Below are 115,343 nucleotides of genomic sequence, written 5' to 3'. Positions count from 1 at the left end.
TCTGCGGGGGCACCTCCTGTGTGATCACGGTCGTCTACGACCAGTCCGGGCGCGGCAACGACCTGTGGTACCAGGGATCGGCCCAGGTTCCGGGATCGAGTCAGAGCAGTCCCGCCAAGGCGACCTCCGAGTCGCTGACCGCCGGGGGCACCAAGGCGTACTCGCTGTACATCAATCCGGGCAACAGCTACTGGCGGGACGGCCATCTGACGGGTGTTCCGACCGGCAGCGCGCCCGAAGGGGCGTACATGGTGACCAGCGGCACCCACGTCAACAGCGGCTGCTGCTTCGACTACGGCAACAGCGAGACGACGCGGAAGGCCGACGCGGCCGGGGCGATGGACGCGATCAACTTCGGCACCGAGTGCTGGTTCGGCGGTTGCTCGGGAAGCGGTCCCTGGGTCCAGGCCGATCTCGAATGGGGCCTGTACTCCGGGGGCAGCCAGTCCTGGAACACCGGTCAGCGGGCCTTCCCCGTCAAGTTCGTCACCGCGATGCTGAAGAACAACGGGACGTCGAGGTTCGCCCTCAAGGGCGGCAATGCGCAGTCCGGCAGCCTGACGACTCTGTGGGACGGCGCGCTGCCCGGCGGATACAGCCCGATGAAGAAGCAGGGCGCCATCGTTCTGGGCAGCGGTGGTGACTGCTGCAAGCCCGGTGGCGGTGCCAACCTGAGCGCCGGCACCTTCTACGAGGGGGCCATCGTCGCCGGCTACCCCTCCGACGCGACCGACAACGCGGTGCAGGCCAACGTCACGGCTGCCGGATACCGCTGAAACCTTCTGTCCCGCGCGGGAGGCGACGGCCCTCCGGGACGCCCGGAGGGCCGCCGTGAGATCTGCCCCGCTGCCCCGCGCCGCCCCGACCCAGGAGTGAATGACATGCACATGATAACTAGGAGAGTCGGACGCCTCATGCCCCCGCTCCCGCGACCGTCCCTGCGCAGGACTTTGGCGTTCGCCTTCACGGTCGCGCTGCTCTGCCTGGGCGTCCCCCTCGTCTCCCTGGGTACGGCGCAGCCCGCCACCGCGCTGGGCAACGGGCTGGCACTGACCCCGCAGATGGGCTTCAACGACTGGAACGCCTACGGCTGCAACGTCTCCGAATCGCTGATCAAGTCCACCGCGCAGGCGATGCACACCAACGGCATGCAGGCGGCGGGCTACTCCTACGTCAACATCGACGACTGCTGGATGACCCACAACCGCGACTCCGGCGGCCGACTGGTGCCGGACCCGGCCAAGTTCCCCGACGGCATCAAGGGCACCGCCGACTACGTGCACTCGTTGGGGCTGAAGCTCGGGATCTACGAGGACGCGGGAACCGCCACCTGCGCCGGGTATCCGGGCAGCCTCGGGCACGAGACCACGGACGCCCAGTCGTTCGCGTCGTGGGGTGTGGACTACCTGAAGTACGACAACTGCAACAACAACGGAGTGCCGGCGCAGAGCCGGTACATCGCGATGCGGGACGCCCTGGCGGCCACCAACCGACCGATCCTGTACAGCCTCTGCAACTGGGGCCAGGACAACGTGTGGACCTGGGGCGCGGGCGTGGGCAACAGCTGGCGTACCACCGGGGACATCAGCGCCAACTTCGCCAGCATGCTGTCGATCTTCCACAGTAACGTCGGCCTCGCCTCCTACGCGGGTCCCGGCCACTGGAACGACCCGGACATGCTGGAGGTCGGCAACGGCTCGATGACGACCACCGAGAGCCGCAGCGAGTTCAGCCTGTGGGCGGAGATGGCAGCACCGCTGATCGCGGGCACCAACATCCCCTCGGCCAGTGCGGAAACCCTCTCCACGCTGACCAACTCCCGGGTGATCGCGGTCGACCAGGACCCTCTCGGCAAGCAGGGCACCATGGTCTCCTCCTCGGGAGGCCGGGACGTGCTGGCCAAGCCTTTGGCCAACGGGGACGTGTCGGTGGCGCTGTTCAACGAGACGGGCTCGACAGCGACCATCTCGACCACCGCGGCCGCGATCGGCAAGACCGGGGCGTCCGCCTACACCCTGACCGACCTGTGGTCGGGAGCGTCCTCCAACACCTCGGGCACCATCAGCGCCTCGGTGCCGGCCCACGGCACGGTGATGTACCGGGTCGCGGGCGGCACCAGCGGCGGCGGCACCGGCGTGACCGGGGCGGTGCACGCGGTGGGTGCGGGCAAGTGCCTGGACGTACCCGACTCGACCACGACCGCCGGCACCCAGGTGGAGATCTGGAGCTGCAACGGCGGCGCCAATCAGACATGGACGCACTCCGCGTCCAACCAGTTCACCGTCTACTCCGGCAGCAGCCAGATGTGCCTGGACGCCTACAACAACCAGACCACGCCGGGGACGAAGGTGGAGATCTGGTCGTGCAACGGCCAGAGCAATCAGCAGTGGGCGCTGAACACCAACGGCACCATCACCGGCGTCCAGTCGGGCCTGTGCCTGGGCGTCGCCGGAGGGGCCACCGCCAACGGCACCCTCGCCGAACTGCAGACCTGCAACGGCGGCAGCAGCCAGCGGTGGACGTTGGGATGACTCCGCATTCGAACCCCGGAGGAGGTCTCCATGCTCGAACCAGCCGATGATCGCCGACGCAGGCGAGGGAAAGCAGTGCTCCTGTCCGCCCTGGCGATGATCCTGATCGCGTTCGGCGCACCGGCGTTCGCCACATCCACAAGGGCCGATGCATCAACCGTCGTCCATCCGGCGGCCCACCGTGTGGCGGACGTGTCGCTCCCGTGCGGCCTGTACGCCGCGGGCGGTACGCCGTGCGTGACGGCGCACTCCACGACCAGGGCGCTCTTCGCGTCGTACAACGGGCCGCTCTACCAGATTCAGCGGGCCTCCGATCACGGCTACCGCGACATCGGGCTGCTCGGTGCGGGCGGGTACGCGGACGGCGCGTCCCAGGTGTCGTTCTGTTCGGGCACGTCGTGCACGATCACGAAGATCTACGACCAGACCGCCCAGCACAACGACATGCCGATCTCCTGGGGCGGTTACTGGAAGGGGCCGGGGCCGAACGGGTCCGATGTCGGCGCGGACGCCATGGCCCTGCCGGTGACCGCTGCCGGCCACCAGGTCTTCGGCGTCAAGGTCACCCCCGGTGTCGGCTACCGGCTCGACCACGCGAAGGGAGTGCCCACCGGAGCCCAGCCCGAAGGCATCTACATGGTGACCTCGTCGAACTACACGAGCCAGTGGTGCTGCTTCGACTACGGCAGCGGTGAGAACTCCCACACCGACACCGGCAACGCCACCATGAACGCCATCTACTGGGGCACGGCCTGCTGGTTCGGTGGCTGCACGGGCAGCGGCCCGTGGGTCGAGGCCGACCTGGAGAACGGCATGTTCCACACCAACACCGGCTCCAACAAGGACCCGAACAACCCCGGTGTGCACTACCCGTTCGTCAGCGCGTGGCTGAAGAACAACGGCACCAGCAACTTCACTCTCAAATACGGCAACGGCGCGAGCGGCGGCCTGACCACCACCTTCTCCGGCCCCCTGCCGAACGGTTACTCGCCGATGAAGGTCGACAGCTCGGTCCTGCTCGGCACCGGGGGCGACAACAGCCCCAACGGCGTGGGCGAGTTCTTCGAGGGCGCGATGACGGCGGGCTACCCTTCCGACGCCACCGAGAACGCCGTGCAGGCCAGCATCACCGCGGCCGGTTACGGCGCGGGGGGCGGCGGTACGTCGACCGCGCTGCATGCGGTGGGCGCGGGCAAGTGCCTGGAGGTGCCGGGCGCCTCCACGACGCCGGGTACGCAGACGCAGATCCGGGACTGCACCGGAGCGGCGAACCAGATCTGGTCCCGGACCGGCTCCCGCGAGCTCGCCGTGTACTCCGGCAGCAGCCGGCTGTGCCTGGACGCCTCCAACCAGGGCGCCAGCCCCGGCACCAAGGTCATCACCTGGACCTGCAACGGCCAGACCAACCAGCAGTGGAACGTCAACGCCAACGGCACCGTCACCAGCGCCCAGTCCGGCCTGTGCCTGGACGTGACCGGCGCCGCCACCGCCAACGGCACCCCCGCCGAACTGTGGACCTGCAACGGCGGATCCAACCAGCAGTGGTCACTGAGTTGACCCCGGGAAGGCAGGAGGACCGCATGAGGACGAGAGCGAGACCCGGGCGTCTGGTACTGGCCGTCGGCATCGTCCTGGCGTTCGTGCTGCAGCTGTCTGCGACCGCCGAGAGCAGGGCCGTCTCGGGCGAGATGCTGAGCGTCAACCTGGCCTCGACGCGGGGCCCGTCGACCGGTGTGGGCGAGGGATTCCTCTACGGCTTCACGCAGGACGGCAGCCAGCCGGCCGACCAGTTCATCAAGCCGCTGGGGATCAACGCGTTCCGCGGCGGGGGATGGTTCTCCGGCGGCTGGATCCGGGACAACTACCAGTACGGATCGGCCACTCGGGCAGACCTCGACTCGATCGTCGCGCAGGCGAAACGGCTCACCCAGCCGCCGTATCACGCGCAGTACCAGGTACTGGTCAGCGACATCTACGGCGCCAACGGCGGGCAGCCGTCCAACACGAGGTACCCGTGCGACAACGGCGACTGCTCCAATTGGACCGCCTTCATCGACTCCACGGTGGGAGCACTGCAGGCATCGGGGCTGAAGTTCGCCTACGACATCTGGAACGAGCCGGACATCTCCGCCTTCTGGACCCGGGGCGTGAACAGCGCCCAGTACTTCCAGATGTGGGACACCGCCTACCGGGAGATCCGGCGCATCGCCCCCTCGGCGCAGATCGTCGGGCCGTCGCTCGCCTTCACACCGCAGAGCAACCCGGGGGAATGGCGGACCTGGCTGGCGCACGTGAAGGCGGCCGGGACGGTCCCGGACATGATCACCAACCACGACGAGGGTGACGTCGACGACCCGGTCACCATCTCCCAGTCCCTCAACAGTGCCCTGACCACGGCGGGCATCGGCCCGCTGCCGCTGTCCGCGAACGAGTACCAGCCCGCCGACCGGCAGACCGCCGGGGTGACGGCCTGGTACCTGGCGCGGTTCGCGCAGTCCGGGTACACCAACGCGATGCGCGGCAACTGGGTCTGCTGCGTCACCCCCAACCTGACGGGAGTCCTCACCCAGAGCGGGGGCACCTGGCAACCGACGGGCAACTGGTGGGCGCTGCGCGACTACGCCGACATGACGGGAACCCTCGTCGACACCTCCGGCCAGGTCGGCTCGACCGCGATCTCGGCCTCCGAGGACCCCACCAACAAGCGCGCGGTGGCCATCATCGGCGACGCCAACGGCAACTCCGGCACCGCGTCCGTGACCTTCAACGGCCTGTCGTCCGTACCGTGGCTGACGAACGCCGGCAGCGTGCACGTCACCGTGCACCGCATCCCGGACCAGGCACCACTCGGCGCGCCACTGACCGTCTACGACCAGAACCTGAGCGCCTCGGGCGGCTCGATCACCGTGCCCTTGACGTTCCAGGCCGCGCACGACGCGTTCGCCGTCTATCTCACCCCGGCCTCGTCCGGCGGCGAGGGCTTCCCGACCGGCGCTCACCAACTCGTCGTCGCCAACAACAACTTGTGCCTGGACGTGTACGGCAACTCCAGCAGCGCGGGCGCCGCGATCGACCAGTGGACCTGCAACGGGCAGAGCAACCAGCAGTTCCAGTTCGTACCGGCCTCGGGCGGCTACGGCGAACTGCGCGCCCAGAGCTCCGGCCAGGACGTGGCGGTCGCCGGCAGTTCCACGACGGCAGGCACCCCGGACATCGTCCAACAGCCCCCCGGCACAACGGCCAACGGCCTCTGGCTGCCCGTCCGCCAGTCCGACGGCTCCTACGCCTTCCAGAACCGCAACAGCGGCCTGTGCCTGGACGTCTACGGCGCCGGCAGCAGCGCGGGCCAGCAACTCGACCAGTGGCAGTGCAAGAACGCACCCGGCACCAACCAGGACTTCTTCGTCCGCTGAACCGTCCGCCGACCACACCAGCGTGGACACCCCCCACCTGCGAAAGGAACCACCGTGTCAGCATTCGGACGGCTGTTACGGCGCCTGCGCGTCCCGACGGCCGTACTCGCGGGCCTCGTCCTGGCCGCCGGCGGCGTCGTGGGCACAGCCGCCACCCCGGCCCAGGCCGCCACCTCCATCACCCTCAACGGCGCGTCAGGCGGACGGACCTTCGACGGCGTCGGCGCGATCAGCGGAGGAGGCGGCAACAGCAGGCTCCTGATCGACTATCCCGAGCCCCAGCGCGGCCAGGTCCTCGACTACCTCTTCCGGCCCGGCTACGGCGCCTCCCTGCAGATACTCAAGGCCGAGATCGGCGGGGACACCAACTCCACCTCGGGAGCCGAGCCCAGCCACCAGCACACCCGCTCCGACCTGAACTGCGACCGGGGCTACGAATGGTGGCTGATGGAGCAGGCCAAGGCCCGCAACCCCAACATCAAGCTGTACGGGCTCGCCTGGGGCGCCCCGGGCTGGATCGGCAACGGCAACTTCTGGTCCACCGACATGGTCAACTACCTGGTCTCGTGGCTGGGCTGCGCCAAGCAGCACGGGCTGAGCATCGACTACCTCGGCGGATGGAACGAGCGAGGCTACAACGTCTCCTGGTACCAGCAACTGCGGAGCGCCCTCAACAGCAACGGCTACGGCAGCGTCAAGATCGTCGCGGCCGACTCGGACTGGTCCGTGGCGAACGACGTCAACTCCAACCCGTCGTTCGCCTCCGCGGTGAGCGCCATCGGCACGCACTATCCCTGCGGGTACCGGTCCTCCCAGGCCACCTGCACGGTGCCGGCGGCCGCCATGTCCTCCGGCAAGCCGTTGTGGGCGAGCGAGAACGGCTCGGACGACTACAACGGGGGAGCGCAGGCCATGGCCCGCGGCATCAACCGCGGATACATCGACGGACGCATGACCGCGTACCTCAACTGGCCCGTGGTCGCCGCGCTCACCCCCAACCTGCCGTACCCCACCATGGGCATGGCCCTGGCCGCGCAGCCGTGGTCCGGCTCCTACTCGATCGGCAAGAACACCTGGGTGATGGCTCACACCAGCCAGTTCACCAGCCCGGGATGGCACTACCTCGACGCGTCCAGCGGCTACATCGGCGGCAACCGCGCCAACGGAAGCTACGTCTCGCTCAAGTCCCCGAACAACTCCGACTACTCCACGGTCATCGAGACCGTGGACGCCGGCAGCGCGCAGACGCTGAACTTCAACCTCACCGGGGGACTGTCCGCCGGAACCGTCCACGTCTGGTCCACCGACGTCGGGTCCGCCAACCCGGCCGACCACTTCGTGCACACCACGGACATCACCCCGTCCGGCGGCGGATTCAGCCTGACCGTCCAGCCCGGCCACCTGTACACCCTGACCACCACGACCGGACAGGGCAAGGGCACCGCCACCGGTCCCGCCCGGAGCGCGCTGAAGCTGCCGTACAGCGACTCCTTCGACGGCTACGCCACCGGCACCGAGGCGAAGTACCTCATGGACTGGCAGGGCGCCTTCGAGGCGGTGGGCTGCGGCGACGGCCGCAGCGGAAAGTGCGTACGCCAGATGAGCCCGCAGAAGCCGATCACCTGGGACTCGCTGACCGATCCGCACGCCCTGCTCGGTGACGTGGGCTGGGGCAACTACACCCTCACGTCGGACGTGCTGCTGGAACAGCCCGGATACGCCGAGCTGATCGGCCGTGCGGGCGGCCACGACTACGACCGCACCGGCGGCCAGAACGCCTACCGGCTGCGGGTGAGCGACACCGGGGCCTGGTCGATCCTCAACTCGAACACCAACGGCAACGTCACCACCCTGGCCCGTGGCACCACCGCAGCGCTCGGCACCAACCGGTGGCACTCCGTGGCCCTCACCTTCTCCGGCACCACGATCACCGCCGCCATCGACGGCGCCACGGTCGGTTCCGTGAGCGACCGCACCTGGGCCGCCGGGCAGATCGGCTACGGGACCAGCCAGGGCGAGACGGCACAGTTCGACAACCTGTCCATCACGCCCGGCAGCGGCGGAAACGACGGCGGCACGACCGGCGCGATCGTCGGAGTCGGCTCCGGCCGGTGCGTGGACGTACCGAACCAGTCGCAGACGGCCGGTACCCAGGTGGCGCTGTGGGACTGCAACGGCGGCAGCAACCAGCAGTGGACGAACACCTCCGCCGGCGAGCTGCGGGTCTACGGCAGCGACTGCCTGGACGCCGCGGGCCAGGGCACCAGCCCCGGCACCAAGGTGGACATCTGGGACTGCACCGGCGGCGGCAACCAGAAGTGGACGCTCCACGCCGACGGCACGATCACCGGCGACCAGTCCGCTCTGTGCCTGGACGCCACCGGCGCCGGAACGGCCAACGGCACCCTGCTGCAGCTGTGGACCTGCAACGGCAGCAGCAACCAGAAGTGGACGCGCGACTGATCCGGGTGCCCGGCTGACGATCAGCGACCGAAGACAGCCCTTCCGTCAATTCCTCCGAGAGGCCCCCACATGTCCTCCTCCCTGCCGCTCAGCCGGCGCCGACTGCTGGCCGCGGCCGGCGCGGCGACGGCCTACGGCCTGCTGCGGTTCGCGCCCGAGGCCGCCGCCACCGACGGCCCCGGAAGTTACACCGCGAGCTGGACCTCCGTGGACCAGCACCCCCCGGCCCCGGCCTGGTTCCAGGACGCCAAGTTCGGCATCTACTACCACTGGGGCGTCTTCAGCGTCCCCGCCTTCGGCAACGAGTGGTATCCGCGCAACATGTACATCGGCGGCTCGGCCGAGAACAACCACCACAAGGCCACTTACGGCGACCCCTCGGCATGGCCGTACCACAACTTCATCGACGGCGCCCGTGACAAGGCGGGCAACTTCGTCCAGTTCGCCCCCAAACTGGTCTCCCAGGGCGGCAAGTTCGACCCGGACGCCTGGGCCCGGCTGTTCAAGGCCGCGGGCGCCCGGTTCGCCGGCCCGGTCGCCGAGCACCACGACGGCTTCTCCATGTGGAACAGCCGCGCCAACCCGTGGAACTCGGTCCAGCACGGCCCCAGACTCGACCTGGCGGGGCTGCACGCGCAGGCCATCCGCGGGCAGGGACTGAAGTTCATGGCCTCCCTGCACCACGCCTACCACTTCACCGGCTTCTACGACAACGTGCCGAACCAGTCGGACCCGATGCTCCGCATCCTCTACGGCCAGCAGGGCACGGCGGCGGAGAACAAGCTTTGGTACGACAAGCTGGTCGAGGTCATCGACGGCTACCAACCGGACCTGGTCTGGCAGGACTTCAACCTGCACCTGGTGCAGGAGTCCTACCGGCTCCAGTTCCTCGCGCACTACTACAACCAAGCCGTCGCGTGGAACACGGACGTGGTCGCGACCTACAAGGACGGCCTCAACAACAAGGGTGAGGTCTTCGACTTCGAGCGCGGCGGACCGGCGGGGCTGCTCACCCCCTACTGGCTGACCGACGACAGCATCTCCTCCTCCAGCTGGTGCTACACGGTGGGCATCGGCTACTACTCGACGCAGGCGCTGCTCCACTCGCTGATCGACCGGGTCAGCAAGGGCGGCAACATGCTGCTGAACATCGCCCCGATGGCCGACGGCACCATCCCTTCCGGACAGCAGTCCATCCTGCTCGCCATGGGCGACTGGCTCGGCCGCTTCGGAGAGGCGGTCTACTCCACCCGCTCCTGGGCCAGTTACGGCGAGGGCCCCACCAAGATGGGCGGAGGCTCCTTCAGCGGACCGGTGGCCGGCAAACCGCAGGACATCCGGTTCACCCGCAGCCGCGACAACAAGGTCCTGTACGCCACTGCCCTGGGCTGGCAGGGCGGCACCATGACCGTCACGACGCTGAACTCGAACCAGATCAACCTCAGCAGCCTGACCGGCGCCCAACTGCTCGGCAACACCGCGGGCACCTACATCGACCTGCCCGCACCGGCCCAGGACGCGTCCGGCCTGCACCTGGCGATGCCGTCGTCCAACCCGCCCTACAGCGCGCTGGCGTACACGGTCAAGCTCACCTTCTCGGGTGAGATCCCTGTCCTGGGCGCGCCGGGCGGCTCCACGACCTGGGTGAGGATCGCCAACGTGACCAGCGGACTGGTACTCGACAGCGGGGGCAGCGTCGCCGCCGGCTCCAACCTCAAGCAGTGGAACTACGACGGCAGCACCAACCTGCAGTGGCAGCTGATCGACCTGGGCAACGGCTACTACCGCATCATGAACCGCACCAACGGCATGGCCGCCGACAGCTGGGGCAACGCCGCCAACGGCGCTCCAGCCCGCCAGGAAGCGTGGAACGGTGGCAACAACCAGCAGTGGTCGCTCAACAGCCTCGGCGACAACCGCTACCAGATCGTCAACCGGGGCACCAGCACCGCCCTCGACGGCAGCGGCAGCACCACGGCCGGCTCCACCACGGTGCTGTGGACCCCGAACTCCAGCACCAACAACGCGTGGACCATCACCGGGGTGTGAACCGGCGCTCCCCGTAGGACAGCAGAACTCGACCACGGAAGAAGGAGAGCATGGAACGTAAACCGCTCTTAATGTCCATCGCGGCCGCACTGCTCCTTATCCTGACCACCGCGGGCACCTCGTTCAGCAGCGCCCTCGGCACCCCCGCGCCGGCCACGAGGTCCGCCGCCGCGGCGAGCGCCGGCTGCGGCAAGGCGCCGGCGCTGACCAGCGGCAATCACACGATTCAGAGCGGCGGCCAGAATCGCAGTTACATCCTGCGGGTCCCGGCCGGCTACGACAGCAACCACCCCTACCGGCTGGTCTTCGGTTTCCACTGGCGGGGCGGCACCGCGAACGACGTCGACTCGGGAGGCACGGACGGCTACAACTGGTCCTACTACGGCCTCAGGCGCTTGGCGGACAACGCGAACAACAGCACGATCTTCGTCGCCCCCCAGGGCAACGGCAACGGCTGGGCCAACCCCGGCGGCCAGGACGTGGCCTTCGTCGACGCCATGGTCAACCAGATCGAATCGGGCCTGTGCGTGGACACCACCCAGCTGTTCTCCGCCGGCTTCAGCTACGGCGGCGCGATGTCGTACGCCCTCGCCTGCTCCCGGGCGACGGTCTTCCGCGCGGTCGCGGTCTACTCCGGCGCGAACCTCAGCGGCTGCAACGGCGGCAACCAGCCCATCGCCTACATGGGACTGCACGGCCTCAGGGACAACGTGCTGCCCATCCAGTCGGGACGAGACCTGCGCGACACCTTCGTCCGGACGAACGGCTGCACCCCGCAGAACCCGCCCGAGCCGGCCAACGGAAGCTTGACGCACATCATCACCACCTACTCCGGTTGCAGGTCCGGATACCCCGTCGTCTGGGCCGCGTTCGACGGAGCGGGCCACGACCCGGGCCCCATCGACGGTTCCACCGGTGACGGCTGGCGCACCTGGACGTCGGCAGCGGTGTGGCAGTTCTTCACCCAGTTCGGCTCGAGCACGCCGCCGACACCGCAGCCCTCCGAAAACCAGGAGATCGTCGGTCAGCAGTCCGGACGCTGCCTCGACATCAACAACTCGACCACGGCCAACGGCACGCAGGCACAGCTGTGGGACTGCAACGGCGGCTCCAACCAGCGGTGGACCTACTCCGCCGGAAAGCAGCTGGTCGTCTACGGCAACAAGTGCCTGGGCGTCGGCCAGGGCGCGGGCAACGGCACCCCTGCGGCGATCTGGGACTGCAGCGGGCAGCCGGACCAGCAGTGGAACATCAACCCCGACGGCACGATCACGGCAGCGCAGTCGGGGCTCTGCCTGGACGCCAGTGGCCAGGCGACGGCCAACGGGACGAAAGTCCAGCTGTGGAGTTGCTCGGGTGGCGCCAATCAGCACTGGCGCCTGCAGAACTGACAGGCGGGGGCCGGGTCCGACACCGTACGGACCCGGCCCCGAGGGCCTCCCACCACCTGATTGAAGGCCTGAGTTAACGACGATAATGATCAATACATCCCGCCATTGATCACCGCGACGGCCTCGACGTCGCCGACGTGGATGGCGGAGACCAGCCCCCCACAGAGGCGTGTGCGGGCAGGTCCACGTCGCTACCCTTCGGACGGCCTGATACTGAAGAGAGGCATTCCGATTCACACACTCTCACTGACACATCGCCTGGAGTGCCGAGGGGCATCTCGTCCGGGTCACAGGGGTAAGGTGCCGTCGCGGCCGGCGATGTCCGGGAAGGCCGGCATGCCCAGGTCGACGGCCTGACCTCGGCGTGTCTGTTCAGCGTCGAGCTGGGCAAGTTTGTCCTGCGCGCCCGCCAGGCTGACTTCGAGTCGGTCCAGTTCGCCCACCCAACCCTCGCGTTCGGCCTCCGTGATTCGGGCGAGCAGGTTGTCGCGGATTTCCACCAGACGCGGGCGCTGGGTGGGCTCGGGGCGAAGCAAGGAGCAGCGGACGCAGGCGTGTTCGTGGATGCAGGGCGTTCCGAAGGAGCGTCCGCAGATGCCGATGGAGAGCTTGCGCTTCTCGAAGTGCCCGAGGGACCGGTCCTACTCTTCGGCGGTGGGCGTCCGGTATGCGGGCCTGCGGGCCGCAGGGCCCGACGGCGGGCGATGAAGGCTCGATGGGCTTCGATCGTGTCGTGTGGGTAGATCGCGTTGTAGCCCATCGTGGTGTTGATGTCCTTGTGGCCGCAGATGACCTGGGCATCAGCCCGGCCGGGACCGGGTGATGACGCTGGTTGGCCAGTCACGTGCCGAGGCCTCCCCTGCACCTGACGCAGGTCTGCGTCCCGGCTTCTTCCTCGCTTGGCGGGGTGAAAACCGGGTGGCCCGCGGATTCATCAGATGGTGTGGGTCAGCCGCCGTTCGGTCGTTTCGCCGTTCTTGTCCCGCTGATGCTCGTAGAGCGTCCGTTGCCGTCCGGGGAGCGTTGTCCGCGACCTGGCCATGCCCGGCCGCACGCACGATCCGCACAACAGAAACGAGTCATCGTGCATTTGACTCCGCATGAACAGGAACGCCTGCTGATCCACGTCGCGGCCGACGTGGCCCGCAAGCGCCGCGACCGGGGACTGCGTCTGAACTACCCCGAGACGATGGCCCTGCTGACCGTTCACGTCTTCGAAGCAGCACGCGACGGCAAGACGGTCAGCGACATCATGGACTCGGGCCGGCAGGTACTCACCCGTGACGACGTGATGGACGGCGTCCCGGAAATGATCAAAAACGTCCAGGTGGAAGCGACCTTCCCCGACGGCACCAAGCTCGTCACCATCCACGACCCCCTTCCGGAGGCCGCAGCAGAGGGGTCCGGCGTCTATCCGGGCAAAGTGGAGCACCCCCAGCCACCCCGCACGTCACAGGGGCCGGCCGATTGCGGCGACTCGTCCGTAGGCTGCCAGGAGGACGACGAAATGGCCCGCCGGTACGCCGCGATCTGCTTCAACGTCCACCTCGACGGGGACACGCGGGGCGTCAGCCTGCAGACGGACGCCACCACCTTGCCGGGGCCGGGCAGAACGAAGATCAGGGTGAAGAACGAGTCCGACCGTCCCATCCAGGTCGGCTCCCACTATCACTTCGCCGAGGTCAACCCGGGGCTGAAGCTCGTCAGCGTCGAGGTCCCCGCCGGTCAGACGGTTCCCCGGGACCGCAGTCTGTGGAACTGCGACGCGGCGAGGGGCCGGCGGCTCAACATCGCCGCGGGTACCTCCGTGCGTTTCGAACCGGGCGACGAGTGCTGTGTGGAACTGGTGCAGATCCAGGGCGAGGTCACAGCCGGAGGCAGCAACACCAGCGACCTCGCCAAGATCCAGGGACTGCGCGAAGGGATCGTCCGATGAGCAATCCGCAGGGACGAGGCCAGGCGCCGCAGCCTGAGAAGGCCCAGCTGAAGCCGAGCAATGAACTGACGCGGGCGGAATACACCGCGCTGTACGGGCCGACCACGCGGGACAGGGTCCGGCTCGCCGACACCGATCTCACGCTGGAGATCGAGGCCGACTGGAGCGGCGGCCCGTCATACAGCGGCAATGAGCTGATCTTCGGCGGCGGCAAGGTGATCCGCGAGTCGATGGGGATGTCCCACCTCGCCAGGGACGGCAGGAACAGCAAAGGCAACGCCACCAACCACAGGCCCGTGGACACCGTCATCACCGGCGCGTTGATCCTCGACTGGTGGGGTGTGGTCAAGGCCGACATCGGCATCCGCGACGGCAGGATCGCGGCCATCGGCAAGGCGTACAACCCCGAGACCATGGATCCGATCCTGAGCAACCGGTTCGAGGCGCCGGACCGTACGACTGCCGGCAACGCCATGCCGGTTCCGGTGACGCCGGAGAGTTTCGTGGTCGGCCCGAGCACCGAGGTCATCTCCGGCAACGGCCGGATCCTCACCGCCGGTGGCGTGGACACCCATGTCCACTTCATCTGTCCCGGGGAGATCCACGAGGCGCTGGCCTCGGGCGTGACCACCCTGATCGGCGGCGGCACGGGACCGGCCGAGGGCAGTACGGCCACCACGGTGACACCGGGCGCCTGGCACATCAGGCGGCTTTTCGAGGCGCTGGATGAGTTTCCCGTCAACATCGGCCTGCTCGGCAAGGGCAGCACGATGAACAAGCACGAGCTCAACGCGCAGGTGGACGCCGGTGTCTGCGGCTTCAAGGTCCACGAGGACTGGGGCGCCACGCCCGCGGTGATCGACCGGGCCCTGGACATCTGCGAAGAGCGCGGTGTCCAGCTCGCCCTGCATGCCGACTCACTGAACGAGTCGGGGTTCCTCGAGAGCACACGGGCCGCCTTCACCGGCGATGCCAGGGACGCGGACGGGAAGTTCACGGCGAAGAAGGCACGCTCCATCCACATCTTCCACGTCGAGGGCGCCGGCGGCGGTCACGCGCCCGACATGATCGAGCTGGTCAAGGACCCGAACGTCCTGCCGGCCTCGACCAACCCGACCCGCCCTTTGACGGTCAACACCGTCAAGGAGCACGTCGACATGATGATCGTCTGCCATCACCTCAACCCGGATATCCCGGCAGACCTGGCCTTCGCCGACTCCCGGATCCGGCCGTCCACCATGGCCGCGGAGGACCTCCTCCACGACATGGGCGCCATCTCGATGATGTCCTCCGACGCCCAGGCGATGGGCCGCATCGGGGAGATGATCATGCGGACCTGGCAGACCGCACACGTCATGAAATGCCGCTACGGGCCACTGAAGGAGGACCTCGAAGCCGCCAAGGTCCGCACGATCACCGACGACACGAACCACTCCTTCAACGACCAGCAGCTGCAGCCGAACGACAACTTCCGCGCCCGCCGGTACGTCGCCAAGTACACGATCAACCCCGCGATCACACACGGCATCGACGGCCACACCGGCTCCGTGGAGACCGGGAAGCTCGCCGACCTGGTGCTGTGGGAGCCGAAGTTCTTCGGTGTGAAAACGCACATGCTCCTCAAGGGCGGCCAGCTCGCCTACGCGCAGGTCGGCGACGCCAACGCGTCGATCACCACGCCGCAGCCCTACCTGCCGCGCCCCGTCTGGGGCTCCACCGGCCGCTCCCCGGGACGCAACTCGGTGAACTTCGTGGCTCCCGGAGTGGCCGGCAACCTGAACGGAGACGGCACCAGCAGCAATCCGGGTCTCGGCCTCGACAAGGACTTCGTGGACATCACCAGCACCCGGCACGTCACGAAGGCCGACATGAAGCTGAACGACACGGTGCCCCAGAGCCTCGAGGTCGACCACAACAGCTTCGAGGTCACCATCGGCGGTGCGACCACCAGTGACGCCCGCACCGAACTCAACGGGGCCACGGTGCCGCGCTCCTACGTCACCGAAGTCCCCCTGTCACAGAGGTACTTCCTCTTCTGAACCGCCACCCGACCGGCCGCTCCGGGCCTGCCGCTGCGGCTGGCCCGATGTGCCAGCCTGGGCCCCCGCATCACCATCCGACCCTGCGAAAGGTCACCCCGCTCACCCATGAGCCGCGCAGCCCTGCTCTTGTTGGCCGATGGCCGCTTCCCCGCCGGCGGGCACGCCCACTCCGGTGGTGTCGAAGCCGCCGTCGCCCACAAAGCCGTACACGACACCCCCAGCCTGGAGGCGTTCTGCCGCGGACGTCTGCACACCACCGGTCTGACGGCGGCCGCCCTGGCCGCCGCGGCCGCCGCCGGAGTCGACCCGCTGCTGCTCGACGATGCCGCCGACGCGCGCACTCCCGTCCCCGCCCTGCGTGCCGTCGCCCGCAGGCTCGGTCGGCAGATGATGCGCGCCGCCCGTGCCACCTTCCCGTCCGACGACCTGGAACTGCTGGCCGCCGCCCGTCCCCAGGGCGCCCACCAGCCCATCGTGCTGGGCCTTGCCGCCCGGGCCGCCGGGCTCAACCCGCTGGACGCCGCCTACGCCGTCGCTTATGAGAGCGTCGGCGGCCCGGCCACTGCGGCCGTGCGCCTGCTGAGCCTCGACCCGCTCGACGCCTCCGGCCTGCTGGCTCGCCTCGGTCCCGAAACCGATCACGTCGCACAAGCCGCGGCCGACGCCGCGACACGCGCCCTGACCGAGGGCCTCAACGCCCTGCCGTCGGCTTCCTCACCCCTGCTGGACATCACCGCACAGCAGCACGCCGCCTGGACCGCCCGCCTCTTCGCCTCCTGACGAGCATCAACCACACCTGAGCCTTTCGACGGAGTTGCCATGCACCTCGACCACTCCCAGCCTCACGAGCACACCCCCAGCATTTCGGCGACCCGGCCTGACGGCAGCCGCCGCGCCCTGCGCGTCGGCCTGGGCGGCCCGGTCGGCTCCGGCAAGACCGCGACCGTCGCCGCGCTGTGCCGCGCCCTGCGCGATACCTGGCCGATCGCGGTGGTCACCAACGACATCTACACGCGCGAGGACGCCGAGTTCCTGCGGCGCGAAGCTGTCCTGCCGCCCGAGCGGATCACCGCTGTGGAGACCGGCGCCTGCCCCCACACCGCGATCCGCGACGACATCTCCGCCAACCTGGAAGCCGTCGAACACCTCGAAGCCACCCTGCACCCCCTCGACCTCGTCCTCATCGAGTCCGGCGGCGACAACCTCACCGCCACTTTCTCCAAGGGCCTCGTCGACGTGCAGATCTTCGTCATCGACGTGGCCAGCGGCGACGACATCCCCCGCAAGGGCGGCCCCGGCATCACCACCGCCGACCTCCTCATCATCAACAAGACCGACCTCGCCCCGCACGTGGGCGCCGACCTGGGCACCATGGCCACCGACGCGAAACGACAGCGCGGCGACCTCCCCGTCATCTTCACCAGCCTCACCACGACCGACGGCATCCGCGACGTCGCCGACTGGGTCACCTGCCACCTCAACAAGTGGCGCACTGGGGCAACCGCATGAGCCCCTCCTCCCAACTGGCCGCCGCTCGAACCACGTCGGGCCCCGACATCCCCTCAGCGGGAACCCACCAGCCCGCTGGGCACCCCGATGGCGTACGCGCCACGGCCCGGATCCGCGCCGTGCACAACGGACGCGTCACCACCCTGCCGCAACTGCACAGCGACGGTCCCTTCCACCTGCGGCGCCTGCGCACCCACGGCAACGCCGCCACCGTGGGAATCATCAGCGCGATGAGCGCCCCATTGGGCGGTGACCGGCTCACCCTCGACATCACAGCCGAGGACCGGGCTGAACTGGAGGTCACCACGGCCGCCGCCACACTCGCTCTGCGCGGCCCCACCACCGACGCGGCCACCTACGACGTGCGCCTCACCATCGCAGAACACGCCCGTCTGCGCTGGCTGCCACAGCCCCTGATCTGCGCCGCAGGCAGCAACCTGCGCCAGACCTACACCGTGGAACTCGCCGCCACCGCACGCCTGGTGCTGCGAGAAGAACAGCTCCTGGGCCGGGCCGGCGAGGAACCCGGCCACCTCGTCACCCGGATCCTGGTCCACCGCGCCGGACGCCCCCTGCTCGACCAGCACAGCGCCTACGGGGCCCCAGAACCCGGCTGGGACGGCCCGGCCGTCCTGAACGGGCACCGCGCCGTCGGCCAACTCCTCATCGTCGACCCGCGCCTCGACGTCCGACGGGACCCCGTCCTGCTCGGCGGCGAAGGCACGAACGACGGCTGTGCCTGCCTCGCGCCGCTGGCAGGCGGCCCGGCACTGCTCGCCACCGCCGTCGCACCCACCACCTCAAGGCTGCGACACCTGCTCGACCAAGCACACGCACACGCTCTCGCCCGTAGAAACCTGGTGCCCGCCGCCACGGCGGCGCCCATGCTGCCTCAATCCCAAATCATCCGTTCGACGTAAATTGTCGGGAATTGCTGACCATGCTGGACCAGCATCGGAAGGATTCCCGAACGTGACCCGGTGAGGTCACGCCCCCTTCTCCTGTGCCGCCGTTCTGGAAGGTGTTCGTGATGAGCCGAGGCTTGATCATCGTGGATGTGCAGAAAGACTTCTGTGAGGGAGGCAGCGTCCCTGTCGCGGGAGGTGCGCGGATCGCCTCGGCCATCGCGGACCTGGTGGAGCACAGCGCGGGACGCGACTATGAATACGTCGTGGCTACCCGGGATCATCACATCGATCCGGGCAGCCACTTCTCCGAACACCCCGACTTCAAGGACAGCTTCCCCGTCCACTGCGTAGTCGGAGGCGAAGGCGGCGAGTTCCACCCCAACTTCGCCCCCGCCGTCACCGGCGGCAAGGTCGACGCCGTCTTCTTCAAGGGCGCGCACAGCGCCTCCAAGAGCGGCTTCGAAGGCGCCGACGAACAGGGCACCCCTCTGGCCGACTGGTTGCGTGCACGTGGAGTGGAGGACGTCGACGTGGTAGGTATCGCCACCGACCACTGCGTACGCGCGACCGCACTCGACGCGGTGAAGGCCGGCTTCCGGGCACACGTACGCCTGGACTACTCCGTTGGTGTCGCCCAGGACACCACCGCAGCCACCCTTGAAGATTTCCAGCAGGCCGGCGTCACCGCCTCCGGAACGGTCCCCGCATAAGCCGGCAACACTCACTGATCACTCTCCGGGACCTGGCGTCATGGACTCGCACAGTTCAACCAGCAACCTCACGGCAAGCCGGCCAAGAGCAGCAGGGTCTTGAGCGCGTTGTTTCAACGAGGCGGTACAGGCGCCGTTGAGACAGACGTGGGTCAGCTCGCGATGGTGGTCAGGCCGACGATGCCGATGGCGTCCTGAATCCGACACCCCCCGGAGGCGTCTTGCGTGCGACAGGACGCGGGGCGTGGCGCGCAGCCGACTACCGTGATCAAGGGGAGTTGATCAAGCCGTGCGTGCCGATGACGTGCCTGTTCCGGCCCGGGTCGCATCCGTTCCCCAGCTGGCCAGCAGTCGCAGGGCCTCCGCCGACGGGGAGTTCGGTTCGGCGTGGTAGGTCACCAGCATCTGCTCGTGGGCGTCGGCCTGGTGGAACGACTCGAGGCGGAGATCGAGTTCGCCGACGAGCGGGTGATGCAGGCGCTGGATACTGTGGCACCTCTCCTTGACGTCGTGGGTGGCCCACAGTCGCCTGAACTCTTCGCTCTTCACGGAGAGTTCGCCCACCAGCGCGGACAGCCGGGGGTCGTCCGGATGGGAGCCGGCGTCCATGCGCAGCTGAGAGACGATGTCGCTGGCTTTGTGCTCCCAGTCCACGAACAGGTCGCGGTACTCGGGCCGCAGGAAGACCAGCCGGGCCCAGTTCTGCTCCCTCGCCGGCAGCTCGGTCCAGTCGCCGAAGACCGCCGCGGCCATCCGGTTCCAGACGAGGATGTCCGAGCGCCGTCCCACGAGGATCGCCGGAACACCGTCCATGGTGTCCAGCAGCGTCCGCAGGGGGCCCCGCACCTGCTGGGCGCGGCCGGCCGGCTTCTTTTTCTGCTGCTTCGGCTTCGCCAGGTGCGTCAGGTGGGCGTGCTCGGCGTCGCTCAGTCTGAGCGCGCGGGCGATGGCGTCGAGGACCTCCGCCGACACGTGCCGCCCGTTGCCCTGTTCCAGCCGCGTGTAATAGGCCACTGACACCCCGGCCAGCTGCGCCAGCTCCTCGCGGCGCAGCCCCGGCACACGCCGGTACCGCCCGTAGTCCGGCAGCCCCACGTCCTCCGGCCTCAGCCGGGCGCGTCGGGTGCGCAGGAACTCGCTGAGCTCGGCACGCGGGTCCAGAGCGCTGGCGGTGGGCTCGTGCACCGGTTCGGGGTATCCGTCCATGCCTCGAGTATCCACGGTCGGACGCACACCTTCCTGACCCAACCAGTGGTAGGCATCGCGCACATACGCAAAGCCGTGACCTGGGTGGATGCCGGTCAGTCCAGCACGCTCGTCACTGTGCCCGGCTGGAAGACGGCCGGGCCGTGGCCTGGATCAGGAACGGAGTACATCCCATGAGCGCAACACAGGGGATCGAGTCGAGGACGCACCAGAGCGAGACGGCTGCGGAGGTGGTGGGCCGCCTTCGTGCGACGTTCAACACCGGTGTCACCCGCCCACTTCACTGGCGCGTCAGCCAGCTGCAGCGGCTGCGGGCCCTGCTGGTGGAGAACGAGCAGGAGCTGCTCGATGCGCTCTGGGCGGATCTGAGGAAGAACGCCGCCGAGGCGAAAATGCAGGAGATCGACTTCACCGTCGCCGACATCGACGAGGCACTGGCGAACCTCGAGAGCTGGCTTGAGCCCTGCCCGGTGGAGGTTCCTGCCCACTTCGGTCCCACGACCACGGCCTACACCACGTACGACCCGCTCGGGGTCGTCCTGGTGATCGCCCCGTGGAACTTCCCGCTGCACCTTCTCATCGACCCCATCATCGGCGCGCTGGCCGCCGGGAACACCGTGGTGGCCAAGCCGAGCGAGATGTCGGTGCACACCTCGGCGGTGGCTTCCCGCCTGCTGCGCCAGTACTTCGACGCTGACGTGCTCACCGTGGTCGAGGGGGGCGCTGAGGAGACCACGGCCCTGCTGGCGCAGCGTTTCGACCACATCTTCTACACCGGTAACGGCGCGGTCGGCCGGATCGTCATGGCCGCAGCCGCCAAGAACCTCACCCCGGTCACCCTCGAACTCGGAGGCAAGTCGCCGGTCTTCGTGGCGCCTGATGCCGACGTGGACGAGACCGCGAAGCGGCTGGTCGGCGCCAAGTTCGGCAACACGGGCCAGCAGTGCATAGCCCCCGGCTACGTTCTGGCCGATCCCGCCACCGCCGCCGCACTGGTTCCCGCCCTGCGCGCGGCGGTCGACGCCCAGTTCGGGACCACTCCGCAGACTTCGGCCGGCTTCGGCCGGATCATCAACGAGCGGCACTTCGACCGGCTCACCGCTCTGCTGGATTCCGGCCGGGCGGCGGTGGGAGGCCAGCACGACCGCGACGACCTTTACATCGCACCGACCGTGCTGACCGATCTCGACCCCGCGTCGCCGGTCATGCAGGAGGAGATCTTCGGTCCGATCCTCGCCGTCGTCGAAGTCGAAGACCTCGATGCCGCCATCGCCTTCATCAACGAACGTGACAAGCCACTCGCGCTGTACGCCTTCACCACGTCCGAGGACACCAAGTCGCGCCTGGTGAAGGAGACGTCCTCCGGTGGCGTCGCCTGGGGCCAGCCGGTGATGCAGCTGCTCATGCCGGGTCTGCCTTTCGGTGGCGTCGGCGAAAGTGGCATGGGCCGCTACCACGGCCGCTACTCCCTGGAGACGTTCAGCCATCTCAAGGCCGTCGCGGACGTGCCGCTCAGCTAGTCTCGCGCTTTGGAGCAGGCTGTCCGAGGGGCGATCGGCCGGCGGAAGTGCCTCAGTCCGGTGAGGATGAGGAGCGCTGAGATCGCTGTTCCCGCCACCGCCGTAAGCCGTGTATCGGTCCTCTTCGCGGGGGCGCGGCTGACTGCTGATCGTGCGCAAGGAACGAAAGCCCGTACCCCGGCGGGTAGTTGCGCCTGACCGGTGTCGACGTCGACGCCGACGGCATGCGGCTCTCGCCGCGGTCGCCGCCAACACGCTGCACACCCCGATCGCGGTCATGGAGCCGCGTCACCGTCAGCGGGCCCGCGCCTGCCCGAGGACCGCATCCGCGCCTCCGTTCCGGGACAGCGACTGGACCCCTGCATCGCAGAACTTCCTCCCGCTTTCCTCCGTATTGCAGAAAGAAAGAAACCCATGACTGTCAACATTTCAGAAGTTTCGCCCGTTCCGTCGCTTTTCTCGCCCGTCTCCCTCGGGAAGATCGAGCTCGCCAACCGCATCGTCATGGCACCGATGACCCGGGTCCGGGCCGGTTCCTCCGGCATTCCCGGGGACCTGATGGTCGAGTACTACCGGCAGCGGGCGAGCGTCGGAATGATCATCACCGAGGGCACCTACCCCGACCACGCGTCGCAGGGGTATGTCGGTGAGCCGGGCATCGCCACCGATGAGCAGGCGGCCGGCTGGCAGCGGGTGTTCGAGGCGGTGCACGCTGAGGGCGGCCGCATCGTCCTGCAGATCATGCACGCCGGCCGCGGCACCCACCCCGACATCAACGGCGGCCGCCGCATCCTCGCCCCCAGCGCGATCGCCATCGACAACAAGACGTTCACCGAGAAGGGCGAGCAGCCCTACCCCGTACCGGAAGCGATGACCACCGCAGAGATCCGGGTAGCCCTTAAGGACTTCGTCACCGCGGCCCGCCGGGCCATCGAGGCGGGAGCGGACGGCGTGGAAATCCACGGTGCCAACGGCTACCTGCTGCAGGAGTTCCTCTCCCCGGCGGCCAACCAGCGCACCGACGAGTACGGCGGCTCGCCGCACAACCGCGCCCGCTTCGTCGTCGAGGTCGTCACGGCGGTCGCCCAGGCCGTCGGTGCCGAGCGGGTCGGACTGCGGATCTCGCCGGAGGTCGACCTCGGGGACGTCTTCGAGACCGACCGGGACGACGTCCTGGCCACCTACGGCACCCTGGTGGACCAACTGCGCCCGCTGGGCCTGGCCTACCTCTCCGTACTGCACGCCGAGCCGGGCGGCGACCTTGTACAGCAGCTGCGGCGGCGCTACGACGGCAAGCTGCTCGTCAACAGCGGCCCCTTCGGGGGGCAGACCACCCGCGAGCAGGCGCTCCAGCAGATCGAGGCCGACCACGCCGATGCCGTGGTCGTGGGCCGGGCCCTCATCGCCAACCCCGACCTGCTCCAGCGCTGGCAGGGGGGCCACCCGGAGAACGAACCGCGGCCGGAACTGTTCTACGGGCCGGGCGCCGAGGGCTACACCGACTACCCCTTCCTCGAATCGGCTTGAGGCCCAGGGTCACGCCTGTCCATGTGGCAGCCTCACTCACACATGGACAGGCGCCCGACCGGCGACACTGTGCCCGCCCCTTTGAGCCCGCGGTCACACCGGCGATCACCGGCTCGAGGACCGTCGGGTCCGTCAGGGCGTTGAGGGTCCGCAAGTTCCTGGGCAGCAGCCTGCGTTCGGTGGCCTCGTCGAGCACATCGCTCTCGTGCCTGGCCACCGCGGCGGCCTTCGGCCACAGCTGACGCCTATGACAGTTTTCCGGCGACGGCCCATCCACCAGGTCCGCCTTCCGTAAGGAGAGTCCTTCGCTGATATCCGTCCCCGCTGTACACCGGCGCCCATACCGTCCAGCCCGAACGCTGGGAACGGGGGTGACGAACGGGGCTGTCGGTGGGGCGGGATCTGGATCTGGACGGGGTGGTGGACCACTTCACTCTGCCCTGCCACGAGGCAGGCTGGTTACGGAACAAAAGCGGCGCCACCAGGCGGGCTTCGCCGGCCAGTTGAAATTTTGCGGCGGCGACCTCGGACGCGGTTCACGAGTTACTTAGCACCTGATTCGCCGCTCGTTAACGGCTCTCCAACCGACGCCACCACTGGTCCAGGGCCCTTCACACCGGAGGGCCCTGAGCCATGCCCGCAGTGGACAACCGACAGAACGAAACCCTGTCCATAACTTGGGCTCTGCCGCCCACCCGGGCACCAGAGCCGGGTCGGCCAAAGGGCGGCGAGCATCGGTTCCGGTAGCGTCCACGTCACAGCCCCATGCCTGCCACCCGGCCCATCCGTCCGCAAACCGGGCGGCGCGTGCACACCCGGCCACCGGCCCGACCACGGCTGGTCAGCGGGACCGCGGCCGCCCGTCCGCAGCGCTACGAGCCGGGTTCCTGGCGCAGGTCCAGGAAGGGCGCAGCCGGACGCCGGGCTCTCCGGGCTCGTGGACTGTGCGGTCGCCCGGTGCGATCGCGTAGTGGGCGGCGAGCAGGTCCTGGACAGCGCAGGCGGTCGCATCGTCGGCGGCCGCGACCTCGACGACGGCCAGGCCCGGCTGTTCAAAATGCGTGTCATGGATCGGCCTCACACCCGGCATGACGTGTCGGCGCCGGTGAAGGTTCTGGCGATCGCGCGGGCTTCACCAGTCCGGGGACGAGAGCCGGCATGGGAACCCAGACCCGACCACGGCTGAGGACCCGACCAGGAGGCCGACCACGGTGGGGGACACCCCGGCCAGGAAGCCGACCACGGCAGGTCAGCGCGCTGGCGAACCCTGACGCCAGCGGTGGCGGGCAGCTGCTGCTCGGGTGCCTGGTGCCGGTGGTGCTTTTAGGCTGGGAGGGCTCGGGGCGTACCGCAGGGAGGCTTGCCATGCCCCGAACGATCTGGTCCGGCGCGATCAGCTTCGGTCTCGTGACTTCTCTGAACTATCGCTTGGGTCCCGCCGAATGAGCTGTCGAGCTCATCCATGCCGGTAGGCGCGGGCCTCACGACTTCAGCACATCGTCCCGATCTTCAATGCTCGCGCCCGCTCTCCCCTGTTCTCCGGGCGGATGCGCTCGGCCAGGCAGTGCCGGTGGGAGATGATGGTGTGGCTTCCTGGACCATCGCTGCTGCGCGAGTCCAGGACGAGGGCGTCTCCACCTGGGCCCAACGTGATCGGTTCACCACAGAAGTCGCAGCTCCAGACCAGCGACTCCAGGTCGGCTGGTCGGATGGTGAGCCGCACTGATACCGGCGGATGCCAGCGGTGGATTTGCTCGATGACTGCATCGATCTGTGAACCGATGGGTGGAAAGAGCGCGAGTAGTTCGTCATGGCTGCTCGTCGTCTGGGAGAACTGCTGGATCATGTCGATAGAGGCCGACAGACCAGCGTTCTCGTAACCAACGATCTCAACGAGCACACCCCATGGGTGATGGCTGAGGACCCTGGCCTGCACCTTCTGGCCAGGCATGAGCGCCAGACTCTCCGTCTCGAACCTTTCCATGAACCGCTTCCCCATCCTTTAGCCCAGCGGGCCGCGCTTGGTAGCGCTCATGCGCACGTGTCGTCGACGTCGGAGCCGATCACCGCGCTCAGGGCTTGCTGGCTGGCACGGGTCGTCGACGCGGTGGGCCTGGCCGACCGGCTGAAGCACCGCCCCGGCCAACTGTCCGGCGGACAGCAGCAACGCGTGGCCTGCGCCCGAGCCCTGGCAGGAAAGCCCGAGATCATCTTCGCCGACGAGCCCAGCGGGAACCTCGACTCGCACGCCGGCGCCGAGGTCCTGGCGCTTCTCGGATCCTGCGTGCGCGACTTCGGCCAGAGCGTCGTCATGGTCACCCACGACCCGGTGGCCGCCTCCCATACGGACCGAGTGGTCTTCCTCGCCGACGGCCGCATCGTCGGCGAACTGCGATCGCCCACCGCCGACAGTGTGCTGGACCGCATGCGCCGGCTCGACCGCGTCGGCTGACGGGGGCTGTCACCCATGTTCCGTACCGCACTGCGCAATGTCCTGGCCCACCGCGGCCGGCTCCTGATGACCACCCTGGCCGTGCTGCTCGGCACCGGCTTCATGACCGGCACCATGATCTTCTCCGACAGTATCCACCAAGCCGCGAACAACAGCCGCAGCAAGGACTTCACCGGCATCTCGGTCCAGGTTGCCGACGGCACCGCCGGACTTCCCTCCAGCGCCAGGCAGAACAGCACCAAGAGCTCCGCCCGGCTCACAGAGGCGACCGTCCGTCGGATTGCCGCGCTGCCGGGAGTCGCCCGGACCCGCGCGGTGGTGAGCGGCACCGCTGCCATCGCGGACAAGAACGGCAACATGATCGGCGACATCATGAGAAGTACGGGCGCCAACTTCGTGCCGGATGCCGCCGGGAACGATGCGCGCTACCCGATGCTCCAGGGCCGAGGGCCGCACACCGCGACCGAGGTCGCTCTGGACCGGAGCACCGTCGAGAAGGCAGGCTACCGGCTTGGTGACACCGTCCGCATCGGCGCCAACGGCCCTGCCATCAGCGTCACCCTGACCGGCGTCTTCTCCTCCGATGCGCCTGCGGTCCGGTCCGGCAATCCGCTGGCCCTCATGGACACCCAGGGCGCCCGAAGGGTGCTGTCCCTGGCGCCGGACCAGTACAGCAGCATCGACGTCACCGCCGTCCCCGGCACCTCCGAGACCGCACTGCTGCACGCCGTCACTCCGCTGGTCCCCGGCGGCAACCAATTCCGAGCTGAGACCGGCGTGCAGCTGGCCGCGCAGCAGGCCGAGAGGCTGGCCCAGAGTGGCAGGAGCCTGGCCACCATGCTGACCACCGCTGCCGGGATCTCGCTGTTCATCGGCATCTTCCTCATCGCCAACACCTTCACCATGCTGGTGGCCCAGCGCACCCGGCAGCTGGCCCTGCTCCGCGCCATCGGCGCCGGGCGCAGCCAGGTCACCTGCTCCGTGCTGATCGAGGCGCTCCTTGTCGGTCTCAGCGGCTCCGCCGCCGGACTGCTCCTCGGCATCGGCATCGGCGCCGGTCTCGCAGCGGGAGTGAAGTCCCTGGACGCGGACCTCCCCAGAGCCGGCGTGGTCATCACCCCGACAACCGTGCTGATCACCCTGCTCGTCGGCACCATGGTCACTGTCCTGTCCGCCGCCCTGCCCGCCCTCCGCGCCTGCCGGATCCCCCCGGTCGCCGCGCTGAGCAGCGGCGAGCAACCCGCCACCCACCGAAGCCTGCTTCTCCGCAACCTCCTCGGCTCCCTGACCACCGCCGGCGGCGTCGGCCTGGTCCTGCTGGGCAGCACCGAGAGGGACGCCACGGCGCGCTTGCCGCTCATGGGGGGGGCACTCCTCGCGGTCCTCGGCATCGTGCAGCTGCTGCCGCTGCTGTCCCGCCCGGTGATCGCCCTGGCCCGCCCGCCGCTCGCCCTCCTTTGCGGCACCCCCGGCTCACTCGCCGCACTCAATGCGATCCGCAACCCGCGCCGCACCGCGAGTACAGCCGCCGCCCTGACCATCGGACTCACCCTGGTCACCGCGATGACCGTGATCGGCGCCTCGGTCTCGGATGCGATCGACCGTGCCGTGACCAACGAGATGGCGGCGGACTACGCCGTCACCACGCTCAGCGGCACCCTGGACCCGAGCATCGCGACATCGGTCGCCCAGGCCCCCGGTGTGGTCGCCTCCAGCCCAGTTACCGACGTGGAGTGGCGGATAGCCGGCGTGCGGACCGAGGCGAAGGGCCTAGACGCCGATAGTGCCGATCAGCTGGTCCGGCCGAGCATGAGTCAGGGGGCGGCCACGGCACTGAAACGAGGTCAGATCCTGGTGGACTCCGACTTCGCGGGAAGGCACGGACTGGCCGTCGGCTCCACCGTGACCGTGGCCGCCCCGCGCGGGAGCGGTGCCCGCCTCACCGTCGGCGGGGTGTTCGCACCCAGCCGGATGCTCGCTCCCGTGCTCCTGCCGGGCGGTGTGGTCGCCGCACACCAGCCGTACGCGCCGGCGCAACAGATCCTGGTCAAGGGCGCGAACGGGGCAACCCCTGCCTTCAAACAGGCTCTCAAGGACGCCACCGGCAAAAGCCCTGTGGTCGAGGTCGAGAACAAGCAGGACCTGAGGGACGGGTTCGACCGCACCATCACTTTCGCCCTCAACCTGCTCTACGCACTGCTCGGGATGTCGTTGCTGGTCGCGGCCCTGGGAGTGGTCAATACGCTGGCAATGGCCGTGTTCGAGCGCAGGCGCGAGCTCGGTCTGCTCCGGGCGATCGGCCTGGACCGCGGCGGCGTCAAGCGGATGGTACGGCTGGAATCGGTGTTGATCTCCGTCTTCGGCGCGGCGATCGGCATGGCCTTCGGCGTCTTCCTGGCCTGGGCGGCCAGCACCACCATGACCGTGACCCTGCCAGAGCTCCACACGGTCTTGCCCTACCCCAAGCTGTTGCTGATGCTGCTGGCCGCCGTTATCGTCGGCCTGGCCGCCGCCCAATGGCCGGCTCGCCGGGCCGCCCGTCTTGACGTGCTGGAAAGCATCACCGCGGACTGACGGCCCGGCCTGCTCCGAAGGTCACGCCGGATCGCCCGGCGCCCGCCGCGTGTGGCCATAAGCAGCGGAGCGCCGGCCGGATCGCCCGGCGCCCGCCGCGTGCGGCCATAAGCAGCGGAGCGCCCTCGTACTGGATGTACTTGGCGTCTCGCCAATGCAGCGAGCGTGCGCGCAGGCGTCGCGGGCCCGGGACGATCTGCTGGACCGGCCGCAGCTGTGGCCTCTGTGCTGCTGCGTCAAGCCCCGGCTATGCCGTCTGGTGGGGTAGCCCGTGGCCGGCGGCTTCCGCAATGCGGGGGCCCGGCACGGAGGCCGAGGCGAGGTTGAGGCGGGCGGCCATGTTCAGGTTGGCATCGCCGTACGGGCGCACATGGGACCAGAACAGCGGGGTCAGTCCGCGCCGGTCGGCGGGGGTGAGCAGGTCGGCCCACTCCGGCTCGTCCATGACGTCTTGGAGCATGAGGGTGTTTACGTAGACCAGAGCCGATTGCAGAATCCGCAGGCACAGAACGAACATCTCCTGCTCGTCACGCCGGTTCGAGGCGATCTCCCCGGCCTTTCCGTAGGCGATCACGGAGTTCGCGCCGTTGGAGGACTCCATCACGTTCAGGCCCTCCTCGACCTCCCGCTGGAGATCCCGCAGCCGCAGGTACCAGGCCACAAAGATGGTCTTCTGCGCGCGGCCGACCTCCAGCATCGTCGCGTAGGTGGGGTGGGAGGCGTTGCGGGTGAAGCGGGTGGTTCGGCAGGTGTTGCGCCCAGCGCTGTCAGCCGTTGCTGCTGCTCTTCGGAGAGTTCCGCCCAGCTGCGGCGTTGCCGATGGGGCCATTTGCCGAGGTCGTCTTCTTCGAACTGCACGCCGGGCTGGATGTCGGGGAGTCGGCTGTGAGGTCGCACGGTTGTTGCGCCGTTGACCCTGCGGTGCCGCAGGTGGATTGCGACGGGTTCTGGGCCCTGCTCGGCCGTTTGACCTGCGGTCCTGCAGGTTGGGTGATCCTGCCGCAGTTGCGGTGAGAACGTCGACTGCAGCGTGCTGGGGGAGTGCTCCAGAAGAAGATGATCATGGACGCAGTTCAGGGAATGCCTGCCGGCACCGAGCCGGCCGAGCCACCCTGGCACTCCCGACATGATCGTCCCTAGAACTGGGTCTCAGGAATGTGTACTTCCATTCCGGCCATTTCGGCTGTCACAGGGACTTGGCAGGTGAGGCGGCTGTTGGAGGCGCGTGGCGCCGGTACCCCCTCAAGGATCATGTCCTCGTTTTCATCAGCCGCAGGAAGCACGGGCAGGAACTTCTCATCGATGTAGGCGTGGCAGGTTCCGCAGGAAGCGCAGCCGCCGCAGTCGCCGATGATGCCGGGCACGAGATGGTCGAGTGCCGTCTGCTTGAGGCTCTGGCCGACGACGGCCTCCACGGGGTGTGTTGTTCCGTCGGCCTCGATGAACCTGATCACTGGCACGTCAAACACGCCTTTCTACGGTGGGCTGGTGTCGCTTCATCAATTCGGACAGCGGGAGGTCTTCCAAGGAGGCTTCGGCCCGGGTTATGGCGGCCCGCGCGGTGACGAGCTGCCGGCCGGCCGCGAAATCCCGCGGCCGGTTGACAGCGTGCAGGCCGGTGATGACGCCGTTGCGCAGATACACCACTGCGAAGGAGTTCGATGACGGGTCGCCGCGGACGACAGCTGTGTCGCCCGCCTGCGGCACGCCGGCCATCTGGAGCTTGTGGTCGTACTGATCGGACCAGAACCAGGGCGCCGTGAAGCGTTCGGTCGGCTTCCCGCACAGGGTCCGGGCCGCGATTCTGGCCTGGTCAGTGGCGTTCTGAACGGACTCGAGGCGCACGCTGCGGCCGAGGAAACCGTGCCACTGCCGTGTGCAGTCGCCCGCGGCGACGATGTCGGGATCCTCGGTCCGGGCCACGGCGTCGACCAGGACACCGTCGTCGACGGCCAGCCCCGCGGTGGCGGCGAGGGTGTCGTTCGGAGCGATCCCCACACCGGCCAAGATCAGGTCGGCTCTGACCACGGTGTTATCGCTGAGCTCCGCAAAGTGGGCACCGTCGCGCCGGGCGACGCTGCGGACGGATGTGCCTGTGCGCAGATCGACGCCGTGACTGCGGTGCTCGCGTTCGACGAAGGCGGAGACGGCCGGTGAGCACGCCCGGGCCAGGACTCGCGGTTGGGCCTCCAGCAGCGTCACCGCGATCCCCATGTCCGTCGCGGCGGCCGCCGTCTCAAGGCCGATGAATCCGCCGCCGACGATAAGGATCGCGCCACCGGACTGGAGTTCGTGCCGCAGCGAAACTGCGTCGTCGAGGTGATGCAGGGTCCTGCCCGCGACGTGGTCGGAGCCGAATCGGAGAGGCCGCGGACTGCCACCGGTGGTGAGGGCCAGCTTGGCGTAGCGCAGCTCGCGCCCGTCGGCCAAGGTGACGGATCGTCTCTGGCGGTCAATCCCGATCGCCGCAGTGTCGAGTTCGATCTCGATACCGGCGTTGGTGTAGGCGTCCAGGGCGCGAGTCCGCAGTCCGTCCGGTTCGACCGTGCCGCGCAAGAACGCTTTGGACAGTGGCGGACGCTGGTAGGGCAGATGGCGTTCGGCCCCGACCACGACGATGCGGTCGCCGAAGCCGGTCTGCCGAAGTGCCACGGCCAGTTCCGAGCCCGCCTGACCCGCGCCGACGATGACGACGGTGCTCACTTGCCCGCCCGGCGGAGGGTGACAGGCAGGGCCGTCACGTGCCGCATCAGAGAGCGAGGCACCCACGAAGGCTCGCCCCCGACCAGCGCGATGTCGATACCGGGTGCGGTCAGCGCGGTCACGACGGTCTCGGTGAGCATCCGGGCCACGTTCCTGCCCGGACACAGGTGACCGCCGCCACCGAAGGTCGTGCCGTGCAGGATCGTCCGGGTCAGCTGGTAACTGTCGGGATCGGTGAACACCTCGGGGTCGCGGTTTGCCGCAGCCCAGACCATGACGACCGGGGTACCGGCGGGGATGAGCACACCCTGGTGCTCGACGTCCTGCAGGGCCAGCCGCTGACTGACCATCAGCGGCGACTCCAGACGGGTGCCCTCAAAGAAGGCGTTGGCGACCAGCGACGGGTCGGCCCGGACCTGTGCAAGCGCCGCTTCATTGCTCAGCAAGCGGTAGATGACGTTCACGATGGCCACGCCGACCGTGTGGAAGCCGTCGAAGAAGTTCGCGGCTACCAGCGTACCGATGTCCTCCGGCTCGCCCTCGATGTCGATCGCGGCGAGGTCGGCCGCCATGTCGAGGAGCAACTCGTTGTCCTTCTTGGCCCAGGCCTGCCGAACCGCTTCCCCGACCACCTCCATGTAGGTCGCCACAGCGGAGAACATCCGCTGGGACTGTTCGGGGGAGCGGGAGAGCAGGAAGGTCAGGTTCATCTCCTCTATGAGCTCCTGGACGTGTGCTGCCTGGTCCCTGCTCAGGCCGAGTTGCTCGGCCCAGAAGCGGGTGACGAACCGTCCGGCGAATTCATGGGCGAAGTCGATCTGCTCCCGTCCTGCGCACTCTTCGATGAGTTCCTCTGCGAGGCGCTGCGCGGCAGGGGCGAAACGCATGATCTTCCTGGGCATCAGCTGCCGGACGAGGATGTTGCGGCTCGGCTGGTGCAACGGGGGATTGGACGTGAACACCTGATTCCGCAGGAACTGCCCGAAGCCGGCGGTCTGCTCCGGGTCGGGCTTCACACCGGGTCCTGAGCCGAGATCCATCTCGGTCGCCATCCAGAACAGAACGTCTGCCGGCATGTTGCCCAGAGCCGGATTCGCCGCCAGGGCCCTGACGTCCTTGTTGCGCAGGACGACGAGGCTGTTCTCCGGGCCCTTGAGAAGTCCTGTTCCGTCCCGGCGTATCAGCTCTCGGGCCGTCTCGACGAAGTCGCGCGAAAACTCGTCGAAAGCCATGAGGTCATCAAGCGCGGGAAGATCTGTCACCGGCGTCGGCTGTGCGGAGTGCATACGTCTGTTACCACCTTTCGGAAGGCTGGGTCAGTCACCCAGAACTCCATTGCAGGTACTCGTTGCCCAACGCCGGTCCGGGGTCAGGCGCCCGCGCAGTTGCCATGTCTTCTTGCTTCTGCGGTGAGATCGGCGTGGCGTCTTCCGCGCATTTAGCGGACGGAACGGATGCGGTACACGAGGAGCGCTCCGACGGCTGCGGCCGCGCCTACGAGGGCGAACAGGAGCGGGTAGCCGCGATGGGAACTGATGACCACGCCGGCGATCAGCGGGGCGATTGCAGGGGGTACGACCGAGCCGATGTTCATGATGCCGAGGTCCTTTGCCCGGCTCTCGGCGTCGGGGAGGACTTGTGTGATCAAAGCCTGGTCGACGGCCATGTATGCACCGAAGCCACCACCCATGAGAGCAGATGCCACCATCATGACGTTGAGGCTTGGGGTGCTCGCCAGCAGGAAGCCGGAAGCCGCCTGGAGGAGCGCCGCCAGGGCGACGAAGATCCGTCGTCGGCCGAGGCGGTCGGACAGCACGCCGGCGGCGGCGGTGGCCAGAAGGCCGGCGAGGAGATAGAGCACGGTGCAGGCCAGCAGACTGCCGGCCGGATCGGAGACCTTGAGGCCGTCGGTGAGGAAGTAGAGCGTGTAACACGTGCCCAGCGAGTTCGCCAGGTTCACCAGGAGCCGTCCGCCGAAGGCCCAGGCGAATTCCCGGTTCCTGAGCGAGCTGCCCATGGACGCGATCAGTTCTGGGATGTTGAGCGGCGCCTCGACATTGAAAGCAATGTCGCGATGGGCGGTCAGGAACGGCACTATGCAGACGATCAGTAGGACCGCGATGATGGCGAAGCCGGACATGGGGGACAGCCCGAAGACCGATACGAGGGCGATGCCGACGACCACGCCGAGGGCCTGGGGACCGTAGATGGCGCTGGAGATCATGCCGCGCTGGGTCTCGGGCACACGGTCGGCGATGACGGCGGTGAGCCCGGCGGTGGCTGCGCTGAGCCCGATCATGCTGGCAGCCCACGCCACCGCCACACCGGTCACGGTCGTCTGCGCGCCGGTGACGATCAGCCCGGCGGCGAAGGCCACCGCGCCTGCTGCGAGCCAGAGTCTGCGTCGGCCGAAGGAGCTGCGGGAGCGATCGCACAGGGCGCCGCACAGGGGCAGGGCGATGAGGGCGACCAGTCCGGAGACACCGTTGACCACGGCGAAGTCGTAGACCTTGGAGGCCGGGTCGATCGTCTCCAGTTGCTGAGGGAGCAGAAGCTGGAGGGGGACGAGATTCGCCATCCAGAAGCCGAACCAGACCAGGCCGTACAGGGTGGTCCAGCGACGTGTGACGGGTTCGGCTGGTCCATGGGCGATGGCCTGGCCGACGGAGCCCGCAAGGGCTGGAGCGGGGGAGTCGAAGTCGGGGAGCATCGGGCCTCCGGGAGACTGGGCCGCGGATGGGGGAGTGGTCAGAGGAAGGCGTGTCCTTCACCCCGGTAGGTGAGGACCTGACCGACGTGCTCGCTCTTGGACACCAGGTGGAGGGTGTTCACCCGCTCGCACAGTTCGCCGGCCTTGGCGTGCCGGAACCACACGTGGTCCCCGAGGCGCAATCCGTGCGCTGCCGTGCCGAGCACCGGCGTCTGCACCTCCCCCGCACCTTCCAGGGGGTTCATCCGCAGGCCCTGAGGCCAGGCCAGGGTGGGCTGACGGTCGCGGCCGGTCGGTCCGGAAGCGACCCAGCCGCCCCCGAGCACGGTGGCGATCTTGTCGGTCGGGCGGCGTACGACCGACATGACGAAGTAGGCGGCAGGCCGCGGGCGAAAGCGCCGGTAGAAGTCGAACAGGCCCGGCCCGTACAGGCCCGATCCGGCGCCGATCTCGGTGATGACGTGCTCGGACGCGGTCTGCTCGATGGAGCCGGTGCCGCCGCCGTTGACGAACTCCAGTGGTGCGACGGCCTCGACGGCGGCGATGGCGGCGGCGCGCCGGTCGGCCAGTTCGCGAGCGGAGAAGCGCTGCATGGCGCGGAGCGCTGCCCGTTTGAGGGGGGAGCCGGGCTGGTTGTCGCCGAAACCGGCGATCTGGCCCTCATAGGACATCACTCCGGCCAGGCGGAACCCGGGCCGGCTCTCGATCTCCCGGGCGAGTGCTGCGGCCTGTCGCGGGGAGTGCACAGGGGAGCGGTACGGGCCCAGGTGGATGCGGCCGCCGGCCAGTTCCAGCGCGGCGTCCAGGTCGATACACACGCGCAGGTCGGGCCGGGATGCGCCCACCACATTGTCGATGAAGTCCAGTTGGCCGACAGAGTCGATCATGAGGGTGATGCGGGCGGCTGCACGCTCGTCCATCGCGAGCTGCTGCAGCGCGGTGCGGTCCGCGGTCGGATAGCCGATGACCACGTCCTCGTGGTCTTCGGCCAACCACAGGGCCTCGGGCAGAGTGAAGGCGAGGATGCCGTGGTAGCCCTCCCGCTGGGCGGCACGCTGGATCAACTCGCGGCTGCGGACCGACTTGCTGGCCACGCGGATGGTGGCGAGCCCGTCTGTCCGGCGCGTCAGATCCTCGGCGTTGGCGTCGAAGGCGTCCAGGTCCACCACGGCGAACGGCGGATCCAAGTGCTCGGTGGCCCGGTGCAGTTGGGCCATCCGGACCTCGCTCAGGCCGGCGAGGGCAGAGACGGCCGATTTCACGTCCGGCCGGGACGCCACATGTGCGCTCACATCCGCACCCTTTCTCAGTAGTTCAGGTTGACCGGCCTGGTCAGCGGTGGCCGGAGACCGCAAGGGTCAGACGGTGGACCGGTCCGAAGGCTGTGCCGTGCCGGGCTGGTGGGCGCCCGTCTTGGCGATGAGGCGCTCCCGGTGCCGTCGGCCCCTGGCCTCGGCGAGCGGGATCACCCACCGCATCAGGCGGGGGAAGACGCCGGCGATCCGCTGGACCCGTCCGCCCAGCGGCGGAAACACCACCTCGACCGGCTTGGAGGCGATCGCGTCGACGACGGTCTTGGCGATCTCTTCGGGTGCGTATGACTTCTCGGCGAAGGAGATGGCGCAAGCGGGGTCGGCCATCTCCTGCTCGAGCATGTCCGTGCGCGTGGACGGAGGGTGGATGATGGTGAAGTCGAGGGGCCCGTCGCGCTCCTCCAGGGCCACGCTGTGGTGGAAGGCCCGCATCCCGTACTTCGAGCCGCAGTAGGTGGCGTATCCGGGCAGCGGGAGGAATGCCGTCATGCTGCAGACGGTGATGATGTGGCCGTGGCCCTTTGCGGTCATCCGCTCGATCGCCGTGCAGGTGCCCGTGATGGTGCCCAGCAGATTGACCTCGACGATGTCGCGATGCTGCTGAGGGCTGAGATCAGTTGCATGGCCGGTGTGAGTGATGCCCGCGTTGTTGACCAGAACGTCCACGGCTCCGAACACGGCCTCCGCCGCTTCGAACGCCTTCACCCAGGCTGCCGGATCGCGGATGTCCAGCACGCACCCGGCGGCCCGGCTGCCCAGGCTGCTCACGCGGGCCTGCACGGCCTGCTCATTGACATCGGTCAGCATCACCCGATGACCGCGCGCGACCGCCAGCTGTGCGATCGCGGCACCGATGCCGGAGGCCGCGCCGGTCACGAGAAGGACCCGGCTGTTTTCAGGCGTTTCACTCATGGCCACAGAGTCTCCTGGTCGTCTGTCCAAGTCAACTGTCCGATATGAAATCGGCCCCGGTTGTTACCGAGGGCTTCACAGGCGAAACATCTCGATGCGACCGCCGTTCAGCTCGGCGGCGCGGACGGGATCGTCGGTCGGAACCGTCGCCGCGAACAAGGTGCGCCCGTCGAGCCCCGCGACCAGGCAGCTCAGGGTGTTCTGGCTGGTCGCGACGCGATCGAGGACGCGGCCGCCCTCGGCCACGCGCACGCATTCGCCGCGCAAAGCGTTCGCGATCCACATCGTTGCGCCGTCGCTGTGCCAGGCGATGCCGTCGGGGGCGATCGGCGAGGCGGAGCGCTTGGCGATGGCGGGGTGGTCCAGGAGCGCCGAGACGCGCCGGGTGATCCTGCCGAGCAGTCCCGGGTGGTTCACCGCATGCCACAAGAGCGGTGAGATCAGCGGGGCCCAGGGGCGCGGCTCGCCCAGGGTGCCGTCCGGTAGCACGGGGAAGGCGGAGAGCCGCATGGCGAGGGTTTCGGCCGCCACCATAGTGGCGCCGTCGGCCGTGAGGACACATCCGTTGGGGAAGAGCACCGGTTCCGTCACGCCCAGCAAGGTTCCGTCAGGCGCCAGGCATGCGATCGGCGTCTTCGGTGGGCCGGGTGGCGCGTAGAGCATGGCGTTCGCGTGCTCGCGGGCGAACGCGTGGTAGTCGAAGCCGAAGTTGCCGACGTACGCACGCCCGTGCGGGTCGACGAGCATGTCGTTGACCGGGCCGCCGACAAGGTGCCGCAGATCCGCGTGCTCGACGAGCTCGCCGTCTGCTTCCAGCCGGTACACGACGCCTCCGTCCATGGAGGCGACGAGCATGCGCCCGTCCGGGAGCCAGCCGAGCCCGCCGGCCCGGCCAGGGACCTTGAGCACCGTCTCGGCTTCTCCGCTGCCGTCCCAGCGGTGCACCGTGCCGTGCGCGAGATCGGAGAACCACAGGGCTCCCTGATGCCAGCGCAGGGACTCGGGAACACCGAAGCCGCTCAATGCGACCGATGTCATCCGCTTCATTCCAGCTGCTCCTCGGTAACGGTTTGCCCTGGCGTCCCTAAAAGTTGGACGCTTGTACAAGACACTTGACTTGTACGGGCGACCGTCTCATTCTGGGCGAACCGAAGTCAACGTTCCGGCAGGAGATTTTCCGTGGCTCAGACTCGATCGCTCAGCCCAGGTGGCGCCCGGGCGGACACGCCCATAGCAGTGGACAATCCGGCCACCGGAGAAGTGGTCGGCCACGTCACGGACGCGTCGGCGGAAGAGGTGGCGCAGGCGGTCGCACGAGCCCGGCGGGCGCAGCAGGGCTGGGCGGAACTGAGTACCCGCAGCCGTGCGGAATTCTTCGCGCGCGGCCGTCAGTGGCTGCTGACCCACCGACAGGAGATCACGGACTCCATCGTCGCGGAGAACGGCAAGGCGGAAGAGGACGCGATCGTCGAGATCGTCTACTGCGTCAACGCCTTCGCCTACTGGGCCAAGCATGCGCGGCACTACCTCGCCGAGACGAAGATCCGCTCACTCTCGCCGTTCGTGCTCGGGCGCAGCATGTACACCCGCCGCGTACCGCTCGGCGTCGTCGGCGTCATCGGTCCGTGGAACAACCCGTTGATCAACTCCTTCGGTGACGCCATCCCCGCCCTGGCCGCAGGCAACGCAGTCGTCCTCAAACCCTCCGAGTACACGCCGCTGACCGCGCTGCTCATGGAGAAGATGACCCGTGAATGCGGCTGGCCCCAGGGCGTCTTCCAGGTCGTGACCGGCGCTGGCACCACCGGCCAGGCTCTCGTCGGCGCCGCCGACTTCGTGATGTTCACCGGATCCACCAAGACCGGCCGGGCCGTCGCAGCGCGGGCGGGAGAGCGGCTCATCCCGTGTTCACTCGAACTCGGCGGCAAAGACGCCCTGGTCGTGCTGGCCGACGCCTCCCTGGAACGAGCCGTGAACGTCACCCTGCACGGTGCCCTGTGCAACGGGGGGCAGATGTGCACGTCCGTGGAGCGGGTCTACGTGGAGGAACCCCTCTACGACGCATTCGTCGCAAGGCTTCGCGAGCGGTTCCAGGAGGTCACCTCAGGCAGGTCGGCGGGGCTGGGCAGTACCGACGTGGGCGCCATGACCTTCCCGCCCCAGATGGCGATCATCGAGGGCCATGTCGAGGACGCCGTGAGCCGGGGGGCCCGCGTACTCGAGGGAGGCCACGCCGCCCCAGGCCCCGGCCGGTTCTTCGAACCCACCCTGCTCGTCGACGTCGACCACACCATGAAATGCATGCGCGAGGAGACCTTCGGCCCCACGCTGCCCGTCATGAAGGTCGCGAGCGCAGAAGAGGCCGTCCGGCTCGTCAACGACAGCACCTACGGCCTGCAGGCCACGATCATCAGCTCCAACATGAAGCACGCTCGGCACCTCGCGGAGCAGCTCGAGGCCGGCTGCGTCACCATCAACGACGCCCAGACCAACTACATGGCCCTCGGCCTGCCCATGGGCGGCTGGAAGGAATCAGGCCTCGGCGTCCGGCACGGCGCCGAAGGAATCCGCAAATACACCCGGCTCCAAGCGGTCAGCGTGAACCGATTCCCGATGCGCCGCGACCTTCACATGATCCCGTTCGACCCCTCGGCCTACCGGTCCATCCTGCGCCTGGTGGATGTCATGTACGGCAACCGCCTGCGCCGCCGGAACAAGTGACCGTGCGATCGCCCGCCCGACAACGAAAGGCCAGTCAGATGACCACGACACCCGCCCCGCACGCGTCTGTCGGAGCCATGCCCGAAGGCGTCACCCTGCCGCTGCCCCAGCACAACCTGAGCGTCGAGGAAGAGCGCCAGGTCCGCAAGCAGGAACTCGCCGCCGCCTTCCGCCTGTTCGCCCGGTTCGGATTCTCCGAAGGCGTCGCCGGGCACATCACCGCCCGCGACCCGGAGAACCCCTCAGGCTTCTGGGTCAATCCCTTCGGCATGTCGTTCAGCCAGATACGCGTCTCCGACCTCATCCTCGTCGACCACGACGGCAAGCTTCTGGAGGGCAAGCGCCCGGTCAACAACGCCGCCTTCTGCATCCACTCCGAAGTGCACCGGGCCAGGCCGGACGTGATCGCAGCCGCACACACCCACTCCGTGCACGGCAAGGCCTTCTCCAGCCTCGGCGTCCCGCTGGACCCGATCACCCAGGACGCCTGTGCCTTCTTCGAGGACCACGGCATCTACTCGGACTACCGCGGGGTCGTCAACGACACCGACGAAGGCCGGAAGATCGGTGTGGCCCTGGGCGACGCCAAGGCGGTCATCCTGCAAAACCACGGACTCCTCACAGTCGGGGCGTCCGTGGCCGAAGCCGCCTGGTACTTCATCACCATGGAACGCTCCTGCCAGGCTCAACTCCTTGCCATGGCCGCCGGCAAGCCGAAGCTCATCGACTTTGAGACGGCGCGGATGGTGCGGGCGCAGATCACCGGCGCCCTGCCGGGCTGGTTCCAGTTCCGCCCACTGTGGGACCAGATCACCGCGGAACAGCCCGACCTGTTCGACTGACGCGACACGCTGATCGCATAGCGACACAGGAGTCCAGGGCGGGTGGGTCCGGCGGCAGCCATCCCTGATCTTGCGTGGGTATCCCCGGCTTCAGCAGGGGAGGGAAACGCATCCTCGGCCTGGAGGCGCGAAGCGCCGGGGTTCACTGTGTTGTCAGTGGCCTCCGCTAGGTTGATCACTCATTGACCGAAGGGGGGTGGGCCGGATGATCCGTGCGTACAAGTTCCTCATGCGGCCCACCGTGGGCCAGCAAGCTGCGGTCTCGTGCGGGAACACGATGTCATCGCGCACGAAGACCTCAAGATCCGCAGCATGGTCAAGGATCCCGCACCGAAGCCCGACCCCGACCGGCCGGGCGGCTTCCTGCCCAACGGGGCCGCCGCCAAAGCCGGGCTGAACCACTCGATCAACGATGCCGGATGGGGGTGTTCCTTGCGATCCTGCACGCCAAGGCTGAAAGCACCGGACGGGAAGTGATCGCCGTGGACCCCCGCAACACCTATCGGACCTGCCCCGAATGCGGGCATGTCTCAGCGGAGAACCGGCCCACCCGGGAGTTCCACTGCCGCTCGTGCGACCACACCGCGCACGCGGACACCGTGGGCGCACTCAATGTCTTACGGGCCGGGCTGGCCCGCCGCCAAGCCCCACCGGCTTAGCGAGAGGCCCCCTCGTTCACGAGGGGAGGAGTCACCGGAACCCACCCGCCCGTCGTGGGCCGCCATCTACGGGAGCGGCGCACCCGTGAGCGGTGCACCTAGATAGGTGGCTCCGTATGTCCGCCGCCAACGCGGCTGGCTCTCCGGAATTTCACGCGGGAGCGCCCTGCCGGCCCGCGGACGATGAACAGTTCGATATGCCGTCAGCTGGTGACTGGCCAGCTCACCCATGCGGCATGGCTCAGACCTGGCTCACGCCCCAGGGCAGGCCCCCACCGACAGGGCAGACGCCTGTTCGGCGAGCCCGAGGTGGGAAATGCGACCGACCTCACCGGAGACGAAGCAGCCGCGCATTCCTGGCGCATGGGCCACGGCTTGCCGACGACGATGCCGCCTTCGTGCCGGACTCAAACGGATGATCAAATCAGCAGTCGTTCTTTGCGGCGAGGCTCATAAGGTGCTCGCCGGTCAAGCGGAGCACTTCGCGAGTGTGCTCGCTGTTACGGTCGGCCAGCCAGCACAGGGTGACGCCGTCCAGCACCGAGTTGAGATACCGGGCCAAGACAGGAATGGGCACGGTCCACTGGATCCCCGCGCTTTCGGCAGCTTCCGCGAGGAGCTGCTCGTGCACTTCCAGGTAGTGCTCGTACTGCCGTCGAGCCAGGCCCTCGAAACCGTCCTGGCGCAGCGCGTAGTGGGCGAGTTCATACCCCACCTGCTGCTCTCCCGGATTGAGCTCGACCGCCTCCCAGAACGCGTACAGACTCTTGGCGATACGCGCGCCGAGGTCACCTTCCCCCTCGAACACGCTCCGCGCTTTGGCCACGCCGCTGTCCGTGATGCGGGTGATGACTTCCTGCAGGAGCTCCTCACGTGAATTGAAGCAGTAGTGAAAAACGCCCAGCGGCATCTTCGCCTCGTTGACGACCGCACGTGTCGTTGTCTTGGCGACTCCTTCGCGGACCATGACACGGACCGCCGCAGCGATGAGCTCTTCCCGCCGGTCCTTCGCTGCCATACGAGACATCCGGTCCACCGTTCCCTCAAGAGTGACATGCTCACTCGTATGTTAACCGGCGTCTTGGACGATCGACCAACTTCAATTCGGTCTTTCACGTCACGGTCATCCGATGATGAGGAGTCCAGCGCAGAGACGGGGCGGGGCGGGGCTTCGGCCGTCTGGGCATCGACCGGTCAGTGGAGCGAGGCTCGACAAGCTCGTCGTCCTATGAGGTGACGGTGCTGCCGCGGTCCTCGGTGAGTGGCTCTGACCGCCCCCTCTGGGAGTGTCTGATCAACGGCGGATCCGATGATCAAAGAGACGCCTGATGAGCGAGACCAAGGCGCCCGCCGTACCGGAGCGCCCGGCCACCGGCCGCCCCGTTCGCAAGCGTGTGGTGCCGAACATTGCTGCCCCTCCGTACCAGCACGGACCACTCGCAGTCTTGGACGGCGACGGGCAGGCGTACGGCGTCGAGGGCATCATCCTGGACTGTCGGGCGACCACGGTCCCGGAGCTGGTGGAGTGGACGCTGCGTGAGTCCGGTCTCGGTGAGCCGAAGCTGAACCGCTACGGCAAGGACTCCGATCCGCTGATCGTGCTCACCGCCGCGGCCGCAGTGAAGCTCGGGCTGCCGGAGCGCCTGGAGGGCCACGAGCAGCGCCGCTCCCTGCGCCTGCCGGAGGACCATCCGGTGGTCAAGCAGGTCGCTCGCGCGAAGTGGCAGCTCACGCAGCGCGGGTTCGGCCCGTGGGCGCGGATCTACCGCAAGGCCCAGGGGCGCGAGCGGCAGTGCGTCCAGCTGCCGATCCTGTCGTGGGACGCCCTCGATGAGCGGTCCTGGCCCGGCGTCACCGACATGGAGCCAGCTGACATCGCCCGCGTCCTGGGCGTGTACGCCCAGCGGGTCATCACCACGAGGCGAGCGGGAACTGGGTCTCCGGCCACAACCCCGGCTCGCTAAACGGGTTCACTGCTCGCCCGGGCTCGCATCGGTGACACAGCGGAAGGACTCGACCAGCTGCTTCGGATGCTCGCCGAGCACGGCGATTCTCCGCAGGATCCTGTCCCGGCGGCCATCGAGACCTCACGCGGACTCCTGGTCGCCTGCCTTCGGGCGACGGGCCGCCCCGTCTACGCCATCAATCCGATGGCATTCCTCAGCAAGCGCCGCTCGGAGCTGAACCCGGGCACGGTCGGACTGCCGGAGACGGGCGGTCGTCTCCCGGCCGCCGGGCTACGCCCGAAGGATGACGACCGCAGCCTCTTGGCCTGCAGCGAGATCCCCGACGACGAGAAAGCCGTCACCTGCGCCGCCTTACTGCGCCGGGCCGCCGCCTTCTTCGCCACCGTTGGTTTCGAGCGCATCGAACGGGACCTGACCGATAACGCCTGGCCTGCCCGCCGCCGGTGACGGTGCTGTTGACCATCTCTGCTGGGAGGGCACCAGCAGAGACCCGGTGGGCGCGCCGGGCTGCGGCTTCGCCCACCAGGCGTGAGGTAGCGATCAGAGGCCCTGGTCGCGGTACTTTCGGCCCCAGATACCGGACTTGCCCGGCGCCATGATCGAGTTGGGGTCAAGGGCATCCTTGATCGTCTCGTGGAACTTGCGCAACGCGCCGTCCCCCCAGCTGTAAGTAGCCATGACCTGGTCCATGAGTGCGTTGTGGGTGCGGTACTCCCCGTAGCCCTCTGCTGCGGCCTCGTCGATCAGCACCCGGGCCAGGTCTACGGTCTCCTGCCGGGCCTGCGGATCGGTGGTGTCGAACAGCAGCAGCGCGATGTGGTGCATTTCCCGCAGCCCGACGATGAACTGCGCGGCGTAGTCCTTGCGGTGCTCGTCGGCCCGTCGGCGCACCATCCCTGCCTGACGCAGGGCGTCGGTGCCGTCCGGTGCCGAGATCGGCGAGAAACCGATGTGCCCGCCGTTGGGCAGGAACTCCAACAGCTTCATCTCGTCGAGGCTGGGGATGCCATTGTTGATCCGGTGCCGGTCGTGCAGCACGTGCGCGCCGCGGTCGGTGGCTTCGTCCCGGTCGTGGTGGGTGAAGAACTTCGATCCCGGGACCTGAAGGAACGCATCCTTGATCATCTCAAGGTACTGATCGACTACCGGCTGCGGACCGTAGACGGTGCCGTAGAGGTTCCAGTAGCCCAGGTCGAGTTCGGACTTCATCCGGTCGATTGCCTCGACCGGCAGCGGGCCGTCACCGTCGTACCACTCGGTGCGCTTCGAGACGACGCCGGCGTCGAGGATGATGTTGCGCAGGACCGGCACGTTCTGCAGCGGCGCCATGTTCACACGTAGCGGGAACATGATGTCGACGACCTGCGCGAGGTCCTCCTCCCGGTCGAAGGTGATCACGAAGGTGGTCGAGGCCGGTGGCCGCTGCATCAGCTGGATGCCCATCTTGGTGACGATGCCCAGGTTGGACTGAGTGAACAAGCCGTCCGGGAAAGGACCGAAGCCGTACTGGAACAGCTGCCAGGTGTTGCTGCCCGGGACGGCCCCCATACCCGTGCGCATCACCTCACCGGTGGGCAGCACGACCTCCAGCCCGGTCTGCCACATCAGGTGGTCGCCATAAGGGGTGTAGCCGACGCCGCGGTCGAGGGTGTTGCCGAGCACAGATCCCCAGCCCAGATCGGGACAGTCCAGCATCAGAGACGGCGCGTTGGCCTCAAGGTGTTCGTACAGGTCGAAGTACGAGACACCTGGCTCGAGCAGAGCGTACCCGTACTTCTCGTTGACCTCGATGATGCGGTTCATCCGCTCGCCGGTGTTGACGACGACGGCGCCCGGCAGACGTGGCTGGCCACCACCGTAGCCGTTGTTCTTGCCGGTCGAGATCGGGAACAGAGGGATGCCGAAGTCATTGGCGATCCTGACGATCTCCTGTACCTGCTCAGTGGTCTCCGGGCAGATCGCCGCCGACGCGCCCGCGGCCGGCTCGCTGCCGACCGGGTAAGGGTCCCGATAGCGGGCCAGACCGCTTTCTTCGGTGACGACGTACGCGTCGCCGACAACCTTCCGGAAGCGGGCGATCGCAGCGTCGAAGTCGGATTCGGACAGGCCGGGTGGAAGTACTCGAGCCACAGGTGACTCCTTTGTCAGTGGCGGAATGGGCGTTGCCGAGCCGTCGCAGCGACGGCTGAGCGGCCGGATTGGCACGGGCGCCCGGCCAGAACACGGGGAACTCTGGCCGACCGCCTGCGCCTCTGCAGGAAATGCGAATGTGACCCGCAGACACAACGGATTCCTGTCGATGTGGTCGCATACTGGACCGCGACGCTCGCCAGGCGGATCAACCGGTGGAGGTGCCATGACCGCTCGCCGTGAAATGGCTCGTCGAGGGCCGCTGCCGGAGGTGTCCGTCCGCAGCAGCGACCCCGATGAGGCACGCGAGGTGGGCACACGGGTCTACCACAGCCACCGGGTCACCGTGCTCGGCGATGCCAGCTGCTTCGCGATGAGCCTCGACGCCGCCACGCTGGGTCCGCTCACCCTCGGCTGGCTCAGCTACGACACTGAGGTACGCATTGAGAGCGCCCACCCGGGCTACTACCAGGTCAACATCCCGACCGTCGGCGCCCTGGCCGCGACCTGCGCCAGCCGGGGCGCTGTCGCCGGGACGGGCTCGGCGATCGTGCATGCTCCCGATCGCGCCGCCGTGTTCACGGGTTGGGCGGCCCCGGGCCCCGCCCTGGCCCTGCGCATCTCCCAGCCTGCGCTGGAGCACCATATGGAGGAACTCCTCGACCGGCCGCTTCGTCACCAGATCGAGTTCGAACTCGTGATGAACGTTTCCACCGGCCGCGGCGCACAGTGGCTGGCCCTGGTTCGGTCGCTTGCGACCGGCCTCGCCGACGAGAACTCCCTTGTCCGCCAGCCGATGGTTGCCGCACCGTTCACCCACAGCGTCATGAGGGGCCTCCTGCTGACCGCGTTGCACGAGCACCGCGACGAACTCGCCGCACCAGCGCCCGCAGCCGGGGCCTCGGTTGTGCGTCGGGCGCGCGAATACATCGAGGCCAACGCGGACCAGCCGCTCGTCGTTGCCGACATCGCCCGTGCCTGCGGCGTGGGCGTGCGCGGCCTGCAGCACGGCTTCCAGCGGTCGATGGAGGTCTCGCCGACCGACTACCTGCGGCACGTTCGCCTCCGGTACGCACACTGCGACCTTCTCGCCGCCGATCCGACGGCAACCACTGTCGAGGCAGTCGCACACCGCTGGGGGTTCACGCACCGCGGCCGGTTCGCTGCCCAGTACCGGGACCGGTACGGCGTCCAGCCATCGGAGACCCTCCGGCAGCGCCCGTGAACACCACGCCCAGCGCCACGACAGCGAGTGTGTCAATTTAACGGCCCTGTCTCATATTCGGTGGTGACGCAGAGTGGTGAGGTGTCGTTGGTATCCATGCGAAGGCTGCCAACGAGCTTGTGCAGACGGTGTTTTCAGGGCTGTCCCCACTGGTCATCAAGGATGTGGTCGACGAGGGCGAGCGAGTCGTGGTGCGGGCACGGACGCCGCAGGACACTGTGGCCTGCCCGGTGTGCGGGGTGTTGTCGGGGCGGGTGCACGGCTGTCACTGGCGGACGGTGACCGACGTACCGGTCGACGGCCGGCGGGTGGTGGTCCGTGTGCGAGTGCGACGCCTGGTGTGCCCCACCCGCGGCTGCCGACATACCTTCCGCGAGCAGGTTCCCGGAGTCCTGGACCGATACCAGCGACGCACCACCCGCCTGACCAGGCGAGTCAAGGCAGTGGTCACGGAGTTAGCGGGTCGGGCGGGGGCACGTCTGCTGGCGATACTCGCGGCGGGCGTCTCGCGTCACACGGCTCTGCGCACTCTGCTGCGGATCCCGCTGCCCACCGGGCGAGCGCCCCGCGTGATCGGCGTCGACGACTTCGCGCTGCGCCGGCGGCACCGCTACGCCACTGTGATCATCGATGCCGAGACCCACGATCGCATCGACGTGCTGCCGGACCGCACGGCCGACACCCTGGAAGCATGGCTGCGCGCGCATCCGGACGTCGAGATCGTGTGCCGCGACGGCTCCGCGACCTACGCCGAGGCCATCCGCCGCGCCCTGCCCCGTGCGACGCAAGTCGGTGATCGGTGGCATCTGTGGCACAACCTGTGCGAAGCCGCTCTGAGCGAGGTCAAGGCGCACAGCACCTGCTGGGCCACCGAACTGGACGCGCCTATCTACGACGGGCCCCGCGCCCAGACCACTCTGGAACGCTGGCACCAGGTCCACGGTCTGCTCGATCAGGGCGTGGGCCTGCTTGAATGCGCCCGCCGCCTGGAACTGGCCCTGAACATCGTCAAACGCTATGCCCGCGCCGACCGGCCCGAGCGCATGCTCCGCGTCCTCAGGTACCGCGCCAGCCTCGTCGACCCCTACCGCGAGCACCTGCGCAAACGCCGGACCGAGGATCCCGGCGTCCCCGTCAAGCACCTCTTCGACGAGATCAAAGCACTCGGCTTCACGGGCTGCCTGGACCTCCTGCACAAGTACATCAACCAAGGCCGCGCGGACGCCGACCGCAGCCACATCTCCCCGCGCAGGCTCGCCCGGATGCTGCTGACCAGGCCCGACAACCTCAAGGCCGAGCAACACGAACTCCTGGCCAAGCTCACCGCCGCCTGCCCCGAGATGACCCAACTGGCCGCAGGCATCCGCGACTTCACCCCGCTCCTTGCACCGCACGCCGACAACGCCGACGCACTCTCGCGCTGGATCGTCCAGGTCCGCGGCGCCGACCTGCCCCACCTGCATGCCTTCGCCCGAGGTCTGGAACGAGACCGCGACGCCGTAAACGCCGCCCTCACGCTTCCCTACAGCAACGGCCCCACCCAGGGCGTCAACACCAAGACCAAGCGGATCGCGCGCCAGATGCACGGACGAGCAGGCTTCACCCTGCTTCGCCATCGCATCCTCCTCGGATAGCGGCACGCTCCGTCACCACCGAAAGTGAGCCAGAGCCGTTAAATTGACACCCCCCTCCGGTGTCAACTCAACTGCACCGGGACTGTCGAAGCTGAACGAGGACGATGTCTGCGTGGTTTGACGTGCTGGGTCCTTGCTCGGTCAGAGCGAGTGGCCATGGGTCTTCACGGACGGGTTCTTCACGGACGGGTCTTGAGGCCGTCCAAGACGAGGTCGAGCAGGCGTTCCGCTTGCTGTCGGTGTTCGGTGCCCGCTGAGGTGAGGGCGATGCCTTCGAGGGCTGCGCTGATGTCGGTGGGGGGAATGTCGGTTCGGATCGTTCCGGCTGCCGTGCACGCCTCCATGAGGGTGGCGACGGCCTCCTGGATCATCTCCCTGCTGTGGCCATAGGGATTGCTTCCCGCCGCGGCGATGGCTCGCAAGGCGTCGATCATGCCGTACTTCGTAGTGACGTAGTCCAGGAAGAGGCGCGTCCACGCGCGCAGGGCCTCGTAGGGTGATTTCTGCGCAAGCAGGGGGAGGACTGCGTCGCACAGCTGCACTACCTCGTTGCGGTAGACCGCCTCGACCAGGATTTCGCGAGTGGGGAAGTTGCGGTACAGGGTTGCGTTGCCCACACCCGCCTCCTTGGCGATGCGGTCCATCTGCGCATCCAGGCCCTCCGTGGTGAACACGCGCGCCGCAGTAGTGAGGATCTTGTCCCTGTTGCGTTGGGCGTCGGCCCGCAACGGGCGGTGCCCCTGGTCGGCCATCGCTGTCGTATCTCCTTGCCTTGAGTCTGTCTCGACTTGCTAAGTGGGGATGTCCCCGTTTACCTTCGAGGAAGTGGGGACATCCCCGCTTCCACTGTAGGTCACAAGGTGACCTGCGCATACTCCACCTAAGGAAATGATCATGTCGATCATCCAGGGCAAGGTCATCGCGATCACGGGCGCCAGCAGCGGTATCGGCGAGGCCACCGCGAACTTCCTCGCCGAAAAGGGAGCCCACCTCGTGCTCGGTGCCCGACGCGAGGACCGGCTGAACGCCGTTGTGGACGGCATCACGGCCAGGGGCGGAACCGCGACAGGCGTCCTCGTCGACGTCACACGCCGCGAAGACCTCCGGCGCCTCACAGACACGGCGATCGAGGAGTACGGCCGCCTCGATGTCCTCATCTCCAACGCAGGCACGATGGCCGTCTCCCCGTTCGACGACCTGCGCCAGGACGACTGGGACGCCATGGTCTCCACCCACATCACCGGCCTGCTCAACGGTATAGGCGCGGCCCTTCCCCTCTTCCGCCGACAGGGCTTCGGTCACTTCGTCAACGTCAGCTCCACCGCGGCCTACGTCGTCGTCCCCCCGCAGGCCGTGTACGCGGCCACCAAGGCGGCGGTGAACGTGATCTCCGAGGGCCTGCGCCAGGAGTCGGGACCCGACCTGAGTGTGACTGTCGTATCGCCCGGCTTCACCCACACCGAAGGCGTCGGCAAGGGGGCCAGCCTCGAGGTCGCCTCTGCGATGACCAAGATGCGCGACGAGATCGCCATGCCTCCGTCCGCCATCGCCTCCGCCATCGGCTATGCGATCGAGCAACCCGCCGGAGTCGACGTCAACGAGATCGTCGTCCGGCCCACCGTGCAAGCCTGACAAGCCCACGGAACGCCCGGGCCCACCTGCCGCCAAACGATGGCGAGCTCAAGCGGTCAGCGCATCACTGCTGTTCAGGAGGCCCGCGTAGACCTCCGCCGGAGTGCGGTGGTCGTGTGTCTTGCGCGGACGGTGGTTGAGTTCGTGAGCGATGGCGTCCAGGTCGGCCTGGCTGAACGTGCGGAGGTCGGCGCCCTTGGGGAGGTACTGCCGAAGCGGCCGGTTGCTGTTCTCGTTGGTGCCGCGTTGCCACGGGCTCCGCGGCTTGCAGAGGCAGATCGGCATCCTGGTCTCGGTGGTGATGGCCTGGTGCTCGGCGATCTCCCGGCCGCGGTCCCAGGTGAGCGTCCACCGCACGTGGGCCGGGATGCCGAAAAGGCTCCGGGTGCGGTGCGGGGTGACCCGCTCGGTCGGTAGCCGCTAGATCACGAACACCCATCTCGTCGACAACCAGCGCCTTGACGGTGGGGTGATTGCGCCATGCAGTTGCCCAGGCGTTGAACTCTTTCACGGTCACCTGCTGCTGCGGCAGAGTGGCTGCGGCCTGCGAGGAGGAGCCGCCACAGCCGAGCAGTGCGGTGCCTGCGCCAGCCACGAGCGCGGCCGCGACGGCGCTGGCTTTGAACTTCCGGCTGATCGCCATGATCATGAGTCCTTGACGATGGTGTTCCAGCCGTTGCTGTTGCGCAGACTGCGCGGGCGCTGCGCAATTTGCACTCATCGCGGTCTCCCTCCCTTCCGGGAGAGGGCTTTAAGAGGGCGGTACGTGACTTGATGTCCGGTTCGGTTTCGCCCGATCGTGTGACTGTGGGAACTCCCAGCCGGTCGATGGGCTTGGCCGTGCTGGAGTGACGGGGTGAGCGACCGCAAGCCCTACAAGAGCGATTTATCCGATGAACGCTGGGCGCTGATCGAGCCGGTGACCACTGCATGGAAGGCGAAGCACCCGTCCGTCAGCGGCCACCAGGGCAGCTACGAGATGCGAGAGATCGTCAACGCGCTCCTGTACCAGTCGCGGACCGGCTGCCAATGGGACTACCTGCCCCACGACCTGCCACCGCCCGGCGCGGTGAAGTACTTCTATGGCGCGACGACGGCACCGACGAGGTCATCCATGACCTGCTGCGCTGGCAGGTGCGTGAGAGCCGGGGACGATTAGCCGACCCGAGCCTGGTGGTGCTCGACACACAGAGTCTGCATGCCGCCGCGTGCGTACCCGCGGCCACGACCGGGCGGGACGCGGCCAAGAAGGTGCCGGGTCGCAAGCGGGGGCTGGCCGTTGACGTGCTGGGCCTGGTGATCGCCGTGGTGGTGCTGGCCGCTTCCGTGCACGACAACGCCTTCGGTACCGCGTTGCTGGACAAGGTCGCCGCGGGGACCTCCACGGTGACGAGGGCGCCGGTGGACCAGGGGTTCAAGAAGACCGTGGTCGACCACGGCGTCGGCCTGGGCATCGCGGTGGAGGTCGTCGAGCGCAACCCAGCCGACCACGGCTTCGTCCCGCAGCCGATCCGCTGGAGAGTCGAGTAGACCAACGGGATCTTGATGCTGCACCGCAGGCTGGTCCGCGACTACGAACACCGCTCGGCCAGCTCCGAGTCCCGGGTGTACTGGGCGATAAGCGATGTGATGACCCGTCGACTGACCGGCACCTCCACCCCGTCCTGGCGCGGCGCATGAGCGGCGACCCACAGCAGACCCTCGGTGCCCTGCTGGCACGTCTGGAGGTCCGCGAGCGGCAGATCGCTGTGGAAGCGGAGGCCGCTCACGAGCAGATCGCGCAGCTGACCGCGCTGCTGGACGGACTCGCCCAGGCCGCCGAGCACATCACGATCACCCGCAAGACGCTCCTGGAACTGCCCGACGAAACGCCCTCGGTACCGGCCACACCGCCTCCGGCCCTGCCGAACGGCCCCGCCTACCAGCAGATCATGGCCGTGTTCACCGAGGCCGACGCTCCGCTACGGGCGAGGAACGTGTGCGAGGCGATGGACCTGGACCTCGTGCCGAACAACATCAACAACGTCCGCATCAAACTGAAGCGCCTGACCGGGCGCGGAATCCTCGATGAGACCGAGCCGGGACTGTTCACCAGGCCGCGACCGCAACCGCCCGACAAACCCACCATCGGCCCCCTCACGTCGTTCTGCCGGCCCGCCGAGGAAACCCGTTGCGAGTGAGCTGCATCGGATGTCTGATTGATCGGCCACCGATCACGGGATGGAACATGAGTACGCCGCTGCCCACCCCCTCGTTGCAGACCGCTCGTCTTCGACTGCGTGCCTTCGAAAACGCGGACGCGAACGACCTGTTCGCGCTGCAGAGCAACGCCTACGTGCTGCGCTACTGGGACGATCCACCGTGGACCGAACGCGCGCGCGCCGAGAAGTTCATCACCCGTTGCCGAGAGATGGAAAAGGAAGGCACCGGGGCGCGGCTGGCCGTGGATCGTGTCTACGACGGGGCGTTCATCGGCTGGTGCACCCTGAACAGGTGGAATCCGGACTTCCGCAGCGCGTCGCTTGGCTACTGCTTCGACGATGCAGCGTGGGGCCACGGCTACGCGACCGAGGCCGGGCGCGCTTTGCTGCAGTGGGCATTCGACACGCTGGACCTGAATCGCGTCCAGGCTGAAGCCGATACGCGCAACGTGGCATCTGCCCGCGTGCTGGAGAAGCTCGGCTTCCTGCGTGAAGGGACCTTGCGAGAAGACTGCGTCGTCAACGGCGAGGTCTCTGACTCGTGGGTCTACGGGCTGCTCAGGCGCGAGTGGCGGCCGTCGTCTGGGCCGGCTCCCGCCCGCTGAGTCTCACCGCCCGGCACCTGGTATCGACGCCCCGAACCAATGATCACTGCGCCTCATCCAAACTCAACGACGAACCGGATAAAGGCTCACATCTCGCCCTCTAAGGACTACACCTCAAGTATGGACCTGGTCTGGGCTCGGTGCGTCCAGGTGGATGACCGGGTGGTTTGTGGACCTGGCTGCCGGCGGGCGGCCTACTCCTACGGGCGCGTGCTGACGAAGCGCACGGTCGATCCCCAGCCCCCGCACTGACTCCATGCACCAGTGGCACAGCGGGAGGCCGCCACTGCCGTACTTGTGGGGCTTGCGCTGGCAGGCGGCGCACCGCGCTCAGGCCGCGACGCGTTCGCCGGACAGGCCGGTGCTGCCGCGCCGCGGAGGCCGGGGCGGCTAAGTCGATGATGTGCAGCTGGGTGTCGGGATGGCAGTGGGTGCAGGCGCGCAATCCTTCGGCCAGGAGGCGGCGGGCTTCGTCGCGGCTGACGGGGCGGCGCCGCGAGCCGATCATGTGGCAGGTGCCGGCGTGGACCTGGACGGGCGGCTTGCCGTTGCCGATGCCGACCTCGACGACCCACTCCGGCGTCTGCGGCCGGGTGCGTCGACCGTGTTCCTCTTCTGCCTTGCGGCGCTCCAGCAGAGTGATCTTCGCGTCGATGCGGTCCAGCCACAGGGCATGCCACACCCGCAGGGTGCGCAGTCGCTCCAGGTCGGGCGGCAGATCATCGAACACAGTTTTGATTCTAGGCTCATGATCACCGCTCGCGCCCTCGCGTGTTCGATTTGATGTTCGATAACGTGGTGGGGGAGGTGAGGCCGATGAGCACGCGCGCGACGGCGGGCAGGAACGGTGTGGTCATGCATGTGCGCTGCCCGGACCGGCTACCGGAGGGGACCTTCCGGCAGGTGCTGGAGGAACTGTCCGGGCTGTCGCCGATGGTGCAGGCACTGCCGCCCACCGCGGCCCTGGTGGACTTGCGCGGAGCGCTGCGCTTCCACGGCGTCGATGCCCTGCGGCTGGGGGAGGTGCTGCGCATCAGGACGATCTCCCGCCTGGGCACCGACGTCCGCGTCGGCATCAGCCCTTCCAGAAGCCGACAGGTTCGCGGATTCCCGAGGGCCCAGGGCAGCGAACTGGCTGGCCACCTGACGTTGAGACGCCGATCGTCCAGCCGGTTGAGGCGGCAGGGGTTCGTACGGCCTGTGCTCGGGAGGGTGTAGTGACTTGGCGGTCTTCTTCCACGTGAGGCTCCGCTACGAGTCACCGTGGCGGGCCAGTTTCACCGCAGAGGTCAGCAGTATGAGAGATGGGGCAGGGCATCGCGGCGGCCTTCCCGATCCCGCGACACCGCCACCTCACGCACCCGGCCTGAGCTCGGTGCGGTCTTCCACCCGCTGCTTGAGGCCGGTGTTGAAGGTGGCGTACCCGTCTTTTTTGGGTGTTCTGAGGAAGGGCCGGATCAGGGTGACCAGGGCGCCGGAGAATTCCTCGTGGTTGGTCAGGCGGGTGGTGCCGTCGTGGTTGGGGGAAAGGACGAAGGAGTGCTGGCCGTGGAACAGCTGCTTGATGCCGAGCGTGCCGACCCACCGCAGTTCCTGGCCAGGCGTCGCGACGGTGACCGTGGGCCTGAAGGTCATGCCCGGCATGCGCATCGTGAGCCGGCTTCCCACTTGAGCGGTTCCCTCGGCTGCGGAGAAGGTGCTCCACTCGCCGTAGGCGGCGAAGTCGGTGAGGACGTCCCACACCGCTTGTGGGGTGGCGTCGATGTCAATAACGGCGGTGAGGACCGGCTTCATGGTGGTTTCCACTTCTGGCTGGTGSGGGAGGGAGGGGTGGGGGTTGGTCAGGCGGGTGGTCCACCGGTGCTCGGTGGGGCCGGGGAATGGCGTGGAGCGCAGTGCACGACGGTCAGAGCGTCACGTCCGGCGCGGTCGTGCGGGAGAGGGCGCTGTGGGTGCTGGTGGCCGTGGTCTCCTGCAGGCCGTGGTCGATGAAGTCGATCATCCAGGTGAAGCTGTCGTCGATGTCAGTGGCGAACTGGAACCCGCCGGCTGCTTCCAGGGATGCGTATCCGTGCAGGACGGTGCGGAGCATCCGCAGCGCGTGGATCTGCTGGTCGGGGTCGATGTGGTAGCCGTGGAGCATGGCGGCCCAGGAGTCGACCACCCGGTTGAGGGCGTCGATGAGGGGGTCGTCGGGTCCCGTCGGGCGGGCGGCGTTGGCTGCGGCGTATCGGCCGTGGTGGTCCTTGACGAACGTCCGCATCGCCTGTGCGCCGCGGGCCAGGGCTTCGGTGCCGGACCGGCCCTGGATGGCGTCGCGGATGGCGTCGGCGCACTGGTTCATGGCCAGGATGGCGATCCGGTGGGCGAGGTCGGTCTGGCCGGTGACGTGTTTGTACAGCGAGGGGGTTTTGACTCCGAGCCGTTCGGCGACCAGGCCCATGCCGAGCTGGTCGAACCCGACCTCGTCGACCAGGGCGGCGGCGGCTTCGGTGACTGCCGTGGCGGTGAGTCCGGCCCTAGGCACGGCCGGCCGCCTTGGCCAGGAACGGCAGGGCCAGCGCGAGGACCTGGTCGGGGGTCTGGGCGTGCGGGTAGTGGCCAGCGCCGTCGATCACGGCCAGCTCGCCGAGGCCGGCGGGCAGGTCGGCGATGATCTTCGCCCCTTCGGCGCGGGGGTCGGCCCAGTCGGGGTCCAGGCTGCCTTCGACGACCAGGACCGGGCAGGTGACGTGGGCGAGCTGGGTGCCGGCGTCGGTGGGCTTGGACTTGCACATGTCCTGCAGGGCCTTCATCCGGCCGGGTTCACTCAGCGTGGCCTCTATGCGGGCCAGTTCGCTGTTCCAGTCGGCGGGTTTGGCCGGGTAGGCCACGTCGAGGTACTTCTTCCAGTCCGCCAGGCGTCCCCGGACGATGACCATTGCCATCCGCGTGTACCCGGTCCGGAAACGCTTGACCCGGATCAGCCCGCCCAGGTCGACCGGCTGTGCACGGGTGAACGGAGCCAGCTCGATCACTCCGCTGATCACGTCGGGCGCAGTGGCGGCCGCGATGGTCGCGGCGCCGCCGCTGATCGACTGCCCGATGATCACGGCCGGGCCGCCGAGGTGACGCACGACGGCGACCAGATCTCCGGCGATGTCGGTGCGGCTGTAACCGTCCCAGCCGAGGCTGGACTCACCGCACCCGCGGATGTCGACGTTCGCGACCCGGTAACCGGCGGCCACCAGGCCGGGAACGAGGAAGCGGTAGGAGTGCCGGCTGTCGCCGATACCGTGCGCCAACACGACCAGGGGACCTTCCCCGGTCACGTCGAAGGCGATGGTGTTCTTGCCGATCCTCAGGTGCTCGGTCATGCCGTCCTCCAACAAAGTAGCTAATGTCGTTAGCTGTAGACTAGTCACATTAGCTACGAGGGTCAACGCCTCACCCAGCCGCGCTCGATCGGGGTCCGAGCCCGGAGCGATGGGCTGCCGCACGGCGTAGTGCTGTTTTCCGCGAGAACTACTGGGACCCTCATCACCGCAACGTTCCAGGTCGGAGTGCCCAAGCACCTCACATTCCTACAGCCCGTGCTGCTCAGGACATGATCGGGTCGCTCTGGCTGCGGTGCGGGTGCGCGGCGTGGATGTACTTCATGGCGGTGCGGGGAGAGAGACCGAAGAGGCGGATGAGGTGGAGGGGGTCGTCAGTGTGCTGGGCCTCGTTGAGGATGAGGTCCACACGCAGGCGGCCCGCCTGGTGGCCGTGGGCGCGCAGGGGCTTGTTGATCGCCTGGATCGACACCGGGGGCTGGGTGTCGTCGGTGGCGGTATGGGCAGTGACCAGCAGGTATGGGCTGGTGGTGGCGGGCCAGCGTCGGTGGCGTTCGGCCAGCCACTGCCGTGCCAGGCGGTAGGTGAGTTCGTCCAGGTAGACGGTGTGGACGGGCTTGCCGGTGCGGCGCACGCGGAGGATGGCGCGGCGGTGGTCGAGGTCGTCCAGCAGCAGATGGCGCTGGTCGTGGGTGCTCAGAGCCATGTACGGCGGCGAGTGCGAAGCTGAGCCGGTCGCGTGGGTTGGAGAGGCGGTCGAGAGCGCCGCGCAGCATGTCGTCGGCCAGCGGTCGTGGCAACACGACGGCGGTGGTCAGGGAGACAGTGCGGGCCGGGTCGCGGAAGATGAGCTTTTCGCGTTTGAGGGCCCGGAACAGTGAGCGCAGGGCGGTGGCCCGGGACTTGGCGGCTTCTCCGTGTATCGGTTCGAGCGCCTGCTCGATGTGGGTACGGGTGACGGCCCGCAGATCGGTGACGCCGTCCTCGTACCAGGTGCGCAGCGGGGGCGCGGCCAGGCGCAGGTAGGAGCAGACGGTCGACGGGGCGAGTGGCCGACTGGGGCGTGGAGCCGTGCCGCACATGACATCGATCCACCGGTTGAGCGGGGCGCGGAACGAGGCGGGGGCGGTGTCGGCGAGGTGCCGGGCCCGGGCCAGAGCTGCATCCGAGTGCCAGTCGGGGGCGAGACGTCCGGTCAGGCGCAGGTAGTTGATGACGCGGGCGCCGTGGAAGTGCTTGCGGCGTGCGATCAGCCGCACGTCCCCCTCCGGCAGCGGGGCGTCGGCTCCGAGGTGGGCGAGCAGGACGCGCAGGGTGCGAATGCTCCCGTTCATGCGGCCGGCATCCCAGCCGCGGCTCTTGATGTGGGCGACGAACCCGTTCAGCAGGATCCGGGCGGCCGGGGTCAGGGCCGGGAGGTGTCGTTCCGCCAGGCGGGTCCAGTCGCGCGACAGGTGGAAGAGCTCCAGCTGGCCAGGCAGCGCGAGATGTTCTGAAACAGGGCGGGCGGCCCGCGAGGCACGGATGGCTTCACGGCGCTTGCGCTGGAGACGGCGGCGCCCATAGAGGCCGCCTTCCCTGCTGCGCGGAGCAAGGGGCCCGCCGAACCAGAGCTGGTCGCCGCCGTCCAGACGGGTGCCGTCGAGGTCGTAATCTGTCTCCGCGACGGTGAGCACGCATCGCCGGCAGTGGTCGTCGCGCAACGGCAGCCACCGGCCGCACCGGTGGCACGGGGCAGCCTGGCGGCCGGCGCCCCAGTCCAGGCAGGGCGCGCACCGCTGGTCCCGCTCGTTCGTCCAGGCCAGGCACTCGCGACAGCTGCCCAGGCCGGCGGACATCCAGGAGGGCACCAGCCGCCGCCGCGGCGGCGCGAGTAGCCCGGCCCGCATCAGGGCCTCGTGCAGGGTCGGCGCCATCTGCGGGAGATCCGCGAGCGTCTCAGGGTGCATCAGGCGCTCATCCGGAGGCCGGGCGGCCAGCGCGAGCCGGGCGCCCTCCTCGGTGTGGAAGTGCCAGGTCTGCCCGACGCGGCGTTCGGCGGCCATCTCCTGGAGCACCGCCTGGACCTCGGGGAAGTCGAGGATGGTCCGGCCGCGGATGCGCTGGCCGTGGGCGCGGGTGAAGGTCCTGGGCCAGGGCGCGAACAGCCCGAGCTGGCAGGGGACTTCCTCCACGCACACCACGGGGTCGTCGGGGGCCGGCGATACCCGGCCGCGGGCCCACGGCGCGAGCCTCTGCCGCGGGCCTGTGGCGACGCGGTTGCGCAGCGGGTTGCTGTTCAGCGCCAGCCCCTCGATGCGCACGGCCAGTTGCAGCGGCCGTCCGGCGGGCAGGTCGCGCCTTTCGAACTCGGCATGCATCCACGCCGGAGCCTGACCGAGCCGGACCGCGATCCGGCATCCCCGGCAGGTGCCGTCCGCGCCGACGATCCCCGGCCAGCCGCACCGGCGGCAGACGGCCTCCCGCAGCCCTCCCTTGGCCCTCTCGTAGCGGCCGCCGCGGCACTCGTAGCACAGGCCGGAGCCCGTGATGGTGCCCCAGATCGCGCACAGGCCGCACGAGCCAGGCCGGTTCACCCGTGCCACCCCCCTGCTCAGTTCGGCGGCAGGCGCCGTACGGCGCCCTTGCCGCCGCTCTGCTTCGGCACCGGCCGCCCGCCGCTGCCCGCGCCCGGGCCCTGGCCGACCGCCCGCTGCCCCTCCTGCTCTCCGGATTCGCCGCCGGCGAGCGGCTCGGCCTCCATCAGATCGGCGACCGTGCACTTCAGCGCGGCACAGATCATGTCGAGATCGTCCAGCCTCACGGTCACCGGCCGGGCCGACCACAACGCGCACACCTTGCTCAGTGACGGGGTGAACCCGACCGCCTCGAACGCAGTCTTCAGGTCACTGGGTCTCCAGATGTCCTGCCTGGCCGCCACCCAGCGCAGATTCCACTTCACGCCCTCACGTCTCCCCGCTCAGCCGGCGCACCGCGCGCCGGGACGACTCCAGACTGGCCCGCTCCGGGTCCGCCTTCGCACTCGCCAGATAGCCGACCGTCGTGGTCGGCCAGGTATGCCCCAGCAGCACTTGAACGTCCCAAAGCGGCATCCCCGACTCGTAGTTGTGCGTCGCGCAGGCGTGCCGCAGCAGATGCGGGAACAGCACCGTCACCGTGCCCTTCAGATGGGCGAGCGACGCGGCGCGCAGCGACCGGCGGAAGGTGTCGGCACAGACCGGCGGCGCGACCGCTACCTCGGCACCCAGCGCAGTCGGCAGCCGCTCGGAAGGAAACAGCGGAGCGTACGGATCCAGCGCATCGTCCGGGAACAGACCCCGGACCTCCTCGATGTACCACCACAGCAGCTCGCGGCCCTCCGCGAACATGAACGCCTCGCGCTCCCGCGGGCCCGACCCGCGCGCGCCCTTGCCCTTGCCCTTGACGAGGAAGCGGCCCCATTGGCCATTGTTCCAGTGCAGGTCACCCAGCCTCACCAGGCACAACTCGGTTGCCCGCACCCCGGAGACGTAACGGTCTTGGCCATCACGTAGTTGCGGACCGCGACCGGATACTTGCGCGCCGAGCCCAGTTCCTGGCGCCACGCGGCGAAGAACGCCGTCATCTCCGCGCGCGAGGGCGGGATCCGCAGCCCGAGGTCCCCGCGGTGCCGAGGCCGGTTGAATGCATCGACCGGTGACTCCACCACCGCTCCGAACCGCCGCCGGATCTCCCCGGCATACCGCTGTTCGAGGAACGCGAAGTACAGATCGATGCCGGTGATCTTCTTGCGGACCGTGGTGTGACCGCGCTTGCCCGCCCCGGCGAAGTACTGGTCCAGCTGCCGCGGCGACAGCTCCCAGGGCAGGACGTCGTAGAAAGTGCACACCTCGATCACCGGCTGCACCAGGCGGTTCAAGGTCGTCGGCGCCAGCCCCGCCACATCCCGCGCCCAGCAGTACTCCGCGAGCGTGTCGTGGTAGAGCGCCTGCTCCGCCTCCCGCGACGACGGGTGAACACCGCGGCGCTGAAGGGTCAGGACATCGGCTAGGCCCTCCTCCTGCCCGGGAGGCTGGCCTGGCGAGCCGCGCCCGCTGATCAGCGAGAAGCGGCGAGTATCGGAATCCGCCACGGACATGCAAATTACGCAAGCAGCTCGCGGAATCTGCGAGTTACTGGCAGAACTTCACCCTTCGAGTGGACGTCACTCCTGATTCGCCAACCAGCATGAACAGGTCGAACGTCCGGTAGCCGGACGCGGTCGAACCCGTCGGTACTCCAGTTTCACGATCGCCGCCACCGCCTCCGGACAGGTCCCCGTGCCGGGCGGGGTCCTGGCGATCGCCCCCGAGGACGTCACTGGCTGGCTCGGGCCGCTGCCGGTCGAGGCCCTGTACGGGATCGGTCCGCGGCAGGGGGCCGTGCTGCGGGACTACGGCATCCACTGCGTGGGCCTGCTCGCCGCGGTGCCGCCCGCGACGATGCAGCGCCTTTTGGGCGGGAAGGCCGGCCGACTGGCCGCCGACCGGGCCCGCGGCATCGACCCCCGCTCCGTCGTTCCCCGCGCCCTGCCTGCCACGGCGAGCGTGCGCCACCGCTTCGATGAGCACACGCTGGACGGCGCCGCCGTGCGCGCTTCCCTGCTCGATCTGGTCGTCCGGCTCGGCACCCGGCTGCGCGGCCGCGGCCAGGTGGCCAGCGCGCTGACGCTGACCTTGAAGTTCGCCGGTGGCGGCAGCTGGGAGAAGACCCGCCGCCTGACCGCGCCCTCCGCGCATGACGACGACCTGCGCCAGCTCGCCTACCAGCTGATGGACGCCGCCGGCCTGCAGCGCGGCCGCCTGACCGGAATCGCCTTGAAAGGGGAGGATCTCATTGACGCCGACCAAGCGCCCCGGCAGCTCTCCCTCGATGACGCCCGCGAGAATCGCCTCGCCGCCGAAACCGCCATTGACCGCGTGCGCGACAAGTTCGGCCCCGGCGTCATCGGCCCGGCCGCCGTCTTCCGCCGCGCCTCATGACCCCACCCCCGACCCGCTCCCGCTGGAGGTAGACCTGTGCTGCTGGACCCGCCAGGACCGCGCGGCGCACCGCGGGGGATGCCGTACTGGCCCTACGTGAAGGCCCTGGACGACGCCCTCACCGCACGCGGCATCCCGCCGGGCACGGTACGGGCCAGCCACCACGGCCTCGAGCGCGGCCTGACCACCTACATCACTCTCGCCTGGGACGTCTCCCGCACCAGCGGCCGCGGCGGGATCCGGCTCGACTGGTAGGAACGCCAGGGCTGGTACTACGCCCTGACCGGGCTCGACGCCTACGACGTGCTGCTCTACACCGTCCTCACGGCACTGCGCACACCTGTCGCGGATCCGGTTCGGGTGGCCGATGTCGCGGAGGAACTGGTGCGTTTTCGGCGGGTGCCGGACGTGGAGTACCGGGAAGAGTGGGACGGCGCGCGCGATGTGCGGGCCGCAGCCAACGACTTCCGCCGCAGCTGCCTCGGACTCGGGCCCCTTCGACAGCGGGAAGGCTGGACTGACTCCACCAGGGAGGCGAGGCCCGGCGTGCAGCTGACCATCGACACCCGGGCCGACACCTACGAGCAGGCCGTCGCGGCGCTGCGGGCAGCGTACGGGCGCCGCTCACAGTCGTGAGGTGGCATACGGGGCAAGGCGTTCTGGGCTGACTGGACGGCACTCCTCGCCTGATCAGGACGGGGCACCTACGACCTGCAGATGCCCCGCTCCGTCCGTGGAACCACATGCCCGGGGCGGCTGTGACGCGGGAGCAGGTCGCGAACCCGCCCTGGTCCGTGAGGTCCAGAGCGGGTTCGGCGTGGGCCCTTGAGGGGGTGCCGGACGGGTCCCCGCGGTGAGCGACGTTGCCGGTGCTTGGCTTAGGCGCGGTGGAGTTTCCAGTCGCCGACGTTCTGGGCCCGGTTGTAGTAGGCGTTGGTGCACACGTCGTACTTGCCGCCGGCGGGTCCGCCTCCGTTCGTTTCCAGGAAGCCGCCGTTGTCGCCGTAGGTGTTCCACAGGTGGATCACGTCGCCGGGTCGGACGTGCTGGTCACCGGGGCTGGAGGCCTGGACGAAAAGGCGCCAGCGGCCGGTGCCAGGGGCGCGGTCCTGGTCCTTGGACGTCAGGACGTTGTACTTGCCGCCGTGGTTCTGCTGGTCGGCGGTCGCGTGCCCGTTGGTGTCGAGGTAGCCGCCGTCACCGCCGTAGAGGTTCCGCAGGTAGACCAGGTCCCCGCTGACCACGTTGGCTCCAACGGCTTTGCCGGCGGCGGAGAGGATCTGCCAGGTTCCGGTGCCTTCTCCCCGCGTGGGCGAGTCCGCCGTCGACACCCCGTACTTGGCCCCGCTGTCGCTGCTGTGGCCGTTGGTGTCCAGGTAACCGCCCGCCCAGCTGCTGTAGCCGTTCTGCAGGTGGACCTGGTCGCCGTACTTCAGCTCGTTCGCCATGCTTCTCCCTTGGTCGACGGAAGGCATGCGGACGGTTCCCGCCCCCGATGGCCAGGTCATCCCCCCGCAGCCATCCGAGTGTCACTTGCCTGCGGCATGCCTTGACCTGCTCCGGATGCCAAACCGCCCGTGCGGGGGGCACGGGAAGCGCCACTGCGGTGCACAAGCACCAGGGGCGCACGGAACCGGGGCATCATCTGGGCCGAGGCGATCTGGACCGATCTCGCGGGATCGTTACCGCACCTTGGGCCGGGGCCTGGCAGCGGTCGGCCTCACGGCCGGGGACGTGGTGACCGAGCGGCAGGCCGAACTGCTCCTGGGTGAAGGCCGGCACCCGGACGCCTACCGGATCGAGCGCGAGCGCCTGGCGGAGGGCAACAGCCGGCGCAGGTCCGGCGGGCGACCGTGCCGGCCCCGCAGTGAGGGTGATCCATTCCCGGTCCGGTATGACCATTGCACCCACACGGGCGGCGCACTGGGCAAACAGACGACTGCGCCCCGTCGCGGGTCGCTATCAACAGGTCATGCTCAAAGCCGTGCTGCCGTCGCCGCCCTGCCTGTGGGGACGGAGTCCAGTCCCGGGAGGGCTACGACCGGGACGCCTTCCGTCACTGGAACGCCGGCGTCAACCCGTCCGACGGCTGCAACACGCGTGCCGAGGTCTTGATCTTCGAGGCCGTCGAACCTCCTTCGGTCGGACCCAACTGCCGTCTGACGGGTGGGAGCTGGTGGTCGTACTACGGCCGGGTGCGGGTGACGTCAGCCTCCGACCTGGACATCGACCACATGGTGCCCCTGGCGGAGAGCTGGGACAGCGGTGCGTCCGCGTGGACGGCACAGCGCCGTGAGGCATACGCCAACGACCAGGGTGCGGCCGCCAGCCTGGTGGCCGTTACCGCCCGCTCGAACCGGTCCAAGGCAGACCAGGATCCCGCCCAGTGGCTGGCCCCTGGACCGTGCGGGTGAGCCTCAGCCCCCTCTGTCCCCCCGGGGGCGTGCCAGGGCGGGTAGAACGCGGGGGTTGTTCCGTCGTGATGAAGGGTGGTCATGGTGAGCCGAGGCTTGATCGTCGTGGACGTGCAGAACGACTTCTGTGAAGGAGGCAGTATCCCCGTACCGGGCGGCGCGCGGATCGCGACCAAGATCGCCGACCTGGTGGAACACACCGCAGGACCTGAGTACCAGTACACGGAGGACTGTCGGGCGGGCAACAAGGGGCAGGGCGGGCGGGCCGATCGTGAGAAGTGGATCACGACAGGCCGCTGCCGCTGTCGTTGGCGTCGTGGCCGGGCGCGTGGGGGTCACAGTGCCGCCGGTCAGGCGTCGGACGGATCTATCGCGCGGAGCTGGTGCTCAATTCCAGCCCGCGCAAGATCAGGCCGGGAAGCCGGGCGGCGTGGAGTCTGTTATGGATTGTCGATGTCCGCCGAGCGCATCTTCTCCTCGATCAGCGCGGTCAGTCGGGTCCAGCCAGGCCGCTGGTCTTCTCCGTGGTGGGTGAGCAGTTCGTATCGGGTCTTGCCGTCGTCTCGGTTCTCCAGGCCTGCCAGCGTGGGCAGCAGCGAGGGGTCGGCGAGGAAGTGGGCGGCCACTTCCTCGGCGAGTTCCTCGATCCGGGGGTCGTCGGGGCTCCAGTTGCCGGCGCTCCAGGTGAGTTTGATCATGGCGACGTGCCGGGGATCGTCGAGGCCGTGCTCGATCTGGGAGAGATAGTCGTCGAAACCCTCCGGCATCAGGGCCCTGACCAGGATCAGGCCCTCTCGTGCCGTTTTCACGTCGTCCTCGGTGAATCCGAGCCCGGGCATCCGGTCCAGTAGCGCGAGTGCACGCTCGGGCAGCAGGACCCGGTCGCCGTGGGCGAGTTGGCGCAGCGTCTCGCGCCGCGCGATCAGCTCGTCGATCCGGGTGGTGAGGCTCTCTTCGACATCAAGGAGTGCGGCGGCGAACCGGTCGGGATCGGCATCGAGTATGGTCCCGATCTCGGCCAGCGGTACGCCTGCGCCGGCCAGTGTCCGGACTTGAACCAACCGCAGCAGTTCGGCCGCTCCGTAGCGTCGGTAGCCGGAGGTGTCACGGCGGGGTTCGCCGATCAGGCCGTTCTGGTGGTAGTGCCGGATGGTCTTCACTGTAACGCCGGCGAAGGCCGCGGCCTGACTGATGGTGATTCCGTCTGTCATGGCGTCAGCTGACCCCACCGTGCACCACGCCGGCAACTTCTCGAACGGTCGCGGCGATGGCACGGAAGTCCTTGCGCACGATAGTCGTGTGCTTGCTTCCGACCGTCGCGCTCACCTTCACGTTGGGATTCCGGGCGAGGACCGGGTCCAGCGTGGCACGCATTGCCGCCAGCCCTTCCGCGGTACCGCCGAGGCTGGCACCAGAGGCCACGAGGAACCGCATCGGGAAGGTCACGAGGTCGAAGACCGGGTCGCTTGCAGCAACGATCTCGTTCAGCTCAATGTTGACCTCGGCGTGCTGATCGGCGCTCATCCGAGCGGCCATACCCAGCGGCCGGACCAGCGGCATGATCCAACCGAAGCGCCGGAACATCTTCCGGATCTCCTCCCGGCCGGCCTCTCGGCCGCCCTCGACGGTGGCGAGGTAGTCCCACGGGTAGCCGCCGTCAACCATGACCACACCGGCGACGCGGTCCGGGTTCCGGGTGGCCCAGTGCAACGCCAGCGCCGCGCCGTAGGACCAGCCCACCAGCAGTGGCCGCTCCGCACCGGTCGCCTCCGAGACGGCGCCGATGTCTCGGATGCAGGCCTCGAACGAGTAGTCCGCCGACTGTTTCGACCGGCCGCGGGCACGCTCGTCGTAGGTGATGTGCCGGTACTCGTTTCCGAGTTCTGCGGTGACGCGCTGCCAGTTCTTCTGGGTGGCGTAGGAGCCGTTGAGGTAGATCACGGGCTGGCCGGGCCCACGAGTATCAGTGACGGCCAGCGCCGTGTCCTCCACCGCCACCATGCCGGTCCAGGTCCAGGTCGAGTTCGAGTTCGCGTTCGAGTTCGTCATGCGTTCAGCGTGAGGCCTGACCTTAGGTCAAGGTCAACCCTGAAAATCCCGCAGTTCACCATCCGAGCCGGTGCCCAACCAGTTGCTTGCTGTTCGCAACTACACCCCTTGCCGTGCCACGTGCCGCGCCGAAGGTCGGTAGGCACGGTGACAACCAACATCGCCCCGGCACAGACTCCAACCCCGAGGGACTTTCGAACTGGACCACTTGAGTCAGTTGGCTGGCGGCGGCTCGGCAACATCTCCTGCGTCAACCCTTGCGCCTTCTCCTGCATCATCAGTTGCGACTTCTCTTGCGCGGGGCACAGCCGGATGACGATGCCTCCGTGGTCAGTGCTTCTCCCCGCCGCCCATTCGTCGGCGATCCCCCGGGCCCCACCGTCCTCGGCTCCGGCGACGGCCTCTTTCCCGACGGCGGCTGGCATCTGGAGCTGCGGCGCTGCGGGTGTCCCCCCGCCGGCAGCGGCGACGCCCAGTGCCTGTCGGCGGAACAGATCAGCGCCGCCGTCCTCACCCGCCGCCGCGGGCCCCACGCGATGACCGCTTGTGCCACGGCGCTCCGGGCGGTGACGCCGACGGTTCAGCGCAGGGTGCGGACGAACACGTCCCCGATCAGGTTCGTGTCCTCGGGCACCAGCCCCGGGTAGTAGGAGTCGAACACGGCGCTCGACTCGTCCGCGCTCAGCGCGGCGTGCCCCACGGTGACGGGCTTGCCGTCCTGTCCCGGTGACAGCAACTCCTCGTGGCCGGTCCGCAGATCGCGCAGGACCAGCCCCAGCGATCTGCCATCCGCGTCCGCGGTGTTCAGCAGCAGTTTCGAGCCGTGCACTGACAGGTCCGACACCGAGGTGAGATCCGTGGGGGAGTGGCCGTCGTACCGCTGGAGCGTGCCGGTGCGCAGGTCACGGACGAAGGCGTTCCAGCCGCCGTTCGGATCGGCCTGTGGAACCAGGTTGGTGGCCCGTGAGTTGAAACCGACCTTGGAACCGTCGGGACTCAGCACCGGTGCGACGGCCGACATGTCGGCCGTTGCACCGTCATGGGTGGCATCGGCCTGTACGGTTCTTCCGGTCATGCGGTCGTACACCAGGATGTCGCCCTGATCGTCGTCGGCCGGCCCGGAGTAACCCTCCAGATAGGCGATCTTGCGGCCGTCGGCGCTCATCGAGACCTGCTGGCACTGGTGGAAGTTCTTCGAGCCGTCCGCGGGTCGGCTGACCCGCAGGACCTGTTGCGTCCGGCGGTCCAGGAGCATGACCCGGCAGGCGTAGACGCCGTTCTCGTCGGCGGTGGGCCGGGCGACGAAGGCGACGTAGCGGCCACCGGCGCTGATCGGGGCGACGCCGTAGGACACGTGGTATCCCTCGTCCAGCGCGGGTGCCAGGCGTTCGGTCTGGCCGGTCTGCAGGTCCATGATGTGCACGGACGACGTCCCGGTCGGGGTGGAGTACGAGTTGAAGGTCAGGTAGCGCCCCGACTCGGACAGCTGTGGCGTCGACGTCGTCTCGCCCGGCACCACGACACGCTGTAGCGGTGCGCCGGGAGCCGTCCGGTAGAAGATGCTGTTCGGCACGTCCGTACCGGGCACCAGGTTGCTCGCCGACGACTGGAAGGCCACCACGCGTCCGTCCGCGCTGACCACCGGCTGTTCCGAGTGGTGGTTGCCGCCGGTGCCGTCAGGGGCCACGCTGATCCGTTCGGTGCGCGGGACCTGATCGGTGTCGGCCGCCCCGGCCGGCCAGGGGAGACAGGCGACCGCGACCACCAGGACAGTGGTCATGGACATGCGTAAGGCAGGTCTCATCAGGTGGCTCCCCCCGTCGGCCGGGACGGCCACCGCCGCCCCCGGACCCCGTGCCCTCGGCCCGGCGCAGAAGGCTCACGGGGATGCACGAGATGAAAGCGCGCCGTCCGCCAGGGGTCAATGGGTCCGCACCGGTCGGTCCCGTTCTCAGGCGGTCATCGGCAGCCAAGACGGCCGCGAAGAAGACGGCAGCACGCCGACCGCGTAGCGCCTGAAGGGAGCGGGCTCCCGGTGAAGGCCTAGGGTTTGATCGCTACGGCGGGGCTTTTCAGCCAGACCGGCACCACGATCGGTGTTGGGAGGCCTCGGCAGGTGACATCTCCGGGTGCACGCATAACCCTCCCTGTATCGCAGATCAACTCCGGTAGCCCAGGCCAGGGCGGGGTGGGAGTGGTCACCCGTGGGTGCGGCCTGTCAGCGTTGGTCGGCCTCGGACGGCTCAGGGACGGCCCAGGACTGATCGAGCATCCCGGTGATCACTGCCTTGTAAGGGCGGGTGTGATCGGCGGCGGGAGCACCCCGGTCGCTACGGCTGTAGCAATAACCCAGGGCAACGGCGCATCTCGACTGCGGCAAGCCGTCGTTGACCGTGGTTGACCGCACGATGTGGCACGACTGTGGCACAGGCCTCCTCGATGTGAACTACGGGCAGGGGTGGCGATGTTGATCGCTTCGTGGAGTTGACCCATGCGAGAATCAGACATATGACTGAGCACTTCGGGCATTCTGAACGTGAGTTGCTGGCCTCCGATGATGAGCGTGACCGTGCGGCTGCGAGGGTCCGGGAGGCGCTCGCAACAGGGCGGATCGAAATGGCCGAGCTGGACCAGCGGCTCGCCGAGATTTACCACGCGAAGACTCGCGCTCAACTGGAACTGGCGGGCCGCGACCTCCCAGAACCTGGCCACAGAGACATACTCGTGGTCGACCACCGACCAACGTCCCGCTTGGCCTTAGGGATCTTCGGAGGGTTCAAGCGCCAAGGCGAGTGGGTCGTCCCACCCAGGTTCACCGCGTGGTCGATATTCGGCGGAGGCCGGCTCGACCTCAGCGAGGCCCGCTTCACCAGCCAGGAGACGCGGGTCTTCAGTGTGACACTGTGGGGCGGCACCAAAATCGTCGTCCCCGACGACGTCGATGTCGAGGTCAGGGGCTTTGGGCTGTTCGGCCTGTTTGGCAAACGAGGGGCCAGGCGCGCAAGACCGGGTGCACCGCGCATCGTGATCAGCGGCCTTGCAATGTGGGGCGCTGTCGTCACCAAGAGCAGGCCAATGGGAACGCTCTGCCATAGCAAAGAGCGGGGTGCGGCTGGTTAGCGTTGTGAGGGCGGTATGAGGCTTGGCGTCCGAGCCACGCCAAGACGGACACCAAGCCTCATACCGCCCTCTGAGTAGCTGTGCTCATGTGCAGTGCCTGCCACGTCAGGATGCTGGGTGGCATGCGATTACGGAGATGCGACGGCTGCTGTCTTGATCCGAGCAGGATAGGCGGCTTGCTCACGGACGCAGCTGGGGAGCCTCGGAGCCCGAACAGCGCCGAAGGAACAGCCGGCCCAAGAGGACGGCGGCGAAGAAGACGACTGCACGCCGATCATGTAGCGCCTGATTGTTCCGCCGCGCGCAGGGGCGCCCCCGTCCCGGATTCACGACATGAAGCCGTTGCGCTGGATGTTGCTCTAGGCGTTGCGCCAACGTGCTGCGCTGGATGTCGCGCAGCCACCGCCTTCGGAGTTCGCCCAGGTCACCAGACGCGGCGATGGCGTGTGAGGGTTTGTTGGCCCGGCGGTGACGTTGCTGATGGGGTGCCGGGGCAGACGAATCCGGCACGGTCCATGCGGGCGTCCGGCAGGAGGAGCCAGTGGCCGGTCATGAGGTGTATGCCGTCGGCGCGCTGTCGGTGGTGGCGGAGGTATTGCTGGCGAGGTGGTGTCTGGCGGGCCGACGCGGCTGGCCGCGCACGGCTGGAGTAGCCCGCCGTGCCTCGCGCTGGACGGCGCTGAGGGATGGTCGGCGCATGAGCTCCGCCGGGGCACCGACCGGGCAGGGTCTGCCGCCGGAGACGCCCTGCGCTCAGCGGGCGGTGCGGGAGGCCGAAGACCTCACACACGGCTACTGGCGCCATCTCAGTCCTCTGTACCTGTCCCAGCGCGATCACCATCAGCACTGAGCCGGTCGTGCAGGGCAGCCGGTCCGGGGATCGGTCAGACGTCGAGGACCTGGTGGAGGGTTTCGCCCTATCGGCTGGGGCGGGAAGGTCTCGTCGGCCGTGCTCGCCGTCGTAGGGGCGCTGGCGGTGCAGGCCGGGGGCCTGCGTCGGGTCACCAAGACAGTGGTGGGCTTCGGCGCCTTCGGCACACACCACGCCCAGACACTGGCCATCCAGCCATCCGCGGCCTACTGTCTACTGAGTATTCTACTCAGTAGACAGTACGCTGTTGGAGGTTCCATGAGCGTGCGGCACGCCCTGTTGGCCCTGCTCAGCGAAGGCCCCAAGTACGGGCTTCAGCTGCGGCAGGAGTTCGAGAACCGGACCGGGGACGTCTGGCCCCTCAACACCGGCCAGGTGTACACGACCATGCAGCGGCTCGAGCGGGACGGGCTGGTGGAGTCCGACCCCGCCGACACCTTCGAGGGGCCGCAGAAGAAGTACCAGATCACCCCGCCGGGCAGCCAGGAGCTCGACACCTGGCTGCGTACACCCCCGGGGGCCGACGCGCCGCCGCGGGACGAGCTGGTGATCAAGGTGCTGGTTGCGCTGCGGCTGCCTGGCGTGGACGTGCCGGAGATCCTCCAGGCCCATCGGCGGCACACCGTCGCGCAGATGCGCCAGTACACCCGGCTCAAGGAGGACGCCCCGCAGGACTTGTCGCTGCTGCTGGTCGCCGACGCCCAGCTCTTCCGGCTCGAGTCCGTCGTCCGGTGGCTCGACGCCGCGGAGGGGCGCCTCAAGCACCACAGCCTCGACGAACTGCGCGTCGCAGACGAGACCCTTCGGCTTCCGGCCCGGGAGGCCTTGCGATGAGCGCCGTGCTCGACATCCGTAAAGTCTCCAAGACCTACGGCACGGGGACCGCCGCCGTACAGGCGCTCGACAACGTCGATCTGAGCGTGGCCCCCGGCGAACTCGTCGCCGTCATGGGCCCCAGTGGCTCCGGCAAGTCAACCCTGCTGACGATCGCCGGGAGCCTCGAGGAGCCCACCAGCGGCGAGGTCGTCATCGAGGGAACGGCGCTGTCCGACCTCAGCTCCAACGACCGGGCCCGGCTGCGTCGCCGCCATCTCGGTTACGTCTTCCAGGACTTCAACCTGCTCGCCGGGCTCACAGCCGTCGAGAACATCACCATGCCGTTGGAACTCGACGGCATGAAGGCCAAGCAAGCCCGCCACGAAGGCATGCGCGCCCTCGCGGAGCTGGGGCTCGCCGACCGGGCGGGCAGCTTTCCCGACGAGCTCTCCGGCGGCATGCGGCAGCGCGTCGCCATCGCCCGCGCCCTGGTCGGCGACCGGCGGCTGCTGCTCGCCGACGAGCCCACCGGCGCCCTCGACTCCGACACCGGCGAGAGCGTCATGCGCCTCATCCGGTCCGCGTGCCGCGACGGCGCCGCTGCGGTGCTGGTCACCCACGACTCCCAACTCGCGGCCTGGGCCGACCGGGTGGTGTTCGTACGGGACGGCGTCGTCATCGATGCGAGTACGCCGACCGAAGGTCCCGAGAGTCTGCTGACCGGCGGGGAGCCGGGTCGGTGAGGGCCGCGACCCTGGCACCGGCCCCGAACCGTCCGCCGGGCGGCGGGCTGCCCGCCCGTCTTGCGGTGGTGCGCTGGGCCTGGCGGCTGCTGCGTCGCGAGTGGCGCCAGCAGATCCTGCTGGTGTCCCTCGTGGGCTTCGCCGTCGCAGCAGCCGTCTGCGGCCTCGCCGCCGCCAACGCCTATCCGGAGTCCCCAGCCGGCACCTTCGGCTCGGCGCAGCAGCGCGTACGTCTGGAGGACATGGGCCGGCTGCAGGGCCAGATCGCCGCCGCTCGCGGCAAGCTGAAGCCGGTCGAGGTCATCGGCCACCGGGAGGTCACCATCCCCGGTTCTGTACAGCGCCTCGACCTCCGCGCTCAGGACCCGCACGGCCGCTACGGCACGCCGATGCTGCGGCTGGTCGGCGGGCGGTACCCCAGCAACGGCACGGAGATCGCTCTCACCAGGTCCGCTGCCGAGATCTTCCATACGCGGCCGGGGGCGGAGGTCACGCTCGATGGACAGCGACTCGAAGTAGTCGGCCTGGTGGAGAACCCACAGAAGCTGGGCGAGATCTTCGCGCTGGCCGCCGCCGCGCAGGATCGGGTCGCGGGCCGCCCGGCGACGACAGCGGTGGTGCTGGCCGACGTCCCGGCCGACGTCTTCGCCGACTACCGGCAGTCCGACAACAGCCCCAAGTTCGTCCAGGAGCACCGGACCTTCAACGGGGCGCCTGTCGCCGCAGTGTTCGCGCTGGCGACCGTAGTCCTGCTGCTCGTATCGCTGGTCGCCGCCGCCGGGTTCGCGGTCCTGGCGCAGCGCCGGCTGCGGCAGCTGGGGATCCTCGCCTCGATTGGCGCCACCGCCCGGCATGTGCGGCTCGTGCTGCTCGCGCACGGTGTGCTGAGCGGGGTGTGTGCCGCGGCTGTCGGCTCCCTCGTCGGGGTGGCGGCCTGGCTGCCGCTGGCCCCGCACATGGAGCAGGCCGTCGGCCACCGCATCGACCGGCTTGCCCTGCCCTGGACACCCGTCGTCCTGGTGGCTCTCATCGCCGTCCTCGCGCCGGCGGCCGCCGCATGGTGGCCCGCCCGCGCGCTGGCCCGGATCCCCGCGGCCCAGGCGCTAACCGCGCGTTCGCCCCGGCCGGTGCGTGCCCGGCAGTCGGTGTGGGCGGCGGCCGCGCTGCTGGCCTCGGGCCTTCTCTCGCTGGCCGCGGCGCACCAGAGCAACGCACTGCTGATCTGCCTGGGCATCGTCGCGGTGGTGGCGGGGCTGCTGCTGCTCAGCCCGCTGCTGGTACGGCTGCTGGCCGCGACAGCCGTCCGGCTGCCCTTCACCCCCCGGCTGGCGCTGCGCGGTCTCGGCCGCTACCAGGCCCGCTCGGGCGCCGCGCTCGCCGCGATCACCCTGGCCATCGGCATCCCGGTCGCGGTGTCCGTACTGGCCGCCGCCAGTCAGGTGTCGGCCGAGCGGGGCAATCTGGCCGGCAGCCAGATGCTCATCCGCATCGGCTCGCAGGACCCCGTCGTCCCGCGGCTCAGTACCGCCGAATTGGGGCGTCTGCAGCGCGCCATCGACCAGTACACCGCTGCCCTGGGCGGCTCGGCGACCCCGCTCGTCATGGCCTACGACCCGAAGTCGCCGCAGGAAAAGGCCGGTGACTCGGAGGCCGCAGCGGGGCAGCCGACCGTGGAAGTCGGACGCCAGTCCGGACCGCACACCTGGAGCAGCTGGGCTGCCTACCTCGCGACGCCCGAGGCGACGCGGCGGTTCGGTTTCAAGCTCACGGCAGCGGACGCCGGCAAGGACCTGTTCACCCCGAGGGCCGGACGGCTGGATCTCCTCAACACTGTGCGGCGCGATCTCGTGGCCCGCACCGAGCACTACCAGGGCTCGGCTTATTCCTCCGTACCCGACGCGTTCCTCACCCCTGCGGCGGTGCGGCGCTACGGGTGGAGCACGATCACCGCCGGCTGGTTTGTCCAGGCACCTCACGACCTCACCAGGACGCAGGTCACCGCCGCCCGTGAACTGGCGGTCGAGAACGGCCTCGTCACCGAGGTACGCGATCAGCAGGACGGGCTCGCCACGCTGCGCTGGGCGTCCGTGGCCGGAGGCGCCCTGCTGGCGCTTGGGGTGCTGGCCATGACCGTCGGCACCATCCGCGGCGAAGCGGCCGACGAACTGCGCACCCTCACCGCAACCGGTGCGACGACCACCATCCGACGCGGGCTGACCGCCGCCACCGCCGGTTTCCTGGCCCTGGCCGGGGCTTTGCTCGGGACGGCCGGGGCGTACGCCATCCTGCTCGCCGCCTTCGCCGATGATCTCAGTCGGCTCGGCCACGTCCCCTATGTGCCGCTCGCGCTCACGCTGCTCGTCCTTCCCGTCGCCGCCGCGGCCACGGCCTGGCTGGCGTCGGGCCGCGAACCAGTCTCGATGACGCGGAGGCGGCTGGAGTGACACACCACCCGATGGCTTCTGCGATGAGGTCAAGGCGATCACCGAGAAAGACAGCGGCAGACGCGCGGCGCCCGTACGGCTGCGCCGGCCCGCGAGTGGACCCTGCTCGTCACGAGTGGACCCTGCTCGTCAGAGGGGACAACGGTGACATGGTCATCTTCTGGGGGCCTTGCCATCGGCGACGTGCATCCGCCACGGGAGCGGTAGTGTCAACGGAACGGTAATCCCCATGTGGCGGCTTGCTCCCTTACGTCAGTCCCGGCCTTTTCCCGGCTGGGTCCGGTCTCAGGTCACGCATCCAGCCCGGCGGCGCCGCATGCCGCAACAGGTGCTGCACAGCGCCTTTGCCTATGTGCTCCCGAAAGCGCATCTGGAGCGATCGCATGTCCCACCATCTGGATTCACCCGCAGCCAGTGCCGACGCCCGGTTGAACATCTCGGACACCTACGTGTTCCGGGGCGACCGCGGAACCGTCCTGGTCATGAACGTCTGTTCCGACTCCGCAGGCCCCGACGCACCGAAAGGATTCCACCCCGAGGCCCGCTACGAGTTCAAAATCGACAGCACAGGTGACGCCGTCGAGGATCTTTCCCTTCGCTTCAGCTTCGGAGAGGCGCAGACCGATGGCTCACAGTTTGTGCACTTGAGCCGCATGCTCGGAGCTGACGCGGTTGATGACACCGCAGGCGGAAGCGTCCTGCTCTCCGGTCGGACAGGACGCGCGCTCAGCACTGATGAAGGCCTGCGGGTGTGGACCGGCCGCGCGAGCGACCCGTTCTGGATGAATCCGGCAGTGGTTGAGGCGGTGGGCCAGGCGTTCCAACACGGCACAGACGTCGCCCCGCCCCACCCGGACTCCGGACACGTCACCAGCTTGTTCTCCGGGATGAAAGTACGATCCATCGTGCTGGAGGTGCCGGACGAACATCTGCTGAGTGTCACGCAGGGCCGGAACATCGGCGTATGGGGAGTCACGATGCTGGCGACCGATGCCGGCGGATGGCATCGCGTCAACAGGTGCGGCCTCCCGATGGTGTAGCCGATCTTCGCTCAGTTCGACGACGAACTCGCCGAACGCTTGAACCAGACTGACCCGGCCGACGACACCAACGCCTTCGCCCAGGAGATCGCCGGACGCGTCGCCGCGGTCGTCACCGCCCGCGGCACCACGTCTGATCCGCAGGGCTACGGCCAAGAGGTAGCCGAGCGTCTCCTTCCGGACATCCTTCCCTACACGGTCGGCACATCCGCCGTTTTTGGCTTCGCACGATTCAACGGGCGAGCGCTTACCGACAACGCGGGGGAAGTCATGTTCTCTCTCGCGACGGACAGCGCCTTGAGTGTCGGACTGGGCAAGGAAGCTGTCGATGCCCCTCCCACGTCGTCCTTCCCTTACCTCGCACCAGCCGCCTGATGCGAGCAACAGGGGCGCGGAACGCTCGATAGCGTGCCTGCCGCCTGTGGGGTCCGAGGTCGCAGACCCCAAGCGCTGAGCTTGGAACTTAACGTGGGTGGGCTTGGTGTTCCTTGACCGACTCGGCGCGTTTGACGGTCTTGCCGACGTTGTGGAGCTTGGCCCGGTGTTTGTTCTTCGAGCCAGGAAGGCCGTCCGGGCCCTGGCCGGGACGGTTTCGGTGGCTTGCCGCATCACCACTCCCGGTTCGCACACCACAATGCTCCTGATCCCGTCCCTGGTGCACGTGTCGCCGATATGCCTGAAGCCTGCGGTTCGCAGGCGGCACGGGCGGGGGGCGGGCACCCTCCGCCGGCGTACCGGGCCCGTACGTGCCACTGGGCGAGCTGGACCAGGCAGGCGCCCATCAGCAGGTCGGCGTCCGGCCAGGGCGAAGCTCCGGCGGGGTGTCGGTGCGCACGCGCGACACGGAGTGCGGTCGTGCGGGCGGTCGCTTCAGGCGGTCCGTGGCCGCATGTCGGCCAGGGACCGTACGAGTTGCGGGGCCGGGTGTCGAGCGAGACGGTGGTTGGCGACCGGACTGCGTGATGCGGCCGCCCGGCGTCCGGACCGCCGTACCTCACCGCGACGAGGTGATCCCGCCCGGTGTTCCTGTTGTCGAACCGGTGTGACTTCTCGGCCGTCTCCAGGCCGTGTCCGGGAAAGGTACGTCATGGCCAAGCAGGTGACCTGTCGCACGGTCTACGAACAGTCGCCCGTCGAGGACGGCACCCGGGTGCTCGTCGACCGCGTCTGGCCGCAGGACATCAGCGAAGAGGCAGCGCGTCTCGACGAATGGCTGAGCACCGTTGCGCCCTCGGCCGCGTTGCAGCGCAGCTACAGCCAAGACCCCCTGGAACACTCGGAGTTCCGCCACCGCTATCTCGCCGAGCTGGAGGATCCTGAGCACCGACAGGCGGCGAACCATCTGCGCGACCTGGCCGAACACACCAGACTGACCCTCCTGACCTCCGCCGCGGACCCGCACGGCGGCCATGTCGCCGTCCTCGCGGAGTGGCTGGCCCGCGCGGACCCCGCTCGATCGGATCCGCCCTCGCGCGGATTCCTGGCGCGTCGCGGCGGGATGGTCGGGCCCGGTGATTCGATCGATGGTTTCGGTGAGGATCTTGCGGGCGTTGTCCTCCCAGTCAGGCGATGCCGTCGGCTCCTCCGCCTGAGGGCAGCCGCCGTCACCTGACCCGGCCACCTTGGCTTCGCGGTCTGGGGGCCGAAGTGAGTGTCGTCCATGCCTCCGCAAATACCGAGCCGCCGGAGAACGCAACGGTGCCACCCCAAGAAGCGCACGAGCCCTCGACGACGGCGGCGTGCGGACGGCTGAGTGGGCCGTCGAGGTGGCCCGCGGGTTCTTGTGGGTGGCCGCACCGGACGGCGGCAGTGCCGTAGTTGCGGTGCTGTTGGTGGTGGCGGAACTGTTCACCAACGCCGTGCAACATGCCGGCGGGGTGGCCGGCTTCGAGCTGAAGGCCGGTGCGGGGACGGTCACGGTGGCGGTGCATGATGCCAGTCCTCTTCCGCCGCGGCCCCGGCCGATGGACGCGGCCGGGCCGGGCGGGTTCGGCTGGGAGCTGCTGGTGCAGGATCTGTCGATGGACGTGCGGGTGCAGGCCCACTCGGCGTGCAAGACCGTGACGGCCGTCGTGCCGTGTCCAGACGGCGACCCCTACGCCGTCCGTCCGGCCGCACCCGAGTGGACGCCCGTACCGGGCACGAACCGCCGGACCGCTGAACTGACCTGCGCCGGGCGGCAGTACCGCGTCTATCACGCGCCGGACGCCGTACTGCCCTACACCGTGCGCTACACCCTCGGCCGCGCCGACGTCGACCTGGAAGGGTGGGCCGGCCTGGACGACGTGCGCGCGATCGTGCGGGCCGACCGCCGCCGCAGCGCTGCCCTGGAAGCGGACCGCCGCCGTATCGAGCAGGAACAGCGACGTGCAGCCCACCGGATGCAGGGCGAGCGACGGCAGGACACCGTACGGCTGACGGCGGAAGAGCGCCGGGCCATCGCCCGTCGCGCAGAGGAAAAGCATCGTCCCGAGACCGCGGAACTCTACGTCACGCCGATCACCGGCGCGGCAGTGCTGGCCTGGGTGTGCGGGACGTGCAACTCCACGCACGATGACCACCTGTGGCGACCGCAGACCATCGGGGGGAACTGCCGCACTCCACTGGCCGTCGAACCGGACACCCTGGCAGCCCTGGTGGAAAAGCGAGGCTGGGCCGTCACCGGCACCTGGACGGTTCACGGGACGCGCGGGGACACCATGCGGGCAAACATCGCGCCGACCCCGGCCTATCTCGCATGGGTGGACGCGACCTACGGGCCGGACCCGGCCACGCCCGAGGTCGAGGCGGGGGAGTACATCGGCACCGTCCAGCGGGGATGGTGGGATGTGGTCAGCAGGGAAGGGCGCCGCTACGAACTCACTGTCCGGCCGGCCCTGACCGGGCCGGTGTGGAGCGTGCGTTGCCGCACCGCCGACGGATTCGAAACGGTCGCCACGACCGGCGCGGCGGGCACGGTCTTGATCGGCATGCGGGCCCACTCCGCCGAGCGTGGCCACCAGTCCACAGATGAGGGGCACACCGGATAGGTACATGTACCGAAGGCCAGCTGACGGACCGGTCCTCCTGGCTCCGCCAGCACTGCCTCGCCAGCCGCGACCTCTACGGCGAACGCGACCACGCCGAGCCGTCTCTGCCCGACGACCTCCTCCCGGACGCCGCGGCACATCGCCGCATCGGTGAACGCTTCGCTGAACAGGCCTTCACCTTGGGCCAGGGCTTCGGCGTAGTCGCATGATGTCCGTTTCGCGATCATGCGAGCCCTAGGATGGTGAGCTGGCGTCGTGTGTCGCGGGCGTTGCGGCGCAGGCCGGCCGCGATGTTTGTGACGCCGGTCAGCCGTAGCACGAGGCCGAAGCGTGGGCCGCCGACTGTCTTACCGCCATCCTCGCAGGTCAGGCTGCCCACGCTGCCGCCGAAATGACCAGCCAGGCTGAGCGGGAACACGTGCCCGCTGCCCGGCGCGAGGCTGTCGATGCCTGCGCCCGCTACTGACCGGCCACCTCGATCAGCTCCACTACGACACGGCGCTGGAAAACGGCTGGCCGATCGCCACCGGCGCGGTCGAGGGCGCCTGCCGCCGCCTCGACATCACCGGCGCCCGCTGGGGCCTTCACGCAGTGGAAGCCGTACTGCGACTGCGTGCCGTCCTCTCCAACGGAGACTTCGACCCCTACTGGCGCTACCACGCCGCCCGCGAACACGAACGCCTCTACGCTGCATCCGACCAGCGGCACTACGCCCCCACCGCCTGATCACGGCGGTCGTTCGAAACGAACTGCACCCCACCGCCGACCCTACTTGGGGCGACGGCGGCCCAGAGCGCGCGCGAGTTCGCCGACCGGCGCCAGCATGTGTCCGCCATCGCCCGCGCACCACCACACAGCCTCGTGATCCCGCTCCGAGCCGTGGACGCCGAGGTCATGCACGGGGCACACCGGCCAGACCTGCCAGGTCCATTCGAGCAGGCTCTCCTGGATCAGGATCGCCAGGCTGGTCAATGCCATGGCCGGGTCGTCGCACATGTTCGGCAGGATGGGGCCGCCCCAGTTAAGCCGTTCGCCGTCGGCAAGGCGGACACCGGCTCCCACCGGGAACCAGTCCTCCAGGATCTCGATCTCCGGTTTGCCCTCGATCCCACGCGTGGGCAGGTCGCGGGCTACGACTCGCAGTGCGGCGCGCAACGTCTCCAAACGTTCGGGGGCGAGGTCGAAGCCGGGATCGAAGCCCACGTCGTCCAGGATGCGCCGGGCCAGGGCGGTCATCTCCGCCTGCGGCACCTCGGCCGGGTTCCGCTCGACGACCTCCAGGACGGCGCCGGTGTGATGGAACCAGTCGAGCAGTTCGCAGGCGAGAGCGACGACGTCCTGTGGGTCAAGGCTGTCCTCACGCACGCCAAGGTAGACCCTTCGCATCAACTGTTCAGTATCCGCTTCGTACTCAGCCATGGCGTCGCTCACCGGCCCAGTATCCCGACGTAGCACGTTTCCCCGCCGCATGGTTTTCCGGCATGACGCCTCCCCACCCACCATTCGGAACTATGACCTCACAACTTTGATCCGGGCCGTCACTTGAAAGGAACCGCACCCATCGGTGACTACGCCCACTTTGCAGGGAGGTGAGCCCGCGGCTATCCTGATACTCAACAATGCGACTAGGTGCATGGTTGTTTAGCGGTGGCCGTGTGCCACTTCTATCAGCAGCGTTGACGAGAGGCGGTCGGCCCCGTGTCGAGCAGTGGGTATCTGCGCTACGTCGCCCTGGGTGACAGTCACACCGAGGGGCTCGGGGACGGCGACGACGTCCGTGGTCTTCGGGGCTGGGCGGACCGGCTCGCCGAGCAGGTCGCCCGCCACAGCCCCGGCCTGCTCTACGCCAACCTCGCGGTGCGCGGCCGTAAGGCCGGCCAGGTGCGCGCCGAGCAGCTCGCTCCTGCTCTCGCTATGCGGCCCGACCTTGCCACTGTGGTGGCTGGGGTCAACGACGCGTTGCGCCCGGGTTGCGACCTCGACGAGGTGGCCGGCCATGTCGAGGCGATGTTTGCCGCCCTCACGGCGCAGGGTGCCACCGTCGCGACGCTCATGGTTCCCGATGTCGGGCGTATCACGCCGTTGGCCCGCCCGATCGGTCAGCGTGTTCTCGCGCTCAACGCGCGCATCCGGGAGGCCGCCGATCGCCACGGCGTGGTGGTGGCGGAGACGGCCGCGCACGCGGCGGCGACCGATCCGCGGTTGTGGAGTGCTGACCGGCTGCACGCCGGCCCGCTGGGACACGCGCGCATCGCGGCTGCCGTGGCCCACGCGCTCGGTCTGCCGGGCAGCGACGACACGTGGACCCTTCCCCTTCCGGCCGAGGGGACAGACATCTCTGTCTGGAGGACCGTGGGTGCCGAAGTGCGGTGGGCCGGCACCTTCCTCGGCCCTTGGGTCGGCCGCCGCCTGCGTGGCCGCTCTTCCGGCGACGGCCGCCAGGCCAAGCGGCCGGAGCTGCTTCCGGTGGCCGCGCCCGCTGGGGACACCTCCCCATCGGTGTGATGCTCTGGTTTGCGGCGACGCCGGCGGCTTCTCGTGCTGACTGCGCTTCATACGATGTTCTACATCGCCATGGCGGCACCGACGTCCGGCGCCACGTCCCCCGCCAGGCACTCCCCGGCTTGCCCCGCACCCGCGGCGAGTTCCAGCCCCTGCGTCAGATCACCGGCGGTCGGCTCCATCCTCCACAACGACGCCCAGGGCGACGCGGGACTGCCCCGAGGCTGGGTGATCCTGGGCTTGGGACTCGCGGTCGCGTGCCTCTCCGGCTCCGACGTGACCCGGTTCTCCGACCGCAAGGCACTGCACCGCAATTCTGCCGACAAGGAACCGCAGCCGGTCCTGGCTCGGACACGGACCGACGACCCCTGAGAGGCAGGGTTGCTCACACCTGTCCCGGGTAATCACTTTGTTGACTAACCGTGCTGGGTCGGACCGCCGCAGTCAGCCGTCGGCCCGGAGCGCGGCCGTGCGCTGTTCGAGCCTACGCAGCGCCATGTCCCCCCACTGGAGGTTCTCCCGCTCGAACGCCATCCCGCGCAGCAAGGTGAGATACGGGCCGATGCGCTCGGCCTCGGCGAAGTACGCCTCCTCGGAGCGCCCGTCGAGCAGGCGCTGCCGGAGCCGCTCGTAGCGGGCCAGCTTGGCGGTGGCCCACTCCGTGCGCTCGGCGATGGCGGTCCGGACCGCTTCCATGTCGCCCGCGTCCAGGCACTGCACCTTGACCAGCAACTCGTCCCGGATCGCCGCCGGTTTACCCAGGGGCTCGGCGGTGTAGGCATGGATGGCCGTCCGTCCGGCCTCCGTCAAGGAGAACAGTCGCTTGTTGGGGCGGCGCTTCTGCTCGACGACGCGGGCCGTGACGAGCCCTTCGGCCTCCATGCGCTCCAGCTCCCGGTAGAGCTGCTGAGGCGTCGACATCCAGAAGTCGGCAACCGTCGCGTCGAACGCCTTCGCGAGGTCGTACCCGGACGCCTCGCCCTGCAACAGCGCGGCCATCACCGCGTTCCGCAAAGCCATGGATGCACGCTAGCAGATTAATCAACGACGCGATTAAGCAATCACCTCTTCCTTGTAGAAAAGCGTTAACGGGCCCTCTAATCTCAACCACACCTATTAACATCATTGATTATGAAAGGTGGGCTCATGCATCCCTTCCCCAAGGCCGTCGAGAGCGGTGACCTGGACGCCGTGGCCGCTCTACTGGCCGACGACGTCGTCTTCACCAGCCCCGTCACCTTCAAGCAGTACCCGGGCAAGGCGCGTGCTTGGCACGCGGTGCGTGCGGTGTGGCCGGGGCCGGGGTGAGCGACGCCGGGGACCATGGGCGGGTGTAGTAGTCGAGTTCGATGGTGCTGAAGGCGTCGTCCGGCAAGGGTGCGCTGTCGTTGTCGGCGATGATGGGCTGGAGGCGTGAGCCGTATGCGTCGGTCAGGGCTTTGAAGCGGCTGTAGATGCGCCGACCATCACCCCGGCCGGGGCTTCGTCGTGTCTGGCTTGGTGCATGATGTCCCCTCAGCAACAACGTTCCATGGGGGGAACATGCGCACCCGTAGCACCATCGCCGCCATCACGGCCGCACTCGCCGTCACCCTCGTCGGCTGCAACAGCGGCGACGACGACAGCAAGCCCAAGGCCACCAAGAGCAGCAGTCAGCCCAGCGTCGACGTCAGCGCAGCCGAGAAGGCCGCGGACATCCCGGCCGAACCCACCGGCGCCAAGCGCGCCGAGCTGCTCCGGGCCCTTGCCGCAGCCAACCCGGACATCGTGAAGTACGAGGACAAGGCCATCGACGCCGCACGCAACCAGTGCAGCGCCCTCAACGGCGGCGGCAGCAAGGTCGACTGGACCGCCTCGCAGCGCTTCACCTACAAGGACGTCACGACCACCGAGGCGCAGGGCAAGCAGATCGACGAGGCCTTGAAGGGCCTCGGCTTCTGCAAGGTCTGACGAACCCACCCCTGGCCCGGCCTGCACCATGCCCGGCCGGGCCACGGCGTATCTGGGGGTGGACGTGGCCACCAACAGAGACGAGCTCACCAGCTACCAATGACGACCTGGTGTCGGGAACACGGGCCCGCAGGGATGCTCAGCGCCGGGCGGCGGACCCCAGCGTCACAACACGGCCACAGCGCCCCTGCAGCGGCTCCACGCGTCGCATGATGCCCCTCAGCATCCAAGCCCCGGGGGAACCATGAAGACCCGCACAGCCGCCTGTGCCGCACTCCTTGCCCTCACCGCCGCCCTCACTGCATGCAGGGGCGGAGACGACGCCAAGGCCGACCCAGCCGCCTGCAAGACGGCCATGCGCAAGCAACTCCAGGACGCCATCGACTCCGGCGCGAGCGCCACACCCGGCACCCACCCCTCCCAGTGCGACGGCATCGCCACCAAGGCAGTGGAGAAGTACGCGGGCGAGCTCATGGCCGACCAGGTCGGCGCAGCCGTCAACAGCGCCCTGCCCACCGCCATTGCCACCGCCACCACGGGCGTCACGTCCGAGTGCCGGGCCTGGATCGAAGAGGAACTCCTCAGCACGGGCGGCGGCATCGACGCCACCGAGGGCTACAAGGTCTGTGGCAACATTCCCGAAGACGAGCTGAACCAGGCCATCGCGGACGTCACCAACAGCCTGCTGACCGCCACACCCACACCCTGACCCAGGCTGGGAGTTGGCGCCCGTAGCCGACCCCCGCGCAACGGGCGCCCTACCGCCGCCTCTGCGCCTGGCTCAGAGCCCAGCGCCTCCCCTGCTGGATCTGCGGCCACAACATCGGCTACGAGCTGAAGGCCAAGCACCCGCTGTCCTTCACCCTCGACCACGAGCAGCCGCTGTCCAAAGGCGGCAACCTCCTCGACCCGGCCAACGCCCGCCCGGCGCACCGGAAGTGCAACAGCAGCCGCGGCAACCGAACGCAAGCGCCACGACCACTGCGAGCCACCCTCAAGTGGTGACCGCCCTGCCCATGCGAAGCCACGGAAGCAGGCTCACACTGACTGCATGGGCCGATACAACGAGCAAGCGACCATGCTGATCGACGGGGTGGCGTATCCCGTCCACGCGAAGCTTGAGGGCTACTTCGAGAGCGAGGAAACGCAGTCGTTCAGCGGCAAGAGCCGAGTGCGGGGCCACCCCGTCTGGGGCGGCACCGTGCAGACGAACGCTCAGGACCTGACGTGGACCATCCATAACGCGGAAGAGCTCATCCTGCGCGCGGAGGACGGACGAGAAGGCCCCTTCACCGTCAGCGACGACAACGGCGAGGGTGTCCTGCGGATCCGTGGCAACGGCCGAGCGCCGTTCGATATCTGAGGCCTTATCGCAGCGGTATGTGACGGGCCGTGGCACTGTACACAGCGCACGATCGATGCGTACGGAAGGGATGGCCGCCGCCCTACTTCGGCCAGCGCGCGCTGCGCCCACCGCGCCGGCTCTTCGTCCGTGCAGGGTGGCCGAGTCCGTCTTCCCGGCACCTGGACCTTGCTGTCCCGTCCCGCATCCCCATGGGGTCACTCCGTGAAGTATCCGAGGGCGGCGCGCCCTTCGGCGTCCTGCGTCCCCGTGCAGTGAGTGTCTCGCCCCGAGCTGACGCAACCGGCGCTGGTCAGTGTCTGACCAAAAAATTCTGACTGACCTTTGACTCGTCCGTCGAATTTCGACTATTGGTCACGCATAATGCGGCTATGCGAACGACTCAACGTAAGGCCCAGGAAGTAGCAGAGCGTGACCAGAAGCTGGTGCGGGTCGCGCTCGACATGGCCAGCCGGGACGGTTTCCACAATCTGACCCTCGGGAAGCTGGCCGAGGAGGCGGGCTACTCCAAAGGCACCGTCTACAACCACTTCACCTGCCTCGAAGACCTGCTCGTCGAGATCTCGGCGGAGAGCGCACGGCGCCAGCTGCGCTACTTCCAGGCGATCGCGGACCTGCCGTGGGACGGGGTGCGGCACGTGTATGGCATGGCGCTCGCCTACATGCGGCACGCGGAGGTGGCCCCGATGCTGTTCGAGAGCAGTCTCACGGGGCGCGCAACCGACGCCGTCTGCCAGGTCGCCTCGGAGCAGCGGATCAAGCGGCGTGACCTGATCGAAGCACAGATGGCGCAGGTCGTCGGGTATGCCGTGGAGCGCAGCGTCGCCGAGGGCGGCTTCGACAACGCCGAAGTGGAGGCGGCCGTAGCGGTGGACGCCCTGCGCGCCTACATCCTCGGCTACGCGGCCATGCATCTGCTCTCGCCTCGCTTCCTGTGGTCCGGCGAGAAGGCCCTCGATGCCCGTCTGAAGGTGATGACCGCCATGATCAGCGGCCTGGGCTGGACCCGTCTGGCCGCCGATGACGTGGCGAACCTGTACGGGGAGGTGGCCGGCATCGTCGACTCGATTACGGCGCAGCACGCGGTCGGCAGTCACTACCAGTAGCCGAAGAAGGCGGACCTCCCCTGCGTGACTCTCTGTTCACATTCTGTTCACAGCCGTGATGACCATGAACTAGTTGTCAAAAATCGACTGGTGGTCATAAAGTGTGGGCGCCCGGTCCGACCGGCCGGGCATGTGATGCGGAACGGAGGGGCAATGCGCATCAACATCGCTCGCCGCGGGAGCACCCTGTGGCAGGCGTGCGTCGATCTCGCACGGGAGCGCTACGCACGGGACTACCAGGCGCGGATCGCACCGTCACCGGACAGCGCTCTGTGCGCGGACGGGGCAGCCGGATCGGACGTCGTCCCGCTGGCCTGTGCGGGGCTGACGTACGGAGGGGAGCGCAGCCTGCTCATCGAGCACTACCTCGGCGACGCGCCGGCCGACGTCATATCCCGCTCCACGCGTACGCAGTGCGAGCCGGCCGGCCTGGTCGAGGTCGGGCCGCTGGCGTCCAACGAGCCGGGCGCCGGCCTGAAGCTGATCGGCATGGTGCCCGCGTTGTGCTGGTGCAACGGGGCCTCATACCTGCTGTGCACCGTCACCCAGCCGCTCGCGCGCACCCTGGCGCGGATCGGCCTTGAGTTCACCGGCCTCGCCGAGGCACGCGAGGAGCGCCTGCCGGAGGAGCAGCAGGGCAGGTGGGGGTCGTACTACGACACCGCGCCCGTCGCCGGCTTCATCGACGTGCGGGCGTTCGACGCCGGCATCAACCGCGAGGCCGCTTCGGGCTACCACCTGGCCGTCACCTGGGGGCGGGAAGCCTCCCTCACCCCGCAGGGGGCGGGTGCCCGATGAGGAAGATCTACGACGGCTTGTACGCGCCCGAGCGCCGCGACGATGTCCTCGTCGAGCGGCTGCCGCCGACGGCTCGGTCGCCGAGACCTTCACCTACGGGGACCTCGCCGGCTGGAGCGGGCAGATCCGTCGGCTGCTCGCCGACCTCGGCGCCCAGGCGGGGACCACGGTCGGTGTCGTCGCGGGCAATGGCCCCCAGTGGGTGGCAGCGGACCTGGCGCTGCTGCTCGGCGGCTTCGTCGAGGTGCCCGTGCCGCTGGCGTTCTCCGGCGAACAGGCGGCCTCGCTGCTCAAGGAGGTCCGGCTCTGCCTGGCCGACGAGGCGGGGGTGCGCAAGCTCGCGGAGTGGGGCCTTGACGGCGCGGTCACCGTCCTTGCGATCGCGGCGGACAGCGGCGCCGGGAGCCGCGTGGCGCAGCCCGACGGGCTGCAGTTGCCTCCCGACGAGCGGATCATCAAGGTCATCCACACCTCGGGGACCACCGGCGCGCCCAAAGGCGTGAAGATCCGCTCGAAGGCACTCGAAGCGCTGCTGGTGTCGCTCAACTCCGTCTCGCCCGCCGGGGTTTACTCCCGCTATCTCTCCCTGGTGCCGTTCAGCCTGCTCATCGAGCAGGTCACCTCCGTGTATCTGCCGATCATCAACGGCGGCCGGATGATCCTGCTGCCCGAGAACACCGCGCTGCTGGGCACCGCCGGATCCCGCGCCGACGACGTGGTGGCCTGGATGCGGGCCGGACGGCCGACCGCCGCGGTGCTGCCGCCTGCCGCGGTGAGCGCCCTCGACAAGGCGGTCCGCAGCGCGCCGGCCGACGCCGGGCCGGTCCTCGGCGACGGCGTGCGGCCGTTTTTGATGGCGGGTGGCGCGCCCGTCGACGTAGAGGCCCAACTGCGTCTGGACGGCGCCGGGTTGCGGGTGCACGAGGGGTACGGGCTGTCGGAGAACAGCTCGGTCGTCTCGTGGAACACCCCCGAGCAGTGGCGGCCCGGCACGGTGGGCAGGCCGCTGCCGCACTGCGAGGTCAGGCTCTCCGACGACGGGGAGCTGCTGGTGAAGTCGACGTCGCTGTTCGCCGGTTACACCGTCGAAGACCCCACCAGCCGCCCCGTCGACGAGGACGGATGGCTGCACACCGGGGACCGTGCCGAGATCGATGCGGACGGCTACATCCGCATCCTCGGCCGCCTCAAGAACGTGATCATCACCAGTCACGGACGCAACGTCTCGCCGGAGTGGGTCGAGGGCAGCCTGCGCAGCTGCCCCACGGTGGTGGACGCCGTGGTGTTCGGCGAGGGCATGGAGCACCTGTCGGCGCTGCTGATCACCGCCGAGGACGCCGATGCCGAGGAGACGCGGCGCCAGGCGCACGCGTACGCCGAGCGGCACCTGGCCGAGACCGACCGGCCCGAGCGCTTCTTCGTCGTGGCGGACAGCAGGGACTTCCGCCGCCAGTACTTCACCGTCACCGGCCGACCACGCAGACAGAACCTCTTCGACGACCTGATGACGGTCACCACTGCATACGGCCGCTCGGTCGACCTCATCCTCTGAATCACACAAGAACGGGGACCAAGCCATGACAGTTGCCCAGAACACCCTGCGACTGACCGCCATCGGCGACGGTGACGGCATGATGATCACACCCACCGGTACCGAAGCCGACTTCACCGAGCTCTACCAGGCCGGCCTCGACGGCCTGCTCGCCGACACCGGGCACCTCCTCATTCGCGGATTCGCTCCCAGCGTCGAGGAGTTCAACGAGCTGGTGCGCCGCTACAGCTCGCGCACCACCCTCGATCCGGCCCGCACCTTCCACGGCAACTCCGCCCAGAAGGTCGACTCCGGGCACGACCCGATCGGCCTCCATCTGGAGAACGGGGCCACGCCCTTCGCCCCCGACCTGCTCTGGTTCCACTGCGTCAAGGCGGCCAAATCCGGCTCCGAGACCACCGTCTGCGACGGCTTCAGGGTCTGGGAGGCGCTGTCCGAGCGGGCGAAGCAGATCTTCACCGACAAGCCCGTGCAGTACACGCGCAACAACGTGCCGCAGGCCATGTGGCAGCGGCTCGCCGCTCACCTCACCGGCGGGGGCGCCGATGCGGCCGAGATGACGGTCGACCACCTCTACGCCGTGTCGAACAAGGGCGCCGACGTCCTCTTCGCCGAGGCCACCGACGGATCCCTGACCTACGAGTACTCGGTGTACGCGGCCCACCCCACCCGCACGTCCTCGCGCATCGCCTGGGCCAACAGCATCCTGGGGCCCTCGTTCAACTACGAGGCACCCGCGATCCGCTTCGCCGACGGCTCCGCGATACCCGACGACGTGATCGCCGAGTACACCGCGGTCACCGAGAAGGTCACCGAGGAGATCCAGTGGGAGGACGGCGACATCGTCCTCATCGACAACACCCGTGTCATGCACGGCCGCCGTGCGATCACCGACCCCGAACGCACCATCCTCAACGCCCAGAGCTACGCCAGGAGCTGACCCGTGAAGTACGGCATCGTCATCCGCTACGAATTCGACCGCTCCTGGCTGCAACTCAGCCGCGAGCAGCGCGGTGCGAAGGAGGAGGTCTTCCAGAAGGAGATCGTCGGGCCGTTCGCCGACAAGATGTCGGTCCGTCACTTCGACGCCGAGGCGTTCGCCACCAACTACTCCGACTTCCTGCTCGTCGAGACCGACGACATCAAGACCTACTACTACTTCATCGAAAAGCTACGGGACAGCGAGTTCATCGCCCAGGGCTGGGTGCACCTGCGCGACATCTCCATCGGGCTGCAGGACGGCTACAAGGAGTACGAGAATGACCAGGCCTGACCAGTTCGACTCCATCGCCGAGGCCGTCCGCACCGAGCTGGCCTCGGTGACCCGCCTCGCGCACATCAACACCTTCCACCCCGGTGCCTTCGACTGGACGGAGGCAGGCACTCAGGCGGAGCACGAGTTCGTCTCCGTTGTCGCCTACGGCGAGAGAGGCCACGAGGCCGAGGCCGTCGCCTACCTCACCAAGGAGCTGGCCCAGCTCGCCGAGATCGAGCGCCACGTCAGCACGGTCATGGCCATGGTGATGGGGGAACTGCACGGCCTGCGCGACGCCATCAACCTCGGGCACGAGCTGCACAACGCACTGTCCTGCTTCGCCGCCGAAGAGATCCAGCACGCCAACACCTTCTACCGGTACGTGCGGGCCCTCTCCGGCGCCGAACCCCGCGTCGACAACGCCCTGTTCGACGAGCGGCTCGAGGTCTTCCGCACCGACGACCACCCCTACGTCAAACTCGTCGCGCTGTGCTGCTCGGCGTACGTCGGGGAGTCAGTGATCACCGTGTTCGAGCACCGTACCGACGCGCTCGACCCGGACCGGGCCCGCTTCTTCACCCGCCTCCTGCACACGCACGGCCTCGACGAGGCCCGGCACGTGAAGTTCGACCACGTGGCGATGAAGCTGATCTACCCGGCGCTCACCGCCGAGCAGCAGCAGCGGGTCCGCGAGCTCCTCGACCAGATCGAGGAGCTCAACCGGAAGCTGGCCGCAACCTTCGAGGAACACACCCGGCAGCTGCTCGGCGTCGACTTCGTCACCGGCAACCCGGCGGCCGCCGTGCAGCTACAGATGACCAAGGCGTTCGGCGGCAAGGTCTTCGCCGACGACGGCACGCTCTACACCGTCGACGAGATCCTCGACGACGAACTCACGCGGCTCATCACCGAATTCTCCGGCATCGACCGGGTGCACGCCGCCGCCCTCATGCCGCCGCCGGTGAAGCTGCCGAGCACGGTGGGGGGCACGTCATGACGTCCTCGGCGGTAGGGGCGGGCGCCCGCCCGAACGCCGCGGCGCCCGCCCGCTCGACGGTGGCCGGGGGCAAGGTCGCCTCTCGTAAGCGTACGAGGAGGGCTCCAAGTAATGTCACGACGACGGGGGGAGGGCGGAGACGAGTAGCAAGCCAGCGTTCGTCAAAGTGCACCCGCAGCGAGGGGTGCCCCGGCCCCTCTGAGCCAGCGAGGGTGGCGTCCCGGAAGTGGTGGCCCGGCTGGCCGTGCACGACCGTCCGTGCTGGTCTGGACGAGGGCCTCAAGGACCTTCGTCAGCTGGATCAGCTCATGAACGAGGCGCTCGAGGAGGTCCCGAACCGGACTGGGAGAGGCTGCGGGAGGGCTGTTGTCGGCGGCCCTTGCAGGTGCATCGAGGTAGGAACGGTCAAGGAGTTGAGGATCGCTGCGGCGGTGATTGCCCTGCTCCTGGCCGCGATGGACGCCACCGTCACCCCTGACGAGCGCACAGATACCGCTACGCCCCGCGACCCCATTGACGACGCCGAAGCCCGCCTGGCCTACGTAGCAGTCACCCGCACCCGCCAACGCCTCGACCTGGGCGGCCTGTCCTGGATCCACAACCACCCTGACGGCACCCCGCCCGGCTAGAACAATTTCCGGGCTGCACATCAAACGGATGCGTGCCCTCCCTGCACAGGGCCGCGGAGAGAAGACCAAGCCGAGGATGAACGCCATCGGAGGCACATGCTGGTGCTGCCACCAGGCTCCGACTGGATCTGCGAGATTTCTCGGCACCCCGCTTGGCGCCGTTCTGAACAACACGCCGGAAGAGGCCACGAGCCGACGGAGCGCGGGGGAGCCGGGAAAGTCGAATCAGTGGCCGCAGTAGATGCTGCCGGCCATTGAGGTCGGCAACGTCGAGATGAGACATGGCTTCCGAGCAGCGCGCACACCAGGGCCGCCGGATCTCAGTCTGGCAACGGGAATCGAGGCGGGCAGTGCGAAGGACTGATGGCGGCGCGCAACGAGCCGGGTGGCAAAGACCGTACCGAAGCGCTTGCGGTCTGCCCCTACCGGGCCGCTGCCGGCGCCGCCCATCGATATCAGAACGCAGGTGCTGCCCATCAGTGACCTGCATTGGCCCGATGCAGGGCGTCTGTTCCTCAGGACGTCACGGGCGGCAGAGCACCGCTTCAGGCGTCTGGCTGGGCGGTGAGGCCGGGGGAGGGGTGAAGTGCCGGCGTCGATCAGGCGGCGGGAGCGTACGGCCAGCGCTCGGCGCAGCCCGGCCAGCTCGGGGGGAGGCGGGGGTGTGTCGCGGGCGGGGCAGAGGACGGCATGCGGCAGGCGGCACCAGCTGCTGCCGTCTCCGGCGGGGTGGGCCACGCTGGAGCTGACATGCCAGCGGCTGGCTTCGGGCACCTGGGCGGCGGGCAGTTCGTGCGGGTGCAGAGGGACCGGGTGCGGATCGCTGCGGTGGTACCACTCGATCGGGTTGCCGCAGTCGCGGCACCGGCCGCTCTGGCCGCAACGCAGCAATCGGCCGGCGCTGCCGGGAGTGACCTGCAAAGAGCGACGCATGCGGTGAGCGGGGACCGGACTGGTATCCCGATGGCATGGGGGCGGGAGAGGAGCAGTGCATGCGCGCGAACCTGCCAGCCGACACGCCGAACCCGTGACAGCGCTGCCGCCGGATCGCCCACTCGGCCTCACCCAATAAAACGGAAGTGCGAGGAGGTGACCGCGTGTTCGGGGTGGTCTCGCCGGTTTGAGTGATCTGCGGCAGGTGCCCGGGCGGGCTGTCAGCCCTCGCTCGGCCCGGCAGGTCGCGCCCGCGGCACAGCGTCGCGAAGAGCTCGTCGAACGGGGTGCCCAGGGCGTGGGCGAGGGCGTGCAGACATCCTGCCAGGCCGCTGGGCGCATCGGCGGTCCCGCGGCGGTGCCCCGCAGGCATCGGGGCGCTTGCAAGGAGGCTGAGGGCTTCCCGTGCACCTCTTGACGGAGTTGGTCCAGACCACTAGCTTCACGGCTCACGGATGTACACATACGCATTCAGTGTTCAACATACTGAACGGCTTCTTGAGTGAAAGGCCGCCCCCACATGAACCGTTCTCGGCTCTTCGCGGCAGCGACCGCCTCGTGCCTCGCCCTTGCGCTCACTGTTCTCATCAGTGGCAGTGCGGGCGCGGCCAATCCGAATGTCGCGCCCGGAGGAAACTTCGACCTGTCCGTATGGCAGCTCCAGGAGCCGGTCGGCTCGCCGGGCTCCCCAACCGCGATCTCCTCCTCTCGACTTCAAGGCGCCAACGGATTCCAGGACGCGTACTTCTACACCGACACCCGCGACGGTGCGATGACCTTCTGGGCCCCCGAGAAGGGCGTGACCACGCCGAACTCGAACTACGCCCGGTCCGAGCTGCGGGAGATGAACCGCAACGGCAGCGCCGCCGACTGGAACCTCAGCGGCAACCACCGCTTGAGTGCGACCCTGCGCGTCGTTTCCGTGACCAAGAACGTCTGTGTTGGCCAGATCCACCTTGGGTCCGGAGGCTCCTCCACGAAGCCCCTGTTGGAGCTGTACTACCGCTCCAACGGCGACATCGTGCTGGGCACGGAGAACTCTCCCGCCGGTGGCCAGACCCTGCACAACGTGGGGAACACCCCGGTCGGAAAAACGTGGACATACGCCATCGCGGTCTCCGGTGGAAACACCATCGAGCTCACCGTTAACGGCAGCACCACCCGCTACGGCATTCCCTCGTCCTTCTTCCCATACAAGCAGTACTTCAAGGCCGGCTCCTATAACCAGTCATCCTCGGACAGCACTACGAAGGGCGCTCGCGTCGCCTTCTACGGACTGAACAGCCAACACAGCTGAGCTGGCTATGGAGCGGCGCAATGAGAAGAGCACCCGGCCGACCTGCGAAAGACGACGATAAGGATCACCAGACACGCCGCCGCGGCGGCGTGTCAGCGATGAGCAATGGCCGTATCGTGTTCTACAACCCCATGGCCTTGTCGGCGCCGACACCGAATTCCTGCTGGACCGATCGCCAAGAGCGCTCCGAGCAGAGCCACTTCACAGCTGGTACGGGTCGGCGAGACCGGTCACCGCCACACCGGAACGCCGGGAGATCAGTCCGGGAAGTTCACGTACGCCGCTGTACGTGGTGTTGAACCTCCACACAGCTTCGTGGCCGGTCACCCGTCACGTGAATGCCACCTCGTAGGCGAAAGCGCTGCCCGGCGGGAGCGAGTGTCGAGATCGACATCGCCGTCATCGGCGGCGGGGCCGGCAAGGCGGGTGACGTCCGTGGCGAACTGCGTCTTCTGGCTCTCGATCGACCGGATGATCGACGATGCTGCTGGACGCCGCATCCGAATCACCGCGTTCGCGAGCTTCCCGTCGGCGCACTGGAAGAAGACCTGGTCGACGAACCCGCTGGGACGGCTGGTCCGGGAAATGAAGCGGCGAGCTGGTCCAGGTCTTTCCTAACCCCGCCGCCCTGGACCTGCTCGCCGCCGCGGTCCTGGCCGAACTCCACGACGAGTGGCAGGTCTTCGACCGCCGCTACCTCTCCGAAGCCTCCATGGCCGAACTCTTCACCACCCAGCCAATCGAAACCGGACCGCAGATCACCCCACGCGCCCGTCGTCGACCCTCCGTGAGCGGCAGCTACGGCGTCGTTGCGGCTGTTACGGCGCCGGAGTCGAACTGGTTGATCGCCGATTGGGCGGTGTCGTGGGACGTGGAGAAGATGCCCGCGTCCTGCTTCGCTGCGGCGGAGGCCAACGTCACGGGCTGACCGACCGGGACATAGTTGGCACCGTCGTAGGAGTACGAGGCGCTGAATGACGTGCCCGATCGGGTGAGCTTCACCCAGATGGGACGGTAGATGTCGACGCTGGCGCGGGCCTCGGTGTCCAGGTACCCGTCGCCGTTGCTGTCCCACTCGAATACGACGCCGTTGCGGGCGGTAACCGCGACGACGGCATACCCGGCCGACTCTCCCGCCTTGGTTATGTCGTTGCGGACCATGACCCCGGACTTGGCCCAGGCGTTGGCGTCGTTGACCGACACTACCCGGGTGGACACGCTCGAGTCGGCGTGGAACGAACCGGCCCGGTAGATCGATCCGAACTGGTCGTCGTGTTGGCCGCCGGCGCCCCACACGTCGGCGCCGGCCGCCGCGATGCCGTAGCTGTCGCCGCTCTGGCCGAAGTACGAGCTGAGGGCCGAGCCTGCGGCAGTGGCGAGGCCGGGTGCGACCGGTGCATGAACCGCGCACCCGCTGAAGCCGAACTGGTTCGCGTTGAGCGACGTCCGGTACTTCGGCGCGACACCCGCCTGGCAGATCACGTCTCGTGCGCCCGCGGGCCAGTTGGCGCCGGCGACCTTCACGTTGTTGATCAGTTTGTTGTTGTGGGCCCCGGCGTTCGGCGTCGACGCTCCGCCCGAGTTGTACCAGTTGTTCTGGATGACGTTGTCGCTGGTGTTGTTGCGGAGGCTGTAGGCGTTGGTGAAGAGGAAGGAACCGCCTTGGACGACGTTGTTCTCGTACGTCATCGAGCGCGAGCCCTCGTCGAGGTAGAGGCCGACGCCTGAGATGTTGAACAGGTAGTTCTTGGCGACCACGGTCCCGGGGCTGGCGGAGAGGTTGTAGACCGATCCTCCGTCGGCGAAGCGGGCCTTGGTGTTGTGTACGAGGTTGCCCTCGACGCGGTTGTCCCTGAGCGTGGTCGGCGTCGTGTAGAGCGTGTTCCACTTGTAGTAGCCGCGGTCGACGTAGTCGTTCGATCCTCCGGCGTCGTTGATGCCCCAGCCGTAGCCGGTGTCGATACCGTCATAGGGGACGTTGGAGACCTCGTTGTGCAGGATGCGGGCGCCTGTGACGTAGGTGCTGAAGATGCCGCTGTTGTCTTTGTAGTCCACCGCCACGCGATTGATTGTGTTGTCGGAGATCAGGATGTCCCGGTTGGTCATCCTCGGGTCGCTGGGGTGGTGTGCGTCAGGCAGCACGCCGCCGACCGCGATGCCGTGCCCGCTGTTCTCCGTGAACCGGTTGCCGACCACGTCGATGTCGCTGGCGCCCAGGCCGACGCCGGTCACCGTGGCGTTGGCGTCGTTTCCGACGCCGAGGGCCGACTGGCCGAGGTTGGTGAATGTGTTGCCGGTGAACGAGATGCGGCTGGCAGCGGAGACCTGCACGGCGGCGGGTTCCTGGTACCAACTGGTGCGGGCTCGCTCGAACATCTCGCATCCGCGTGAGCAGCTGGTGAAGGCGTCGGCGGGGCGGTAGTCGTAGGTGCCCTTGATGAAGAGGCCGTTCTGCTGGTCGGCATACCCGTCGGTCGAGGGGCCGAGCCAGGAGGTTCCGGAGAACTGGATGCCCTTGAAGGCAAGGCCGGTCACCGGCTTGCCGTACGTCCCGCCGATGCTGATCAGTGTCTGCAGGCGGGGCAGCTCGATGTCGAGCCGGTTGGGGTCGACCCCGTTCGCCGGCTTGTAGTAGAGCTTGCCGGCGCCCGGATCTATGTACCACTGGCCGACCTGGGTGAGGAAGCTCAGTGAGTTGTCCAGGTACCAGCTCGGGCCGGCCAGGAATGAGTTCTGGACGGTGTCCCAGCCCCAGGTGTTGTTGTCCCACGCCGGCTGCGCCATCTTGATCTCGGTGGCGCTGATGCTCTGAACCGGCGAGTAGCGGTTGGTGAAGTCGCCGAGGGACTCGAACTCGATGCGTCCTTGGTCGGGGAGCGTGGCGAGGTAGCTCAGGGCCGGGTTCTTGATGGTGAGACCGGTTGCGGTGGGAGTGACGTCCGAGTTGGCCAGGCGGATGGCGGCGCGCGGGGCGATCACGCCGTTCACGTAGAGCTGACGGGTGTCGAGGCCGCTGGGGGTGTCCGCCTCCCAGATGCCTGTCCCTGCCGCGGACTTGGACCAGCCGGTGACCTTCGAGGCGCCGGTGATGACGGGGTGAGCGTCCGGGGCGGCGTTCCAGTGGATGGTGTGTTCGCCGCCGTCATTGCCGGGTCCGAACCGCAGGGGCTCGGAGAGGTGGTACGTGCCGTCGGCGAGCTGAACGCTCACGTCACCATGTTTGGCGGCGGGGCCGACCACGTGCTGGGCCCGCTCGAGCGAGCACGGCTGCGACTGGCTGCAGTGTCCGGAGTCCTTGCCGTCCGGCGCTGCGAAGTACACCGTCCGAGGCGCGGCTTGTGCTTGCAGGGGATTGAGCGCTGAGGCGATGACGGCGCAGACGCCGAGGGCTGCCAGGGTGCTCGCCCTGTGCCTCCATCGTCTGCTCACCGAGCGGGTCGAGTCTGACGTCGATGTCATGTTCGATCGCTTCCTGTGACTGGGGCGTTGATGCCCGCCACAGGGTTAGCATACGTATGATGTTTGCGACAAGATTCGTACGATGCTTACTTGAGCCCCTGGAGCACTAGCTGGTGCGGGTGGGGTCGGGGACGAGTCCTGTGAAGTGCAGCTCTTCCCAGAGTGCCTCTGGGATCACGGCCCGATAGCGTGCGACATTGCTTCGCACATGCTCCTGAGTGCGCATCCCGGTCACCACCGAGGTGACCGCGGGATGGCGCAGCGGGAACTGGATCGCGGCCGCGGGGAGTTCCACGCCGTGTCGCTCACAGACCGCGGCGATGCGGGCGGCACGTTCGACGACGGCCCGCGGCGCTGCCCTGTAGTCGTACGTCGCCGAGCCGTCCACGGCCGTAGTGCTCAGCAGTCCGGAGTTGTAGACCGCCGCGGCGACGACGCCGACGCCGTGGGCGCTGGCGACGGGGAGCAGGTCGTCCAGTGCCGATTGATCAAGAAGGGTGAACCGCCCGGCGACCATCACCACATCGACGTCGGTCTGCCTCACGAACTCGGCCAGCATTGCCGCTTGGTTCATGCCGGCGCCAATGGCACCGACGACGCCCTGGTCCCGAAGCTCGGCCAGAGCGGCGATCCCGCTCGACGAGGCCGCACTCCAGTGGTCGTCAGGGTCGTGCAGGTAGGCGATGTCGAGCCGGTCCGTCCCGAGCCGAGCCAGTGACTCCTCCACGGAGCGAAGGATCCCGTCGCGGCTGAAGTCCCAGACGCGCCGTTTCGTCGCCGGCACGATGAACCCGTCGTCGTCGAGCCGGTGACTTGTGTCCGGGCTGTCCACGAGCAGGCGCCCGACCTTCGATGAGATGACCACATCTTGCCGAGCGGTCGCGTGCAGGGCGTTCCCCAGGCGGCGTTCGGACAGCCCGAGGCCGTAATGCGGTGCGGTGTCGAAGTAGCGGATCCCTTCCTCGGCTGCGGTTTTGACGGCGCGATGCGACTCGTCGTCGGTTGTCTCGGTGAACAGGTTGCCGAACTGTGCTGCACCCAGGCCCAACTCCGTGAGCTGGTGCCCGGTTCGCAGTCCTCGGGTCGGCAGCGTCTGTTGCGTTGATCTGTGGGCGCGCGGTGGTTGCTTGCTGGTCATGAGACCGACTATAACGGCGACAGCATACGTATTATGTTTCGTTGTGGGGCTGCGCGGAGCTGTGGGCCGGCGCGTCCTGCGGCACAGCAAGAAGGAGCCGATCGGCATGTTGGCAGCAAGTTACCTAGGCGCGCGCACGATGACGGTCGAGGAGCGGGAACCAGCCGAGCTGCGTGCAGGGGAGGTCCAAGTCGCTGTGGCGTATGTCGGAATCTGCGGCACGGACCTCCACGTGTTCCACGGGGACATGGACGGTCGGGTCAGCAAGCCGGCGACGATCGGACACGAGATGTCAGGCACGATCGTCGCCCTCGGCGCCGGCGTGGAGGGCTGGTCGGTGGGTGATGCGGTGACCGTCATGCCGCTGGCCTGGGACGGCACCTGTCCGGCCTGTCGCGCGGGGAACGAGCACATCTGCCAGCACCTGGACTTCATAGGCATCGACAGCCCCGGAGCCCTTCAGGAGCGCTGGAATGTACCGGCGTCGACACTTGTGCGGCTGCCCTCGGAGATGTCGCTGCGTGATGCCGCGCTCGTGGAGCCGGTCGCGGTGGCCGTTCACGACGTACGGCGTTCCGAACTCGTCGCAGGCAGCAAGGCGGTCGTTATCGGTGCGGGCCCGATCGGCGTTCTGATCGCCATCGTCGCTGCCGCGTTCGGTGCCGAGGTCGTGATCGCCGAGATCGACCCGACCCGGCGGGCCGCCGCCGAGGAGATGGGGCTGACGACGCTGGACCCCTCGTCGGTCGATCAAATCGCCTGGGTGGAGGAGTGGACGGACGGCGCCGGAGCGGACGTCGTGTTCGAAGTCTCCGGCTCGGCCGCTGCCGTGCTCGGTGCCACCAGCTTGGCGAAGGTCCGTGGCACGCTGGTGGTGGTGGCCATCCACTCGCAACCGCGGCCCATCGACCTGCACCGCGTGTTCTGGCGGGAGCTGAGGTTGCTCGGTGCACGGGTCTACCAGCGTCACGACTTCGAGCGCGCCATCGAGCTCCTGGCCGAGGGCGCCATCCCGGCCCAGAAGCTCATCACGGGCATCGTGTCCCTGAATGAACTCGGATCAGCCTTCGGTGTCCTCGAGGCCGGGCAGGCGATGAAGCTGCTCGTCGAGGTGGGCGCGTCATGAACCCGTTCGACCTGACCGGGCGCCTCGCCGTCGTGACGGGGGCCAAGCGTGGAATCGGGTTCGCCGTCGCCGAGGCTCTGGCCGCTGCCGGTGCCGACATCGTCGGACTCTCCGCCACCCTCGATCCGGCGTCATCGGCGATCGGCGACCGCGTGCGCCAGCTCGGCCGCGCATTCTCGGGACACCGCGTCGACTTCGCGGACCGGCGCCAGGTGATCCGGATCGCCGAGGAACTCGCCGCAGGCGAGCGCCCGGTGGACATCCTGGTCAACAACGCCGGGACCATCCACCGGGCTCCCGCCGCAGAGCACCCTCTGGAATGGTTCGACGAGGTACTCGAAGTCGACCTCACGAGCACGTTCGTACTCAGCCAGGCTCTCGGGCGGCGGATGCTGGACGCACAGCACGGACGCATCGTCTTCACCGCCTCCCTGCTCTCGTTCCAGGGCGGGATCAACGTGCCGGGCTACGCGGCCGCCAAGTCCGGCATGGCGGGACTGATCCGGGCGCTCTCGAACGAGTGGGCTGGATACGGTGTGACTGTCAACGGCATCGCACCGGGCTACATCGCGACCGACAACACCCAAGCGCTTCAGGACGACCCTGACCGGTCCCGCGCGATCCTTGAGCGGATACCGGCGGGGCGGTGGGGGACGGCGGAGGACCTTGCAGGCGCTGCTGTGTTCCTGGCCTCGGACGCCGCGCGCTACGTCTCCGGGACGATCCTGCCGGTCGACGGCGGCTGGCTCGGACGATGAGGCGCTGCGAACGCCCGCCGGTGGTGACAACGCTCCGGCGGGAAGTGGTGAGGGCAGTCTGATGGGCGGGCACGTGCTGACCGTCGGGGAGACGACGGCGCTGTTGCGCGCCGCCGACGTCGGCGACCCCGCCGAGGTGACCGGCGCTCGCAGCGCGACCGGTGTGCGGACAGCAACGTTGCCACGGGCCTCAGCCGGCTCGGTATTCAGGCGGTCGGGGTGAGACGAGTCGGCGCCGTCGCCCTCGGTTGGCGGGCCGTTCGCGCCATCGCAGGGCAAGGGGTTCGACGCGAAAGTCACCGTCGATACCGACGTACCGGATGCGCTGGTTGGAGACGGGCTGTCGATGCCCTGCGATTCGGCGGAGCTGGAATCGCAGGGGCACGTGTGGCCTGAAGGGCGGGCCAGGCCGGCGCAGGCGGTGGACCACCAGCGCATTCTGCAGGCGCTCGCGGACCGCCTCCGGCTCGGTCAAGGACCGCTGACCTGCCAGGAGCCGGCCGTCCTGTTCCGCATGGATGTGGCGCCAGCGGGTGGAGCCGCTGCGGTCGTAGGCGAGGCGTCTGGTTACGCGAGGCCGGCTCGCCGAGTTGGCGCCGGGTTGGTTCACGCTTGCCCAGGGTGTCGCAGCCGGGCAAGTCCGCGGGTGCCCATCAGGTGAGCGAAAGTGCCGACAGCGGCTCTCGCGGATCACTGCGCGCAACCGGTCCTGGAGCTCACCGGCCAGTGGTCGTGCCGGCGTGGGCAGAACGCACAGATCCGGTCCTGCGGCGGGAAGCCGGCGGTCATCGCCCGCAATTGATGCCGTCGACGGGGCGGCGGATCACTGTCGCCCGGTGGCGGTGAGTCTCCGGCTGAGCGGCTCAATCACCCGTCGATGCAGCCGCGTTGAAGTCCCGGCGTGAACACGTACAGCACGGCAACAGAGTCGCGGGATCTCGGTTGGTTTCGCGACCTGGAACTGCCGCAGCCGACGGCGCCTCCCGAACAGGACCACCGTTCGACGCGCACCTTTCCAGAGCAGAACGACGCCAGCGACTCAGATGATGACAAACATCATACGTATGCCCTACAGTCCTGGCGCAGAGTCGTCAACGAAGTCGACAAGACAAGGACATCCCATGGTCGGAACCCATACTGTGGTGCGTTCGCGCCGTAAGGCGTCGACCGTCGCCGTACTGGGCGCAGCAACGGCGCTCCTGGCCCTCGCTGGGTGCGGCGGCGAAGGCAGCTCGGCGAACGGGGCGTACGGCTTTCCCGAAGCCAAGCAGGAAGCCTCCTCGACGATCACCGTCTGGGTGGACGCGGACCGACAGGCTGCCGCGAAGGCGTTCCAGGCGGAGAACCCGGACACCAAGATCAAGGTCGTCACCTATGACGGGTCGGCCAACGGGTCCAACTCCTTCCGGACGAAGATGCAGCTCTTCGACCGCGCCGGTAGCGGCTGGCCCGACGTCGTCTTCTCCAGCCAGAACAACGACGCGGCATGGGCCAGCCAGAAGAGCGGCGGCAAGCAGGCGTTCGCGGCCGTGTTGGACAAGGGCCTGGTCCCGAAGGACATGCTCAGCAACTTCACCCCAGGCTCGCTCAACCCCTGCACGGTGGACGGCCGCGTGTACTGCCTGCGCAACGACCTCGCCCAGGCGGTGCTCTGGTACGACAAGTCCCTGCTGGAGCAGTTCGGCTACGCCCTCCCGACCACGTGGGAGGAGTACCAGGCGCTCGGGCAGAGGGTCGCCAAGGAGCACCCCGGCTACATCATCGGGACGGCTGGGGATGCCTGGACGCCCGAGGTGTTCATGTGGGCGAGCAAGTGCCGGGCCAATGACGTGCCCGGCCCCAAGTCCCTCACGGTGAAGACCGACTCGACCGAGTGCAAGCGGGCGGCCTCGATGCTCGACGCCCTCCGCCAGAACGGGACCGTGCCGGTGGTCAGCGTGTTCACTCCCGAGTTCTTGAAGAAGTACTCAGGCAAAGTGCTGATGATGCCGGGCCCGGCCTGGTACGCCGGCGCAATCTTCAACAACCCTCAGTCGCTCAACATGTCGGCCGGCCGACTCGGTGTCGCCGCGCCGCTGCCGTGGAAGGGCGAGAGCGAGGCTGTCACAGGCAACGTGGGTGGCGGAACCTGGTTCATCTCCAGCCACTCGAAGAACCTGAAGGCCGCCGAGAAGTTCGTCCAGTTCGTCACCACGGCCGACGACTACCAGGTCAATGTCGCACCGGGCTACCCGGCGTACGCGCCCGCCGCCCAGAAGTGGATAGCCAAACAGGAGGCGAGTAAGTACTACGCCACCTCGCTGCAGCCGGTGGAGACCGCAGCCTCACAAGTCTGGGCTGGCTGGGGTTACCCCACATTCAGCCAGGAGGCGATATGGGCGAAGACGATGACCCCAGGGATTACGGGCGGCAAGTCGATCGTTGACCTGCTGCCGACCTGGCAGAAGGCAATCGAGAACCAGGCCGAGGTCAACGGATACAGGGTGAAGTGACATGACCCTCGCTCCGTTGAGTGACCAGCCGACCGCTGACGCCTCCGGGCGTCGGCGGTCAGGCCGGGGCAGAGGTCAGCCAGCCGGCCGCACCTTCGCTCGCAGTCCGATCGGCTACCTCTTCGTCTCGCCCTACGCGCTGCTCACCATCGTCTTCGGCATCGTCCCCTCGCTCTACGCAGTACTACTGGCCTTCACGAACGCCGACGGTGGATTCGCCGGCTTCGACAACTTCACCAAGGTCGTCGGTGACTTCCGGTTCTGGCCGGCCGTGTTCCATGTGACCACCTACCTCATCATCTGGCTCCTCGGGCTGGTCATCTTCGTCGTCGGCCTGGCATTGGTGGTCCACGCCATCAGCGTGCGGTGGGTGAGCACATCCCTGCGCTTCGTCTACTACCTGCCCGGCGCGCTCGCGGGCGCGTCCAGCGTCCTGTTGTGGCTCTTCGTCCTCGATCCGACGGCGAGCCCTGTCAGCAGTCTGCTCAGCGCAATGGGATTCGACAGCTTCGTGCAGGTGATCCAACCCGGCAACCTTCCGGCGATCTTCGCCATCATCGCGTTCTGGACCGGAGCCGGCGGGTGGATCATCATCATGTACGGCGCCCTCAACAACATCAGCACCGAAGTGATCGAGGCCGCCCGCATCGACGGCGCGAACGCCGTCCAGATCGCGTTGCGGATCCAGCTTCCGATGCTGCGCAAATGGGTTGCGTACATGGGCGTCATGTCACTCGCGGCCGGCACCCAGCTGTTCGTCGAGCCACAGCTGCTCAGCCAGGCCAGCAACGCAGTGGTGCCCAACGACTACTCGCTCAACCAGCTGGCTTACCAGTACGCCTTCCAGCAGAACGACTTCAACGGCGCGGCCGCAATCTCGCTGATCCTGCTGGTCGTCGCACTCCTGCTGTCCTGGGTGTTCGTGACGCGCGGCGACCTCTTCGAGAAGGAATGACCATGACAGCACTCTCCGCCGGACGCCGCCGGCCGAGCCTCAGCGGGTGGAGCGGGCGGTCCATCGCCGGCGTCCTGCTCGCCGTCTTCGTCCTGTTCTTCGCCATCCCGATCCTCTGGCTGCTCCTGGCGGTCACGAAGTCCTCGAAGGCGCTCGTCGTCGCCGACCCGTTTTCGCTCGGGTCGTGGTCGGACTTCGTCGCCAACTGGCATCAGCTCTTCGACTTCCAGGACGGGGCGGTGACCACCTGGATCGGGAACTCTGCGCTCTACGCGATCGGCGCTCTGGTGATCACGCTCCTCGTGAGCATCCCCGCCGGCTACGCCCTCGCGCTCACGGAGTTCAGGTTTCGGCAGGCGCTGCTCGTGCTGACACTCGTCGTCATGCTGATCCCCAGCACCGCACTAGTGCTGCCCATCTTCCTGGAGCTGAACAGCGTCGGCCTGATCGGAAGCCCGCTGTCGGTGATCCTGCCGATGTCGTTCTTCCCGTTCGGCGTCTATCTCACCTACATCTACTTCTCGACCAGCATCCCTCGTGACATCCTCGCAGCCGCGCGCATCGACGGCTGCAACGGTTTCCAGGTCTTCACCCGAGTCGCCCTTCCGCTGGCCGCCCCGATCGTCGCGCTGGTGGCGTTCTTCAGCTTCGTACAGAACTGGAACAACTTCTTCCTCCCGTTCGTGATGCTGCCCTCGAGCGACGGCTACCCGATCCAGGTCGGACTCACCTCGCTTCTGGCGTCAACTCCGGCTTTCAATCCCAGCTCCGCAGGATCCGACTCCGTCCAGCTGCCCACCTTGGCGCTGGGGACGATCGTGTCGATCCTGCCCGTCCTGGTCGTCTTCCTGTTCTCCCAGCGATTCCTGGTCGCAGGCATGACAGCGGGAGGAACCAAGGAATGACCGCTCGCACATGCAAGGAGAAGCATCGCCGATGAAGATCACCGGGTACCGCAGCCTGAACACCGTTCACGACTGGGGCAGAATCACCGGGGACGTCAACGGTGTCCAGCCCAGCCACGCCACGCCGGTCCCCGTCCTCATCATCGAGACCGACACCGGCATCGAGGGGATAGGCCTCGGGTCCCACGCCGACATCGCCCGTGTCTTCCCCGCGATCGAGGGCGATGACCCGCGGTCGGTCGTGGCTCTCTACGACCGAATGCTCGACTGGGTCTTCAAGGCCGGTCACTCAGGATCCACCTTCGGCACCATCGGAGCCGTCGACATGGCCCTCTGGGACATCAAGGCGAAAGCCGCTGACGAGCCGCTCTGGCGAACCCTCGGGGCCCGGGAGCGCTTCGTCCCCGGGTACGCCTCCGGTCTCGAGTACGGCCTGACCGAGGACGAACTCGCCGACCTCTACGGCAGGTTCGCGGACCGCGGATTCAAGGCCGGCAAGCTCAAAGGCGGCCGTGACCTCGACCGCGACCTGCCCCGGCTGGAGATCATGCGCGACATTCTCAGCCGCAACTCCCGCAGGCCGGCGCTCATGTTCGACGCCAACGAGTCGTGGAACCACGCCCAAGCGGCCCGGTATGTCGCGGCCATCGAACAGCGCATAGACCTCACCTGGGTGGAGGAACCGCTGCGCCGGTGGGATGCGGCCGGCATGGCCGCGCTGCGCGGGAAGATGCGCGCGGCGATCGCAAGCGGCGAGAACCTGACCGGGTTGGAGCAGTACCGCCCCCTGCTGGACGCCAACGCGGTCGACATCGTGCAGGTCGGCAACGTGTGGGGGATCACCCACTTCCTCCGTGTTGCGACGCTCGCGCACGCCCACGATCTGCCGGTGAGTCCCGTCGCGTACAACGCGAACCCGGTGGCGCACGCCGCCGCCGCCGTGCCGAACCATCTGGCCTTCGAAGTCCAGGATCTTCTCTTCCCCGTCGGTCTCGACGTCGACCAGCAGTTCGACGACGGAGGCATCGTCCTGGGTGATCGCCCAGGCATCGGGATCGTGGTCGACGAGTCCCAGATGTCACCGGCCGGCGCTGTGACGCCCCGGCCCGCGGCGACCGGACCGCACATCCGGCCCGAACGTGCTGCCCTGCGGCTGGTCGCCGAGCCGGACGTGATGGATGCCCCGTCGCACCGCGGAGGCCGATCCTCGTGACCCGTCGACCTGAGCGCAGAGCCTTCGTCGTAGGTGTGCGGCCCGACAAGCGCGAGGAGTACCTGGCGCTGCATCGTGCCGTGTGGCCGAGCGTGGAGCGAAAACTCACCGAATGCAACGTGCGCAACTACAGCATCTTCATCTTCGGCGACATCCTGTTCGCCTACTACGAGTACGTCGGCGAGGACCACGAGGCAGACATGCGAAGGATCGCCGAGGACTCGGCTTCGCAGGAGTGGTGGACGCACACCGACCCGTGCCAGGTGAGGATCGCCGAGGAGCGTGATCCCGGGGCGCTGTGGCAGCCTGTCGAGGAAGTGTGGCACCTCGCATGAACGCCGGTATTGACGCCCACGTGCACCTGTGGGATCGAGCCGTGAACCCGCAGGACTGGATCGACGCGCAGACCATGGCGCCGATCGCCCGCGACTTCGGCGCCGCCGATCTGAGTGAGATGTTGGCCTCGACCGAAGTCGACCGTGCCGTGGTCGTGCAGTCGAGCAACAGCCTTGATGAGAGCATCCGGCTCGCCAAGCTGGACTCATCAGCCATCGCCGGCCTCGTCGCGTGGGTCGACCTCGCGGCGGAGGTCGGACCTCAGCTCGACCAGATCCGCGAGAGCGCCGCTGTCCCCGTCGTCGGGGTGCGGCATCTTGCCCACATCGATCCGGACCCGGAGTGGATGACGCGCGAGGAGATCAGCGCGGGCCTCGCCGTACTCGAGCGTGAGGACCTCTGTTTCGACCTCGTCCTGCGTAGCTGGCAGCTCCCTCAGGCAACCCGCCTGGCCGCACGTTACAGCGGACTCCGCTTCGTCCTCGATCACCTGGGCGCTCCGCCCGAGCCAGGGCAGGACAGGAGCACGTGGGTATCGCGGCTGCAGGAGCTCGCGCGACAACCGAACGTCGTCGCGAAGGTCTCGGGACTTACGTCGGGCCTCGCCCCCGGATCATGGCGTGCAGCCGATCTCGCCGCCCCGGTGACGACCGCCCTGGAATCCTTCGGCCCTGAGCGCCTGCTCTACGGCTCCGACTGGCCGCTGGCCGAGCTCGGCGGGGGTGCAGCACCCTGGAAGTCTGCTCTGCAGGCACTGCTCGACGGGCTTTCCGCCTCGGAACGCGCAGGTGTATTCGGAGGCAATGCTGCCGACGTCTACTCGCTCTCCTGATCGAGCGCTCGACCACGCGCCCGTGGCGCGTGGTCGGGCAGCCGACGACGCTCCCACGAGACGTGGATGTGATCATGCATCGCCTTCTGGGCCGCCGCGACGTCCTGCCTTGAGATGGCATCGACGATCGCCGCATGTTCCTTCAGCGTCAGTGCGAACGCATCAGGCGGGTCGATGCCCTGGTAACGGCTGGACTCCACGGCTCGCTTGTACAGATGCTTGGCGATGTTCTCCGCCAGCCGGTTGCCGGAGATCTCCATGAGCGCGTAGTGGAACACCACGTCCGCCTGCCGGAAGGAGTCCGTCTCGGACGCGCTTTCACGCATCGCGGTCAAAGCGTTCTCCAGCCTCCTCAACCCATCTGCGCTGCGAGAACCGGCAACCGCCCCCGCCATCGCCGACTCGAGGCTCGCCCGCACGACCGTCAGCTCGTCAAGGACACCGAGCGTCTCATCGTTGTCGATCAACGCGGACAGCACCACCGGATCGAGCATGTTCCAGTAGCCCGGTGCCCGCACCTGGGTGCCACGACCCTGGGAGACGATCACCAGGCCCTTCTCCTCGAGCCGCTTCACCGATTCACGCAGCACCGTGCGACTCACACCGAAGTGCTCGCTCAGTGGACCCTCCGGGGGCAGCAACTCGCCTTCCTTCAACTGGCCCGTCACGATGAGGTCGACGAGCTCGGCAACGACTGCAACACCCAAGCGGCCGACGGGCAGGCGTGGCGGGAACAGACGGGTGGCGGGCTGCGACTCGTTTGGCATACGTATGACCTTATCGCTCAATCAATCTGCGGTCGAAGAGGTTCCTGGTCCCGGGTGCATACCGTCTTCCACGGCCTGTAGCCAGAGCGGCACCACTGTGGGAGGGCCTGCGCGCCGGATCGACACTGACCACGACCGGCCTGCGCGCCCGACTACAGGAATGTACGGGTTACGCCTCGGCGCCTGACGAGCGCACGGCACTGCAGCAGCGCAACCTCGACGACATTCTGGCCGTGACCCGCATCCCGGAGCGCACTCTCGAGTCACACTTGCGCTTTGCGACCTATACCTTCCGTGACATCGTGCACAACCGCCTCGGCGGCCGTAATCCGTTCAGCAACGAGGGCGTGCGATATTCCGGATCGCACGACGACAGCGCCCTCAATGCTGGCGTCGAGCGGTTCACGGCCGATCCGACGGCCGTGCGCGATCTGTCCTACGACAGTGACCTCACGGGGAAGATCGACATTCCCGTTCTCACGATGCACGCGATCAACGACCCGACAGCTTTCGTGGAACACGAGGCGGCCTACCGCGCTAGCGTCGAGGGCGCTCACCGGGGCTGGTACCTGGTGCAGACATTCACCAAGGAGAGCGAGCACAGTGAACTGAGCAACTCCGAATATGCCAACTCGATCACTGCGCTCGACACCTGGGTGCGTACCGGTAAGAGGCCTTCTCCGCAGACGATCGCAGCGTCCTGTTCGGCCTTCGACAAGACCTACGCCACCGGTTGCCTCTACGATCCGGCTTTCCAGCCAGCCGCGTACGCATCGAGGGTCAACCCCAGGTCTAACGGTCTGAAATGGCCTGCAATGACCACGCAGCAGGAGCATTCCTGGAGCCGGATCGACGGGGTCGGCATCGCTCCCTGACACCTCCAGGACGTGTGATGAGCTTGGCGGCGGAGCGTTCCCGGACCGCGAGAGTGCTGGTGTCGAGGATCGGAGGACGGTGACGGAACGTCACGAGCAGGTCTGGGCCGGCATCGATGCTGGCAAGGCCCATGGGCGGTCGGAGTCAACGCCAGCGGAGGGAAGGTGTTCTCGAGGAGGGTCGTCAACGTTGAGGACGAGATCCTGGTCCTGATCGTGGCCGCGTGCGAGATGGCCGACGAAGTGCGGTGGGCAGTGGACATCTGTGGCCGGGCCTCGACGCTGCCGCTGGCACTGTTGATCGCCAATGGCCAAAGCGTGGTCCATGTGCCTGCCCGCACGGTCAACCATGTCCGGTGCCTACCACGGTGACGGAAAGACCGACGCGAAGGACGCCCTGGTCATCGCCGACACCGTGCGTATGCGCCGGGACTTCACACCCCTGAGCCTCCTAGACGAGACCGTGGCCAAACTTCAGTTGCTCACCGCTCAGGGGCGACAGCAGACCGAGGCGCAGCGGCGCGCCGCAGAGTGCCCGGTGTGTCCTTCTCACAGCGTTTCCTTCTCTGCGGCATGTCTGAACGCCTCAGCAAGGGCGCACATCCGCCAGGCCGGCTCGGTACAGCATCACCACGACGCTGGGACCACCGCGACATGCGCACCCTCACAGGGGTTCGAGAACCCGACGTGGCTCCCTCGCGTTGACAGACGTCTCGCCCTCAGGGGGGTGTCGGGAGGGGCACATCTTTTGCGCGGAAGACGAGGTTCCCGGTTGGGCCGCCTGTGCGCGCTACCAGGCTGCGCCGTTGTCGGACATACGAGGCGACGGAGTCGGCCTTCACTTGAAGCCGAAGGTCGGCTCCGGGTGGGCGAGGTCCGGCTATGTCCGGCCTGTCACCTCGGGGACGTTGTAGCCCTCGGCTTTCAGCCCCGGCCGCGTCCCCTGGGCGTAGTGGGGCCAGGTCACAATGACCGTCCGGGACTCGCCGGGCAGCAGCCACATGTAGTTGTCGCTGTACTCGGCCGGCAGGACCCGGTGGCCGGAACCCGTGTCCACCAGGGACAGACGCACCATCGCCGCCACCGACGAGCCGCGGTTGGTCACCTTGGCGGTCAGCTCGTGCCGTCCGCCGGAGCCGGTCTGTGAGCTGGTGACGTCGACGGAGACCCTGGTCCGCCGCGCCTTGTTCAGGGCCTGCATGGCCTCCGGAGTCCTGTATCGCCAATACGTGTTCTCGGCGAGTGCCTTGCCGTCCTCGTCCGTGAGCCGCAGGCGCAGCAGGTACAGGCCGGGCAGGATGGCCTTCGGGTCGGCGGTGAATGCCTTCGCCGTTGCAGAGGCCGCGACGTCCACGGTCGCCTTCTGCTCGGCGGCCACTTGGCGGCCGTCGAGGTCGTACCAGCGGGCCGTCACGGTGGCCCCGCGGATCGGGCGCGGTGTGTGGTTGACGGCGATGACCTGCCCGTCGACCGGGCTCGCCTGCACGTGCACGGGCTCGGCGGCCTTGCGGGCGCCATAGTAGGCGCCGTTGACGTCGAAGTCGTAGTCGTATGTCTGCCACACCGTGCTGTACCAGGCGGGATGGGACATCCACAGCAGCAGGGCGCTCGCGTCGTCCCACAGGTGGGCATTCCACGCCTCGAACATGGCGCGGTGGTTCTCGTAGTTGAGGAACTGAGCCTTGCGGCAGAAGTCGTCCAGGTCCTTGGCCGTGCCGAGCCGGGTCTCGATGGCGGCGCGGTAGTTCTGCGGCGCCTGATTTCCCCTGGTGCTCCAGTCGTGGTAGTACCAGGCGCCGCCGACCGGCCACTCAGGCTCGTCGCCGACGAGGTTGCGCATGGTCTCGGCCGTGGAGACCACGGGCATGCCGATCTCGGTGTGGAAGCCGTAGTTCTTGCTGCCGTACGTCGTGGCGGAGAAGTACTTCTCCGGTTCCACCCATCCATAGGGGCCGCCGCCGGTGACGATGCCGTCGGCTGAGTTGTTCTGGTACAGCACACCGGGCGCCCCGGTGTGGACCGCGTCGCGCATGCCGTCGTTGATCGCGGCGGGCGGGTTGCCTTCGTTGGCCCCGCACCACACGACGACGCTGGGGTGGATGCGGTAGCGCAGCACCACGTCCCGCGCGGTGCTGTTGAACGCGTCGTGGTCCGGCGGGTCCATCGCCCAGGCGTTGGGGAAGTCGTTCCACACCAGCAGGCCGTGCTGATCACAACTGGCGTAGAACTCCTCGCGGTTGGAGCTGCCGACCCAGTTGCGGATCATGGTGAAGTTCATGTCGCGGTGCATGCGCACCGCCGTGTCCATGCGCTCGGCCGGCATCCGGCGCAGCAGTTCGTCCCAGCCCCAGTTGCCGCCCCGGCAGAAGACCCGCACGCCGTTGACGCTGATCTTCAGTGGCGCGATGGAGTTGTCGACCGACTTGACGTCCTTCCAGTCGGTGCCGTTGTCGGAGATCTGGATGGTGTAGGTCCGTGCGTACGCCTGCTCCCAGGTGATGGCCACGCGGTCGAAGCGCTCCGGTGCGCCGAGGTCGAACTGGATCCAGCTGTCGTCCTCGTAGAGGGAGGTCCAGCGGGTGTTGATGTCGCCGTCGACCGCATTGCCGGCGACCGTTCCCTCGCCCTCGGAGGACGCGGTGGCGGTCTTGCGCAGCGCCAGGTTGGTGCCGGGTCTGGTGCTGTCCACGACGGCCAGGTCCCACATCGAGAAGCCCCAGCCGGTGGCGCGGGTCCGGCAGAACACACGCATGTAGCGCGCGGTGACCGCATCGAATTCGACATTCTGCATGCTCGCCGCGCCCGAGGTGTTGAAGGGCAGCGGCGCGGCGCCGTTGTCGACGTCGCGCACGTCGGTCCAGACGGAGCCGTCGTCGGAGACCTGCACGGTGTAGGTCTTGGCGTATGCCTGCTCCCAGTCGATGGCGATCCGGTCGAAGGAGATGGGGGAGCCGAGGTCGACCTGAACCCATTGCTCGTCCTCGAAGGACGACGACCAGCGGGTGTCGCCGTTGCCGTCAGTGACGTTGTTTGCCGCGCGTGAGGGGTCGTCGGAGGACGACGCGGACGCCGTCTTGCCGAGGGCCAGATCGTCGCCGGGGGTGGAGCTGTTCAGGACCGACAGGGTCCACATCGAGGAGCCCCACTGAGTGGCGCGGGTGTGGCACAGGATGCGCACGTACCGAGCCTTCTGGCGCGTGAAGTCCACGGTCTGGGCGGAGATGTCGCTGCTCCACCGGAACGTCATCGGCACCGCGCCGTACTCGTAGCCGAACTGGCGTATGCCGAAGCGGGTGGTGCGGCGGTCGCTCTCCCGGCCGTCCGCGGAAGCGGTCAGCGTGAGGTCGTGCAGGTTCGGCTCGCCGTAGCCGTTGGGCCACCACAGCTCGGGGTCGCGCAGGCGTAGTTGCGGGAAGTCGGCGGGGGAGAAGGTGACGTCCGTGCTCTTGCCGCCGGGCACCGTCACGGTCCGGGTGACCTCGACGCGGCCGAACGCGGCGGTGACGGTGACGCGCTTGTCGGCACTGTCGGCGTTGCGCACCGGGACGACCACGGTCACCTCCGCCGTGCCGGTGTCGGGCAGATCGGGCAGAAGCGTGTCGACGCGCGGGTCGCCGATGACGGCGGCGCCGGTGGAGCGCAGCCGGACGTGGTTCCAGATGCCGGCCGCGCGGTCGCGCACCGCCGGCATCCAGTCCCAGCCCGAGGAGGCCAGGTAGGTGGGCGAGTTGCGGTTCATCATGTTGGCGCCCGCGTCCACGAACGCGAGGCCTGCCGGGCCCTTGTCGGTGGGGCTGCCGGGGAACGGCATCGGCGTGATCTTCACCGCGAGCGCCTGGCCGTCGGAGGACAGCAGTCTCGTGACGTCGTAGGAGGCACGGGAGAACGGGTTGGTGAAGGCGCCGATCCTGGTGCCGTTGAACCAGACCTCGGCCGTGTGGTTGACGCCGTCGAACTCCAGCCAGATGTGCCGCCCCGAGCCGGTCCGCAGGCCCTTGGGCAGGGTGAACTCACGCCGGTACCACCAGGAGTGCCGGGACAGGGCCTCGGGCGCGTGCAGGTTGTCGAACCCGGCCACCGGGTCGGGCAGCCGGTCCTGGTCCACCAGCGAGGTCAGCACGGTGCCGGGGACGGTCGCCGGAAGCCAGCGACTCGTGTCGTGCTCCGTCCGCGACAGAGCGGCACCGTCGGCATCGGCCCGGTCGTCCATCGTCAGGTCCCAGCCGGACTCCAGCGGGACCGTGCCGTCGGCGGCCACCTTCAGCGGCTGGGGGTGCCGCTCGCGCACACCCCAGTCCGTCCAGCCGGTGACCTCCGGGCGGCGGGTGCGGCAGGCGCCGTAGACCTGGAGGCCGTTGAGGCCGAGCGGGTTGGTGTTGGAGCGCTTGGTGACCGTCATGCGCACCCAGCGTGCGGTGACCAGCTCGGGCAGCGGGACGTCGATCTCGCCGCCCTTGCCGGAATCGGTGCGGTACACCGCCGTCCAGGACTTGTCGTCACGGGAGGTCTCGATGACGAAGGCCACGGCGCAACTGGACAGGATCTCCTGCCCGGTGGTGTTGTCGCGGGGGCTGCCGGTGGGAGATTCCTTGAACGGTGGATCGTCCGAGTTGGCCTCGAACACCAGCCGCACGGAGGAGACTTCGCACAGGGCCTGGAGGTCCACCTTGATCCACTGGGGGTCGCCGTCGGCGGCCCGCCAGCCACTGCCCCGGACCCCGCGTACCGCGAGGTCGTCCACGGCGAACTCGGCGGGTGTCGGGGCGTAGTCGGTCGAGGACACCGAAACCGGTCGGTACGCGGCGAGTTCGGCCGGGGAAGCGCCCCGGTCGGGGTGGCCGGTTTCGGCCGTGGCGGCGGAGGCGAGGGGGCCCATGCCGAGCCCGAATCCGGCCAGCAGGGTGGAGCCTGCCGAAAGCACGGCACGCCGGGGCAGTGCGGAGGACTGATTCGACATGAACAAGGCTCCGATCAGGCAAGACCGAGGAAGGGTGAGGTGGGTCGACCGGGATGGATGACAACGTTGCCAGCGGGTTGACAACGTTGCCGAACACTGCCGCCGCGCGACCGGGCTGTCAAGATGTCGGGCGCACTTCAGCTCTGTTTCTCTTAAATTAGGAATAAATATTGACATGCTTTCGGCCGGGCGTCACAGTCGTCGCCGTGACGCCGCAGGCTCCGGATCCAGCGCGGCCCGCGTCACACCTCCTGCTTCCCAACCTCTGGGAGATGCACGTGACTTCACGTCCGCCCGTACGCGATCACCGACCCGTCCGGTTCGCCCGGACCACGCTCGCCACTGCCATCGCGGTGGCCCTGGCCGCCACCGTGACGCCCTCCGCCCACGCCGTCCAGGCCGTGGACCAGGGTGCGCCCGACTACTACGACAGCGGTCTCGCACCCACGCCCTACATGGGCTGGAACACCTACTACGGCCTCGGCGCCCCCACCGAGAAGGAGGTGCGCTCGGTCGCGGACAAGCTGGTCAGCAGCGGTCTGCGGGATGCCGGCTACGACATCGTGTGGCTGGACGGCGGCTGGCAGGCCGATAACCCGCGCGACGACCAGGGCCACCTGGTGGCGAACCCCGAGCGGTTCCCCTCAGGCATCCCTTCCCTGGTGAACTACCTGCACAAGCGCGGCCTGCGGGCCGGCATCTACACCGACGCCGGCACCTACGACGGCGGCAAGAGCTGCGGCCTCGGCAGCCGCGGGTACTACGAGCAGGACGCCCAGCAGTTCGCCGGGTGGAAGGTCGACGCCATCAAGGTCGACTTCCTGTGCGGGATCGGCGCGAAGCTCGATCCCGGGCCGGCGTTCAAGGAGTTCAGCGACGCGGTCGCCAAGTCCGGCCGCCGGATGCTGCTCAACCTGTGCAACCCGCTCACCGACGACTGGGGCCTGCCGCACAGCCCCGAGCAGGACGCGCACAACACCTACGTCTACGCCCCGACGATCGCCGACTCCTGGCGCACCGGCACCGACATCGCCTGGGGCACCCCGAGCCCCGGCCAGTGGCCCAACGTCCTGCGCAACATGGACGCCAACGCCTGGCACCCCGAGGCGCAGGGACCCGGCCACTACAACGACCCCGACTACCTGATCCCGACCCGTCGCATGGCGGACGGGAACCTGGAGCTGACCGAGGAGGAGTCCACCACCCAACTCGTCATGTGGGCGGAGATGGGTTCCCCGCTGATCCTCGGCTCCGACCCGCGCACCCTCTCTCCGTCGATGCTGGCCACCCTGCGCAACCCGGAGATCATCGGCGTGGACCAGGACCGCCTCGGTATCCAGGGCGTTCGCGTCGCCACGGACCCCACCGGCGACGTCTACAGCAAGGTTCTCTCCGGGCACGGCCGCCGGGCGGTCGTCCTGCTCAACCGCTCCGACCAGGCAGCCGAGCGAACCGTCAAATTCTCCGACGTCGCCCTCGGCGGCCGGGTCGAGGTCCGCGACCTGCGCGCACGCGCCGACCAGGGCACGCACACCGGGTCGTACACGGTCACGGTTCCCGCACACGGCACGGCGTTCCTCGAGCTCACCGGTGACGACGCGTTGCCCGGCACGAAGCTCGGCCTGCCCGCCACCGCAAGCCCGGCTGCCGTCCGCACCGGTTCGGCGCTGGACACCTTCGTGCGTGGTCCGCGCGGCACCCTGCTCCAGCAGACCTCCGACGGTACGGGTAGCCGCGTCCGCGACCTGGGCCGCCCGGTCAGCGGCGGTGTCCTCGGCCAGCCCGCCGCCTACGCCTCGGCCGGCGGCCGGATCGACGTCTTCGTCCGCGGCGCCGACTCCCGCGTCTACCGGCGCGCGTTCACCGGCGGCCGCTGGGGCGGCTGGCAGAGCCTGGGCGGCAAGGTCGCCGACGCCCCGAGCGTCGCCTTCGACGACCCCGCGCACTGGACGCTGTTCGCCACCGACGCCGACGGGCGGATCGTACAGCGTGGGGCCACCACCGGCTGGACCTCGCTCGGTACGCCCGGCAGTCACCCGGCGTACGGCAGGCCCTCGGCGGCCGTCGATTCCGAGGGCCGCGTCCACGTCGCCGTGCGCTCCGCAGCCGACGACATCTGGACCCGCAGCCGCACCGCGACCGGCGAGTGGTCCGACTGGACCTCCGTCGGCGGCACGGTCAGCGGCAGCCCCACCCTCGTCGCCTCCGGCGACAGCGTGCTGCTCTACGTCCGCGCAGGTGACTACACGCTCTGGCAGCAGCGGTACAGCTCCGGTTCTTGGCAGGGCTGGAGCAAGCACGAGGAGTTCCCGAGCGCCGCCTTCGAGGGTTCGCTCGGCGTCGCCGCAGGCCCGGACGGCACGGTGGACGCGGTCTACCGGGGGCTCGACGGCACCGTCCACCGCACCCAGTTCAAGTAACCAGTCATTGATCTCGACGTGGTGCGAGCACCACACGAACCTTGATTCGCCGCGACGGGCCACGGGGCTCCGGCCGCACGGTCCCGTCGCGTGAATCCCCCGGGAGCGTTTCATGACGAACCATCAGACGAGCCGCCGGCGTTTCCTCGCCGGACTCGGTGCCACCGGTACGGCGGCCCTGCTCAGCGGCTGTGTCACCTCCACCTCCACCAGCAAGTCCTCCTCGAAGGGCGCGGTGACCCTCCAGTCGAACCTCTCGGCGCCGCAGGCCAAGGCCGCCATGGAGGACCTGGCCGCCGCCTACGCCAAGAAGGGGTCCGAGCACCTCAGCCTCAACACCGTCGCCGCCGAGACCTTCCGCACCCAGCTGCCGACATACCTCACCTCGGCCAACCCGCCGGACGTCCTCACCTGGTACCCCGGCTCGGTGGCGGATGCCTACGCCAGGAAGAACCTGCTGCTCGACCTCGACGACGTGTGGAACTCCTCGCCCGACCTCAAGCGCTACTCCAAGGCGCAGAACCGCCTGTGCACCGCGACCTCCGGCAAGAAGGTCTTCGTACCCGCCACCTCCTACTGGTGGGGCATGTTCTACCGGAAGTCCCACTTCGCCAAGTGGGGTGTCAAGGAGCCCAAGAGCTGGGACGAGTTCCTCGACCTGTGCGACAAGCTCAAGAGCAAGGGGGTCGCCCCGATCGGCCTCGGTGCCGGCGGCAACACCCCCTGGGTGGCTTCCGCCTGGTTCGACTACCTCGACATCCGGATCAACGGCGCCGCGTACCACCGCGAACTCCTCGCAGGGAAGCACCGGTTCGACGACCCCGAGGTACGCAAGGTCTTCGACCGCTGGCAGGAGGTGCTGCCGTACTTCGACCCCAACGGCACCGCCATCGCCTTCCAGGACGCCACGACCGCCCTGCTCAACGGCCGCACCGGCATGATGCTCATCGGCACCTTCTTCGCCGACGCGGCACCCAAGAACGCCCTGGACGACATCGACTTCTTCCGCTTCCCCGTCATCGACTCCAAGGTCCCGCTCGCCGAAGAGGCCCCCGTCGACGGCTACTTCGCCAGCGCGCGCACCGGCCGCCGCGAGCAGGTCTACGACCTGATGCGCTACCTCGCCACCGCCGAGGCGCAGGAAATCTACATCAAGGGCTCCTCCGGAACGGTCCTGCCCTGCAACCCCGACGCGAAGGACGCCGGGACCGCGCTGGTGAAGAAGGGCCGTGAGCACGTCGACTCGGCCGTCGAGATCACCCAGTTCTTCAACCGCGACTCCAGCGACGCGCTCCAGCCCACCGCCGACACCGCGCTGACTAAGTTCATCGCCAAGCCCAAGTCGATCGGCTCGATCCTCACCGACTGGCAGCGCGACGCCCAGAAGATCTGGAACGCTTGAGGTGGCAGTGCTCACCCCCACGCGCAAGACGCCGGCCGTCGCGCCCGGCGGCGGGCGCGGCCGGCGGCCCGGCCGCCGCACCCCGCCGCTCGTCCTCGCCTTCGTCCTCATACCGCTGCTCGCCGAGTCCGTGTGGGTGTTCTGGCCAGCCCTGCAGGGCTTCTACCTGGCCCTCACCAAGTGGGACGGTGTCTCGGCGCCCCAGTTCGTCGGACTCGGCAACTTCCGCGAGATGGTGCACGACGAGGTCTTCCGGACCGCGGCCATCGACACCGTCCTGTGGCTGGTGCTCTTCGGCGGGCTCTCGGCGCTCCTCGGCCTGGCCGCCGCCCTCCTCCTCCAGGCGGAGCGGCGGGGCGTGGGCTTCTACCGGGCCGCGCTGTTCCTGCCCGTCGTCTTCTCGCTGGTCGCCACCGCCCTGGTCTGGCAGGCGATCTACCAGCCGGACGGCGTCCTCAACCAGGTCCTCGGCTCCATCGGTCTCGGCAGCCTGCGCCACGCCTGGCTCGCCGACCAGGACACCGCCCTGTACGCGGTGATCGTGCCCGCCCTGTGGCGCCAGATCGGCTACGTCATGGTCCTGTACCTGGCCGGCCTCAAGGGCATCGACCCGGCGCTCCACGAAGCCGCCAAGGTCGACGGCGCGAGCGCCTGGCAGCGCTTCCGCCACGTCACGCTGCCCCAACTGAGCAGTGTCAACGCGGTCGTTCTGTCCGTCATCGTCATCGACTCGCTGCGCTCCTTCGACGTCGTGTGGTCGCTGACCCGCGGCGGCCCCTACCACTCCTCCGAGCTGCTGAGCACCTACATGTACTCCACCGCGTTCCAGTCACTGCGCCTGGGCTACGGCTCCGCCCTCGCCGTCGTCATCTTCGTGCTGGCCTTCGGCGTCATCTGCTCCTACCTCGTCCGCGCGTTCCGGGAGGCCGACTGATGTCCGCCCACTCGACCGCGCTGAAGCGCAGACGAGCCGCGACCGCCGGATTCCACCTCAGCGCCGG

General features: G+C 68.3%; 99 protein-coding genes and 14 pseudogenes (2 of these 113 only partly in view). 76 read left to right on the top strand and 37 right to left on the bottom strand.

Translation table 11 applies throughout. The features are described from left to right. The 7 genes from BFN33_RS01280 to BFN33_RS01250 form a co-directional block, all read left to right on the top strand. On the top strand, positions 1–776 hold the 3' portion of the coding sequence (locus tag BFN33_RS01280) for an arabinofuranosidase catalytic domain-containing protein (protein ID WP_088245231.1). 667 nt of this gene lie to the left of the window's left edge; 776 of the gene's 1,443 nt are visible here — the last part of the coding sequence; its start codon lies beyond the left edge, outside the window; the stop codon is at positions 774–776. A gap of 138 nt (positions 777–914) precedes the next feature. After that, a complete protein-coding gene (locus BFN33_RS01275) occupies positions 915–2,531 on the top strand; it encodes a glycoside hydrolase family 27 protein (protein WP_069757959.1) in 1,617 nt (538 codons plus the stop codon). A gap of 30 nt (positions 2,532–2,561) precedes the next feature. After that, a complete protein-coding gene (locus tag BFN33_RS01270; RefSeq protein ID WP_069757958.1) occupies positions 2,562–4,088 on the top strand; it encodes an arabinofuranosidase catalytic domain-containing protein in 1,527 nt (508 codons plus the stop codon). 23 nt (positions 4,089–4,111) lie between these two features. Then, positions 4,112–5,944, top strand: a complete 1,833-nt coding sequence (locus BFN33_RS01265; protein WP_069757957.1) for an RICIN domain-containing protein — start codon at positions 4,112–4,114, stop codon at positions 5,942–5,944. Positions 5,945–5,998: 54 nt separating this feature from the next. Then, positions 5,999–8,407: a ricin-type beta-trefoil lectin domain protein gene (locus tag BFN33_RS01260; RefSeq protein ID WP_069757956.1), complete on the top strand. Its 2,409-nt coding sequence runs from the start codon at positions 5,999–6,001 to the stop codon at positions 8,405–8,407. A 69-nt stretch (positions 8,408–8,476) separates the two neighbouring features. After that, the gene (locus BFN33_RS01255) at positions 8,477–10,456 is read left to right on the top strand and encodes an alpha-L-fucosidase (RefSeq protein WP_069757955.1); all 1,980 of its coding nucleotides are present in this window, start codon (positions 8,477–8,479) and stop codon (positions 10,454–10,456) included. A gap of 71 nt (positions 10,457–10,527) precedes the next feature. Further along, positions 10,528–11,847 carry a ricin-type beta-trefoil lectin domain protein gene (locus BFN33_RS01250; RefSeq protein WP_069757954.1) on the top strand — a complete coding sequence of 440 codons (1,320 nt, stop codon included), beginning with the start codon at positions 10,528–10,530 and terminating at the stop codon, positions 11,845–11,847. A 287-nt stretch (positions 11,848–12,134) separates the two neighbouring features. Here BFN33_RS01250 and BFN33_RS52970 read toward each other — a convergent pair whose 3' ends face one another. Then, positions 12,135–12,347, bottom strand: coding sequence for a hypothetical protein (locus tag BFN33_RS52970; RefSeq protein ID WP_176742273.1), 213 nt, complete (start codon positions 12,345–12,347; stop codon positions 12,135–12,137). A gap of 584 nt (positions 12,348–12,931) precedes the next feature. On the opposite strand from BFN33_RS52970, the pseudogene BFN33_RS53925 reads away from it, so the two are divergent. The 7 genes and pseudogenes from BFN33_RS53925 to BFN33_RS01215 all read left to right on the top strand — a co-directional run. Beyond that, a pseudogene (locus BFN33_RS53925) lies at positions 12,932–13,228 on the top strand (urease subunit gamma); the annotation flags it as partial. 126 nt (positions 13,229–13,354) lie between these two features. After that, entirely contained in the window at positions 13,355–13,783 is a 429-nt protein-coding gene (locus BFN33_RS49180) for an urease subunit beta (RefSeq protein ID WP_079140674.1), read from the top strand. Next, positions 13,780–15,822, top strand: a complete 2,043-nt coding sequence (locus BFN33_RS01235) for an urease subunit alpha (RefSeq protein ID WP_079140483.1) — start codon at positions 13,780–13,782, stop codon at positions 15,820–15,822. Before BFN33_RS49180 ends, BFN33_RS01235 begins: the two co-directional genes overlap by 4 nt. Positions 15,823–15,930: 108 nt before the next feature. Further along, complete coding sequence (locus tag BFN33_RS01230; RefSeq protein ID WP_069757952.1) at positions 15,931–16,605, top strand: urease accessory protein UreF; 675 nt, start codon at positions 15,931–15,933, stop codon at positions 16,603–16,605. A gap of 39 nt (positions 16,606–16,644) precedes the next feature. Then, on the top strand, positions 16,645–17,334 hold the full coding sequence (gene ureG, locus BFN33_RS01225) for an urease accessory protein UreG (protein WP_069757951.1): 690 nt from the start codon (positions 16,645–16,647) through the stop codon (positions 17,332–17,334). Beyond that, the gene (locus BFN33_RS01220; protein WP_079140672.1) at positions 17,331–18,254 is read left to right on the top strand and encodes an urease accessory protein UreD; all 924 of its coding nucleotides are present in this window, start codon (positions 17,331–17,333) and stop codon (positions 18,252–18,254) included. Before ureG ends, BFN33_RS01220 begins: the two co-directional genes overlap by 4 nt. Positions 18,255–18,364: 110 nt before the next feature. Continuing rightward, the gene (locus BFN33_RS01215) at positions 18,365–18,952 is read left to right on the top strand and encodes an isochorismatase family protein (RefSeq protein ID WP_069758881.1); all 588 of its coding nucleotides are present in this window, start codon (positions 18,365–18,367) and stop codon (positions 18,950–18,952) included. 282 nt (positions 18,953–19,234) lie between these two features. Here the strand turns inward: BFN33_RS01215 and BFN33_RS01210 are convergent, their stop codons facing one another. Next, positions 19,235–20,158: a helix-turn-helix domain-containing protein gene (locus BFN33_RS01210; protein WP_069757950.1), complete on the bottom strand. Its 924-nt coding sequence runs from the start codon at positions 20,156–20,158 to the stop codon at positions 19,235–19,237. Positions 20,159–20,331: 173 nt separating this feature from the next. On the opposite strand from BFN33_RS01210, the gene BFN33_RS01205 reads away from it, so the two are divergent. Both BFN33_RS01205 and BFN33_RS01200 read left to right on the top strand, forming a co-directional pair. Continuing rightward, positions 20,332–21,678: an aldehyde dehydrogenase family protein gene (locus BFN33_RS01205; RefSeq protein ID WP_069757949.1), complete on the top strand. Its 1,347-nt coding sequence runs from the start codon at positions 20,332–20,334 to the stop codon at positions 21,676–21,678. Positions 21,679–22,092: 414 nt separating this feature from the next. Continuing rightward, on the top strand, positions 22,093–23,205 hold the full coding sequence (locus BFN33_RS01200) for an alkene reductase (RefSeq protein ID WP_069757948.1): 1,113 nt from the start codon (positions 22,093–22,095) through the stop codon (positions 23,203–23,205). An 841-nt stretch (positions 23,206–24,046) separates the two neighbouring features. Here BFN33_RS01200 and BFN33_RS49175 read toward each other — a convergent pair. Beyond that, positions 24,047–24,286: a DUF6207 family protein gene (locus tag BFN33_RS49175; protein WP_370743232.1), complete on the bottom strand. Its 240-nt coding sequence runs from the start codon at positions 24,284–24,286 to the stop codon at positions 24,047–24,049. A gap of 408 nt (positions 24,287–24,694) precedes the next feature. Next, positions 24,695–25,189, bottom strand: a complete 495-nt coding sequence (locus BFN33_RS01195; protein WP_069758880.1) for a hypothetical protein — start codon at positions 25,187–25,189, stop codon at positions 24,695–24,697. A 99-nt stretch (positions 25,190–25,288) separates the two neighbouring features. Here BFN33_RS01195 and BFN33_RS01190 point away from each other — a divergent pair. Further along, a pseudogene (locus BFN33_RS01190) lies at positions 25,289–25,657 on the top strand (ABC transporter ATP-binding protein); the annotation flags it as partial. Positions 25,658–25,672: 15 nt separating this feature from the next. Continuing rightward, complete coding sequence (locus BFN33_RS01185; protein WP_069757947.1) at positions 25,673–28,231, top strand: ABC transporter permease; 2,559 nt, start codon at positions 25,673–25,675, stop codon at positions 28,229–28,231. Between the two features lie 247 nt (positions 28,232–28,478). On the opposite strand, the gene BFN33_RS01180 is transcribed toward BFN33_RS01185, so the two are convergent. The 9 genes from BFN33_RS01180 to BFN33_RS01140 all read right to left on the bottom strand — a co-directional run bounded on the left by BFN33_RS01180 (position 28,479) and on the right by BFN33_RS01140 (position 36,916). Further along, positions 28,479–28,928 carry a Tn3 family transposase gene (locus BFN33_RS01180; RefSeq protein ID WP_069757946.1) on the bottom strand — a complete coding sequence of 150 codons (450 nt, stop codon included), beginning with the start codon at positions 28,926–28,928 and terminating at the stop codon, positions 28,479–28,481. Further along, entirely contained in the window at positions 28,838–29,359 is a 522-nt protein-coding gene (locus BFN33_RS55340; protein WP_370743231.1) for a helicase associated domain-containing protein, read from the bottom strand. Before BFN33_RS55340 ends, BFN33_RS01180 begins: the two co-directional genes overlap by 91 nt. An 8-nt stretch (positions 29,360–29,367) precedes the next feature. Continuing rightward, entirely contained in the window at positions 29,368–29,700 is a 333-nt protein-coding gene (locus tag BFN33_RS01170; RefSeq protein ID WP_218108945.1) for a 2Fe-2S iron-sulfur cluster-binding protein, read from the bottom strand. After that, positions 29,693–30,934, bottom strand: coding sequence for an NAD(P)/FAD-dependent oxidoreductase (locus tag BFN33_RS01165; RefSeq protein ID WP_069757944.1), 1,242 nt, complete (start codon positions 30,932–30,934; stop codon positions 29,693–29,695). Before BFN33_RS01165 ends, BFN33_RS01170 begins: the two co-directional genes overlap by 8 nt. Then, positions 30,931–32,166: a cytochrome P450 gene (locus tag BFN33_RS01160; RefSeq protein ID WP_069757943.1), complete on the bottom strand. Its 1,236-nt coding sequence runs from the start codon at positions 32,164–32,166 to the stop codon at positions 30,931–30,933. The genes BFN33_RS01165 and BFN33_RS01160 overlap by 4 nt, the downstream gene beginning before the upstream one ends. A gap of 206 nt (positions 32,167–32,372) precedes the next feature. After that, positions 32,373–33,644 carry an MFS transporter gene (locus BFN33_RS01155; protein ID WP_069757942.1) on the bottom strand — a complete coding sequence of 424 codons (1,272 nt, stop codon included), beginning with the start codon at positions 33,642–33,644 and terminating at the stop codon, positions 32,373–32,375. Positions 33,645–33,682: 38 nt separating this feature from the next. Further along, a complete protein-coding gene (locus BFN33_RS01150; RefSeq protein ID WP_370743230.1) occupies positions 33,683–34,936 on the bottom strand; it encodes an amino acid deaminase/aldolase in 1,254 nt (417 codons plus the stop codon). Between the two features lie 66 nt (positions 34,937–35,002). Beyond that, on the bottom strand, positions 35,003–35,869 hold the full coding sequence (locus tag BFN33_RS01145) for an SDR family oxidoreductase (protein ID WP_069757941.1): 867 nt from the start codon (positions 35,867–35,869) through the stop codon (positions 35,003–35,005). Positions 35,870–35,944: 75 nt separating this feature from the next. Next, entirely contained in the window at positions 35,945–36,916 is a 972-nt protein-coding gene (locus BFN33_RS01140; RefSeq protein ID WP_079140476.1) for an SMP-30/gluconolactonase/LRE family protein, read from the bottom strand. A 132-nt stretch (positions 36,917–37,048) separates the two neighbouring features. Between BFN33_RS01140 and BFN33_RS01135 the strand changes: the two genes are divergently transcribed. From BFN33_RS01135 to BFN33_RS01125, 3 genes and pseudogenes are all read left to right on the top strand, one after another. After that, on the top strand, positions 37,049–38,590 hold the full coding sequence (locus BFN33_RS01135) for an aldehyde dehydrogenase family protein (protein WP_069757940.1): 1,542 nt from the start codon (positions 37,049–37,051) through the stop codon (positions 38,588–38,590). A gap of 38 nt (positions 38,591–38,628) precedes the next feature. Then, positions 38,629–39,432, top strand: coding sequence for a class II aldolase/adducin family protein (locus BFN33_RS01130; RefSeq protein ID WP_069757939.1), 804 nt, complete (start codon positions 38,629–38,631; stop codon positions 39,430–39,432). 258 nt (positions 39,433–39,690) lie between these two features. Continuing rightward, positions 39,691–40,091, top strand: a pseudogene (locus BFN33_RS01125) (RNA-guided endonuclease InsQ/TnpB family protein); the annotation flags it as partial. 424 nt (positions 40,092–40,515) lie between these two features. Here BFN33_RS01125 and BFN33_RS01120 read toward each other — a convergent pair. Further along, positions 40,516–41,109, bottom strand: coding sequence for a TetR/AcrR family transcriptional regulator (locus BFN33_RS01120; protein WP_069757938.1), 594 nt, complete (start codon positions 41,107–41,109; stop codon positions 40,516–40,518). 310 nt (positions 41,110–41,419) lie between these two features. Here BFN33_RS01120 and BFN33_RS01115 point away from each other — a divergent pair. The 3 pseudogenes from BFN33_RS01115 to BFN33_RS51700 form a co-directional block, all read left to right on the top strand. Then, positions 41,420–42,054 (top strand): annotated as a pseudogene (locus BFN33_RS01115) (transcriptional regulator); the annotation flags it as partial. Position 42,055: 1 nt separating this feature from the next. Then, positions 42,056–42,247 (top strand): annotated as a pseudogene (locus tag BFN33_RS49165) (IS110 family transposase); the annotation flags it as partial. A gap of 96 nt (positions 42,248–42,343) precedes the next feature. Continuing rightward, positions 42,344–42,499, top strand: a pseudogene (locus tag BFN33_RS51700) (IS481 family transposase); the annotation flags it as partial. A gap of 99 nt (positions 42,500–42,598) precedes the next feature. On the opposite strand, the gene BFN33_RS01105 reads toward BFN33_RS51700, so the two are convergent. Continuing rightward, positions 42,599–44,416, bottom strand: a complete 1,818-nt coding sequence (locus tag BFN33_RS01105; RefSeq protein WP_218108944.1) for an FAD-binding oxidoreductase — start codon at positions 44,414–44,416, stop codon at positions 42,599–42,601. On the opposite strand from BFN33_RS01105, the gene BFN33_RS01100 reads away from it, so the two are divergent. After that, positions 44,415–45,413, top strand: coding sequence for a helix-turn-helix domain-containing protein (locus BFN33_RS01100; protein WP_176742272.1), 999 nt, complete (start codon positions 44,415–44,417; stop codon positions 45,411–45,413). The genes BFN33_RS01105 and BFN33_RS01100 overlap by 2 nt on opposite strands. 128 nt (positions 45,414–45,541) lie before the next feature. Next, positions 45,542–47,047 carry an ISL3 family transposase gene (locus BFN33_RS01095; protein ID WP_370743252.1) on the top strand — a complete coding sequence of 502 codons (1,506 nt, stop codon included), beginning with the start codon at positions 45,542–45,544 and terminating at the stop codon, positions 47,045–47,047. A 179-nt stretch (positions 47,048–47,226) separates the two neighbouring features. On the opposite strand, the gene BFN33_RS01090 is transcribed toward BFN33_RS01095, so the two are convergent. Next, the gene (locus BFN33_RS01090; RefSeq protein WP_069757933.1) at positions 47,227–47,799 is read right to left on the bottom strand and encodes a TetR/AcrR family transcriptional regulator; all 573 of its coding nucleotides are present in this window, start codon (positions 47,797–47,799) and stop codon (positions 47,227–47,229) included. 142 nt (positions 47,800–47,941) lie between these two features. Here BFN33_RS01090 and BFN33_RS01085 point away from each other — a divergent pair, with 142 nt between their 5' ends. Beyond that, positions 47,942–48,679, top strand: a complete 738-nt coding sequence (locus BFN33_RS01085; RefSeq protein ID WP_069758875.1) for an SDR family oxidoreductase — start codon at positions 47,942–47,944, stop codon at positions 48,677–48,679. 48 nt (positions 48,680–48,727) lie between these two features. On the opposite strand, the gene BFN33_RS01080 is transcribed toward BFN33_RS01085, so the two are convergent. Beyond that, on the bottom strand, positions 48,728–49,036 hold the full coding sequence (locus tag BFN33_RS01080; protein WP_069757932.1) for an IS30 family transposase: 309 nt from the start codon (positions 49,034–49,036) through the stop codon (positions 48,728–48,730). 499 nt (positions 49,037–49,535) lie between these two features. Between BFN33_RS01080 and BFN33_RS49160 the strand changes: the two are divergent. The 3 genes and pseudogenes from BFN33_RS49160 to BFN33_RS01060 all read left to right on the top strand — a co-directional run bounded on the left by BFN33_RS49160 (position 49,536) and on the right by BFN33_RS01060 (position 51,485). After that, positions 49,536–50,359 (top strand): annotated as a pseudogene (locus BFN33_RS49160) (IS5 family transposase). Beyond that, positions 50,356–50,859, top strand: coding sequence for a hypothetical protein (locus BFN33_RS01065; RefSeq protein WP_069757931.1), 504 nt, complete (start codon positions 50,356–50,358; stop codon positions 50,857–50,859). The pseudogene BFN33_RS49160 and the gene BFN33_RS01065 overlap by 4 nt, the downstream one beginning before the upstream one ends. A 47-nt stretch (positions 50,860–50,906) precedes the next feature. Then, complete coding sequence (locus BFN33_RS01060) at positions 50,907–51,485, top strand: GNAT family N-acetyltransferase (RefSeq protein WP_069757930.1); 579 nt, start codon at positions 50,907–50,909, stop codon at positions 51,483–51,485. A gap of 100 nt (positions 51,486–51,585) precedes the next feature. Here the strand turns inward: BFN33_RS01060 and BFN33_RS53915 are convergent, their stop codons facing one another. Next, positions 51,586–52,167, bottom strand: coding sequence for a DUF6233 domain-containing protein (locus tag BFN33_RS53915; RefSeq protein ID WP_256122653.1), 582 nt, complete (start codon positions 52,165–52,167; stop codon positions 51,586–51,588). 134 nt (positions 52,168–52,301) lie between these two features. On the opposite strand from BFN33_RS53915, the gene BFN33_RS51695 reads away from it, so the two are divergent. Next, positions 52,302–52,703 carry a hypothetical protein gene (locus BFN33_RS51695; protein ID WP_370743229.1) on the top strand — a complete coding sequence of 134 codons (402 nt, stop codon included), beginning with the start codon at positions 52,302–52,304 and terminating at the stop codon, positions 52,701–52,703. A gap of 135 nt (positions 52,704–52,838) precedes the next feature. Here the strand turns inward: BFN33_RS51695 and BFN33_RS01045 are convergent, their stop codons facing one another. From BFN33_RS01045 to BFN33_RS55330, 7 genes are all read right to left on the bottom strand, one after another. Next, positions 52,839–53,279, bottom strand: a complete 441-nt coding sequence (locus tag BFN33_RS01045; RefSeq protein ID WP_069757927.1) for an SRPBCC domain-containing protein — start codon at positions 53,277–53,279, stop codon at positions 52,839–52,841. Between the two features lie 112 nt (positions 53,280–53,391). Beyond that, positions 53,392–54,012, bottom strand: coding sequence for a TetR-like C-terminal domain-containing protein (locus tag BFN33_RS01040; RefSeq protein WP_069757926.1), 621 nt, complete (start codon positions 54,010–54,012; stop codon positions 53,392–53,394). Next, positions 54,005–54,841: an alpha/beta fold hydrolase gene (locus BFN33_RS01035; protein WP_069757925.1), complete on the bottom strand. Its 837-nt coding sequence runs from the start codon at positions 54,839–54,841 to the stop codon at positions 54,005–54,007. Before BFN33_RS01035 ends, BFN33_RS01040 begins: the two co-directional genes overlap by 8 nt. A gap of 332 nt (positions 54,842–55,173) precedes the next feature. Further along, a complete protein-coding gene (locus BFN33_RS52550) occupies positions 55,174–57,375 on the bottom strand; it encodes a hypothetical protein (protein WP_141757919.1) in 2,202 nt (733 codons plus the stop codon). A 17-nt stretch (positions 57,376–57,392) separates the two neighbouring features. Continuing rightward, complete coding sequence (locus BFN33_RS01020) at positions 57,393–57,740, bottom strand: helix-turn-helix transcriptional regulator (RefSeq protein WP_069757922.1); 348 nt, start codon at positions 57,738–57,740, stop codon at positions 57,393–57,395. Positions 57,741–57,744: 4 nt separating this feature from the next. After that, entirely contained in the window at positions 57,745–58,275 is a 531-nt protein-coding gene (locus BFN33_RS55335) for a tyrosine-type recombinase/integrase (RefSeq protein WP_370743228.1), read from the bottom strand. Continuing rightward, on the bottom strand, positions 58,272–58,910 hold the full coding sequence (locus tag BFN33_RS55330; protein WP_370743227.1) for a hypothetical protein: 639 nt from the start codon (positions 58,908–58,910) through the stop codon (positions 58,272–58,274). The genes BFN33_RS55335 and BFN33_RS55330 overlap by 4 nt, the downstream gene beginning before the upstream one ends. A 187-nt stretch (positions 58,911–59,097) precedes the next feature. Here BFN33_RS55330 and BFN33_RS01010 point away from each other — a divergent pair, with 187 nt between their 5' ends. The 3 genes from BFN33_RS01010 to BFN33_RS01005 are packed head-to-tail and all read left to right on the top strand — an operon-like array spanning position 59,098 to position 60,435. After that, a complete protein-coding gene (locus BFN33_RS01010) occupies positions 59,098–59,799 on the top strand; it encodes a hypothetical protein (protein WP_370743226.1) in 702 nt (233 codons plus the stop codon). A 36-nt stretch (positions 59,800–59,835) separates the two neighbouring features. Further along, complete coding sequence (locus tag BFN33_RS52545) at positions 59,836–60,054, top strand: hypothetical protein (protein ID WP_141757917.1); 219 nt, start codon at positions 59,836–59,838, stop codon at positions 60,052–60,054. 48 nt (positions 60,055–60,102) lie between these two features. Beyond that, entirely contained in the window at positions 60,103–60,435 is a 333-nt protein-coding gene (locus tag BFN33_RS01005; RefSeq protein ID WP_069757921.1) for a hypothetical protein, read from the top strand. A 242-nt stretch (positions 60,436–60,677) separates the two neighbouring features. Here BFN33_RS01005 and BFN33_RS01000 read toward each other — a convergent pair whose 3' ends face one another. Then, on the bottom strand, positions 60,678–61,247 hold the full coding sequence (locus BFN33_RS01000; protein ID WP_069757920.1) for a hypothetical protein: 570 nt from the start codon (positions 61,245–61,247) through the stop codon (positions 60,678–60,680). A 513-nt stretch (positions 61,248–61,760) separates the two neighbouring features. Here BFN33_RS01000 and BFN33_RS00995 point away from each other — a divergent pair. Both BFN33_RS00995 and BFN33_RS49150 read left to right on the top strand, forming a co-directional pair. Then, a pseudogene (locus BFN33_RS00995) lies at positions 61,761–62,198 on the top strand (DUF1524 domain-containing protein); the annotation flags it as partial. A gap of 99 nt (positions 62,199–62,297) precedes the next feature. Further along, a pseudogene (locus BFN33_RS49150) lies at positions 62,298–62,385 on the top strand (nicotinamidase); the annotation flags it as partial. 268 nt (positions 62,386–62,653) lie between these two features. On the opposite strand, the gene BFN33_RS00990 reads toward BFN33_RS49150, so the two are convergent. The 3 genes from BFN33_RS00990 to BFN33_RS00980 all read right to left on the bottom strand — a co-directional run bounded on the left by BFN33_RS00990 (position 62,654) and on the right by BFN33_RS00980 (position 66,048). Further along, positions 62,654–63,424, bottom strand: a complete 771-nt coding sequence (locus BFN33_RS00990; RefSeq protein WP_069757919.1) for a MerR family transcriptional regulator — start codon at positions 63,422–63,424, stop codon at positions 62,654–62,656. 4 nt (positions 63,425–63,428) lie between these two features. Beyond that, on the bottom strand, positions 63,429–64,262 hold the full coding sequence (locus BFN33_RS00985) for an alpha/beta fold hydrolase (RefSeq protein WP_069757918.1): 834 nt from the start codon (positions 64,260–64,262) through the stop codon (positions 63,429–63,431). 580 nt (positions 64,263–64,842) lie between these two features. After that, complete coding sequence (locus tag BFN33_RS00980) at positions 64,843–66,048, bottom strand: hypothetical protein (protein ID WP_256122576.1); 1,206 nt, start codon at positions 66,046–66,048, stop codon at positions 64,843–64,845. A 722-nt stretch (positions 66,049–66,770) separates the two neighbouring features. Between BFN33_RS00980 and BFN33_RS00975 the strand changes: the two genes are divergently transcribed. The 10 genes and pseudogenes from BFN33_RS00975 to BFN33_RS55325 all read left to right on the top strand — a co-directional run. Further along, positions 66,771–67,382, top strand: coding sequence for a DUF1707 domain-containing protein (locus tag BFN33_RS00975; RefSeq protein WP_069757916.1), 612 nt, complete (start codon positions 66,771–66,773; stop codon positions 67,380–67,382). A gap of 697 nt (positions 67,383–68,079) precedes the next feature. Further along, positions 68,080–68,232 carry a hypothetical protein gene (locus tag BFN33_RS52955; RefSeq protein WP_176742270.1) on the top strand — a complete coding sequence of 51 codons (153 nt, stop codon included), beginning with the start codon at positions 68,080–68,082 and terminating at the stop codon, positions 68,230–68,232. 279 nt (positions 68,233–68,511) lie between these two features. Then, positions 68,512–69,087 carry a PadR family transcriptional regulator gene (locus BFN33_RS00970; protein WP_069757915.1) on the top strand — a complete coding sequence of 192 codons (576 nt, stop codon included), beginning with the start codon at positions 68,512–68,514 and terminating at the stop codon, positions 69,085–69,087. Next, on the top strand, positions 69,084–69,812 hold the full coding sequence (locus tag BFN33_RS00965; RefSeq protein WP_069757914.1) for an ABC transporter ATP-binding protein: 729 nt from the start codon (positions 69,084–69,086) through the stop codon (positions 69,810–69,812). The genes BFN33_RS00970 and BFN33_RS00965 overlap by 4 nt, the downstream gene beginning before the upstream one ends. Beyond that, on the top strand, positions 69,809–72,256 hold the full coding sequence (locus tag BFN33_RS00960; protein WP_069757913.1) for an FtsX-like permease family protein: 2,448 nt from the start codon (positions 69,809–69,811) through the stop codon (positions 72,254–72,256). The genes BFN33_RS00965 and BFN33_RS00960 overlap by 4 nt, the downstream gene beginning before the upstream one ends. 383 nt (positions 72,257–72,639) lie before the next feature. After that, positions 72,640–73,296: a DUF4331 family protein gene (locus BFN33_RS53630; RefSeq protein ID WP_218108943.1), complete on the top strand. Its 657-nt coding sequence runs from the start codon at positions 72,640–72,642 to the stop codon at positions 73,294–73,296. A 39-nt stretch (positions 73,297–73,335) separates the two neighbouring features. After that, positions 73,336–73,671 (top strand): hypothetical protein, encoded by a 336-nt coding sequence (locus BFN33_RS53625; protein ID WP_218108942.1) that lies wholly within the window; start codon positions 73,336–73,338, stop codon positions 73,669–73,671. A 712-nt stretch (positions 73,672–74,383) separates the two neighbouring features. After that, the gene (locus BFN33_RS00950; RefSeq protein ID WP_069757912.1) at positions 74,384–74,908 is read left to right on the top strand and encodes a DUF488 family protein; all 525 of its coding nucleotides are present in this window, start codon (positions 74,384–74,386) and stop codon (positions 74,906–74,908) included. A gap of 127 nt (positions 74,909–75,035) precedes the next feature. Then, positions 75,036–76,325 (top strand): ATP-binding protein, encoded by a 1,290-nt coding sequence (locus BFN33_RS00945; RefSeq protein WP_069757911.1) that lies wholly within the window; start codon positions 75,036–75,038, stop codon positions 76,323–76,325. A 319-nt stretch (positions 76,326–76,644) separates the two neighbouring features. Continuing rightward, positions 76,645–77,051 (top strand): annotated as a pseudogene (locus BFN33_RS55325) (ISKra4 family transposase); the annotation flags it as partial. Positions 77,052–77,093: 42 nt separating this feature from the next. Here BFN33_RS55325 and BFN33_RS00935 read toward each other — a convergent pair. Further along, positions 77,094–77,690 (bottom strand): hypothetical protein, encoded by a 597-nt coding sequence (locus tag BFN33_RS00935; protein ID WP_256122575.1) that lies wholly within the window; start codon positions 77,688–77,690, stop codon positions 77,094–77,096. Between the two features lie 333 nt (positions 77,691–78,023). Here BFN33_RS00935 and BFN33_RS00930 point away from each other — a divergent pair, with 333 nt between their 5' ends. Together BFN33_RS00930 and BFN33_RS52540 are read left to right on the top strand one after the other, a co-directional pair. Next, entirely contained in the window at positions 78,024–78,830 is an 807-nt protein-coding gene (locus BFN33_RS00930; protein ID WP_069757908.1) for an SGNH/GDSL hydrolase family protein, read from the top strand. A 54-nt stretch (positions 78,831–78,884) separates the two neighbouring features. Continuing rightward, on the top strand, positions 78,885–79,199 hold the full coding sequence (locus BFN33_RS52540) for a hypothetical protein (protein ID WP_141757916.1): 315 nt from the start codon (positions 78,885–78,887) through the stop codon (positions 79,197–79,199). 72 nt (positions 79,200–79,271) lie between these two features. On the opposite strand, the gene BFN33_RS00925 is transcribed toward BFN33_RS52540, so the two are convergent. Next, positions 79,272–79,847 carry a PadR family transcriptional regulator gene (locus BFN33_RS00925; RefSeq protein ID WP_069757907.1) on the bottom strand — a complete coding sequence of 192 codons (576 nt, stop codon included), beginning with the start codon at positions 79,845–79,847 and terminating at the stop codon, positions 79,272–79,274. A 126-nt stretch (positions 79,848–79,973) separates the two neighbouring features. On the opposite strand from BFN33_RS00925, the pseudogene BFN33_RS51215 reads away from it, so the two are divergent. From BFN33_RS51215 to BFN33_RS52535, 12 genes and pseudogenes are all read left to right on the top strand, one after another. Then, positions 79,974–80,117 (top strand): annotated as a pseudogene (locus BFN33_RS51215) (nuclear transport factor 2 family protein); the annotation flags it as partial. Between the two features lie 252 nt (positions 80,118–80,369). Next, the gene (locus tag BFN33_RS00920) at positions 80,370–80,777 is read left to right on the top strand and encodes a hypothetical protein (protein ID WP_069757906.1); all 408 of its coding nucleotides are present in this window, start codon (positions 80,370–80,372) and stop codon (positions 80,775–80,777) included. Between the two features lie 244 nt (positions 80,778–81,021). Continuing rightward, a complete protein-coding gene (locus BFN33_RS00915) occupies positions 81,022–81,486 on the top strand; it encodes a hypothetical protein (RefSeq protein ID WP_069757905.1) in 465 nt (154 codons plus the stop codon). 98 nt (positions 81,487–81,584) lie between these two features. After that, positions 81,585–81,782 (top strand): HNH endonuclease, encoded by a 198-nt coding sequence (locus tag BFN33_RS49145; protein WP_079140670.1) that lies wholly within the window; start codon positions 81,585–81,587, stop codon positions 81,780–81,782. 46 nt (positions 81,783–81,828) lie between these two features. Continuing rightward, complete coding sequence (locus BFN33_RS00910; protein ID WP_069757904.1) at positions 81,829–82,140, top strand: DUF4873 domain-containing protein; 312 nt, start codon at positions 81,829–81,831, stop codon at positions 82,138–82,140. 371 nt (positions 82,141–82,511) lie between these two features. Continuing rightward, positions 82,512–83,246 (top strand): TetR/AcrR family transcriptional regulator, encoded by a 735-nt coding sequence (locus tag BFN33_RS00905; RefSeq protein ID WP_079140470.1) that lies wholly within the window; start codon positions 82,512–82,514, stop codon positions 83,244–83,246. 153 nt (positions 83,247–83,399) lie between these two features. Next, positions 83,400–84,044: a thermostable hemolysin gene (locus BFN33_RS00900; protein WP_069757902.1), complete on the top strand. Its 645-nt coding sequence runs from the start codon at positions 83,400–83,402 to the stop codon at positions 84,042–84,044. After that, on the top strand, positions 84,034–85,596 hold the full coding sequence (locus BFN33_RS00895; RefSeq protein ID WP_069757901.1) for an AMP-binding protein: 1,563 nt from the start codon (positions 84,034–84,036) through the stop codon (positions 85,594–85,596). The genes BFN33_RS00900 and BFN33_RS00895 overlap by 11 nt, the downstream gene beginning before the upstream one ends. A gap of 25 nt (positions 85,597–85,621) precedes the next feature. After that, on the top strand, positions 85,622–86,536 hold the full coding sequence (locus BFN33_RS00890) for a TauD/TfdA family dioxygenase (protein ID WP_069757900.1): 915 nt from the start codon (positions 85,622–85,624) through the stop codon (positions 86,534–86,536). A gap of 3 nt (positions 86,537–86,539) precedes the next feature. Further along, positions 86,540–86,869, top strand: a complete 330-nt coding sequence (locus tag BFN33_RS00885; RefSeq protein WP_069757899.1) for a darcynin family protein — start codon at positions 86,540–86,542, stop codon at positions 86,867–86,869. Continuing rightward, on the top strand, positions 86,856–87,848 hold the full coding sequence (locus BFN33_RS00880) for a hypothetical protein (RefSeq protein ID WP_069757898.1): 993 nt from the start codon (positions 86,856–86,858) through the stop codon (positions 87,846–87,848). Before BFN33_RS00885 ends, BFN33_RS00880 begins: the two co-directional genes overlap by 14 nt. A gap of 431 nt (positions 87,849–88,279) precedes the next feature. Next, entirely contained in the window at positions 88,280–88,477 is a 198-nt protein-coding gene (locus BFN33_RS52535) for a hypothetical protein (protein WP_218108965.1), read from the top strand. Between the two features lie 225 nt (positions 88,478–88,702). On the opposite strand, the gene BFN33_RS53905 is transcribed toward BFN33_RS52535, so the two are convergent. After that, positions 88,703–89,410 (bottom strand): DUF6083 domain-containing protein, encoded by a 708-nt coding sequence (locus tag BFN33_RS53905; RefSeq protein ID WP_256122574.1) that lies wholly within the window; start codon positions 89,408–89,410, stop codon positions 88,703–88,705. A 520-nt stretch (positions 89,411–89,930) separates the two neighbouring features. Here BFN33_RS53905 and BFN33_RS00870 point away from each other — a divergent pair. Beyond that, positions 89,931–90,707, top strand: a complete 777-nt coding sequence (locus tag BFN33_RS00870; protein ID WP_069757896.1) for a polysaccharide lyase family 7 protein — start codon at positions 89,931–89,933, stop codon at positions 90,705–90,707. A gap of 201 nt (positions 90,708–90,908) precedes the next feature. Here the strand turns inward: BFN33_RS00870 and BFN33_RS53900 are convergent, their stop codons facing one another. Beyond that, complete coding sequence (locus BFN33_RS53900) at positions 90,909–91,034, bottom strand: hypothetical protein (RefSeq protein ID WP_256122573.1); 126 nt, start codon at positions 91,032–91,034, stop codon at positions 90,909–90,911. Positions 91,035–91,208: 174 nt separating this feature from the next. Between BFN33_RS53900 and BFN33_RS49130 the strand changes: the two are divergent. Next, positions 91,209–91,431 (top strand): annotated as a pseudogene (locus BFN33_RS49130) (transposase); the annotation flags it as partial. Between the two features lie 74 nt (positions 91,432–91,505). Here BFN33_RS49130 and BFN33_RS00865 read toward each other — a convergent pair. Beyond that, entirely contained in the window at positions 91,506–93,917 is a 2,412-nt protein-coding gene (locus tag BFN33_RS00865) for a right-handed parallel beta-helix repeat-containing protein (protein ID WP_176742269.1), read from the bottom strand. 355 nt (positions 93,918–94,272) lie between these two features. Further along, positions 94,273–95,304 (bottom strand): aldo/keto reductase, encoded by a 1,032-nt coding sequence (locus tag BFN33_RS00860; RefSeq protein WP_069757895.1) that lies wholly within the window; start codon positions 95,302–95,304, stop codon positions 94,273–94,275. 106 nt (positions 95,305–95,410) lie between these two features. On the opposite strand from BFN33_RS00860, the gene BFN33_RS00855 reads away from it, so the two are divergent. The 8 genes from BFN33_RS00855 to BFN33_RS00820 all read left to right on the top strand — a co-directional run bounded on the left by BFN33_RS00855 (position 95,411) and on the right by BFN33_RS00820 (position 103,921). Continuing rightward, on the top strand, positions 95,411–96,430 hold the full coding sequence (locus tag BFN33_RS00855; RefSeq protein ID WP_069758873.1) for an alcohol dehydrogenase catalytic domain-containing protein: 1,020 nt from the start codon (positions 95,411–95,413) through the stop codon (positions 96,428–96,430). Continuing rightward, complete coding sequence (locus BFN33_RS00850) at positions 96,427–97,188, top strand: SDR family oxidoreductase (RefSeq protein ID WP_069757894.1); 762 nt, start codon at positions 96,427–96,429, stop codon at positions 97,186–97,188. The genes BFN33_RS00855 and BFN33_RS00850 overlap by 4 nt, the downstream gene beginning before the upstream one ends. 1,121 nt (positions 97,189–98,309) lie before the next feature. Then, complete coding sequence (locus BFN33_RS00845) at positions 98,310–99,680, top strand: ABC transporter substrate-binding protein (protein WP_069757893.1); 1,371 nt, start codon at positions 98,310–98,312, stop codon at positions 99,678–99,680. Between the two features lies 1 nt (position 99,681). Continuing rightward, positions 99,682–100,635 (top strand): carbohydrate ABC transporter permease, encoded by a 954-nt coding sequence (locus tag BFN33_RS00840; protein WP_069757892.1) that lies wholly within the window; start codon positions 99,682–99,684, stop codon positions 100,633–100,635. 2 nt (positions 100,636–100,637) lie between these two features. Beyond that, positions 100,638–101,540, top strand: coding sequence for a carbohydrate ABC transporter permease (locus tag BFN33_RS00835; RefSeq protein WP_218108941.1), 903 nt, complete (start codon positions 100,638–100,640; stop codon positions 101,538–101,540). Positions 101,541–101,571: 31 nt separating this feature from the next. Further along, entirely contained in the window at positions 101,572–102,753 is a 1,182-nt protein-coding gene (locus BFN33_RS00830) for a mandelate racemase/muconate lactonizing enzyme family protein (RefSeq protein WP_069757890.1), read from the top strand. Then, positions 102,750–103,088 carry an L-rhamnose mutarotase gene (locus BFN33_RS00825; RefSeq protein WP_069757889.1) on the top strand — a complete coding sequence of 113 codons (339 nt, stop codon included), beginning with the start codon at positions 102,750–102,752 and terminating at the stop codon, positions 103,086–103,088. The genes BFN33_RS00830 and BFN33_RS00825 overlap by 4 nt, the downstream gene beginning before the upstream one ends. Further along, positions 103,085–103,921, top strand: a complete 837-nt coding sequence (locus BFN33_RS00820; RefSeq protein ID WP_176742268.1) for an amidohydrolase — start codon at positions 103,085–103,087, stop codon at positions 103,919–103,921. The genes BFN33_RS00825 and BFN33_RS00820 overlap by 4 nt, the downstream gene beginning before the upstream one ends. Here the strand turns inward: BFN33_RS00820 and BFN33_RS00815 are convergent. After that, the gene (locus BFN33_RS00815; protein WP_069757887.1) at positions 103,906–104,688 is read right to left on the bottom strand and encodes a FadR/GntR family transcriptional regulator; all 783 of its coding nucleotides are present in this window, start codon (positions 104,686–104,688) and stop codon (positions 103,906–103,908) included. The two genes, BFN33_RS00820 and BFN33_RS00815, sit on opposite strands and share 16 nt — an antisense overlap. Positions 104,689–104,777: 89 nt before the next feature. Between BFN33_RS00815 and BFN33_RS00810 the strand changes: the two are divergent. Together BFN33_RS00810 and BFN33_RS55320 are read left to right on the top strand one after the other, a co-directional pair. Then, positions 104,778–105,563: pseudogene (locus BFN33_RS00810) on the top strand (hypothetical protein); the annotation flags it as partial. Between the two features lie 79 nt (positions 105,564–105,642). Continuing rightward, positions 105,643–106,050: pseudogene (locus BFN33_RS55320) on the top strand (IS110 family transposase); the annotation flags it as partial. 393 nt (positions 106,051–106,443) lie between these two features. Here the strand turns inward: BFN33_RS55320 and BFN33_RS00800 are convergent. Beyond that, positions 106,444–110,520, bottom strand: a complete 4,077-nt coding sequence (locus tag BFN33_RS00800; RefSeq protein ID WP_069757885.1) for a discoidin domain-containing protein — start codon at positions 110,518–110,520, stop codon at positions 106,444–106,446. A 278-nt stretch (positions 110,521–110,798) separates the two neighbouring features. On the opposite strand from BFN33_RS00800, the gene BFN33_RS00795 reads away from it, so the two are divergent. From BFN33_RS00795 to BFN33_RS00780, 4 genes are all read left to right on the top strand, one after another. Continuing rightward, the gene (locus tag BFN33_RS00795; protein ID WP_069758872.1) at positions 110,799–112,940 is read left to right on the top strand and encodes a glycoside hydrolase family 27 protein; all 2,142 of its coding nucleotides are present in this window, start codon (positions 110,799–110,801) and stop codon (positions 112,938–112,940) included. Positions 112,941–113,052: 112 nt separating this feature from the next. Beyond that, positions 113,053–114,342: an ABC transporter substrate-binding protein gene (locus BFN33_RS00790; RefSeq protein WP_069757884.1), complete on the top strand. Its 1,290-nt coding sequence runs from the start codon at positions 113,053–113,055 to the stop codon at positions 114,340–114,342. Between the two features lies 1 nt (position 114,343). Then, on the top strand, positions 114,344–115,276 hold the full coding sequence (locus BFN33_RS00785) for a carbohydrate ABC transporter permease (protein ID WP_069757883.1): 933 nt from the start codon (positions 114,344–114,346) through the stop codon (positions 115,274–115,276). Next, positions 115,276–115,343, top strand: the beginning of a protein-coding gene (locus tag BFN33_RS00780; RefSeq protein WP_069757882.1) for a carbohydrate ABC transporter permease. It continues 781 nt past the right edge of the window; only the first 68 of its 849 coding nucleotides appear in the window; it begins with the start codon at positions 115,276–115,278; its stop codon lies beyond the right edge, outside the window. The genes BFN33_RS00785 and BFN33_RS00780 overlap by 1 nt, the downstream gene beginning before the upstream one ends.

This window comes from Streptomyces sp. LUP47B (assembly GCF_001746295.1).
GTDB lineage: Bacteria > Actinomycetota > Actinomycetes > Streptomycetales > Streptomycetaceae > Streptomyces.
Note: the sequence above shows the minus strand (reverse complement) of the source record. Positions and strands in the feature narration are given on the sequence as shown.

Coding starts and splice junctions, on each gene's coding strand:
- BFN33_RS01275 (WP_069757959.1), top strand. CDS start 915: ATGCCCCCGCTCCCGCGACCGTCCCTGCGCAGGACTTTGGCGTTCGCC.
- BFN33_RS01270 (WP_069757958.1), top strand. CDS start 2,562: ATGCTCGAACCAGCCGATGATCGCCGACGCAGGCGAGGGAAAGCAGTG.
- BFN33_RS01265 (WP_069757957.1), top strand. CDS start 4,112: ATGAGGACGAGAGCGAGACCCGGGCGTCTGGTACTGGCCGTCGGCATC.
- BFN33_RS01255 (WP_069757955.1), top strand. CDS start 8,477: ATGTCCTCCTCCCTGCCGCTCAGCCGGCGCCGACTGCTGGCCGCGGCC.
- BFN33_RS01250 (WP_069757954.1), top strand. CDS start 10,528: ATGTCCATCGCGGCCGCACTGCTCCTTATCCTGACCACCGCGGGCACC.
- BFN33_RS49180 (WP_079140674.1), top strand. CDS start 13,355: ATGGCCCGCCGGTACGCCGCGATCTGCTTCAACGTCCACCTCGACGGG.
- BFN33_RS01235 (WP_079140483.1), top strand. CDS start 13,780: ATGAGCAATCCGCAGGGACGAGGCCAGGCGCCGCAGCCTGAGAAGGCC.
- BFN33_RS01230 (WP_069757952.1), top strand. CDS start 15,931: ATGAGCCGCGCAGCCCTGCTCTTGTTGGCCGATGGCCGCTTCCCCGCC.
- ureG (WP_069757951.1), top strand. CDS start 16,645: ATGCACCTCGACCACTCCCAGCCTCACGAGCACACCCCCAGCATTTCG.
- BFN33_RS01220 (WP_079140672.1), top strand. CDS start 17,331: ATGAGCCCCTCCTCCCAACTGGCCGCCGCTCGAACCACGTCGGGCCCC.
- BFN33_RS01215 (WP_069758881.1), top strand. CDS start 18,365: ATGAGCCGAGGCTTGATCATCGTGGATGTGCAGAAAGACTTCTGTGAG.
- BFN33_RS01210 (WP_069757950.1), bottom strand. CDS start 20,158: ATGGACGGATACCCCGAACCGGTGCACGAGCCCACCGCCAGCGCTCTG.
- BFN33_RS01205 (WP_069757949.1), top strand. CDS start 20,332: ATGAGCGCAACACAGGGGATCGAGTCGAGGACGCACCAGAGCGAGACG.
- BFN33_RS01200 (WP_069757948.1), top strand. CDS start 22,093: ATGACTGTCAACATTTCAGAAGTTTCGCCCGTTCCGTCGCTTTTCTCG.
- BFN33_RS01195 (WP_069758880.1), bottom strand. CDS start 25,189: ATGGAAAGGTTCGAGACGGAGAGTCTGGCGCTCATGCCTGGCCAGAAG.
- BFN33_RS01185 (WP_069757947.1), top strand. CDS start 25,673: ATGTTCCGTACCGCACTGCGCAATGTCCTGGCCCACCGCGGCCGGCTC.
- BFN33_RS01180 (WP_069757946.1), bottom strand. CDS start 28,928: ATGCTGGAGGTCGGCCGCGCGCAGAAGACCATCTTTGTGGCCTGGTAC.
- BFN33_RS55340 (WP_370743231.1), bottom strand. CDS start 29,359: ATGTCGGGAGTGCCAGGGTGGCTCGGCCGGCTCGGTGCCGGCAGGCAT.
- BFN33_RS01160 (WP_069757943.1), bottom strand. CDS start 32,166: ATGGCTTTCGACGAGTTTTCGCGCGACTTCGTCGAGACGGCCCGAGAG.
- BFN33_RS01155 (WP_069757942.1), bottom strand. CDS start 33,644: ATGCTCCCCGACTTCGACTCCCCCGCTCCAGCCCTTGCGGGCTCCGTC.
- BFN33_RS01145 (WP_069757941.1), bottom strand. CDS start 35,869: ATGAGTGAAACGCCTGAAAACAGCCGGGTCCTTCTCGTGACCGGCGCG.
- BFN33_RS01140 (WP_079140476.1), bottom strand. CDS start 36,916: ATGAAGCGGATGACATCGGTCGCATTGAGCGGCTTCGGTGTTCCCGAG.
- BFN33_RS01130 (WP_069757939.1), top strand. CDS start 38,629: ATGACCACGACACCCGCCCCGCACGCGTCTGTCGGAGCCATGCCCGAA.
- BFN33_RS01120 (WP_069757938.1), bottom strand. CDS start 41,109: ATGGCAGCGAAGGACCGGCGGGAAGAGCTCATCGCTGCGGCGGTCCGT.
- BFN33_RS01100 (WP_176742272.1), top strand. CDS start 44,415: ATGACCGCTCGCCGTGAAATGGCTCGTCGAGGGCCGCTGCCGGAGGTG.
- BFN33_RS01105 (WP_218108944.1), bottom strand. CDS start 44,416: ATGGCACCTCCACCGGTTGATCCGCCTGGCGAGCGTCGCGGTCCAGTA.
- BFN33_RS01090 (WP_069757933.1), bottom strand. CDS start 47,799: ATGGCCGACCAGGGGCACCGCCCGTTGCGGGCCGACGCCCAACGCAAC.
- BFN33_RS01085 (WP_069758875.1), top strand. CDS start 47,942: ATGTCGATCATCCAGGGCAAGGTCATCGCGATCACGGGCGCCAGCAGC.
- BFN33_RS01065 (WP_069757931.1), top strand. CDS start 50,356: ATGAGCGGCGACCCACAGCAGACCCTCGGTGCCCTGCTGGCACGTCTG.
- BFN33_RS01060 (WP_069757930.1), top strand. CDS start 50,907: ATGAGTACGCCGCTGCCCACCCCCTCGTTGCAGACCGCTCGTCTTCGA.
- BFN33_RS51695 (WP_370743229.1), top strand. CDS start 52,302: ATGAGCACGCGCGCGACGGCGGGCAGGAACGGTGTGGTCATGCATGTG.
- BFN33_RS01045 (WP_069757927.1), bottom strand. CDS start 53,279: ATGAAGCCGGTCCTCACCGCCGTTATTGACATCGACGCCACCCCACAA.
- BFN33_RS01035 (WP_069757925.1), bottom strand. CDS start 54,841: ATGACCGAGCACCTGAGGATCGGCAAGAACACCATCGCCTTCGACGTG.
- BFN33_RS01000 (WP_069757920.1), bottom strand. CDS start 61,247: ATGGCGAACGAGCTGAAGTACGGCGACCAGGTCCACCTGCAGAACGGC.
- BFN33_RS00990 (WP_069757919.1), bottom strand. CDS start 63,424: ATGACAGACGGAATCACCATCAGTCAGGCCGCGGCCTTCGCCGGCGTT.
- BFN33_RS00985 (WP_069757918.1), bottom strand. CDS start 64,262: ATGACGAACTCGAACGCGAACTCGAACTCGACCTGGACCTGGACCGGC.
- BFN33_RS00980 (WP_256122576.1), bottom strand. CDS start 66,048: ATGTCCATGACCACTGTCCTGGTGGTCGCGGTCGCCTGTCTCCCCTGG.
- BFN33_RS00975 (WP_069757916.1), top strand. CDS start 66,771: ATGACTGAGCACTTCGGGCATTCTGAACGTGAGTTGCTGGCCTCCGAT.
- BFN33_RS52955 (WP_176742270.1), top strand. CDS start 68,080: ATGAGCTCCGCCGGGGCACCGACCGGGCAGGGTCTGCCGCCGGAGACG.
- BFN33_RS00970 (WP_069757915.1), top strand. CDS start 68,512: ATGAGCGTGCGGCACGCCCTGTTGGCCCTGCTCAGCGAAGGCCCCAAG.
- BFN33_RS00965 (WP_069757914.1), top strand. CDS start 69,084: ATGAGCGCCGTGCTCGACATCCGTAAAGTCTCCAAGACCTACGGCACG.
- BFN33_RS53630 (WP_218108943.1), top strand. CDS start 72,640: ATGTCCCACCATCTGGATTCACCCGCAGCCAGTGCCGACGCCCGGTTG.
- BFN33_RS00950 (WP_069757912.1), top strand. CDS start 74,384: ATGGCCAAGCAGGTGACCTGTCGCACGGTCTACGAACAGTCGCCCGTC.
- BFN33_RS52540 (WP_141757916.1), top strand. CDS start 78,885: ATGTTCTACATCGCCATGGCGGCACCGACGTCCGGCGCCACGTCCCCC.
- BFN33_RS00925 (WP_069757907.1), bottom strand. CDS start 79,847: ATGGCTTTGCGGAACGCGGTGATGGCCGCGCTGTTGCAGGGCGAGGCG.
- BFN33_RS00920 (WP_069757906.1), top strand. CDS start 80,370: ATGCGCACCCGTAGCACCATCGCCGCCATCACGGCCGCACTCGCCGTC.
- BFN33_RS00915 (WP_069757905.1), top strand. CDS start 81,022: ATGAAGACCCGCACAGCCGCCTGTGCCGCACTCCTTGCCCTCACCGCC.
- BFN33_RS00910 (WP_069757904.1), top strand. CDS start 81,829: ATGGGCCGATACAACGAGCAAGCGACCATGCTGATCGACGGGGTGGCG.
- BFN33_RS00905 (WP_079140470.1), top strand. CDS start 82,512: ATGCGAACGACTCAACGTAAGGCCCAGGAAGTAGCAGAGCGTGACCAG.
- BFN33_RS00900 (WP_069757902.1), top strand. CDS start 83,400: ATGCGCATCAACATCGCTCGCCGCGGGAGCACCCTGTGGCAGGCGTGC.
- BFN33_RS00890 (WP_069757900.1), top strand. CDS start 85,622: ATGACAGTTGCCCAGAACACCCTGCGACTGACCGCCATCGGCGACGGT.
- BFN33_RS00880 (WP_069757898.1), top strand. CDS start 86,856: ATGACCAGGCCTGACCAGTTCGACTCCATCGCCGAGGCCGTCCGCACC.
- BFN33_RS53905 (WP_256122574.1), bottom strand. CDS start 89,410: ATGCGTCGCTCTTTGCAGGTCACTCCCGGCAGCGCCGGCCGATTGCTG.
- BFN33_RS00870 (WP_069757896.1), top strand. CDS start 89,931: ATGAACCGTTCTCGGCTCTTCGCGGCAGCGACCGCCTCGTGCCTCGCC.
- BFN33_RS00860 (WP_069757895.1), bottom strand. CDS start 95,304: ATGACCAGCAAGCAACCACCGCGCGCCCACAGATCAACGCAACAGACG.
- BFN33_RS00855 (WP_069758873.1), top strand. CDS start 95,411: ATGTTGGCAGCAAGTTACCTAGGCGCGCGCACGATGACGGTCGAGGAG.
- BFN33_RS00850 (WP_069757894.1), top strand. CDS start 96,427: ATGAACCCGTTCGACCTGACCGGGCGCCTCGCCGTCGTGACGGGGGCC.
- BFN33_RS00845 (WP_069757893.1), top strand. CDS start 98,310: ATGGTCGGAACCCATACTGTGGTGCGTTCGCGCCGTAAGGCGTCGACC.
- BFN33_RS00840 (WP_069757892.1), top strand. CDS start 99,682: ATGACCCTCGCTCCGTTGAGTGACCAGCCGACCGCTGACGCCTCCGGG.
- BFN33_RS00835 (WP_218108941.1), top strand. CDS start 100,638: ATGACAGCACTCTCCGCCGGACGCCGCCGGCCGAGCCTCAGCGGGTGG.
- BFN33_RS00830 (WP_069757890.1), top strand. CDS start 101,572: ATGAAGATCACCGGGTACCGCAGCCTGAACACCGTTCACGACTGGGGC.
- BFN33_RS00820 (WP_176742268.1), top strand. CDS start 103,085: ATGAACGCCGGTATTGACGCCCACGTGCACCTGTGGGATCGAGCCGTG.
- BFN33_RS00815 (WP_069757887.1), bottom strand. CDS start 104,688: ATGCCAAACGAGTCGCAGCCCGCCACCCGTCTGTTCCCGCCACGCCTG.
- BFN33_RS00800 (WP_069757885.1), bottom strand. CDS start 110,520: ATGTCGAATCAGTCCTCCGCACTGCCCCGGCGTGCCGTGCTTTCGGCA.
- BFN33_RS00790 (WP_069757884.1), top strand. CDS start 113,053: ATGACGAACCATCAGACGAGCCGCCGGCGTTTCCTCGCCGGACTCGGT.